Origin of the sequence: Pseudomonas mosselii, from assembly GCF_019823065.1 — a bacterium.
Classification (GTDB): domain Bacteria; phylum Pseudomonadota; class Gammaproteobacteria; order Pseudomonadales; family Pseudomonadaceae; genus Aquipseudomonas; species Aquipseudomonas mosselii.
The window spans coordinates 736572-827500 of sequence record NZ_CP081966.1; the positions used below are offsets into that span (position 1 = coordinate 736572).

Genomic DNA, 90929 nt, shown 5'->3' on the forward strand with positions numbered 1-90929 from the left:
CGCGTTGGCCGTCGCCGGGGGCGCCTGGCCGTGATCGGCCTGGGCCCTGGTGCCGCCGAGCTGATGGTGCCGGCGGTCAAGGCGGAGCTGGCGCGGGCGCAGGATGTGCTCGGCTACGAAACCTACGTGCGCATGGCCGGCCCCTTCCGCGACGATCAAGTGCTGCACTGCACCGACAACCGCGAAGAGATGCAGCGCGCCCGCCATGCCTTCGAGCTGGCGGCCCAGGGCCGTTCGGTGGTGGTGGTATCGTCCGGTGATCCGGGCGTATTCGCCATGGCCGCCGCAGTGCTCGAAGCGTTGCACGAGTCCAGCGACCCGGCCTGGCAGCGCGTCGAGTTGCAGATCCTGCCCGGCGTCTCGGCCTCGCTGGCCACCGCCGCGCAAGCGGGGGCACCGCTGGGGCACGATTTCTGCGTGATGTCGCTGTCGGACAACCTCAAGCCCTGGTCGATCATCGAAAAACGCCTCGACCTGGCCGCCCAGGCGGATCTGGTGCTGGCGTTCTACAACCCGATCTCCAAGGCCCGGCCTCATCAGTTGGGCGTGGCGCTGGAAGTGGTACGTCGCCATCGCGACGCAGGCACCCCCGTGGTGCTGGGCCGTGATATCGGCCGGCCGGGGCAGGCGCTGCGGGTGGTGACCCTGGGCGAGCTGCTGCCGGAGATGGTCGATATGCGCACCCTGGTGCTGGTCGGCTCCTCGACCACCTGCACCTTCCCCCGTGCCGATGGCGGCCAGTGGGTGTACACGCCGCGCTGGTACCCCGCCAAGCCTTGAGCGAAGCCGGGGTCAGGGCAGCAGGTAGCCCTTGATCCCGGTGAAGATGATCTGCGCCGCCAGGGCGCAGACGAACAGTCCCATCAGGCGGCTGACGATCTGCAGGCCCTGGTCGCCGAGCAGCCGCTCGATACGGTGCGAGAGGTACAGCACCAGGCCGACGGTGAAGCTGGCCAGGGCGATGCTGACGATGGCCAGCAGCTTGTCGTCCCAGTGCGGCTGGCCCACCCCCATCACCAGCAGTGCACCGATGGTGCCCGGGCCGACGGTGAGCGGAATGGTCAGCGGCACGATGGTCACGTCCTGCTGCACGTTGTCAGTCTGCACAGCCGACTTGCCCTGGGCCATGCCCAGCGCCGAGATGAACAGCACCGAGCCCGCGCCGATGCGGAAGGCGTCGGCGGTGATGCCGAATACCCCGAAGATCACCCGCCCGAACAAGTACAGCAGCACGCTGGCGACCAGCGTGGCAATGGCCACCCGCCAGGCCAGTTGCTTGCGTTCCTTGCTGGAGTGGCCGCGGGTCAGGCCGATGAAACATGAGAGCACGAAGAACGGGCTGTAGAGCACGAGCATCTTCAGGTAGACGCTGAACAACTCATGGAGCATGGGGGCGGGTCCGCGACGGGATAGGTGGCACCTGTATAGCACGGAACCTGCGGGATGGGCGCGGGCTTCTCTCAGGCCAGCGGGTCAGACACTACCTGACGCTGCCCCGCCCAGAACTGGATCAGCTCACGCAATTGCGACAGCTCCACCGGCTTGGCCATGTGCCCATCCATGCCGGCCAGGCGCGCCCGCTCCTTGTGTTCGTTGAGAATGTGCGCGGTCAGCGCCACCACCGGGGTGCGCGGACGCTGGTTGGCGGTTTCCCAGGCACGCAGCTGCTGGGTGGCTGAGAAGCCGTCGAGTACCGGCATCTCGCAGTCCATCAGCACCAGGTCGTAGTGCCTGGCCTTCATCGCCTGCAGGGCTTCCTCGCCGTTGCTGGCGGTGTCCGGCTCGAGGTTGAGCTTGCCGAGCATGCCGCGGATGACCTTGGTCGAGATGCTGTTGTCCTCGGCCACCAGGATGCGGAAGTCGCCGGGCAGGTCCAATGGCACCGGGCTGCCGGCCGGCAGCGGCGGCGCGGTCTGCTCGCGGCCGCGCAGGGCGAGCTCCTCGGCGAGGGTGGTCTTGAGCGTGTAGCCGGCCACCGGCTTGGCGAGGATGCGCTTGACCCCGGCGTTGCGGGCGATGATCTTGCTCGGCGCATTGCTGATGCCGGTAAGCATGACCACCAGGATATCGTGGTTCAGGCTCGGGTCTTCCTTGATCTTGGCCGCCAGCTGCATGCCGGTCATGCCGGGCATGTTCTGGTCCAGCAGCACCGCGTCGAAGTAGTCGCGCAGGTGCGCCTTGGTACGCAGCAACGCCAGCGCTTCCTTGCCCGACGGCACCGCGCTGACGTTCATGCCCCAGGCGCTGCACTGCTGCACCAGTACCTTGCGGCAGGTATCGTTGTCGTCGACCACCAGCACCCGCGCATCGCGCAAAGGGCTGTCGAGGTCGGTGGCCGGCTGCTCCAGGCGCAGCGGGTCCAGCGGCAGGGTCAGCCACAGGGTGTTGCCCATGCTGGTGCTGGTCTTGATGCCGAACTCGCCTTGCATCAGGCCGATCAGCTGCTTGGCGATCACCAGGCCCAAGTGGCCGCCGAGCTTGTTGCTGGAGAGGAAGTGGCGGCTGTGCAGTTCGGCCTGTAGCAGGGCATCGCGCTCGGCGGGCGGCATGGGCTCGCCGCTGTCCTGCACGGCAATGCGCAAGCGCGGGCTGTCGCCGCGTTGGTCGAGGGCCACCACCAGCAGGATCTCGCCCTGGGTGGTGTTTTTCAGGGCGTTGTCCAGCAGACTCGACAGGGCCTGGCGCAGGCGTGTCGGGTCGCCGCTGACGACCCTGGGCACCTGAGGCTGGGTGAAGCTGATCAACTCGATGTTCTGCTGCTCGGCCTTGGCCCGGAAGATGTTCAGGCAATCCTCGATCAGGGCATTGAGGTCGAACTGCACATCGTCCAGTTCGATCTGCCGCGACTCGAGCTTGGAGATGTCGAGGATTTCGTTGATCAGGGTGAGCAGTTCGTTGCCGGCGCTGTGGATGGTTTGTACGTAGTCGCGCTGTTTAACCGACAGCGGCGTGCCCAGCAGCAGCTCGGTCATGCCCAGCACACCGTTCATGGGGGTGCGGATCTCGTGGCTGATCTTGGCCAGGAACTCGGCCTTGGCGTTGATCTCGGCATCGCTGGCGGCCAGGGCGCGGCTGGCGCGGAAACGCTCCTCGCTGATCCGGCGCAGGCGTTCGCTGACCGCGAGGTTGAGCAGCAGGCCGCTGACCACCGTCAGCGCCATGAGGATGCACAGCAGCCAGGGCGTGGGGGTGCGGGTCAGGCCCAGCAGGGCCGGCAGCAGCACCAGGCCGCCGAGGTTGAATACCAGCATCGCCACGGTGAACAACCGCGCCGGACCGTAGCCCTTGTACCAGTGATAGCTGCTGACCAGCAGCATGCTCAGGCTGCCCAGTGCGAGCAGGGCGTAGGTCATCAGGTTCAGCGGCAGCGTGTCGACGAACAGCAGCACCATGCCGCTGACCGCTGCCACCACCATTTCCATGTGCAGCAGGCGGTTGAGCCGCGCCGAACTGCAGGGAGAGAAGAAATGCAGGGTGAAGTACAGCCCGGCCAGGCCCGCCAGCACCAGGGTCAGGTAGGCCGCCGGCGTTTGCGCGCTGTGCCACAGCTGACTCCACGGGCCAGTGAGATTGAGCAGGATCAGCGCGCTGAGCAGCATCAGGCCGTGGTACAGCGCCAGGACCAGCGTGGTGCTGGAGCGTGAATAGGCGAAGCGGATCAGGTTGTGCAGGATCAGCATCACCAGCCCGCCGAACAGCAGGCCGAACAGCAGCGACTGGCGCTGGTCGGCGGCGGCGTGGGCGGTGGACTCGACGCTGATGGCAGGGCGCAACTGGTGTTCGGAGACCAGTCGCAGGTAGATGTCCAGTGGCTGGCTGCTGTGCGGCAGCGGCAGCACATGGTCCCGGCCGCGCTGGGTCGGGCTCAGGCCATCGCCCTGGCGCCCATGGTGCAACTGGCGCAGCAGCTTGCCGCCTTCGAGGGCGTAGAGGTCCAGGCGCGACAAGTCGGGGGCGAAGATGCGGACCAGTTGCTCCTGGTCGTGCGGTTCCAGGCGATAGTGCAGCCAGAGTGCCTGGTCGGGGAGGGCGGCATCCAGTTCGTCGAGGGCCAGGGGGCTGAACTGGTTGCGGTAACGCTCGGAGCGTACATCGGACAATTGCAGGTTGCCCTGTTCATCGAGCAGCGCCGACCAGCCTGCGGCCTGTTCGGCGTGTGCCGGGAGCAGGCAGAGCAGGGTCAGCAGGCTGACGATCAGGGCTATGGCAATCCGAAGCCGACGCACGACGAAATCCCTTCTTAGCTAATGTGCCGGATAACAACTATGCGCGGCGCGCCAAGGCGAAGGCAAGGCCCCGGCGGGGCCTTGACGACGAGCCGAAGGCCGCGTGCGCGGAGCGCCACGGCCGTTCGGTACCTTTTTACTGCTGGTGCTCACCGCGCTCGCGGGCGATGGCCCGGTAGCCGATGTCGGTGCGGTAGAAGCTGGCGTCCCACTTGACCTGTTCGGCCAGGCGGTAGGCCTGCTGCTGGGCGGCCTCGACGGTGTCGCCCATGGCGGTGGCGCAGAGCACGCGGCCGCCAGCGGTGACCACCTGGCCGTTCTTCAACGCGGTACCGGCGTGGAACACCTTGCCTTCAAGCTTGGCGGCGGCATCCAGGCCGCTGATCGCGGCGCCCTTGGCGTAGTCGCCCGGGTAGCCGCCAGCCGCCAGCACCACGCCCAGGCTCGGACGCGGGTCCCACTGGGCCTCGACCTTGTCCAGGGCCTTGGCGAAGGCGGCTTCGACCAGCAGTACCAGGCTCGACTCCAGGCGCAGCATGACCGGCTGGGTCTCCGGGTCGCCGAAGCGGCAGTTGAACTCGATGACCTTGGGGTTGCCCGCCTTGTCGATCATCAGGCCGGCATACAGGAAGCCGGTGTAGACATTGCCTTCCTCGGCCATGCCGCGCACGGTCGGCCAGATTACCTGGTCCATCACGCGCTGGTGCACGTCGGCGGTGACCACCGGGGCAGGGGAGTAGGCGCCCATGCCACCGGTGTTCGGGCCGGTGTCCTGGTTGCCGACGCGCTTGTGGTCCTGGCTGGTGGCCATGGGCAGCACGTTGTGGCCGTCGACCATGACGATGAAGCTGGCTTCCTCGCCGTCGAGGAACTCTTCGATCACCACCCGCGAACCGGCTTCGCCGAAGGCATTGCCGGCGAGCATGTCGCGCACGGCGTCTTCGGCTTCCTGCAGGGTCATGGCGACGATCACGCCCTTGCCGGCGGCCAGGCCGTCGGCCTTGATCACGATCGGCGCGCCTTTCTCACGCAGGTAGGCCAGGGCCGGCTCGATCTCGGTGAAGTTCTGGTAGTCGGCGGTCGGGATCTTGTGACGGGCCAGGAAATCCTTGGTGAAGGCCTTGGAGCCTTCCAGCTGGGCCGCGCCCTTGGTCGGACCGAAGCAGTCCAGGTTGCGGCTGCGGAACAGGTCGACGACGCCGAGCACCAGCGGCGCTTCCGGGCCGACGATGGTCAGGTCGACGTTGTTCTCGGCGAAGTCGGCCAGTTGCTCCAGGGCGGTGACGTCGATGGCGACGTTCTCGCACTTGGCTTCGGTGGCGGTGCCGGCGTTGCCCGGGGCAACGAAGACTTTCTCGACGCGTGGGTCCTGGGCGACTTTCCAGGCCAGGGCGTGTTCACGACCGCCGCTGCCGATGATCAAAACTTTCATGTCAAAACCTCGAATTCTTTCGGACGGGAGGCAAGGCCTCACGCTGTACGAGGTCGCAATGAAGCAGGTAGATGCAAGGCGGGGCCGGTTCCGATGAGCGGAGTTGCCTTCTGGCAATGAGCATCAGCGGAACCGGCCCCAACGCAGCAGATGCCTGCTTCAGTGCGGCCGATTGCCGTAAATCAGTGGCGGAAGTGGCGCATGCCGGTGAACACCATCGCAATGCCGGCTTCGTCGGCAGCGGCGATAACTTCGGCATCACGCATCGAGCCACCCGGCTGGATCACGGCGCTGATACCCACTTTAGCCGCATTGTCGATGCCGTCGCGGAACGGGAAGAACGCGTCCGAGGCCATCACCGCGCCCTGCACCTGCAGACCGGCGTGCTCGGCCTTGATCGCGGCAATGCGCGCGGAGTTGACGCGGCTCATCTGGCCGGCGCCGACGCCGATGGTCTGGCGGTTCTTGGCGTAGACGATGGCGTTGGACTTGACGAACTTGGCCACTTTCCAGGCGAAGACCAGGTCGTGGACCTCCTGCTCGGTCGGTGCGCGCTGGGTGACGATCTTCAGGTCGTCGGCGCTGATCATGCCGATATCGCGGCTCTGCACCAGCAGGCCACCGTTGACGCGTTTGAAGTCCCAACCGGCGGCGCGCTCGGCTGGCCACTCGCCGCACTCCAGCAGGCGTACGTTCTGCTTGGCGGCCACGACTTCGCGGGCGGCCTGGGAGATTGTCGGGGCGATGATCACTTCGACGAACTGACGTTCGACGATAGCTTTGGCGGTTTCGCCGTCCAGTTCGCGGTTGAAGGCGATGATGCCGCCGAAGGCCGATTCGGTATCGGTGGCGTAGGCCAGGTCATAGGCCTTGCGGATGCCGCCCTCATCTTCAGGCACCACGGCCACGCCGCATGGGTTGGCGTGCTTGACGATGACGCAGGCCGGCTTGACGAAGCTCTTCACGCACTCCAGCGCGGCGTCGGTGTCGGCCACGTTGTTGAACGACAGCTCCTTGCCTTGCAGCTGGATCGCGGTGGAGATGCTGGCCTCGCCCTTCTTGGCCTCGACGTAGAACGCCGCGCTCTGGTGCGGGTTCTCGCCGTAGCGCATTTCCTGGGCTTTGACGAACTGACTGTTGAAGGTGCGCGGGAATTCGCTGCGGCCTTCGGTCGACAGGGTCTGCTTGGCCTGGTCGATGGTGCCCATGTAGTTGGCGATCATGCCGTCGTAGGCGGCAGTGTGCTCGAACGCCTTGAGCATCAGGTCGAAGCGCTGGGCGTAGGTCAGGCCACCGGCCTTGAGGCCCTCGACGATACCGGCGTAGTCACCAGTGTTGACCACGATGGCCACGTCTTTGTGGTTTTTCGCTGCCGAACGGACCATGGTCGGGCCGCCAATGTCGATGTTCTCGATGGCGGTCGGCAGGTCGCAGCCCGGCTTGCTGATGGTGGCTTCGAACGGGTACAGGTTGACCGCGACCAGGTCGATCGGCTTGATGCCGTGCTCGTTCATGATGGCGTCGTCGGTGCCGCGACGGCCGAGGATGCCGCCGTGGATCTTCGGATGCAGGGTCTTGACCCGGCCGTCCATCATTTCGGCGAAGCCGGTGTAATCGGCCACTTCCACCGCGCTCACGCCATTGTCCTTGAGCAGCTTGTAGGTGCCGCCGGTGGACAGGATCTCGACACCGAGCTGTTGCAGCTCACGGGCGAATTCGAGGATACCGGTCTTGTCGGAGACGCTGATCAGGGCGCGGCGGATCGGCAGGCGGGTAGTCTGGTCGGTCATTTCAGATTCCATAACGCGGTGGAGTCAGCAAAAAAGGCGCCTCTTTGCATGAGCGCCTTTTCTGGTTGGGGTTCTGGCCTTACAACAGATCGTACTGCTTGAGCTTCTTGCGCAGCGTGCCTCGGTTGAGTCCGAGCATCTCGCTGGCCTTGGTCTGGTTGCCCTTGACGTAGTTCATCACGCATTCGAGCAAGGGCGCCTCGACTTCCGAGAGCACCAGGTTGTACACGTCCGTGACGGTAGCGCCTTCCAGGTGGGCGAAGTAGTTGTGCAGCGCCTTCTCGACGCTGTCGCGCAGGGTCTGGCCCTCCTCGCTCGGCGTGTTCAGGTGCTGCTTGAGGTTGGCGTTGTCGCTCACGGGCGTTGTTCCACTCACTAATGTCTCGGTCATCATCGTCATGCGGCCACCCCTTGTTCGTCCTCTGTCCCAAGGCTCTGTCGACGTTCGGCGAAAAACGCCTGAACGTTGGCGCACTGCGCTTGTGTGTCTTCCAAAGCGTTGAACCGGCTGCGGAACTCCTTGCCGCCGGGTCGGGTCGCCAGGTACCAGCCCACGTGCTTGCGGGCGATACGCACGCCCATCACATCGCCGTAGAAGGCGTGCAGCGCAGCCAGGTGCTCCAGCAGAATGCGTTCCACTTCGTCCAGCGCCGGTGCGGGCAAATGCTCGCCCGTGCGCAGGTAATGCTCGATCTCGCGGAAAATCCACGGCCGCCCCTGGGCGGCACGGCCGATCAGCAGGCCGTCGGCACCGGTGGCGTGCAGCACCGCCCGGGCCTTTTCCGGCGAGGTGATGTCGCCGTTGGCAAATACCGGGATCGACACCGCCTGCTTGATCGCGGCGATGGTGTCGTACTCGGCGTCACCGGTGTACAGGTCGGCGCGTGTGCGGCCATGCACCGCCAGCGCCTGGATGCCGGCCTGTTCGGCGATCTTCGCCACATTCAGGCCGTTCTTGCTCGCCCGGTCCCAGCCGGTGCGGATCTTCAGCGTCACCGGGACGTCCACGGCGCCGACGACGGCGTGGAGGATCTCGGTGACCAAGGCTTCATCTCTCAATAAAGCAGAGCCTGCGGCCTTGTTGCAGACTTTTTTCGCTGGGCAACCCATGTTGATGTCGATGATCTGGGCGCCGGCCTCGACGTTGGCCCGGGCCGCCTCGGCCATCATCTGCGCGTCGCCGCCGGCGATCTGCACCGAGCGCGGCTCGGGATCACCTTCGTGGATGCGGCGCAGGCTCGACTTGCGGCTGTTCCACAGGCGCATGTCGCTGGAGACCATCTCGGAGACCACCATGCCCGCCCCGAGGCGTTTGCACAGGGTGCGAAAAGGCTGGTCCGTGACGCCGGCCATGGGAGCCAGGATCAGGTTGTTCTGCAGTGTGTAAGGGCCGATGCGTACCGCCGACATAGGTGTTCCCTGTTGTGGGGCCGAATCATTGGAGTTCGAAAAAGGGATGGCATGATACCCGCTCTCGATGACCGGATAAAGATGAATCTGGATAAAATCTGAACAGTTGCGGCGTTATGACCGATGCCGCGGGTACTGGAAATTCAGCACGTTGCGCTGAACCTGGGGCCGCTTTGCGGCCCGTTCGCAACGCTGGCAAGCCAGTAGGGCGGGCTTGCCGCCGGTCGCTTATTCCGGCGAGCGGAAGCTCAGGCTGTAGTTCACCGCCTTCGGCCCCGGGTCGAGGATGTCCAGGGCGATATGGATCGGCGTTTGGCTGGGCATCTCGCCGCGGCCGGCCAGTTCGCCCGACAGGTATTCGCTGGGCTTGAAGCGCCGGCTGGCGATCAGCTGGCCGTTGAGGTCGGCGAAGCGCAGTTCCAGCAAGGGGAAGGGCTGGGCGAAGGGGGCACGGTTGTAGATGATCGCGTCGACGATCAGCGCGCCCTTGAAGTCCGGGTGGCTGCGCACCACCAGATTGCTGCTCTTGATCCGCGAGATGTCCACGCGGGTCGGCACCTGGCAGCCGAGCGCCGGACACAGTTGCTGGAACCAGGGGCGGTACTGGTCCTGGCGGGCCATCTCGTCGAAGTGGAACCAGACGTACTGGAACGCCAGCAGGGCGGCGGCCAGCAGCGTCAGGAAGCTCCACAGCAGGCGCTTGCCCCAGTTCGGCGCGGGCTTTTCCCAGTCCAGCTGCAACGGATCGTCGACCACATTGACCAGCGGCTCCTTGCGCGTGCGCTCGGGCTTGATCGCCAGGCTCGGCTCCAGGCGCTGCCCGTGCTGTTCATCGGGCTCCTCGTCGCGGGCCGAGAGCGGCTCGCTGCGGACCTCGTCGTCCAGCGCCGACAGCCCCTTTTGCGGAACCGGCTCGTCGTTGACGGACAACCGCTCCAGTGGCTCGTCGAGGTCGTCGGCCGGTGGCTGGTGGCGCACCGGCGGTTCGTCGTCCAGGTCGAGATCGGCGTTGCCGAGCGTCGGTTCGGTGCGTTCGTCGGCCGCGGCTTCCAGGTCCAGCGGTTCCTGTTCGACCAGTACCGGCGCTTCCTCGCGCACCTGTGCGGGCGTCAGGTCGTCATCGGTGGCCGTGCCGAACAGTTCATCGCCATGTCCATCGCCGACTTGCTCATCGCGACGGGCTTGCAGCACGCTCTGCGCCGCGCCGCGCCGGTCACCCGGGCTGCGTCGTTCAAGGCGCGCCAGTTCCTGGTCGAGGTCGAGGGCGTCCAGTTCCTCGGCGGTGACGCTCCAGTTGTCGTCGCCCGGTGCCGGGGTTTCGGCCGCCGGCTCGGCTGCCGTGGCCACCGGTGCGACCGGCTCGGCCACGGCGGGCGGTGCCTCGGCGCGGCCTTCGGCGGTGGCGGCGCGGTTCTGCTCCAGCAGCTGTTTCGCCGCGTTGAACACCTGCAGGCAATGGCCGCAACGCACCACGCCGCGGGCCACGCTCAACTGGTGATGGGTGACGCGAAAGCTGGTCTGGCAATGCGGGCACTGGGTGACGAAACTGTCGGTCATGCGGCTGTCCGGGGAGCTGTGCAGGAAATGAGTCTAGGCGCGCTTAGCGGCGGCGACCACTGATACGTACCCAGCCGTCGCGCACGACGATCGGGTCCAGGTCGAAGTCGGCCGTATAGGCGGCGGCCACTTCCTCGCCTTGTTCGGCAAGGATGCCCGACAGCGCCAGCAGGCCTCCGGGCCGCACCAGGCCGGACAGTTGCGGCGCCAGCGAGACCAGCGGGCCGGCCAGGATATTGGCCACCAGCACGTCGGCCTGCATGGCCGGCATCTGCTCGGGCAGGTGCAGGGCGAACCGCGCGTCGGCGATACCGTTGCGCTGGGCATTGTCGCGCGAGGCTTCGAGCGCCTGCACGTCGATGTCGGTGCCGACCGCCTCGCGGGCGCCCAGCAGCAGCGCGGCGATGGCGAGGATGCCCGAGCCGCAGCCGAAGTCCAGCACCTGCGTGCCTTCCAGTTGCTGGCCGTCAAGCCATTCCAGGCACAGCGCGGTGGTTGGGTGGGTGCCGGTGCCGAACGCCAGGCCCGGGTCGAGCAGCAGATTGACGGCGTCCTTTTCAGGGGCTTCGTGCCAGCTCGGCACGATCCACAGGCGCTGGCCGAAGCGCATGGGCTGGAAGTTGTCCATCCAGCTGCGTTCCCAGTCCTGGTCCTCGATCACCTCGGCGTGGTGCTCGGGCAGCTCGGCGCCGGTCAGCAGGCGCAGGTGGGCGAACACCTGTTCGGGCTCGGCATCGGCCTCGAACAGCGCCAGCAGGTGCGTGTGCGACCACAGCGGGGTGGTGTTGAGGTCCGGTTCGAAGATCGGTTGGTCTTCGGCGTCCATGAAAGTCACCGAGACGGCGCCTACTTCGAGCAGGGCATCTTCGTAGGTTTCGGCTTGTTCCGGGCTGATGGCCAGGCGTACTTGCAGCCAGGGCATGGCGGGCACCTTTGGTAAATCGACAGGGGCAGCCCGAGGCTGCGCGAAAAGGCCGCCAGTTTACTTGAGTGCGGGGGCTTTGTGCAGGACGCAGTTGTGGGGCCGTAATTAACCGGTGCCATCGCCGGGCTAGCCCGCTCCCACGGGAGAGCGCGGGGCAGCCCTGCGGTTCAGAGGCTTCGCGCGCGGGTAACCCGGTCGACTAGGTACACCAGGCCGTGATAGTCGATGCCGCTGTGGCTCGACAGGCCGATTTCGCAGGTGCGGCTGGTGGAGATCCCTTCGCTGCAATACTGCACGGCGTCCTTGAGTGTGCGCAGGGAGTGGGCGTTGAGCTCCGGGGTGGTGAAGCCCTTGTCGCCGGCGAAGCCGCAGCAATGGATGCCCTCGGGGATCACCACCTGCCGGCTGCAGCGGCGCGCCAGGTCGATCAGCGCCTGGCTTTCACCCAGGTGCTGGGTGCTGCAGGTCACGTGCACCGCCACCGGCTCGTCCTGGGGGGTGAACTCCAGCCTGTCGACCAGGTGGGTGCGGATGAAGCGCACCGGGTCGTACAGGTCCAGCCGCGACTCGCCCAGGTCCTGCACCAGGCGCAGGGTGCAGGGACTGGTGTCGCAGTAGATCGGGTCGAGGCCGCCGCGGCTGGCGTGCAGCAGGGCGTTGATCAACTCCTGGCGCTTGTGCTCGGCCTGCTCGGGGTAGCCCTTGGAGGCGAACGGCTGGCCGCAGCACAGGCTGTCGGCGTTGTCCGGGAATACCACCTGGTAGCCGGCCTTTTCCAGCAGGGCGCGGGTCTTGTCCAGCAGCGAGCTCTGTTCGCGGTCGGCGTAGGCCGGGCCCATCACTCGCGACACGCAGGCGGCCAGGTAGACGACCCTTGGTCGGGCATCGTGGCTCGGCGCGGGGAAGTCGATGGCGCGCAGCGGCTGCGGCATGGCGGGCGTCCACTGCGGCAGGCGGCCCTTGCTGGCCCTGCTCAGGCTGGCGCTGAGGCGGCTCATGCGTGGAGCGCCGAGCAGCCTGCGCGCGCCATTGGCGGCGGCCAGGGTGAAGCGGGCGCCGCGCAGGGTGGTGTGGAAATGCTCGGCCAGCCAGTCGGCGGCCTTGCCGTGCTCAGCGGCCTGGCCGCGCAGCTTCTTCACCAGCTCGCCGGTATTGATGCCCACCGGGCAACGCTGGGCGCACAGGCCCGTGGCGGCGCAGGTGTCGATACCTTGGTACTGATAGGTGCGCAGCAGTTCGCGGGTGTCGACGCCGGCGCGCTTCCTCGCCTGGATGTCGCGCCACATGACGATGCGCTGGCGTGGGCTCAAGGTCAGCCCTTTCGATGGGCACACCGGCTCGCAGAACCCGCACTCGATGCATTTGTCGACGATCTCGTCGGCGGCCGGCAGCGGCTTGAGGTTCTTCAGGTGGATGTCAGGATCCTCACTCAGCACCACATCGGGGTTGAGGATGCCGTTCGGGTCGAGCAGGCGCTTGAGCTGCCACATCAGCTGGTAGGCGTCGTTGCCCCATTCCAGCTCGACGAACGGCGCCATGTTGCGCCCGGTGCCGTGCTCGGCCTTGAGTGAGCCGCCGAACTCCACCGCCACCAATTGCGCCACATCGTCCATGAACGCCTGGTAGCGCGCCACTTCTTCGGCATTGTTGAAACCCTGGGTGAAGACGAAGTGCAGGTTGCCTTCCAGGGCGTGACCGAAAATGATCGCCTCGTCGTACCGGTGCTTGTCGAACAGCTGGATCAGGCGGTTGACGCCTTCGGCCAGTTGCTTGATGGGGAAGGTAACGTCCTCGATGATCACCGTGGTGCCGGTCTGGCGCACTGCACCGACGGCGGGGAAGGTGTCTTTGCGAATCTTCCACAGCTGGTTGTACACCGCCGGGTCTTCGCTGAAGGCGACCTTCTGCTCCAGCGGGAACTCGGCGATGGCTGCCATCACCTGGTCGAGCTGCTCGTGCAGCAGGCTCTGGCTGGCGGCGCGGGACTCGATCAGCAGGGCGCAGGCGTTGTCGGAAAGGCCTCTCACCCATGCCGGCATGCCAGGCATCTCTTGCACCGAACGCAGGCTGCGGCGGTCGAGCAGCTCCACGGCGGACACCGGTTGCGGCTTGAGCAGGGTCACCGCTCGGCAGCAGCTTTCGACGCTCGGAAACACCAGCAGCGCGCTGGCCTTGTGCGGATGGTCGGGCACGGTGTCGTAGGTGACGGCGCTGATGAAACCGAGGGTGCCTTCGGAACCCACCAGAAGATGCTGCAGGATGTCGAGCGGCTGGTCGTAGTCCACCAGCGCGTTGAGCGACAGGCCCGTGGTGTTCTTCAATCGGTACTTGTGGCGGATGCGATCGGCCAGCTCGGTGTTGGCGCGGGTCTCGCGACCAAGGCGCGCGAGTTCATCCAGCAGGCCGGCGTGGCTTTGCTCGAACGCGGCAACACTGGCCGGGTCCTCGCTGTCCAGGCGGGTGCCGTCGGCCAGCACCAGGCGCAGGCCGGCAAGGGTGTGGTAGGTGTTCTGCGCGGTGCCGCAGCACATGCCGCTGGCGTTGTTGGCGACGATGCCGCCGATCTTGCAGGCGTTGATCGAGGCCGGGTCCGGGCCGATCTTGCGCCCGAAGGGTGCGAGCCAGGCGTTGGCCTGGGCACCGATTACCCCGGGCTGCAGACGGATCTGCGTGCCCTGGCCGCGAATCTCCCGGCCGTTCCAGTTGTCGCCGAGCACGATCAGCACCGAGTCGCTGATGGCCTGGCCCGACAGGCTAGTGCCGGCGGCGCGGAACGTCACGGGTACCCGGTCACGCTGGGCCAACTGGAGCAGGGCGACCACTTCGTCCTCGGATTCCACGCGCACCACCAGCTTGGGAATCAGTCGGTAGAAACTGGCGTCGGTACCGAACGCCAAGGTCGAGGTCGGGTCGTCGAAGCGGCGTTCGGCAGGGATCAGGCGCTCGGCATCACGCAGGAACGCGGCGGGCAGGCTCATGCAGTCTCCTCGCGGGGTCGCGGCGTCTTGTGCGCGGCGTGCCCCGGGTAATCAGGCGTTGGCGGGCGCGCTCAGGCGCCCAGTTCGCGGACCAGCGAGTCGCGGGTGATCTCGCCGATGGACTTGGCGCCAGTCAGCACCATGGCCACGCGCATTTCTTTCTCGAACAGCGCCAGCAGGTTCTTCACGCCCGCTTCGCCATGGGTGGCCAGGGCATAAAGGAAGGCGCGGCCGATCAGCACGGTATCGGCGCCCAGGGCGACCATGCGCACTACGTCCAGGCCGTTGCGGATTCCGGAGTCGGCGAGGATCTTGATGTCGCCCTTCACCGCGTCGGCGATCGCCGGCAGGGCGCGGGCGCTGGACAGCACGCCGTCGAGCTGGCGGCCACCGTGGTTGGAGACGACGATGCCGTCGGCGCCGAACTTGACCGCGTCGCGGGCGTCATCGGCGTCGAGTATGCCTTTGATGATCATCGGGCCGTCCCAGAATTCGCGGATCCACTCCAGGTCTTTCCAGGAGATGGACGGGTCGAAATTGTTGCCCAGCCAGCCGATGTAGTCGGCCAGGCCCGTAGGGTTGCCCCGGTATTTGGAGATGTTGCCCAGGTCATGGGGGCGGCCGAGCAGGCCGACATCCAGCGCCCACTGCGGGTGAGTCATGGCCTGCCACATGCGGCGCAGCGGCGCGTTCGGGCCGCTCATGCCGGAGTGGGCATCTCGGTAGCGGGCGCCGGGCACGGGCATGTCGACGGTGAACACCAGGGTCTTCACGCCGGCCGCCTTGGCGCGCTCCAAGGCGTTGCGCATGAAGCCACGGTCTTTCAGTACATACAGCTGGAACCACATCGGCCGGTCGATGGCCGGGGCCACCTCTTCGATCGGGCACACCGATACCGTGGACATGGTGAATGGGATGCCGTGGGCCGCCGCCGCGCGCGCCGCCTGCACTTCGCCACGGCGGGCGTACATGCCGGTGAGGCCGACCGGGGCCAGGGCCACAGGCATGCTCAGGGTTTCGTCGAACAGCCGGGTCTCCAGGCTCAGGTCCGACATGTTCTTCAGCACGCGCTGACGCAGGGCGATGCTGGCCAGGTCCGAGACGTTGTGGCGCAGGGTGTGCTCGGCGTAGGCGCCGCCGTCGGCGTAGTGGAAGAGGAAGGGGGGCAGCTTGCGTTGGGCCGCGGCGCGATAGTCGGTGGAGGCGGAAATGATCATGGATTCTCGCAGCGTGGGTTGAAGGCGGTGCCGGGCGCTGGTCGGCGCCCGGGCCCTTTCACTTTAGTGATGAACCAGCATGCCGGTCAGCCAATAGGCCTGGATCAGGGTGATCAGGCCGACGATGGTGGCGAAGAACAGGCTGTGCTTGACGGTGAAGCGGAACAGGTCGGATTCCTTGCCGACCAGGCCGGTGGCGGCGCAGGCCACGGCGATCGACTGCGGCGAGATCATCTTGCCGGTTACGCCGCCGCTGGTGTTGGCCGCCACCAGCAGGGTGTCGTTGACCCCGATCTGGTGCGCGGTGGTGGCCTGCAACGAGCTGAACAGGGCGTTGGACGAGGTGTCGGAACCGGTCAGGAACACGCCCAGCCAGCCCAGGAACGGCGAGAAGAACGGGAAGGCGGCGCCCGTGCCGGCCAGCACCAGAGCCATGGTCGAAGACATGCCCGAGTAGTTGGTGACGAAGGCGAAGGCCAGCACCATGCCGATCGACAGGATTGGCCAGCGCAGTTCCCAGAAGGTCTCCTTGAAAGTGGTCAGACCAGTTTTGAAGTTGATCTTCAATACCCACATCGAGATCAGCGCCGAGAGGAAGATCGCGGTGCCGGTGGCGGAGATCGGGTCGAGCTTGAACACCGCCGGCATGGCGGTCGGCGCGGTGACGATCGGCGCGGTCTTGATCACCAACTGGTCGAGGTGCGGGATGGCGAAGTTGAACACGAAGTTGTACATCGCGCCGCCCGGGGCGAAGGCCGCCTTGAACGGCTTCAGGGTCCAGATCGTGACCAGCACGGTCAGGATCAGGAACGGCGACCAGGCCTTGAAGATCTCGCCGAAGCTGTATGGCGAAGGCTGGCTGCCACCCGATTGCACGACGGCGGCGCCGACGCTGCCCTTGGCTTCGGCGAACGAGCGCTTGGGCTGCCAGACCTTGAGGAACAGGGTCAGGGCGATCAGGCTGGCCAGGGCAGAGGTGATGTCCGGCAGCTCCGGGCCGATGAAGTTGGAGGTGAAGTACTGGGTGACGGCGAAGCTCAGGCCGGCCACCAGGGCGGCGGGCCAGGTCTCTTTCACGCCGCGCACGCCGTCCATCATGAACACCAGCCAGAACGGCACGAACAGCGACAGCAGCGGCAGCTGGCGGCCAGTCATGGCGCCGATGTGGAAGGCGTCGATACCGGTCACTTGCCCGGCGACGATGATCGGGATGCCCAGGGCACCGAAGGCCACTGGCGCGGTGTTGGCGATCAGGCACAGGCCGGCGGCGTACAGCGGGTTGAAGCCCAGGCCCACCAGCAGCGCGGCGGTGATGGCCACCGGGGCGCCGAAGCCGGCCGCGCCTTCGAGGAAGGCACCGAAGCAGAAGCCGATCAGCAGCACTTGCAGACGCTGGTCGTCGGTGATCGACAGCACCGAGCTGCGAATCACCTCGAACTGGCCGCTCTTGACCGTGAGCTTGTAGAGGAATACCGCAGCGACGATGATCCAGGCAATCGGCCACAGGCCGTAGAGGAAGCCATAACCCGCGGCGGCCAGGGCCATGTCGACAGGCATCTGGAAGGCGAAGATCGCCACCAGGATCGACAGCGCGAGGGTGATGCTGCCGGCGACGTGGCCCTTGAGGCGGAACACGGCAAGGGCGAGGAAGAAGAATACGATGGGGATGACCGCCGCCAGCGCGGACAGGCCTAGGCTACCAAGCGGAGTATAGAGTTGTTGCCAGGTTTGCATATGGGGTGGCCCCTAATTGTTGTTGGTCAAGGCTCTGGCATTGGATAATTGGTAATACCAATTTACAATGGCTGGGCGCTAGGTTAAGAGCGCCGCGCAGGGTGTGTCAATTTGTCCTGTGGAAAACTTTGGTCGGATGCCGATGAGCGGGCATCTGAGCGGCAGGGAAAATCGCCGCCTGATGGGTGTCGGCGCCGGCCGGATAGGCGCAGAATAGGCGCCCCCGGATTCGCATCCCCGGGGTTCGTGGAGAGCAAGCAATGGTTTTTGATCAGGTCCGTCAGCGGCGCCTGTCCGACGACATCGTCGACCGGTTGGAAGGGATGATTCTCGAGGGCACGCTGACTTCGGGGCAGCGCCTTCCCGCCGAGCGCGTCCTGGCCGAGCAGTTCGGCGTGTCTCGTCCGTCACTGCGCGAGGCCATCCAGAAGCTGGTGGCAAAGGGGCTGCTGGTCAGCCGTCAGGGTGGCGGCAACTATGTGGCCGAAGCCCTGGGTTCCACCTTCAGCGACCCGCTGTTGCAGCTGTTGGAGCGCAATCCGGAGGCTCAGCGCGACTTGCTGGAGTTCCGTCATACATTGGAGGCGTCATGCGCCTACTACGCGGCCCAGCGTGCTACCGAGCCTGATCGCGAGCGTTTGAAGACGGCGTTCGATGCGCTGCAGGATTGCTACAGCCGTGTCGGCGAGGTGGACCGGGTGGAGGAGGGCGCGGCCGATGCGCGTTTCCACCTGGCCATTGCAGAAGCCAGTCACAACGCTGTGCTGCTGCATACCATCCGCGGCTTGTTCGACCTGCTCAAGCGCAACGTGGTGACCAACATCGGCGGCATGTACCAGCAGCGCACGGAGACCCGCGACATGCTGATCAGTCAGCATCGCGAGTTGTACCTGGCGATTGTCGAGGGGCGGGCGGACGATGCGCGGGAGGTGTCGAGCCGGCACATCCTGTATGTGCAGGAGGTGCTGCAGGAGGCGCAGCAGGAGGCCCAGCGGGTGGCCCGGGCGGAGCGGCGCAGCGGGCGCTGAGAGGCGGCGTACGCGGTTCTTGTGGGAGCGGCCACCACTCAAGATCGTCGGGGCTGCTTCGCAGTCCTATCGCGACACGAGGCCGCCCCTACAGTGACCGAGCAGGGCAGGAATTATTCTTCCTTGCCCTTGTTGCGCATCGTGCGTTGCAGCTCGCGGTTGGAGTCGCGTTCGCGCACGGTGTCGCGCTTGTCGAACTCCTTCTTGCCCTTGCCGAGCGCGATTTCGCACTTGATCAGGTGCTTGCTCCAGTACAGCGACATCGCCACGCAGGTGTAGCCCTTCTGCGCCACGGCCGCTTCCAGGCGCTCCAGCTCGCGCTTGTTCAGCAGCAGCTTGCGGGTGCGGATCGGGTCGGCGATGACGTGGGTGCTGGCGGTTGTCAGCGGGGTGATGTGGCTGCCGAACAGCCAGGCTTCGCCATCCTTGAGCAGCACGTAGCTGTCGGTCAGGTGCGCCTTGCCGGCCCGCAGGCTCTTTACTTCCCAGCCGGACAGGACCAGCCCGGCCTCGAACTTGTGTTCGATGAAGTAATCGTGTCGCGCCTTCTTGTTCTGCGCGATGGTCCCGGTCGGATGTTTCTTTTGCTTAGCCATAGGGGCGGCATTATAGGGAGAGTCCGCGTCCTCGGCTATGGGGTTTAGGTGCGCTTGAGCCAGTTGTGTGAATCCCGGACAATACAGGCCTCGTTCTGCCACACAGAACCGTATTCGAGGCGCTGCGACGCGCCGCCGCCCAGATTGGAAGTGACGCCTGGATGACTACCCATATTCAACGCTCCGCCCTGCTGCCGTTCCCTGCCCAGGCGCTCTACGACCTGGTCAATGATGTGGCCAGCTACCCGGAGTTCCTGCCCTGGTGCTCGGCTTCCACCGTGCTCGAGGCCAGCGACACGCACATGCGGGCCAGGCTGGAAGTGGCCAAGGGCGGTATGAGCCAGCAGTTCACCACGCGCAATGTGCTGGTGCCGGGCCAGTCGATCGAAATGAACCTGGAAGATGGGCCGTTCACCCAGCTGCACGGTTTGTGGGTGTTCAAGCCGCTGGGCGAGAAGGCCTGCAAGATCAGCCTCGACCTGTCGTTCGATTATGCCGGCGCCCTGGTGCGGGCGACACTGGGGCCATTGTTCAATCAGGCGGCCAATACCATGGTCGATGCGTTTTGCCAGCGTGCCAAGCAGATCAATGGCTGATTAGGGCTCGTGGTCTGATCCGCAGGCTTTTCGACAGCGCAATAAAAAGCCCGGACTGGATCCGGGCTTTTTAGTGTCGGCGCATTTACTGCGGCGAGGTTTCCAGCGGTGCTGGCGTCGGGACCGGGGTGGTCTCGATGTTGTCGATTTCTTTTTGCAGTGTGTCTTCCAGCGAGCCTGGCTTGGCCGGCTTTTCGGATTGGCTGGGCTGCTTGACCGGGCTGACCGTGGTGTCGCCGCTGCCGCCGAGGATTTCCTGGTCGCGGCTGACGCCCGGCATGAAGTCGCCGGAGAGGCTGACCAGTTGGTCGCTCTCGTTGAAGAAGATGCTCATACGCTCTTGCTGGCGCTGGCCGCCGCCGGGCTGCAGGCTGTACAGGTAGTCCCAGCGGTTGGTGTGGAAAGTGTCCTGCAGCAGCGGGTTGCCCATGATAAACCTTACTTGCCGGCGGGTCATTCCCGGACGCAATTGGTCTATCATGTCCTGCGTGACGACATTGCCCTGCTGGATGTCGATTTTGTAAACCCCGGGAAACGAGCAACCGGCGAGTGCGAGCAGTCCCACTAGGGTGAGGCTGGTTAGCAAGAGCTTGGTGTTTTGCATCGGTGGGCGACTTCCACTATCTTGGCTGGACAACGTAAACCCCGATCATACCCGTATTAAGAGAAGCTGCGAAGCAGCATCGGCGAGAAAGCTGACCATGGTTGAAAATAGCGAATTGCGCAAAGCGGGCCTCAAGGTTACCCTGCCTCGAGTCAAGATTCTTCAGATGCTCGACTCCGCCGAGCAGCGTCACATGAGTGCCGAGGATGTCTACAAGGCGCTGATGGAAGCTGGCGAGGATGTCGGTCTGGCGACCGTGTACCGCGTACTGACCCAATTCGAAGCGGCGGGCCTGGTGGAGCGCCACAACTTTGATGGCGGCCACGCGGTGTTCGAGCTGGCGGATGGCAAGCACCACGATCACATGGTCAACGTGGACAGCGGTGAAGTCATTGAATTCTTCGATGCCGAAATCGAGAAGCGCCAGAAAGAGATCGTTGCCGAGCATGGCTTCGAGCTGGTGGACCACAATCTGGTTCTGTATGTGCGTAAAAAGAAGTAACGATTTAGATCGTTATTGATGACAAAGGCGACCTTCGGGTCGCCTTTGTGCTTTGTGGTGCCTCAAGTCTTGCGCGATTTCTGGAGCGCGAAGGCTCAGGCCTTGCTGCTCACTACCATCTTGCGCGCATGGGCCAGCGACTCCTTGGTCAAGTCGATCCCACCCAGCATCCGCGCCACTTCCTCGACCCGCTCGCGCTTGCCCAGGCTGGCCACGGCGGTGTGCGTGGTGTCGCTGTTGCGCACCTTGTGCACGAACAGGTGGTGATGGCCCTGCGCTGCCACCTGGGGCAGGTGGGTCACGGTCAGGACCTGGCCGCGCTCGCCGAGGCGGCGAAGCAGTTGGCCGACGATCTCTGCCGTCGGGCCGCCGATCCCCACGTCCACTTCGTCGAACACCAGGGTCGGAATGCGCGAGGTCTGCGCGGTGATCACCTGGATCGCCAGGCTGATACGCGACAGCTCACCGCCCGAGGCGACCTTGGCCAGGCCCTTGAGTGGCTGGCCGGGGTTGGCGCTGACCAGCAGTTCGATCTGCTCCAGGCCATGGGGCGAAAGGTCGCCGTTGTCGAAGGGCGTAAGTTCGATGCAGAAGCGCCCGCCGGGCATGCCCAGGCGCTGGATTTCCTGCTCGACGGCGGTGGCCAGTTGCTTGGCGGCCTGCTGGCGCAGCGCGCTCAGCTCGCTGGCTTTCTCTTTATAGTGCTGGGCGTAGGCGGCCAGCTCCTCGCCCAGGCGCTCAACCGACTCGTCGCTGGCGTTAAGTCCCTCGAGCTCCTCCATCAGGCGTTGTTGCAGGTGCGGCAGCTCGGTAGGGTGTACACGGTGTTTGCGGGCGAGGGTATAGATGGTGTCCAGGCGCTCTTCCAAGGCCTGAAGGCGCATCGGGTCGGCGTCGAAGTTGTCGAGGAAGCGGTTGAGTTCGCCAACGGCCTCCTCTACCTGGATCTGCGCGCTGGCGATCAGGTTGACCGCCTCGTCCAGCGCCTTTGGGCCGTTGACGACTGCGGTGAGCCGGTTGAGGCTGACAGTCAGGGCGCTCAGCACGTTGCCCGAGTCGCTTTCGCTGCACTGCTCGATGACCTGGCGGCAGATGCCGAACAGCGCCTCGGCGTTGGTCAGGTTCTTGTGTTCCTGTTCCAGCTGTTCCAGCTCGTTCTCGCCAAGGCCGAGGTTGTCCAGTTCTTCCAGTTGGTAGCTGAGCAGTTGATGGCGCGCCCGTTGCTCGTCTCCGGAATTGCTCAGGCGCTCCAGCTCCTGGCGTGTCTGGTTCCAGCGCTTGGCGGCCAGTTGGACCTGGCGGGCCAGGTCGCTGGCGCCGGCGTATTCGTCAACCAGTCGGCGGTGGGTGTCGGTCTTGAGCAGTGACTGGTGTTCATGCTGGCTGTGAATGTCGATCAGCAGTTCGCCCAGGGCCTTGAGGTCGCCCAGTGGGCAGGGGGTGCCGTTGATGTAGCCTCGGCTGCGGCCCTCGGCGGTAATCACCCGGCGCAGGATGCACGGCCCGTCGCTTTCCAGGTCGCGCTCGGCGAGCCAGGCGTGGGCCTCGGGGATGTCGATCAGGTCGAAGGTGGCGAGGATGTCTGCCTTGTCGGTGCCCGGGCGCACCACGCCGCTGTCGGCGCGGTCGCCCAGGGCCAGGCCGAGGGCGTCGAGCATGATCGACTTGCCAGCCCCGGTCTCGCCGGTGATCACGGACATGCCGCGGGCGATTTCGAGGTCGAGGTGTTCGACGATGGCGTAGTTGTGAATGGACAGGTGCACCAGCATGGGGCGGCTCCCGGAAGGTCGTGTCTGGATATTTATACAGTGCTTTTCGCGAGTCTGCCAATAGCCGGTCGACGAATGTGGAAAAGCACCTTCCCCCTTGAACCTGGTTTTTCCGACCCCATATAGCCGGCAAGACATGGCGAGCCTGGCTCGCACGACAGAAATCGTGGAGGAGAAACCCAATGGCTGACGAACAGCTGGATGAGAAGAACCTGAATTCCGAAGAAGCAGGCGCCGCGAATGCCGATGCCCGTGTCCTGGAGCTCGAGGAGCAGCTGGCCGCCGCCAAGGACCAGTCCCTGCGCGCCGCCGCCGACCTGCAGAACATCCGCCGCCGTGCCGAGCAGGATGTCGAGAAGGCCCACAAGTTCGCCCTGGAGAAGTTCGCCGGCGACCTGCTGCCGATCATCGACAGCCTGGAGCGTGGCCTGGAACTGTCCAATGCCGACGACGAGACCATCAAGCCGATGCGCGAAGGCATCGAGCTGACCCTGAAGATGTTCCAGGACACCCTCAAGCGCTACAACCTCGAGGCCATCGATCCGCACGGCCAGCCATTCAACGCCGAGCACCACCAGGCGATGGCCATGCAGGAAAGCGCCGAGGTCGAGCCGAACAGCGTGCTGAACGTGTTCCAGAAAGGCTACCTGCTCAACGGCCGCCTGCTGCGCCCCGCCATGGTGGTGGTCAGCAAGGCGCCGAGCGCTGCGCAGCCTTCGATCAATGAAAAGGCTTGAAATCTTTCCGGGCACCCCCATCTAGGTGTCAAGCCTTCAAGTATTAGTGCAGTGGGCCAAGGCAGTCGCTGCTATCAAATTCAAGTTTCGGGAGAATCAACATGGGTAAAATCATCGGTATCGACCTGGGGACCACCAACTCCTGCGTCTCCGTGCTGGAAAACGGCACCGCCAAGGTCATCGAGAACGCTGAAGGCGCGCGTACCACGCCTTCGATCATCGCCTACGCAAACGACGGCGAAATCCTGGTCGGTCAGTCGGCCAAGCGCCAGGCGGTCACCAACCCGCACAACACCCTGTTCGCTGTGAAGCGCCTGATCGGCCGCCGTTTCGAAGAAGATGTCGTGCAGAAAGACATCAAGCTGGTGCCTTACAAGATCGTCAAGGCCAGCAACGGTGACGCCTGGGTCGAGGCCTCCGGCAAGGAAATGGCTCCGCCGCAGATCAGCGCCGAAGTCCTGAAGAAGATGAAGAAGACTGCCGAAGATTACCTCGGCGAGCCGGTCACTGAAGCGGTCATCACCGTGCCGGCCTACTTCAACGACAGCCAGCGTCAGGCCACCAAAGATGCCGGTCGCATCGCCGGTCTGGACGTAAAACGCATCATCAACGAACCGACCGCCGCTGCGCTGGCGTATGGCATGGACAAGGCCAAGGGCGACCACACCGTCATCGTTTATGACCTCGGTGGTGGTACCTTCGACGTTTCGGTCATCGAAATCGCCGAAGTCGACGGTGAGCACCAGTTCGAAGTACTGGCCACCAACGGCGACACCTTCCTGGGTGGCGAAGACTTCGACATGCGCCTGATCGACTACCTCGTCGACGAGTTCAAGAAAGAGTCCGGCATGGATCTGAAGAACGATCCCCTGGCCCTGCAGCGCCTGAAAGAAGCCGCTGAAAAGGCCAAGATCGAGCTGTCCTCGAGCCAGCAGACCGATGTCAACCTGCCGTACATCACCGCAGATGCGACCGGGCCGAAACACTTGAATGTGAAGATCTCCCGCTCCAAGCTGGAGTCGCTGGTCGAAGACCTGGTCAACCGAACCATCGAGCCATGCCGCATCGCCCTGAAGGACGCCGGCATCGACGCCAGCAAGATCGACGACGTGATCCTGGTCGGTGGCCAGACCCGTATGCCGATGGTGCAGAAAGCCGTTGCCGACTTCTTCGGTAAAGAAGCGCGCAAGGACGTCAACCCGGACGAAGCCGTTGCCATGGGTGCCGCCATCCAGGGCGCTGTTCTGGCTGGTGACGTCAAGGACGTGCTGCTGCTGGACGTCAGCCCGCTGACCCTGGGTATCGAAACCATGGGCGGCGTGATGACCGCGCTGATCGAGAAGAACACCACCATCCCGACCAAGAAGTCGCAGGTGTTCTCGACCGCCGATGACAACCAGGGCGCCGTGACCATCCACGTGCTGCAGGGTGAGCGCAAGCAAGCTTCGCAGAACAAGTCGCTGGGCAAGTTCGACCTGGCCGACATCCCGCCAGCTCCGCGCGGCGTGCCGCAGATCGAAGTGACCTTCGACATCGACGCCAACGGCATCCTGCACGTCGGCGCGAAGGACAAGGCCACCGGCAAGGCGCAGTCGATCGTGATCAAGGCCAACTCCGGCCTGTCCGACGAAGAAATCGAGAAAATGGTGCGTGACGCCGAGGCCAACGCCGAGGAAGATCGCAAGTTCGAAGAACTGGCCGCCGCCCGTAACCAGGGTGACGCGCTGGTTCACTCGACCCGCAAGATGGTCGCTGAAGCCGGTGACAAGGTCACCGCTGAAGAGAAGACCGCCATCGAGGCCGCCGTGGTCGCCCTGGAAGCCGCCGTCAAAGGCGACGACAAGGCCGCCATCGACGCCAAGGTCGAGGAGCTGTCCAAGGTCTCGGCGCCTGTTGCCCAGAAGATGTACGCCGAGCAGCAGGCCGAGCAGCCACAGGGCGGCGCCCAGCAGGCCGAGCCGGAAGCCAAGCACGACGACGTGGTTGACGCCGAGTTCGAAGAAGTGAAAGACAACAACAAGCAGTAATTCCTGCATGTTGTCGGCCGGTTCACCGTCGTTTGCTGGTGAACTGGTAGGATGTCGCCGCGCGGGAGCTTGCTCCCGCGTTGGCGTGTCTGGAACACGAGAATTATTTACGGCATCTGTCGCGGCGCATTCGCCCATGACGGCAGGTGCTGGTGGCATGGCGCACGATGCGCCGAGGTATGCCGAACGCCCCCAAGAGTGCAAATGACCTATGGCAAAGCGTGATTTTTATGAGGTCCTGGGTGTCGAGCGTGGCGCCAGTGAAGGTGATCTCAAGAAGGCCTACCGCCGTCTGGCGATGAAGTACCACCCGGATCGCAACCCGGGCGACAAGGAGTCGGAAGACCTGTTCAAGGAGGCCAACGAGGCCTACGAGGTGCTGTCCGATGCCAGCAAGCGCGCGGCATACGACCAGTATGGCCACGCCGGTGTTGACCCGAGCATGGGTGGCGGCGGTGCCGGTTTCGGTGGTGCCAACTTCTCCGACATCTTTGGCGATGTCTTCAGCGACTTCTTCGGCGGCGGCCGCGGAGGCGGTCGTGGTGGTGCCCAGCGCGGCAGCGACCTGCGCTACACCCTCGAGCTCAACCTCGAAGAGGCGGTGCGCGGCACCACGGTCAACATTCGTGTGCCCACGCTGGTCAACTGCAAGCCGTGCGACGGCTCCGGCGCCAAGAAGGGCTCGACACCGTCGACCTGCCCGACCTGCGGCGGTATCGGCCAGGTGCGCATGCAGCAGGGCTTCTTCGCCGTGCAGCAGACCTGTCCGCGTTGCCATGGCCAGGGCAAGATCATCACCGACCCTTGCGGTTCGTGCCACGGCGAAGGTCGTGTAGAGGAGTACAAGACGCTGTCGGTCAAGGTTCCGGCCGGTGTCGATACCGGTGATCGCATTCGCCTGTCCGGCGAAGGCGAGGCGGGCGCCCATGGTGGTCCTACCGGTGACCTGTATGTGGTCGTCAATGTGCGCGAGCACCCGATCTTCCAGCGCGACGGCAAGCACCTCTACTGCGAAGTGCCGATCAGCTATACCGATGCCGCCCTGGGTGGCGAGCTGGAAGTGCCGACCCTCGATGGTCGCGTGAAGCTGAAGATCCCCGAAGGCACCCAGACCGGCAAGCAGTTCCGCTTGCGCGGCAAGGGCGTGGCGCCGGTGCGCGGTGGCGCGGCAGGCGACCTGCTGTGCCGGGTGGCGGTGGAAACGCCGGTCAACCTCAGTCGTCGCCAGCGCGAGCTGCTCGAAGAGCTGCGCGATTCGCTGGAAGGCGACAGCTCCCATTCGCCCAAGGCCAGCGGCTGGTTCGAGGGTGTGAAGCGCTTCTTCGGCGATCTCTGAGAAGGAACAGGCTATGCGACGTATTGCGGTAATGGGCGCGGCGGGGCGGATGGGCAAGACCCTCGTCGAGGCTGTGCAGCAGCAGGCGCCCCAGGCCGGGCTGACAGCGGCGATCGATCGCCCGGACAGCTCGCTGGTCGGGGCCGATGCCGGTGAGCTGGCGGCCCTGGGGCGTATCGGCGTGCTGATCTGCGATGACCTGGCCAAGGTCGCCGACGAGTTCGATGTGCTGATCGATTTCACGCATCCTTCGGTGACCCTGAAGAACCTGGCGTTCTGCCGCAAGGCGGGCAAGGCCATGGTCATCGGCACCACCGGTTTCACGCCGGAAGAGAAAGGGTTGCTGGCGGAGGCGGGCAAGGAGATTCCGATCGTCTTCGCCGCGAACTTCAGCGTGGGCGTGAACCTCAGCCTCAAGCTGCTGGACATGGCGGCCCGGGTGCTGGGCGATGATGTGGATATCGAGATCATCGAAGCTCATCACCGGCACAAGGTCGACGCGCCGTCGGGGACCGCTCTGCGCATGGGTGAAGTGGTTGCCAATGCGTTGGGGCGCGACTTGCAGGAAGTGGCCGTTTATGGCCGTGAAGGCCAGACTGGCGCCCGTGATCGCAAGACCATCGGTTTCGCTACTGTACGTGCCGGTGATGTGGTCGGTGACCACACCGTGCTGTTCGCCGCCGAAGGCGAGCGCCTGGAGATCACCCACAAGGCCTCCAGCCGCATGACGTTCGCCAAGGGCGCCGTACGCGCTGCGCTGTGGCTGGAAGGGCGTGAGCCTGGCCTGTACGACATGCAGGACGTGCTTGAGCTGCGTTGATGTCGCGGGGCTGCCTGGCAGCCCCTTGTCGCATTAGTGTGGTTTAGAGACACATCTACGGTAGACCCAAAACGCACTTTTCTGTAAGCTACAGCTTTAGTGTGTCCACTAAAAGCGCGCAGCGAATTGAATTCAGCACTTAAAAGCGGGGTGACGTGTCCATACGTCACTCCGCTTTTTTGCAACCTGCGATCGCCCTTTCATGCTTGATTTACGGGAGGTCTTCTTGACAAAGCCAGCCATACTCGCCCTTGCCGACGGCAGTATTTTTCGCGGTGAAGCCATTGGTGCCGACGGTCAGACCGTTGGCGAGGTGGTATTCAACACCGCTATGACCGGCTACCAGGAAATCCTTACAGACCCTTCCTACTCGCAGCAAATCGTCACCCTGACCTACCCGCACATCGGCAATACCGGCACCACCCCGGAAGACGCCGAATCCAACCGCGTCTGGTCCGCCGGCCTGGTCATCCGCGACCTGCCGCTGTTGGCCAGCAACTGGCGCAATACCCAGTCGCTGCCTGAGTACCTCAAGGCCAACAATGTTGTCGCCATCGCCGGTATCGATACCCGTCGCCTGACCCGTATCCTGCGTGAAAAAGGCGCCCAGAACGGTTGCATCCTCGCCGGTGACAACATCACCGAAGAGCAGGCCATCGCCGCTGCCCGTGCCTTCCCGGGCCTGAAGGGCATGGACCTGGCCAAGGTCGTTTCCACCAAGGAGCGCTACGAGTGGCGTTCCAGCGTCTGGGAACTGAAGACCGACAGCCACCCGACCATCGACGCTGCCGACCTGCCGTACCACGTGGTTGCCTTCGACTACGGCGTCAAGTTGAACATCCTGCGCATGCTGGTCGCGCGTGGTTGCCGCGTGACCGTGGTGCCTGCCCAGACCCCGGCCAGCGAAGTGCTCGCGCTCAACCCCGATGGTGTGTTCCTGTCCAACGGCCCTGGTGATCCGGAGCCATGCGACTACGCCATCCAGGCGATCAAGGAAATCCTCGAGACCGAGATTCCGGTCTTCGGCATCTGCCTCGGCCACCAACTGCTGGCCTTGGCCTCCGGCGCCAAGACCGTGAAGATGGGTCATGGCCACCACGGTGCCAACCACCCGGTCCAGGATCTGGACACCGGCGTGGTCATGATCACCAGCCAGAACCACGGCTTTGCCGTCGATGAAGCAACCTTGCCGGCTAACGTACGCGCCATTCACAAGTCGCTGTTCGACGGTACCCTGCAGGGTATCGAGCGCACCGACAAGAGCGCGTTCAGCTTCCAGGGTCACCCTGAAGCGAGCCCAGGCCCGACCGACGTCGCGCCACTGTTCGATCGTTTCACCGATGCCATGGCCAAGCGCCGCTGAGCATCCTGCTTCAAGGCCCCGGGCCGGCTCGCGCCGCGCCCGGCAGTGCCTGACCCAGATTGTTCAAAGCGGCTTGCCGACTGACCCCGGATTTGAGTGACAACCATGCCAAAACGTACAGACATCAAAAGCATCCTGATTCTCGGCGCTGGCCCGATCGTGATCGGCCAGGCCTGCGAATTCGACTACTCCGGCGCCCAGGCCTGCAAGGCCCTGCGCGAGGAAGGTTTCCGCGTCATCCTGGTGAACTCCAACCCGGCCACCATCATGACCGACCCGGCCATGGCCGACGCCACCTACATCGAGCCGATCAAGTGGCAGTCGGTGGCCAAGATCATCGAGAAAGAGCGCCCTGACGCCGTCCTGCCGACCATGGGTGGCCAGACCGCGCTGAACTGCGCCCTGGACCTGGAGCGCCATGGCGTCCTGGAGAAGTTCGGCGTAGAGATGATCGGCGCCAACGCCGACACCATCGACAAGGCTGAAGACCGTTCGCGCTTCGACAAGGCGATGAAGGACATCGGCCTGGAGTGCCCGCGCTCCGGTATCGCCCACAGCATGGAAGAGGCCAACGCGGTCCTCGAGAAGCTCGGCTTCCCATGCATCATCCGCCCATCGTTCACCATGGGCGGCACGGGCGGTGGTATCGCCTACAACCGTGAAGAGTTCGAAGAAATCTGCACCCGTGGTCTGGACCTGTCGCCGACCAAGGAGCTGCTGATCGACGAATCGCTGATCGGCTGGAAGGAATACGAGATGGAGGTGGTCCGCGACAAGAAGGACAACTGCATCATCGTCTGCTCGATCGAGAACTTCGACCCGATGGGCGTGCACACCGGTGACTCGATCACCGTTGCTCCGGCACAGACCCTGACCGACAAGGAATACCAGATCATGCGCAACGCCTCGCTGGCGGTGCTGCGTGAAATCGGTGTCGAGACCGGCGGCTCCAACGTGCAGTTCGGTATCTGCCCGAACACTGGCCGCATGGTCGTGATCGAGATGAACCCGCGGGTTTCCCGTTCCTCGGCCCTGGCTTCCAAGGCCACCGGTTTCCCGATCGCCAAGATCGCCGCCAAGCTGGCCATCGGCTACACCCTCGACGAGCTGCAGAACGACATCACCGGTGGCCGCACCCCGGCGTCCTTCGAGCCGTCGATCGACTACGTCGTCACCAAGCTGCCACGCTTCGCCTTCGAAAAATTCCCGAAAGCCGACGCCCGCCTGACCACCCAGATGAAATCCGTGGGTGAAGTCATGGCCATCGGCCGCACCTTCCAGGAATCCCTGCAGAAAGCCCTGCGCGGCCTGGAAGTCGGTGCCTGCGGCCTCGACCCGAAAGTCGACCTGGCCAGCCCGGAAGCGGCCAGCATCCTCAAGCGCGAGCTCACCGTGCCGGGCGCCGAGCGTATCTGGTACGTCGCCGACGCGATGCGTTCGGGCATGACCATCGAGGAAATCTTTGCCCTGACCGGCATCGACCTGTGGTTCCTGGTACAGATGGAAGACCTGATCAAGGAAGAAGAAAAGGTCAAGACCCTGGCCCTGTCGTCGATCGACAAGGACTACATGCTGCGCCTCAAGCGCAAGGGCTTCTCGGACCAGCGCCTGGCCAAGCTGCTCGGCATCACCGACAAGAACCTGCGCCGTCACCGCCACAAGCTGGAAGTGTTCCCGGTGTACAAGCGCGTCGACACCTGCGCCGCCGAGTTCGCCACCGATACCGCCTACCTGTACTCGACCTACGAGGAAGAGTGCGAGGCCAACCCGTCGACCCGTGACAAGATCATGATCCTGGGTGGCGGCCCGAACCGTATCGGCCAGGGCATCGAGTTCGACTACTGCTGTGTGCACGCCGCGCTGGCGCTGCGTGAAGACGGTTACGAGACCATCATGGTCAACTGCAACCCGGAAACCGTCTCCACCGACTACGACACCTCCGACCGCCTGTACTTCGAGCCGCTGACCCTGGAAGACGTGCTGGAAGTCTGCCGCGTCGAGAAGCCGAAAGGCGTGATCGTCCACTACGGCGGCCAGACCCCGCTGAAACTGGCGCGTGCCCTGGAAGAAGCCGGCGTGCCGATCATCGGTACCAGCCCGGACGCCATCGACCGCGCCGAAGACCGTGAGCGCTTCCAGCAGATGGTTCAGCGCCTGAACCTGCTGCAGCCGCCAAACGCCACCGTTCGCAGCGAAGACGAAGCCATCGCTGCCGCTGGCAAGATCGGTTACCCGCTGGTGGTTCGCCCGTCCTATGTGCTGGGCGGCCGCGCCATGGAGATCGTCTACGAACTGGACGAGCTCAAGCGCTACCTGCGTGAAGCGGTGCAGGTCTCCAACGACAGCCCGGTGCTGCTCGACCACTTCCTCAACTGCGCCATCGAGATGGACGTGGACGCGGTCTGCGACGGCACCGACGTGGTGATCGGCGCGATCATGCAACACATCGAGCAGGCCGGCGTTCACTCCGGCGACTCGGCGTGCTCGCTGCCGCCTTACTCGCTGAGCAAGGAAGTACAGGACGAAGTCCGCGTCCAGGTCAAGAAAATGGCCCTGGAGCTGGGCGTGGTCGGCCTGATGAACGTGCAGCTGGCCCTGCAGGGCGACAAGATCTACGTGATCGAGGTCAACCCACGCGCCTCGCGTACCGTGCCATTCGTCTCCAAGTGCATCGGCACTTCCCTGGCGATGATCGCGGCCCGCGTCATGGCCGGCAAGACCCTGAAAGAGCTGGGCTTCACCCAGGAAATCATCCCGAACTTCTACAGCGTCAAGGAAGCCGTCTTCCCGTTCGCCAAGTTCCCGGGGGTTGACCCGATCCTCGGCCCTGAGATGAAATCGACCGGTGAAGTCATGGGCGTCGGCGACAGCTTCGGCGAAGCCTTCGCCAAGGCCCAGATGGGCGCCAGCGAAGTGCTGCCGACCGGTGGTACCGCGTTCATCAGCGTGCGTGACGACGACAAGCCGCAAGTGGCTGGCGTTGCCCGCGACCTGATCGCCCTGGGCTTCGAAGTGGTCGCCACTGCCGGCACCGCCAAGGTAATCGAAGCGGCCGGCCTGAAAGTGCGTCGCGTGAACAAGGTGACCGAGGGGCGTCCGCACGTGGTCGACATGATCAAGAACGACGAAGTGTCGCTGATCATCAACACCACCGAAGGTCGCCAGTCGATCGCTGACTCCTACTCGATTCGTCGCAATGCGTTGCAGCACAAGATCTACTGCACCACCACCATTGCGGCCGGTGAAGCCATCTGCGAGGCGCTGAAATTCGGTCCGGAAAAGACCGTTCGTCGCCTGCAGGATCTGCATGCAGGACTCAAAGCATGAGCATTACCAAATACCCGATGACCGTCCAGGGCGCTCGCGCCCTGGAGGAAGAGCATCTGTTCCTGAGCAAGACCGAGCGCCCACGCCTGAGCCAGGCGATCGGCGAGGCTCGCGAGCTGGGCGATCTCAAGGAAAACGCCGAATACCACGCCGCCCGTGAGGAGCAGGGCATGGTCGAGGCGCGTATCCGCGATATCGAAGGCCGTCTGCAGAACTCGGTGGTGATCGACGTCACCACCATCGCCCACACCGGCAAGGTGATTTTCGGCACCACCGTGGTGCTGGCGAACACCGAGACCGATGAAGAGGTGACCTACCAGATCGTCGGCGAAGACGAAGCCGACGTGAAGCAGGGCAAGCTCTCCAGCGGTGCGCCGATCGCCCGCGCCATCATCGGCAAGGAAGAAGGTGATACTGTCGTCGTCAAGACGCCAAGTGGCACGGTCGAGTACGAGATTGTCGAAGTCAAGCACATCTGACCGGCGCCTGCGGGCGCCATCCCTCGAGGGGATCCTCTGGCAGCTGGCCCAGGTGTTCTGGGTCGGCGGCCTGTGGGTGTTCCACGTGGGGCTGGTGCCGGCGCTCAAGGTCAGTGGCCTGGCGCCTTTGCTGGTGCACGACGTGGCTGCGCAGATCGACCGCTGGTTGATTGGCGTGGCCATGCTCGGGTTGTTGACCCAGTTGGCAGTGCTGGCGAGGGTGGATGGCCTGGCGGCCTGGTGGCAGCAGTTCCGCGGCCAGATGCTGCTGCTCGGCTTCGGCGCCTGCGTCAGCTACTACACGCTGCGCTACGGGATCTCCGTGGGCGAGCGTTGGCAGATGTTCTGCTTCCTGGTGCTGGGCTTCTCCGGCATCGTGCTGGTGGCCCAGCCGGTCCCGGTCAGGGCGCGGCGGTAAGCGACTCAATATCGCCGGGGCCGCTTTGCGGCCCTTTCGCGATGCAAGGCCGCTCCCGCAGGGATTGCGCTGCGCCGGAGGTCGGTGCGGCCCCCTGTGGGAGCGGCCTTGTGTCGCGAAAGGGCTGCGCAGCAGCCCTGCTACCGTTACTTGTAACGGTGGATGTTGGACAGCTGCTTGTTCGGCTGTGGGTTCTTGCGGTAGATCAGCGCTTTCTTGCCGATGGTCTGCACCAGTTCGGCGCGGCCGGCCTTGCACAGTTCGGCGATGGTCTCGGCGCGTTCCTCGCGATCTTCCGAGCGAATCTCGACCTTGATCAGCTCATGGTCGACCAAGGCGCGCTCCAGTTCGGCGATCACGCCTTCATTCAAACCGTTGCCAGCAACGATCAGGACCGGCTTCAGGTCGTGACCAATGGACTTGTATTGCTTCTTCTGCTCGTTATTGAGCGGCATAATCTGACCCTTTTCGTCTGATTCTGTAAAATTGACGGGCATTTTACCCGAGGGCCTGTGGCTCCGCCCAGTCAAACACGACGCATATCATCGAGGTGCCCCGTGGTACAACGTTCCAAAAGCAGCGCAAACTGGCTGCGTGAACATTTCAACGATCCTTTCGTCAAGCAGGCGCAGAAGGATGGCTACCGCTCGCGCGCGAGCTACAAGCTGCTGGAGATCCAGGAGAAAGACCGCCTGATCCGTCCGGGCATGAGCGTGATCGACCTCGGTGCGGCTCCCGGTGGCTGGTCGCAGGTAACCAGTCGTCTGATTGGCGGGCAGGGCCGCCTGATCGCCTCGGACATACTGGAAATGGATTCGATCCCCGACGTTACCTTCATCCAGGGCGATTTCACCCAAGACGAAGTGCTGCAACAAATCCTGCAGGCGGTCGGCGATTCGCACGTCGACCTTGTGATTTCCGATATGGCCCCCAATATGAGTGGTACGCCTGCAGTGGACATGCCGCGCGCCATGTTCCTCTGTGAACTGGCCCTGGATCTTGCGACCCGTGTGCTCAAGCCCGGCGGAGATTTCCTGATCAAGATCTTCCAGGGCGAAGGCTTCGACATGTACCTCAAGGACGTGCGCAGCAAGTTCGACAAGGTGCAGATGCGCAAGCCGTCCTCCTCGCGAGACCGTTCCCGTGAACAGTACCTGCTGGGCAAGGGTTTCAAGGGCGCATGAAAGGCGTGTTGCGGGGTTGCCGATAGTTATTTCCAATCGGTCGTCCCGACTGGATCGTCCGAACTTCGTGTAGTCTAGCTTTCACAAAGGGTTACAGACGGTGCCTGCGGATGCGTGGGTAATGTAGTAAGTTAGGGCGATGAATATCATGCGAGGCACGGCTGCGTCGTGCGCCGGCCTCAGAGGGTAGCGAATTGAACGACATGGCAAAGAATCTGATCCTGTGGTTGATCATCGCCGCCGTCCTGGTGACGGTGATGAACAACTTCTCCAGCCCTAACGAGCCGCAGACCCTCAACTATTCCGACTTCATCCAGCAGGTCAAGGATGGCAAGGTTGAGCGGGTGACCGTCGACGGCTATATCATTACCGGCAAGCGCACTGACGGCGACAACTTCAAGACCGTACGCCCGGCGATTACCGACAACGGCTTGATCGGAGACCTGGTCGACAACCACGTCACCGTCGAGGGCAAGCAACCTGAACAACAGAGCATCTGGACCCAGTTGCTGGTTGCGAGCTTCCCGATCCTGGTGATCATCGCCGTGTTCATGTTCTTCATGCGCCAGATGCAGGGCGGTGCCGGTGGCAAGGGCGGGCCAATGAGCTTCGGCAAGAGCAAGGCGCGCCTGCTGTCCGAAGACCAGGTGAAAACCACTCTGGCTGACGTCGCCGGCTGCGACGAGGCCAAGGAAGAGGTTGGCGAACTGGTCGAATTCCTGCGCGATCCGGGCAAGTTCCAGCGCCTGGGTGGTCGTATCCCTCGCGGCGTGCTGATGGTCGGCCCGCCGGGTACCGGTAAAACCCTGCTGGCCAAGGCCATTGCCGGTGAAGCCAAGGTGCCGTTCTTCACCATTTCCGGTTCCGACTTCGTCGAGATGTTCGTCGGCGTGGGCGCCAGTCGTGTTCGCGATATGTTCGAACAGGCCAAGAAGCACGCGCCGTGCATCATCTTCATCGACGAGATCGACGCTGTCGGTCGTCATCGTGGCGCCGGCATGGGTGGCGGTCACGATGAGCGCGAGCAGACCCTGAACCAGTTGCTGGTCGAGATGGACGGCTTCGAGATGAACGATGGCATCATCGTCATTGCAGCCACCAACCGTCCTGACGTGCTCGACCCGGCGCTGCTGCGTCCCGGTCGCTTCGACCGCCAGGTGGTGGTTGGCCTGCCGGACATTCGCGGTCGTGAGCAGATCCTCAAGGTGCATATGCGCAAGGTCCCGGTTGGCGAGAACGTCAATGCGGCGGTCATTGCCCGTGGTACCCCGGGCTTCTCCGGTGCCGACCTGGCCAACCTGGTCAACGAGGCGTCGCTGTTCGCCGCCCGTGCCAGCAAGCGCCTGGTCGAGATGAAGGAGTTCGAACTGGCCAAAGACAAGATCATGATGGGCGCCGAGCGCAAGACCATGGTCATGTCCGAGAAAGAGAAGCAGAACACCGCGTATCACGAGGCGGGCCACGCCATCGTCGGTCGCGTCGTTCCCGAGCACGACCCGGTCTACAAGGTCTCGATCATTCCCCGTGGCCGCGCCCTGGGCGTGACCATGTTCCTGCCGGAAGAAGACCGCTACAGCCTGTCCAAACGTGCGCTGATCAGCCAGATCTGCTCGCTGTACGGTGGCCGTATCGCCGAAGAGATGACCCTGGGCTTCGACGGTGTTACCACCGGGGCCTCCAACGACATCATGCGCGCCAGCCAGATCGCCCGGAACATGGTCACCAAGTGGGGCCTGTCCGAGAAACTCGGCCCGCTGATGTACGCCGAAGAGGAGGGCGAGGTATTCCTCGGTCGCAGCGCGGCGAGCCAGCATGCCAGCGTCTCGGGCGAAACCGCCAAGATGATCGACTCCGAAGTGCGCAGCATCATCGATCAGTGCTACGCCACGGCCAAGCAGATCCTTACCGACAACCGCGACAAGCTCGACGCCATGGCCGAGGCCTTGATGAAGTACGAAACCATCGATGCCGACCAAATCGACGACATCATGGCTGGCCGTACCCCGCGCGAGCCACGTGACTGGGATAATGATTCCGGTACCTCCGGCAACCAGGCTTCCCAGGATGATCGTCCGGAGTCGCCGATCGGCGGTCCAGCGGCTCAACACTAAGGGTATCTATGAGCTTGACGCAGTACCCGACCCGGTTGCCTTGCGGCAACCGGGTTCTTGATTTGTCCCGTACCCATGTCATGGGTATCCTCAATGTCACCCCAGACTCGTTCTCCGATGGTGGGCGCTTCAGCCAGCGCGATGCGGCCTTGCGCCATGCCGAAGAGATGGTTGCGGCCGGTGCGACCCTGATCGACGTGGGCGGGGAGTCTACCCGTCCTGGGGCTCGCGCCGTCTCGCCTATCGAGGAACTGGAGCGCGTGGCGCCAATTGTCGAGGCGATCAGCAGTCGGCTCGACGTGATCATCTCGGTCGATACCTCGACGCCCTCGGTCATGCGCGAGACGGCCCGCCTTGGTGCAGGGCTGATCAACGATGTGCGCGCCCTGGAGCGTGACGGCGCGCTCGATGCGGCGGCCGATTCCGGCCTGCCGGTGTGCTTGATGCACATGCGTGGCGAGCCGGGCAACATGCAGGACAATCCGCAGTACGAGGATGTGACAGCCGATGTAACGCGCTATCTTGAGCAGCGTATGGCCGCCTGCGCGGCGGCCGGCATCGGGGCTGAGCGCATCATCCTCGATCCAGGGTTCGGCTTTGCCAAGACCCTTGAGCACAACCTGAGCCTTTTCAAACACATGGAAGCGCTCTATCGCCTGGGGCGCCCGCTGCTGGTGGGCGTTTCGCGCAAGAGCATGATCGGTCTCGCGCTGGGCCGTCCGGTCGGTGAGCGGCTCTATGGCAGTCTGGCCCTGGCCGCCCTGGCCATGACCAAGGGCGCGAGCATCCTGCGGGTACATGACGTCGCCGAAACCGTCGATGTCGTGCGCATGATCGCCGCGGTCCAGAGCGCCGAATAAGAACATTGGAGTCACTATGAGCAGAAAATACTTTGGTACCGATGGTATCCGCGGTCGCGTCGGCCAATTCCCCATCACCCCTGATTTCATGCTGAAACTCGGCTGGGCCGCCGGCATGGCCTTCCGCAAGCAGGGCAACTGCCGGGTACTGGTGGGCAAGGACACGCGGATCTCCGGCTACATGTTCGAATCCGCGCTCGAGGCGGGCCTGTCCGCCGCCGGTGCCGATGTGATGCTGCTCGGCCCGATGCCGACGCCGGCCATCGCCTACCTGACTCGCACTTTTCACGCCGAAGCCGGCATCGTCATCAGTGCTTCGCACAACCCCCATGACGACAACGGTATCAAGTTCTTCTCCGGTGCCGGCACCAAGTTGCCGGACGAAGTCGAACTGATGATCGAGGAGTTGCTTGACCAGCCGATGAATGTCGTCGAGTCCGGCAAGCTGGGCAAGGTCTCGCGCATCAACGACGCGGCGGGGCGCTACATCGAGTTCTGCAAGAGCAGCGTGCCCAGCAGCACCAGCTTCGAAGGCTTGAAGATCGTCGTGGACTGCGCCCATGGCGCCACCTACAAGGTCGCGCCGAGCGTGTTCCGTGAGCTGGGGGCTGACGTCACCGTGCTGCACGCCGCCCCGGATGGCCTGAACATCAACGAGAACTGCGGTTCGACCCATATCGAGTCGCTGCAGGCGGCGGTCCTGGTTGGCCATGCGGATATCGGCATCGCCTTCGATGGCGACGGCGACCGCGTGCTGATGGTCGATCACACCGGCGCCATCGTCGACGGTGACGAACTGCTGTTCATCATCGGTCGCGACATGCAGGAGCGCGGCAAGCTTCAAGGCGGCGTGGTCGGCACCCTGATGAGCAACCTGGGCCTGGAGCTGGCGTTCAAGGAACTGGACATCCCGTTCGTGCGGGCCAAGGTGGGCGACCGCTACGTCATGGCCGAACTGCTCGAGCGCGAGTGGCTGCTGGGTGGCGAAAACTCCGGTCATGTCGTCTGTGGCAGCCACACCACCACCGGTGATGCGATCATCGCCGCGCTGCAGGTGCTGATGGCGCTCAAGCGCCGTGGCGAAAACCTTGCCCAGGCCCGACAGGCCGTGCGCAAGTGCCCGCAGGTGCTGATCAACGTGCGCTTCGCGGCGGGCAAGAACGACCCGCTGGAAAACCCCCTGGTCAAGGAAGCCAGTGCCAAGGCCACCGAGGCCATGGCCGGTCGTGGGCGGGTGCTGCTGCGCAAGTCCGGTACCGAACCGCTGGTGCGGGTGATGGTCGAGGGCGACGATGAAAACCAGGTACGTGGCCATGCCGAGGCCCTGGCCAAGCTGGTCGAAGAAGTTTGTGCCTGAAAGAGGCTTGCCAGCGCAGATCGGGTTGGGTAAGATCTGCGCCCACTTTGACCGACGAGGTAAAGCATGCGTCGCCCCATGGTAGCTGGTAACTGGAAGATGCACGGTACCCGCGCCAGCGTCGTAGAGCTGACCCAGGGCTTGGGCAAGTTGTCCCTGCCGAGCGGAGTGGAAGTCGCGGTGTTTCCGCCATCCCTGTTCATCAATCAAGTGATTGATGGCTTGGAGGGAAAAGGAATCAACGTAGGCGCACAGAATTCTGCGGTACAATCTGAGCAAGGCGCGCTGACCGGCGAAGTTGCACCGAGTCAGTTGGCTGAAGTCGGTTGCAAATATGTATTGATTGGGCATTCCGAACGTCGCCAGATTATTGGTGAAAGCGATGAAGTGCTGAATCAGAAGTTTGCAGCCGCTCAGAAAAGTGGTTTGACGCCAGTGCTGTGTATAGGGGAAACTCTTGCAGAGCGCGAGGCAGGTGAGACGCTTGAAGTTGTAGGGCGTCAACTAAGCAGTGTTATCGACGTGTTCGGTATCAAGGCTTTCGCCAATACAGTTATTGCCTATGAGCCTGTTTGGGCCATTGGTACTGGTTTGACGGCCTCGCCACAGCAAGCCCAGGATGTGCATGCAGCCATCCGTAAGCAGTTGGCGGCGAAGGACGCCGAAGTTGCAGAAAACGTGCGACTTCTCTACGGCGGCAGCGTGAAGGCGGCCAATGCGGCTGAACTGTTCGGCATGCCGGATATCGATGGGGGGCTCATTGGTGGAGCGTCCCTGAACGCAGACGAATTCGGTGCAATTTGTCGCGCCGCAGGAAACTGAACAAATGCTGGAAACAGTCGTAGTTGTTTTTCATCTGTTGGCAGCGTTGGCACTGGTTGTAATGGTGCTGCTGCAACAGGGTAAAGGTGCGGAAGCAGGTGCATCTTTCGGCGCAGGTGCTTCAAATACTGTGTTCGGAAGCCAAGGTTCCGCTACCTTTTTGAGTAAAGTTACTGCTATACTTGCTGCCACTTTCTTTTTGACTGCACTTGGGTTAGGATATTTCGCCAAGCAGCAGGCTCACCAGCTGACTCAAGCTGGTCTGCCAGATCCAGCAGTGCTGGAAGTCAAAGAGCCAAAGCCGGCAGTCAATGATGATGTACCGGTGCTCCAGCAGCAGAAGAGCGAAACCACCAACTCTGGTGACGTACCTCCTCCAGCCAAAGAGCAGCAGTAACGGGTTTCAAGAAGTAGTATTGCCGAGGTGGTGGAATTGGTAGACACGCAACCTTGAGGTGGTTGTGCCCATAGGGTGTAGGGGTTCGAGTCCCCTTCTCGGTACCAATTGAAGCATGAGAGCCCGCTTTAGCGGGCTTTCTTGCAGGTGGAGGTCGGATTGACCCGGCAAAGGGTTCAGTCTTATACTTTCGCCCCAGCTTTGTCGCGGGGTGGAGCAGCTTGGTAGCTCGTCGGGCTCATAACCCGAAGGTCGTTGGTTCAAATCCAGCCCCCGCAACCAGCTTCAGCAGAGCCCCTTTTCAGGGGCTTTTTGCTAGCCGAACAGTTTTCGGCGCCGTTGTCCAACGGCGCTTTCAGGGATGGGCGCTTCGCCCATTTTTTATTTGCACAGCATGCACGAGGGGGTTCAGGTGTCGAGCAAGCTAGAACAGTTGCAGGCCTTGTTGGCCCCGGTTGTCGAGGGCCTGGGCTACCAATGCTGGGGGATCGAATACGTCTCCCAAGGCAAGCATTCGGTACTGCGTATCTACATCGACAAAGAAGACGGGATCCTGGTGGACGACTGCGAAGCCGTCAGCCGTCAGGCCAGCGCCATTCTCGATGTGGAAGATCCGATCAGCTCTGAATATACCCTCGAGGTGTCCTCTCCAGGCATGGACCGCCCGCTGTTCACTCTGGAACAGTTTGCTGCGCATGCCGGCGAGCAGGTGAAGATCAAGCTGCGTACGCCCTTCGAGGGCCGTCGTAACTTCCAGGGCCTTCTCCGCGGTGTGGAGGAGCAGGATGTGGTGGTCCAGGTGGACCAGCACGAGTTCCTGTTGCCGATCGACTCGATCGACAAGGCCAATATTATTCCCAGTTTTGACTGAGACGTGCCGGACCCGGCGAAACACCCGGGGCCAATGGCTTGCGCAAGGCGAGGCGTACGATGAGCAAAGAAGTACTGCTGGTTGTTGAATCGGTATCCAACGAAAAGGGTGTACCGCCCGGCGTCATTTTCGAGGCGCTGGAAGTGGCCCTGGCCACTGCAACCAAGAAACGTTTTGAGGACGAAGTCGACCTGCGTGTGGAAATCAACCGCCACACCGGTAGCTACGAGACCTTCCGCCGCTGGACCGTGGTCGACGAGAACGACCTGGACGATCCGGCGATCGAGACCTGGCTGGAAAAGATCCAGGACACGCACCCGGACGCCAAGATCGGTGACGTGATCGAAGAGAAGATCGAGTCGATCGAGTTCGGCCGCATCGCCGCCCAGACCGCCAAGCAGGTCATCGTGCAGAAGGTCCGCGAGGCCGAGCGCGCCCAGGTGGTCGACGCTTACCGCGAGCGCGTGGGCGAGATCATCTCCGGTACCGTGAAGAAGGTCACCCGCGACAACGTCATCGTCGACCTGGGCAACAACGCCGAGGCGCTGCTGGCCCGCGAAGACATCATTCCCCGTGAGACCTTCCGTGTCGGCGTGCGCCTGCGTGCGTTGCTCAAGGAAATCCGCACCGAGAACCGTGGTCCTCAGCTGATCCTGTCGCGCACTGCGCCGCAGATGCTGATCGAGCTGTTCCGCATCGAAGTGCCGGAAATCGCCGAAGGCCTCATCGAAGTCATGGCCGCCTCCCGTGATCCGGGATCGCGCGCCAAGATCGCCGTCCGCTCCAAGGACAAGCGCATCGACCCGCAAGGCGCCTGCATCGGCATGCGTGGTTCGCGTGTCCAGGCCGTATCCGGCGAGCTGGGTGGCGAGCGTGTGGATATCGTCCTGTGGGACGAGAACCCGGCGCAGTTCGTCATCAACGCCATGTCGCCAGCAGAGGTTGCTGCGATCATCGTTGACGAGGACGCCCATGCGATGGATATCGCCGTGGCCGAGGACAACCTCGCTCAGGCCATCGGACGTGGCGGCCAGAACGTCCGTCTGGCCAGCCAGCTGACTGCATGGACCCTGAACGTGATGACCGAGAAGGACATCCAGGCCAAGCAACAGGCTGAGACAGGCGACATCCTGCGTAACTTCATTGAGGAACTGGAAGTCGACGAAGAGCTGGCACAGGTGCTGGTCGACGAAGGCTTCACCAGCCTCGAAGAAATTGCCTACGTACCGTTGGAAGAAATGCTCAACATCGATGGCTTTGACGAAGATATCGTCAATGAGCTGCGCGCTCGTGCCAAGGACCGTTTGTTGACCAAAGCCATCGCTACCGAAGAAAAACTGGCAGACGCCCATCCGGCCGACGACCTGCTCTCCCTTGAGGGCATGGACAAGGACCTGGCGGCGGAACTGGCGGTGCGCGGCGTGGTTAACCGCGAAGACCTGGCCGAGCAGTCGATTGACGACCTGCTCGACATCGACGGCATCGACGAAGAGCGTGCCGGCAAGTTGATCATGGCCGCCCGAGCCCACTGGTTCGAGTAATTAGGCGCGGCCTGAGGAGAGAAGTGCATGACGCAAGTCACGGTGAAAGAACTGGCCCAAGAGGTCGAGGCACCGGTAGAGCGCCTGCTGCAGCAGATGCGTGAGGCAGGTCTGCCGCACACCGACGCCGGTCAGGTAGTGACCGACAATGAGAAGCAGACCCTGCTGACTCATTTGAAGAGCAGCCACAAGAGCAAGGCGGAAGAGCCGCGCAAGATCACCTTGCAGCGCAAGACCACCAGCACTCTGCGTGTCGCCGGTAGCAAGAGCATCAGCGTAGAAGTACGCAAGAAGAAAGTATTCGTGCAGCGCAGCCCGGAGGAAATCCAGGCTGAGCAGAAGCGTGAGCAGGAAGAGCGCCGCGCCGCCGAAAACGCCGCGCGCGAAAAGGTTGAAGCCGAAGTGCGCCAGCGCAACGAGGAGCAGGCCCGCCGTCAGGCTGCCGAGGCCCCGGCCGCTGCACCAGTGGCCAAGGCCGAGCCTGCACCTGTTGCAGCCCCGGTAATGGCCAACGCGCCGGTGTCCGAAGACGCCGCCGCTCGTGCCGCCGAGCGCAAGAAGGACGAGAGCCGTCGTAACGAAAGCCGTACCCGCGATGACGATCGTCGCGGTGGTGGCCCGGCTGCGGCCGGTCGTGGCGAAGCGCCGCGCATGTCGGTCAAGGTCAAGGTCAAGGAGAAGGAAAAGGCTCCGACTCCACGTGCAGCGCCACGCACCACCGACGAAGAGAGCGATGGTTTCCGTCGTGGTCGCGGCGGCAAGGGCAAAGGCAAGAAGCGCAACCAGCACGGCTTCCAGAACCCGACCGGTCCAGTCATTCGTGACGTGACCATCGGCGAGACCATCACCGTCTCGGAACTGGCGCAACAGATGTCGGTCAAGGCCGCTGAAGTCGTCAAGTTCATGTTCAAGCTGGGTACTCCGGTCACCATCAACCAGGTGCTCGATCAGGAGACCGCTCAACTGGTCGCCGAAGAGCTGGGCCACAAGGTCACCCTGGTCAGCGACACGGCCCTGGAAGATTCCCTGGCCGAATCGCTGAAGTTCGAAGGCGAGACCACATCGCGTGCGCCGGTCGTGACCGTCATGGGTCACGTTGACCACGGTAAGACCTCGCTGCTCGACTATATCCGTCGTGCCAAGGTTGCCGCCGGCGAAGCCGGTGGTATTACCCAGCACATCGGTGCCTACCACGTCGAAACCGACCGTGGCATGGTCACCTTCCTCGACACCCCGGGCCACGCTGCGTTTACCCAGATGCGTGCACGTGGTGCCAAGGCGACCGACATCGTCATCCTGGTGGTGGCGGCGGACGACGGCGTGATGCCGCAGACCCGCGAAGCCGTGCAGCACGCGAAAGCGGCTGGCGTTCCGCTGGTTGTCGCCGTGAACAAGATCGACAAGCCGGGTGCCGACCTCGATCGCATCCGTAACGAGCTGTCGGTCGAAGGCGTGACCTCCGAGGACTGGGGTGGTGACACGCCGTTCGTCAAGGTTTCGGCGAAGATGGGTACCGGCGTCGACGAACTGCTCGAAGCTGTCCTGCTGCAGGCCGAGATCCTCGAACTCAAGGCCACTCCGACCGCTCCTGGTCGTGGTGTCGTGGTCGAGTCGCGTCTGGACAAGGGCCGCGGCCCGGTGGCCACCATCCTGGTTCAGGACGGTACCCTGCGTCAGGGCGACATGGTCCTGGTCGGTTCCAACTATGGCCGCGTACGTGCCATGCTCGACGAGAACGGCAAGCCTGTGAAGGAAGCTGGCCCGTCGATCCCGGTCGAGATCCTTGGCCTGGACGGCACACCGGACGCAGGCGAAGAGATGTCGGTGGTTGCTGACGAGAAGAAAGCGCGTGAAGTTGCGCTGTTCCGTCAAGGCAAGTTCCGCGAGGTCAAGCTGGCCCGTGCTCACGCCGGCAAGCTGGAAAACATCTTCGAGACCATGGGTCAGGAAGAGAAGAAGACCCTCAACATCGTCCTCAAGACCGATGTGCGTGGTTCCCTCGAAGCGCTGCAGGGTTCGCTCGGCAGCCTGGGCAATGACGAAGTTCAGGTACGCGTCATTGGTGGCGGCGTCGGTGGTATCACCGAGAGCGACGCCAACCTGGCACTGGCCTCGAACGCGGTGCTGTTCGGCTTCAACGTGCGTGCCGATGCCGGTGCGCGCAAGATCGTCGAGCAGGAAGGTCTGGATATGCGTTACTACAACGTGATCTACGACATCATCGAAGACGTCAAGAAGGCCCTGACCGGCATGCTCGGCAGCGATGTTCGCGAGAACATCCTGGGTGTGGCCGAAGTGCGTGACGTGTTCCGTTCGCCGAAGTTCGGCGCCATCGCAGGCTGTATGGTCATCGAGGGTACCGTGTACCGCAACCGTCCGATTCGCGTACTGCGCGATGACGTGGTGATCTTCGAAGGCGAGCTGGAATCGCTGCGTCGCTTCAAGGACGACGCCTCCGAAGTGCGTAACGGCATGGAGTGTGGTATTGGCGTCAAGAGCTACAACGACGTCAAGGTCGGCGACAAGATCGAAGTCTTCGAGAAAGTCCAGGTGGCTCGCACCCTGTAAGGGCCGAGCCGGGTGCAGGCCCCGTCGCAAGGCGGCTGGCGGCGCCTCTGAAGGTAGCGCCCGGTCAGGCTTAAGCCTGACCGGGCGTTTGCCGCTTTACGTTACAGGTAGCAAGAATGGCAAAAGAATACAGCCGTACCCAACGTATCGGCGATCAGATGCAGCGTGAGCTGGCAGAACTGATCCGCCGTGAAGTCAAAGACCCGCGTGTCGGTCTGGTGACCATCACCGCTGTCGACGTCAGCCGTGACCTGGGTCATGCGAAGGTTTTCATCACCGTCATGGGCGAAGAAACGCCCGACGCAGTGAAGCAGTCGCTCAAGGCGCTGAACAGCGCCGCCAGCTTCCTGCGCCTGCACTTGGGGCGCTCGATGCAACTGCGCAGCGTGCCACAGTTACACTTCCACTTCGATGAAAGCGTCAGCCGTGGTGTCCACCTGTCTGCGCTGATCGAGCGTGCGGTGGCCGAAGACCGCCTGCACAAGGATGCCGACGAGCTGGACGCCAAGGAGTAAACGGTGGCCCAGGTCAAACGTATCCGCCGCAATGTCAGCGGCATCATCCTGCTCGACAAGCCGTTGGGATTCACCTCCAACGCCGCCCTGCAGAAGGTTCGTTGGTTGCTCAACGCGGAAAAGGCCGGCCACACCGGCAGCCTCGATCCGCTGGCAACCGGCGTGCTGCCACTGTGCTTTGGTGAGGCGACCAAGTTCTCCCAGTACCTGCTCGATTCCGACAAGGGCTACGAGACGGTCATGCAGCTAGGGCAGACCACCACCACCGCGGACGCCGAAGGCGAGGTCCTGCAGACCCGCGAAGTAACCGTTGGTCGCGCCGACATCGAGGCCGTGATTCCGCGTTTCAAGGGTGAAATCCTTCAGGTGCCGCCGATGTACTCGGCCCTCAAGCGCGATGGCCAGCCGCTCTACAAGCTGGCACGTGCAGGAGAGGTAGTGGAGCGCGAGGCGCGTTCTGTTACTATTGGCCGCTTGGAGTTGCTCGAGTGCGAAGGCACCCGTGCGCGCCTGTCGGTTGGATGCAGCAAAGGCACCTATATTCGCACCCTGGTGGAGGATATCGGTGAGGCGCTGGGCTGTGGTGCCTATGTCGCCGAACTGCGCCGTACGCAGGCGGGCCCCTTCGAGCTGGCACAAACGGTGACGCTCGAGGAACTCGAGCAAGCCCATGCCGAAGGCGGCAACGAAGCGCTTGATAGCTTCCTCATGCCTTCGGACAGCGGGCTGCAGGACTGGCCACTGGTGCTGCTGTCCGAGCACAGCGCGTTCTACTGGCTGCATGGCCAGGCGGTACGTGCGCCGGACGCGCCGCAGTTTGGCATGGTTCGGGTACAGGATCACAATGGTCGCTTCATCGGTATCGGTGAAGTGAGCGAAGACGGGCGCATCGCGCCGCGTCGGCTGATTCGGTCGGAATGACCGGAACCACGGGCAGAGGCTTCGGCTGAAACCGGTGGATACGAGGGTGGCTGTTATTAGGCACGGTCACACCTCTTCTTTTTAATACGGGGACTTGTCCCTGGCCTATTGGAGACCGTTCGCGGGATCCGTTTATCAGGAGAAGCCAAATGGCCCTCAGCGTCGAAGAAAAAGCTCAGATCGTTGCCGAATACCAGCAAGCCGCCGGCGATACCGGTAGCCCGGAAGTGCAGGTTGCTCTGCTGACCGCCAACATCAACAAGCTGCAAGGCCACTTCAAGGCCAACGATAAAGACCACCACTCCCGTCGTGGTCTGATCCGTATGGTCAACCAGCGTCGTAAGCTGCTGGACTACCTGAAGGGCAAAGACACCACCCGTTACAGCGCCCTGATCGGTCGCCTGGGGCTGCGTCGCTAATAGCGGCCTGGCCAGTGGTGTTGCATGGCGTGTCGCATGCATCGGCAGGGTTGCCCGGCAACCCTGGCGTTGGACACGCCACGCGATCTGCGAGGTTGGCAGCCTGGTCCGTCGTGCGGTTCATCCGCCCGGCGCCAGGCTCCCAGCCTCGTGTTGTATCTGGACGGTCAATGGGGCCGATTCCCCGTTCTGCCCAAGAATTCGCAAGAACCAGTTCCCCCAAGAGCCACTGAAAAAGGTAGGAAACCGTGAACCCGGTAATCAAGAAATTCCAGTTCGGTCAATCGACCGTAACCCTCGAAACGGGCCGCATTGCCCGTCAGGCCACCGGCGCCGTGCTGGTCACCGTCGACAACGATGTCACCGTACTGGTGACCGTGGTCGGTGCCAAGCAGGCTGATCCGGGCAAGGGCTTCTTCCCGCTGTCCGTGCACTACCAGGAAAAGACCTACGCCGCCGGCAAGATCCCAGGTGGTTTCTTCAAGCGTGAAGGCCGTCCTTCCGAGAAGGAAACCCTGACCTCGCGCCTGATCGACCGTCCGATCCGCCCGCTGTTCCCTGAAGGCTTCATGAACGAAGTCCAGGTCGTCTGCACCGTGGTTTCCACCAGCAAGAAGACCGATCCGGACATCGCCGCGATGATCGGTACCTCGGCTGCCCTGGCCATCTCCGGCATTCCGTTCGAAGGCCCGATCGGCGCCGCCCGTGTCGCCTTCCACGAAAGCACCGGCTACCTGCTGAACCCGACCTACGAGCAACTGGCTGCCTCGAGCCTGGACATGGTCGTTGCCGGTACCGAGTCCGCCGTGCTGATGGTCGAATCCGAAGCCCAGGAGCTGACCGAAGACCAGATGCTGGGCGCCGTGCTGTTCGCCCACGACGAATTCCAGGCCGTGATCAAGGCGGTCAAAGAGCTGGCTGCCGAAGCTGCCAAGCCAACCTGGGACTGGAAACCTGCCGTTGCCAACACTGAGCTGTTCAACGCCATCCGTGCTGAATTCGGCGAAGCCGTTTCCCAGGGCTACACCATCACCGTCAAGGCCGACCGCTACGCGCGCCTGGGCGAGCTGCGTGACCAAGCCATTGCCAAGTTCTCCGGCGAAGAAGGCCAACCGTCGGCCGGCGAAGTCAAAGAGATCTTCGGCGAAATCGAATACCGCACCGTTCGCGAAAACATCGTCAACGGCAAGCCGCGTATCGACGGTCGCGACACTAAGACCGTGCGTCCGCTGAACATCGAAGTCGGCGTTCTGCCGAAGACCCACGGTTCGGCGCTGTTCACCCGCGGCGAAACCCAGGCCCTGGTCGTCGCGACCCTGGGTACTGCCCGTGACGCCCAGTTGCTGGACACCCTCGAAGGCGAGAAGAAAGACCCCTTCATGCTGCACTACAACTTCCCGCCGTTCTCGGTGGGCGAGTGTGGCCGCATGGGCGGTGCCGGTCGTCGCGAAATCGGCCACGGCCGTCTGGCCCGTCGTTCGGTCCAGGCCATGCTGCCGGCCGCCGACGTGTTCCCGTACACCATCCGCGTGGTGTCGGAAATCACCGAGTCCAACGGTTCCAGCTCCATGGCTTCGGTCTGCGGCGCCTCGCTGGCCCTGATGGACGCCGGCGTGCCGATGAAAGCACCGGTTGCCGGTATCGCCATGGGCCTGGTCAAGGAAGGTGACAAGTTCGCCGTCCTGACCGATATCCTGGGTGACGAAGACCACCTGGGCGACATGGACTTCAAGGTAGCGGGTACCGCCAAAGGCGTCACCGCGCTGCAGATGGACATCAAGATCAACGGCATCACCGAAGAGATCATGGAAATCGCCCTGGGCCAGGCCTTGGAAGCGCGCCTGAACATCCTCGGCCAGATGAACCAGATCATCGGCGAGTCGCGTACCGAGCTGTCGGCCAACGCCCCGACCATGATCGCGATGAAGATCGATACCGACAAGATCCGTGACGTCATCGGCAAGGGCGGCGCCACCATCCGCGCCATCTGCGAAGAGACCAAGGCTTCGATCGATATCGAAGACGATGGCTCGATCAAGATCTTTGGCGAGACCAAGGAAGCCGCGGACGCTGCCAAGCAGCGCATCCTGGGCATCACCGCCGAGGCCGAGATCGGCAAGATCTACGTCGGCAAGGTCGAGCGCATTGTCGACTTCGGTGCCTTCGTCAACATTCTGCCGGGCAAGGACGGCCTGGTGCACATCTCCATGCTGAGCGATGCTCGCGTCGAGAAAGTCACCGACGTGCTGAAGGAAGGCCAGGAAGTCGAAGTGCTGGTACTGGACGTGGACAACCGCGGCCGTATCAAGCTGTCGATCAAGGACGTTGCCGCTGCCAAGGCATCGGGCGTCTAAGCCTTCCCAGGCTGAAAGGAAGGACCCTTCGGGGTCCTTTTTTTATGCCTGCGGCTTTGTCTTGTGGACTTGCATCTTGCATGCAGGATTTTGCCCGGGCTTGCAAAATGCACGACCAGCTATCTAGTGGTTAATTGTTAACTTATTGATTTAAAAGATAAAAAATAAAATCAAAAAGCTGGCACACGCCCTGCAACATCACTTCTACCTGACGCCAGGAACCACGGCGCAGACCTTTCGAAAAAACAGGAGTGACCCACATGAAGAAGTTCGCCATTGCTGCCGCTACTGCCACCGCTCTGACCCTGACCATGGCTAACGCGGCGTTCGCTGCCCAGTCCACCCAGGCCCCGATGACGCTGGCGGCCGGTGAGGTGACCAAAGCCAAGGAAGCTACTTCCGACACCTGGATCACCACCAAGGTGAAGGCCGACTTGATGACCGAGAAAGGCGTGCCAGGCAGCGACATCAAGGTCGAAACCAACAAAGGCGTAGTGTCCCTGTCCTCGGACGTGGCCATTACCGATGCGCAGAAGGAGATGGCGGTTGCCATCGCCAAAAAGATCAAGGGCGTGCAGGCCGTGTCTGCTGATGGCCTGAAGTCGGAATAAGGAATGTCCCGTCGGCCAAAAGGATTTGGCCACCCCTTCAAGCAAAAGCCCCGGCATTAGCCGGGGCTTTTGCTTGCGCTCATGCAGGCGCGCTTCAGTTCACCGGATTGCGTGCGATCACATCGCTCTCGAAGCACACCTGCTCCACGATCAACGGTTCCACCAGCGGCCTGCTGTCCCGGAAATGCGCGGTCTGGGTATGGGTCTCATACGCAGCGTCGTCCTGGTAGATCTCGTACAGGTAGATCACATCTGGATTTTCCCGATCCTGGGCCACATCGAACACCAGGCAGCCCGGTTCGGTAGCCACCGAAGCGGCGGCGTTGGCCTTGATTGCAGTGAGGAAGGCTTCGGCAGTACCGGGTTTCACGCGGGTCTTGATAAACAGACAGTACACAGGAATCTCCTTTTGTTTTAAATTCTTTTCTGAATTGTATACAAAAATAGGAGTCGCGATCATGTCCCAACTACCTGTGCGACCAGGCCGCCTGAATGGCCTGCGTCATATCGCCTTGCTGGTCCCCAATCTGGAGGAATGCGAGCGCTTCTACGTGGATGTTCTAGGCATGGAGGTGCTGAACCGCGCCAATGAAGACCTGGTCTACCTGACCTGTGGCAACGACAACTTGTCACTGGGGCGCGGAGCAGGGGCGGCCAATGGGCTGCAGACACTGGACCACTATGGCTTCATCGTCGACAGCGTGGAGGAGCTGGAAGACTGGTACCAGTACTTCAAGGCCCATGGCGTGACGTTGCTGGATCGCCCGTTCAATCACGGCGATGGGGCGCGCAGCTTCCATTTGCTGGACCCGGCGGGGAACAAGGTGCAGCCGCTGTATCACCCGGCGGTGTCGGGGCAACGGCTGGCCTGATGGTATTGATCGCCAGCGCTACCCTCATCGCCGGCAAGCCGTCGATGAGGGCGATTGGGTCGAGATGCTTTACTCGGCATCCAGGTGCATCGGCGTCACCACGCGGCCATCGCTCTCGGCTTGGCCGAGGTTGGTGTCGATGAAGTACACCCGGTCATCTTCCAGCTGGCCCTTGTCCACGAGGTAGTCCTTGATGCTGCTGGCCCGCTCCTGGCCCAGATTGCGCAGCAGCACGGTACTTTCCGCCCAGGACTTGATCACCGCCTCGCGCAGCTTGGCGCTACGCTCGTCACGGCTCAGGTCCTGCCATTCAGCCGGGGGCTGCTGTTTCAAGCGGGTACGGTAGATGCCTTCGAGCATTGCCGGCTTGTCGCTGTCGTCCACCACCAGCAGCGAGGCGTTGGCCGGTACCTTGTCGCCGCGGCGCTGGAGGATCTTGTACCAGGTGGCCTGGTACTCGCGCTCCAGGCGCTGCTGGGCGATTAGCGGGCCGTCGCTGCTCTGGGCGGCGGTGCCTTCGATCTCCAGGCGCAGTTCGGGGCGTGCCTTGAGGGCTGAGGCGAGCTTGTCGAGGGAGGCCTGCACATCAGGGGTCAGGTCGCTGGAGCCCGCCGCGAAAGAGACGTTGCCCAGGTCTTGCGCGCCGCCGCCGGAGACCAGCCCGCCGAGCAGCTTGAACGGCGCCTGTGCCGCGCGCAGCACCAGGTTGCGCAGGGTCTGCCAGACGATCGGCATCACGCTGAATTGCGGGTTGTTGAGGTCGCCCGACACGGGCAGCTCGATGGAGATCCTGCCTTCGGTGTCCTTGAGCAGCGCCACCGCCAGGCGGATCGGCAGGTCCACGGCGTCCGGGCTGTCGACTTTCTCGCCCAGTTGCAATTGCTCGATCACTACCTTGTTCTCGGCCTTGAGCTGACCGTTGGTGATCAGGTAGTGCAGGTCCAGGTTCAGCCGGCCCTTGCGGATGCGCATGCCCGCGAACTTGCCTGAATAGGGGGTGAGGGTGGTCAGCTCGACACGCTTGAAGCTGGTGGCGATGTCCAGGCTGGCCAGCGGGTTGAACGGGTTGAGCGCGCCCTTGATGGTGACCGGCGCGTAGCGGTCCACCTTGCCCTTGATGTCCACTTTGGCCGGCAGCGGCTTGCGGTTGTCGATGGTGCCGATCTGGCCATTGAGCTGCTGCACGGCGGTGGCGAAGTTGGGTGTAAGGGTCAGGTCGGCGAAGTTGGCCGAACCGTCATTGATGCTGATCTGGCCGATACGAATGCCCAGTTCCTTGCCACCGCCGGACGCCGCCGACTTGCTCGGCGCCGCAGCCGGTTTGTCCGCGGGTTGCGGGATCAGCAGGTCGTCGACGTTGGTGGTACGGTCTTCGTTGATGATGAAGCGCGCATAGGGTTGCAGCAGAGTGACCTTGTCGATCGACAGGGCATCACCGTGCACGTAGGACAGGCCATCGACGTTGACCTGCTGCCATTTGACGAAGTCGCGGTTCTTGATGGTGTCCAGGGTGTGCAGCTGGTTGGCCTGGGCCTTGCCGGTGATGCTGAAGGCCAGTGGTTCGGTGCTCTTGAGGTCGACCTTGAGGTCGCTGGAGAGCATGCCGCTGCGCAGCTCCAGGCGGATGAACGGGCTGATGTAGGCCTGGGCGACCCGCAGGTCGATGTCGCGGGTGGCCACGTCGAGTTTCGCCGTGACCGGTGCCAGGTTGACCTGGCCGGCGGCCTGCAGCTTGCCCTGCTTGCCCACGCCGGTGTCGAGCTTGAGGGTGAAGGGTGACTGGTTGAGGCTGTCGAAGTTCTGCAGGTCGAGGTTGAGCGGGCCGATATCCAGGGCCACGGGCTCCTTCTGGCTACGGTCGGCCAGGTGGACCAGGTAGTTGCGCGCCTGCACATCCTTGAGCAGGACCTGCCAGGGCTTGCCCGGCTCCTTGGCGGCCTGCTCTTCAGGGGTCGGCTCGGCGGCGGCGGGCTCGGCCTTTTCCTTCGGCGTGGCCTTGGCGGGCTGGCTGGCGAACAGCTTCTGCCAGTCGAGCTGGCCGTCCTTCTCCAGGGCTGCCCAGGTCTCCAGCTTCTCGCTACGGATCTTGCCGACGGTGACCAGCTGTTTGGCCAGGTCGATGGAGGTCTCGCTGACTTCCAGGCTGGCCAGGCGGGCCAGCGGGCGACCGTCCGGGGCCTTTATGGCAAAGGGCGCGACCCGCACCGAGGTGTTGTCGAGCAGGAACTCGGTTTCCTTGGCGAGGTTGAGCTTGTAGTGGGTGTCGAGGCTGACCATGCCGTCTTCCAGCACCAGCGGCACGGCGTCACGCACATAAGGCCAGAACAGCTTCATCTTGCCGTCGGTGACCTTGAGGGTGCCTTCGGAGGCGATCGGCGTCAGGCTCAGGGTGCCGCTCCAGTCGATGCGCCCACCTGACGGGCCGTTGGCCACCAGGGTCATGTCGGCGTTGTCGTCGGGCAGGGTGCTGAGGTTCTTCAGTTCCAGGTTCATCGAGTCGTAGAGGAACTCGATCGGCTCGCTCGGGCGCAGGTCCTGGAAGTGCAGGTAGCCCTCGCTGAGCTTGATGCTGGCGATGCGCAGCGGGAACGGATCGCTGGGCGGCTCGTCCGGCTTGGGCTCGCTCGGCGGAATCTTGAACAGCTGGGTCAGGTTGAGGCTGCCGTCCTTGGCGAACAGCAGCTCGGTGCGCGGCTTGTCCAGTTCCACGGCGTCGAGGCGCAGGGCCTTGGTCCACAGGCTGTCGAGGGCGAGGTTGGCGTACAGGCGTTCGAAGCCGACCTGCTCCTTGCCGGGTTCGCCGATCTGCAGACCCCAGAGCGTCAGCTCAAGGCTGAACGGGTTGAGCTCGATGCGCTGCAGGTGTGCCGGCACCGTGGCGTATTGCGCCAACTGCTGGTTGGCAATGCGCAGGGCGACACCTGGAAGAATGAAAAAGCCGAGCAGGCCGTACAGGGCCACGAGGGCCAGCAGTGCGCCGATAGCGCGGGTCAATCCTTTGGGCATGTGTCGCATCGTCTGTATCAGGCTGGAGTGCTTGGAGTATGGCACGTTAAATCGGTTCCGATGAACGGAGCAAAATACCTCATTCGAGGCCCATGCGCCGCCGTGCTCGGTGCGCCGAACCGTCGCGCATGGCCCAGCGCAGTACCGGGGCGGTGTTGTCCAGGCCCAGGCGGATCATGCGCCGTTCGACCGCGCCCAGGTGCAGGCCGAGCATGGCGCAAGCCCACTCTGGCAGCAGGTCGATGCCGGCCTTGAGCATCAGCTTGCCCACCGGTTCTGCCATCCGGCTGGGCGCCGGGGCCTTGAGCAGGATGTCCACCACCTCCAGGCTGCGTGCGTCGCACTGCAGTTGTGGGCGCATGCGTTGCAGGTACTCGTCGACCTCGGCGCAGGAGCGTGGCACGTCACGTGCACCGAGGCGTTCGGCGATCAGTGCGATCTCGTCGTAGTAGGCGTCCTGTTCGGCACGCGGCAGGCGGGGGTTGCGATAGCGCAAGTGGGCGGCGAGGAAGCTGCTGACTTCGGCCACATGCACCCAGGTCAGCAGGTCTGGGGCGCTGGCCGCATAGGGGCGGCCGTCGGGCGCGGTGCCGGTAACCTTGAGGTGGATGGTGCGGACCTTGTCGATCAGCCACTCGGCGTCGCGGGTGGAGCCGAAGGTGGTGCCGGAGATGAACTGACTGGTGCGGCGCAGGCGTCCTAACAGGTCCTGACGGAAATTCGAATGATCCCACACCCCGGCCAATGCCAGCGGGTGCAGCAGTTGCAGCATCAACGCGCTGATCCCGCCCACCAGCATGCTGGGGAAGTCGCCATGTACCCGCCAGCTGATGCTCTGTGGGCCGAACAGGCCGGGATCGCCTTTGGGCGATTCCAGGTCGAGCTGGCCGAGGGCCAGCCCGGTGAGGCTCATTACCTGGGTTTCGATGCGACGGCGTAGGACTTCCATGGCGACCTGTGCTGGCCGCCATGGCGGCCGTCTATGAATTGAGGCGTTTATCGTTCAGCCGGTCATCAGCCGGGCCTGAGGTGGAGCGCGTCTCGAACGTGCCACCCTGGACATGATAAACCGTGGGCTCCTCGGAAAAATACGGCGACAGGTGGGCCATGAAGACCTGGTGATCTTCACTGGCCTCGAAGCCAGGCGTGTGATCCTCGAGGGATTGCCACTGCACGATCAGGTTGAATTGATAGGGTGCTTCGATCCCTTGCGCGAGCAGGTGGCTGATGTGCCCATTGGCCCGGCTGAGCAGAGGGGCCACTTCGGCGAAGGCGTGCCTGAAGCTGTCGATATGTGCCGGCTGGATGGGAAGTATGGCGATTTCGTAGATCATGGCAGTTCTCGTTGGGTGATGGGGGCGTCAAACGCTGGCTGGGGTGTTCGCAGGCACGACCGCAATGGCGATCTTTCCTTGCAGGCCATTGTTGGGGCTTTGCAGCCGGGCGTGGGCGAGCGCAACGTCGGCCAGGGGGTAGACGGCGCCCACATGTGGCCGCAGTTGGCCGCGTTCGACCAGCGCGCTCAGCTCATCGAGCTTGCCGCGCTGCTGGCGGGTAAAGACAAAGTGATAGCTCGCATTCTTGCCCCAGGCCTGCAGGAGGTTCTGCGGTTGCGCAATGTCCACGATCGACACCACGCGGCCCAACTGGGCCAGGGCGTCCGGGCTGCGAGACAGCGCATCGCCGCCGATGGTGTCGAACACCACGTCGACGCCATGGCCTGCGGTTTCCTTGAGGATGACATCGACATAGTCCTGGCGCTCGTGGTCGATGACCACATCGGCGCCCATGCGCCGCACGAATTCGGCGTTCGCTTCGCGCGCCGTGGTAAAGACCCTGGCGCCCATGGCCTTGGCCAGCTGGATCGCCACATGACCGACTCCGCCGGCACCGCCATGCACCAGGATGCTCTCGCCCACCCTGAGCGCCGCGCGGACCACCAGCGCCTCCCAGGCCGTGCCGCCGACCAGGCTCAGGCTTGCCGCCTCGAGATGGCTCAGCGACGGCGGCTTCAGGCCGACGATGCCTTCGGCGGCGACGTGGTATTCGGCATAGCTGCCGGCGCCTTCGAAGATCTGCGGGGTGTACCACACTTCGTCACCGGGGCTGAACGCCGTCACCCCAGGCCCGACGGCTTCGACGACGCCGGAGACGTCGTGCCCGGTGATGGCCGGCAGCGGCACCAGGTCGGGATAGTCGCCGCGGCGGACCTGGTAGTCCAGCGGGTTGACGGAGGTGGCATGCACCCGGACCAGCACCTGCCCGGCCTTTGGCACCGGTTTGGCGGTGTCACGATAGACGAACGCATCCGGGCCGCCGAAGGCATCCAGTATTAACGCTTTCATGGTGTTTCCTCGCTTCGATAAAAAGGGATATCGAGAAATATCGATATAATAAGTGGGATCAAACTGCCTTTCTGGTTCTGGGCGCCTGGCAGGCACCTCGGTGATTGCTCCGTGGTTTCGTTAAAACGGGATATCGGGAAATGCCGATATATTGAGATAAAAGCAAACCCTACAGTTCGCTCCCGATCAGCTCCGCGAGCGCGCTGATGGCCGTTTCGTTGCGCTTGTAGTAGGTCCACTGGCCAATGCGGCGGACCTCGACCAGGCCTGCACGCTGCAGGGTGGCCAGGTAGTCGGACACCGTTGACTGCGACAACCCCACGCCTTCCTGGATACTGCTCACACAGACACCCACGGTGTGAACGTCACCTTCGTCCTGCGGAGGAAAGTGTTTCACCGGGTCTTTCAGGCCTTTGAGGATCTCGAGGCGTGTGCGGTTCGAGAGTGCCTTGAATACGTCGAGCAGTTCCATGACGCGATAATATCGGGATTTACCGATATGTCAAATCGCCCCAGGGCGGCCGGCAGAGACCGCCCTGTGAAGCTGCTTACTGATTCAGGCGTTTGTCGATCAGCCCCTGGACCACACTCGGGTCGGCGAGGGTGGACGTGTCGCCCAGGTTGTCCAGTTCGTTGCAGGCGATCTTGCGCAGGATGCGCCGCATGATCTTGCCCGAACGAGTTTTGGGCAGTGCGGGCGCCCACTGGATCAGTTCAGGCTTGGCGAAGCTGCCGATCTCCTTGCTGACCAGGGCCAGCAGTTCGGCCTTGAGCGCGTCGTCCGGCACGACGCCGTTCATGGGGGTGACGAAGGCGTATACCCCCTGGCCCTTGAGGTCATGGGGGTAACCGACCACGGCGGCCTCGGCGACGCTGTCGTGCAGCACCAGGGCGCTCTCCACCTCGGCGGTGCCGATACGGTGGCCGGAGACATTGATCACGTCGTCGATGCGCCCGGTGATCCAGTAGTCGCCATCGGCGTCGCGGCGGGCTCCGTCACCGGTGAAGTAGTAGCCGGGCATCGGCTTGAAGTAGGTGTCGACCATGCGCTGGTGGTCGCCGTAGACGCTACGGATCTGCCCGGGCCAGCTGGCCTTGATCGCCAGCAGCCCGGCGCCGGGGCCTTCGATCAACTTGCCTTTGTCGTCCAGCAGTACCGGTTGCACGCCGAACATCGGCTGGGTGGCGCAGCCCGGCTTGAGCCTTGGCGTGCCGGGGAGGGGGGTGAGCATGATGCCGCCGGTCTCGGTCTGCCACCAGGTGTCGACGATGGGGCAGCGTTTCTGTCCGACGGCCTCGAAGTACCATTCCCAGGCTTCCGGGTTGATCGGCTCACCGACACTGCCGAGCAGGCGCAGGCTCTGGCGCGAGGTACTTTGCAAGGGCTCGGAGCCTTCGCGCATCAGCGCGCGCAGGGCGGTGGGCGCGGTGTAGAAGATGTTCACCCGGTGCTTGTCGACCACCTGCCAGAAGCGCGAGGTGTCGGGGTAGTTGGGCACGCCCTCGAACATCAGCGAGATCGCGCCATTGGCCAGCGGGCCGTAGACGATATAGCTGTGGCCGGTGACCCAGCCGACGTCGGCGGTGCACCAGAACACCTCGCCGTCACGGTAGTCGAACACGACCTTGAAGGTCATGGTCGCCTGCAGCAGGTAGCCAGCGGTGGTGTGCAGCACACCCTTGGGTTTGCCGGTACTGCCCGAGGTGTAGAGGATGAACAGCGGGTCCTCGGCGTTCATCGGTTCGGCCGGGCAGTCGTCACCGGCTTTTTCCGTCACCTCGTGGTACCAGAGGTCGCGGCTTTCGCTCCAGGCCACGTCAGCGCCGGTGCGCTTGATCACGAATACGCTGCTCACCGCCGGGCAACTGGTAAGGGCCTTGTCGACGTTCTGCTTGAGGGGGATGCGCTTGTCGCCACGCACGCCTTCGTCGGCGGTGATCACTGTACGGCAGTCGGCGTCGAGGATACGGTCGCGCAGTGCGTCGGGGGAGAAGCCGCCGAACACCACCGAATGGATGGCGCCGATGCGCGTGCAGGCGAGCATGGCGTAGGCGGCTTCGGGGATCATCGGCATGTAGATGCAAACCCGGTCGCCTTTTTTCACGCCACGGGCTTTCAGGGCGTTGGCCAGGCGGCAGACCTGGCGGTGCAGTTCGCGGTAGCTGATGGCCTTGCTGTCCGCGGGATCGTCGCCCTCCCAGAGCAGGGCGGTCTGCTCGCCGCGCTGGGCCAGGTGGCGATCGATGCAGTTAAGGCTGACATTCAGCTGGGCGCCGTCGAACCAGCGGGCGCTGCCAGTGTTCAGGTCGCATTGCTGCACACTCGACCAGGGCTTGATCCAGTCCAGGCGCCTGGCCTGTTCGGCCCAGAAGGTGTCGGGGGCATCCACCGACTGGCGGTAGAGGCGGCGGTAGTCGTCGTCGCTGAGGGCGGCGGACTGGCTCACGGCCAGGGCTTGGGGATAGTCGCGGAGATCGAACATGGCGGGTGGTCCTGCTCTTGTTAGGGGCGAGGGACTGCAACGGCTTATTCGATGGACAGTGTAGAAGGTGGGGGTGTTCCCGGGTGCAAAGCATCGCGGGGCAAGTCGCATCGGCGCACCGATGCGACTTGCCCCGCGATTGGTCTTGCTGGTCGATCAGCCGCGGTGACGGCCGCGGAAGTAGTTGATCAGGCCCTGGGTCGAACCATCCTCGGCGTTGTCCTCTTGGGCGCCGACCAGGCGCTGGTAGACACCCTTGCCCAGTTCCTTGCCCAGCTCGACGCCCCACTGGTCGAAGGCGTTGATGCCCCAGACCACGCTCTGCACGAACACTTTGTGCTCATACATCGCCACCAGCGCACCAAGACGGCGCGGGCTGATGCGCTCGACCACCAGGGTGTTGCTCGGACGGTTGCCCGGGATCACCTTGTGCGGTGCCAGCTTGGCGATATCGGCCTCGTTCAGGCCCTTGGCGCGCAGCTCGGTCTCGGCTTCCTCGCGGGTCTTGCCGAGCATCAGCGCCTGGCTCTGCGACAGGCAGTTGGCGTACAGCCACTGATGGTGGTCCGCCACCGGGTTGAAGCTCACCACCGGAACGATGAAGTCGGCCGGGATCAGCTGGGTGCCCTGGTGCAGCAACTGGTGGTAGGCGTGCTGGCCGTTGCAGCCGACGCCGCCCCAGATCACCGGGCCAGTGTCGGTCTTCACCGGGCTGCCGTCCTGCAGAACGCTCTTGCCGTTGGATTCCATGTCCAGCTGCTGCAGGTGCTTGGTGATGTTGCGCAGGTAGTGGTCGTACGGCAGGATCGCATGGGCCTGGGCACCCCAGAAATTGCCGTACCACACGCCCAGCAGGGCCAGCAGCACCGGCATGTTCTTTTCGAACGGCGCGGTCTGGAAGTGCTGGTCCATGGTGTAGGCGCCGGACAGCAGTTCCTTGAAGTTGGCGGTGCCGATGGCCAGGGCGATTGGCAGGCCAATGGCCGACCACAGCGAGTAGCGGCCGCCGACCCAGTCCCACATCGGGAAGATGTTCTCTTCGCGGATGCCGAAGGCCACGGCCGCGGCCTTGTTGCTCGACACGGCGATGAAGTGACGGTACAGCTCTGCCTCCGAACCGCCCTGGGCGAGGTACCAGGTGCGCGCGGCCTGGGCGTTCTTCAGGGTTTCCAGGGTGTTGAACGACTTCGACGAGACGATGAACAGGGTGGTCTCGGCGCGCAGGTTGGCCGACAGCTCGTGGAACTCGCTGCCGTCGATGTTCGCCAGGTAGTGGCAGCGCACGCCGCGCTGGGCGTAGGGCAGCAGCGCCTCGGAGACCAGCTCGGGGCCGAGGAACGAGCCACCGATGCCAATATTGACCACGTCGGTGATCGGTTTTTCGCTGTAGCCGCGCCACAGGCCGTCGTGGATGCGGCCGACCAGTTCGGTGATCTGGTTCAGTACCTTGTGCACTTCCGGCATCACGTTGACGCCGTTCACGCTGAGCTTGTCGCCGACCGGGCGGCGCAGGGCGGTATGCAGCACCGGGCGGCCTTCGGAGGCGTTGATGATCTCACCGCTGAACATCGACTTGATGGCCGCTTCCAGGTCGACTTCCTTGGCCAGGTTCACCAGCAGGTCACGGGTCTGCTCGGTGATCAGGTTCTTCGAGTAGTCGAGGAACAGGCCGCAGCTGCTCAAGGAGAACTGCTCGAAGCGCTTGCCGTCGGCGGCGAAGGCTTCGCGCATGCTGAAGCCCTGCATGGCGTCGCGGTGTTGCTGAAGCGCCTGCCAGGCGGGCAGCGCCGTCACATCGTGGGGGGTACGGTAATACGCCATTGCGGGTGGTTTCCTTGGTGCATGGTCAGGCTTGGACAGCGGCATTCGTTGCCGGTTGCAAGCTGGACATTATAGGCATTGGCGCCAAGGCGGGAATGGGGCGAGGCAAACGGTGTGGATTAAAAATTGTCACCGCCTGGATACCTGGCGTGCGTGGGGCGACGATTCGCCGCGCCCACGCGCGGATGTCAGGCGGTCTGCTCTTCCAGGTGCAGGTATATGTTGTCGATCAGACGGGTATTACCCAGGTACGCCGCCGCGATCACCACGAGGTCACGGTCGTCGATCATCGCCGGGCGCAGCGTCAGGGCGTGGCGCACTTCCAGGTAGTCCTTGCGCAGGCCTGCCGCTTCCAGTTGCGCCTGGCCCTCGGCGATCAGTGCCGCGAAATCGCGCTGGCCATGGCGCAGGGCCTCGGCGATGCCGTTCAGGGTGCGGTACAGCGCCGGGGCGGTGGCTCGCTGTTCTGGCGTCAGGTAGCCATTGCGCGACGACAGCGCCAGGCCGTCCTCGGCGCGCACGGTCGGCTCGCCGATGATCTGGATCGGCATGTTCAGGTCGCGCACCATGGCGCGGATCACCGCCAGTTGCTGGAAGTCTTTTTCGCCGAACACGGCCAAGTCCGGCTGGACCATGTTGAACAGCTTGCTGACCACCGTCGCCACGCCTTCGAAGTGGCCGGGGCGGCTGGCGCCGCACAGGCCTTCGGAGAGCTGCGGCACGCTCACCCGGGTCTGCACCGCCATGCCGTCGGGATACATCTCCTCGACGGTGGGGGCGAACAGCAGGTGGCAGCCGGCCTGGAGCAGTGTTTCCTGGTCGGCGGCGAGGGTGCGGGGGTACTTGTCCAGATCCTCGCCGGCGCCGAACTGCAGCGGGTTGACGAAGATGCTGGCGACCACGAAGTCGGCGCGCTGGGCGGCCTTGGTCACCAGGGCGGCGTGGCCGCTGTGCAGGTTGCCCATGGTCGGCACGAAGGCGATGCGCTTGCCTTCGCCACGGGCGCGGGCTACGGCGGCGCGCAGTTCACGGACGGTCTTGACGGTATTCATGCGCTGAACCCATGTTCGCTGCCTGGGAAACTGACTTCCTTGACCGCACGGACATAGGCGGCCAGGGCACTCTGGATGTCCGGCTGGCCGGCCATGAAGTTCTTCACGAACTTCGGCACACGGCCGCTGAGCGACAGCCCGAGCATGTCATGCAGGACCAGCACTTGGCCATCGGTGGCGCTGCCGGCGCCGATGCCGATCACCGGAATGCTTACCGCCTGGGTGATTTCCGCCGCCAGTTCGCTGGGCACGCACTCAAGCAGCAGCATGGCCGCGCCGGCCTGCTCCAGGGCGATGGCGTCGGCGCGCATTTGCCGGGCCTGGGCTTCCTGGCGACCCTGGACCTTGTAGCCCCCCAGCACATTGACCGTCTGCGGGGTCAGGCCCATGTGCGCGCACACCGGCACGCCGCGCTCGGCCAGCAGGCGAATGGTTTCGGCCAGCCAGGCGGCGCCTTCGATCTTGAGCATGTGGGCGCCGGCGCGCATCAGTTCGGCGGCGTTGGCAAAGGCCTGTTCGGGAGTGGCATGGGCCATGAACGGCAGGTCGGCGAGGATCAGCGCGCCATCATTGCCGCGTTTGACGCACGCCGTGTGGTAGGCCATGTCGCGGTTGGTGACGGGCAGGGTGCTGTCATGGCCCTGCAGGACCATCCCCAGGGAGTCGCCCACCAGCAGGACTTCCACGCCGGCCTGGCTGGCGACCTTGGCGAAGGTCGCGTCGTAGCAGGTCAGCATGGTGATTTTTTCGCCCTTGGCCTTCAGGCCGTGCAGGGTGGTCAGGGTTACTTCAGGCATGTAGGGGAATCCTCGTTCAGGCGCTGTGAACAACAACTGCGTACAACGCGTGTATTCATCTTCCGGAGCGGCACATCATCGTCTGTGATGTTCGGGCACAGGTCCGTCCGGGCCTAAATGGGTGATTGCGGCAGAGTGGCGCCGCGGGACGCCTATAGTCGTGAGCGAGGTGGGGGAAGTCAACCAGGCGTGTTACCGCATTGTTACGGCACCGGTGTTACTGGCGTTACCGCGGTCGGAAACGCCCGAATTACAGGCGTTCCAGGCCGACGAACGGACAATCTTCGAGCAGCTGCGCCAGTGCGCGACCGTCGGCGAGGCGGAATTCGGCGGGCACCAGCTCGGCGAGCGGGTACAGCACAAAGGGGCGGGCATGCATGTGATAGTGCGGCACCTGCAGGCGCGGCACGTCGATGACCTGGTCCCCGAACAACAGCACGTCGAGGTCGAGGGTGCGTGGGCCCCAGCGCTCCTGGCGCACGCGGCCCTGGTCGTTCTCGATGGCTTGCAGCGCGTCAAGCAGCTCCAGCGGCGCCAAGGCCGTGTCGATGGCCGCCACGGCATTGGTGTAGCGCGGCTGGCCGGGCAGCAGCGAGTCGCTGGTGTAGAGCGCCGAGGCCGCCGCCAGGCGGGTGTCGGCGATCAGGTCCAGCGCCTGCAGGGCGCTGCGCAGCTGCTCGGCGGGCTCATCCAGGTTGCTGCCCAAGCCGATGAACGCACGGGTGTTCATGCTCAGTCCCAGGCCTGCTCGTCGTCGCGCTTGCGTTTGCCGCCGCTGCGCTTGCGCTTGCGTGGGCCGGCAGTGCCGCCGGCACCGTCGTCGCGGCTGCCTAGCTCGCGGATCATGTCGCGGCGCTGGCTGTCGTTGGCGTCCTGGTAGTCGGTCCACCATTCGCCCAGACCGTCGGTTTCCTCGCCGGCGCTTTCACGCAGCAGCAGGAAGTCGTAGCCGGCGCGGAAGCGCGGGTTGTCCAGTAGCATGTCGGCGCGCTTGCCGCTGCGCCGTGGCAGGCGCTCCTGCATGTCCCAGATCTCGCGGATCGGCAGGGTGAAGCGTTTGGGAATGGCAATGCGCGCGCACTGCTCGGCGATCAGGTCGTGGGCCGCGCCGTTCATGGCCGGGATCGGCGGCACGCCTTGGCTCTGCAGGTACAGCGCACGTCCCGGCAGGGCCGGCCAGAGCAGGGCGGCGAAGAGAAACGCCGGGGTCACCGGCTTGCCCTGTTTGACGCGCAGGTCGGTGTTGCTCAGGGCCTGGCTGATCAGGGTGTGGGTGTAGGTCGGGCGCTCTTCCAGGGCCTGGCTGCTGGCTGGGAACAGCGGCTCGAACAGTTGCAGGTCGACCAGCATCTCGAAGGTGATCGCGCCCTGGCCGTTGAGGAACAGCTTGAGGCTTTCCTCGAACAGGCGTGCCGGCGGAATGTCACGCAGCATGGGCGCCAGCTCGCGGATTGGCTGCACGGTGTGCTTCTCGATGCCGAAGTCCAGCTTGGCGGCAAAGCGCACGGCGCGCAGCATGCGTACCGGGTCTTCCTGGTAGCGGTGCGTGGGGTCGCCGATCAGGCGCAGCAGACGATTACGGATGTCATGGACACCGTTGGCGTAGTCGAGGATGCGCTCGCTGACCGGATCGTAGTACAGGGCGTTGATGGTGAAGTCGCGGCGTTGCGCGTCTTCTTCCAGGGTGCCGTATACGTTGTCGCGCAGGATGCGGCCGCTGGCGTTATGCGACGAGCGGTGGCTATCGGACTGGTCTTCATCCGAGTGCGGGGCACGGAAGGTGGCGACCTCGATGATGTCACGGCCGAAATGCACGTGAACCAGCTTGAAGCGCCGACCGATGATGCGGGCGTTGCGGAACTCCGCGCGGACCTGCTCGGGCGTGGCGCTGGTGGCGACGTCGAAGTCCTTGGGCGTGATGCCCAGCAGCAGGTCGCGGACACAGCCACCGACCAGGTAGGCCTGGTAACCGGCTGCCTGCAGACGCTCGACGATGCTCACGGCATGGCGGCTGAACTGGCTGCGCTGCAGCGAGTGCTGGCTCTTGTTGATCACTTCAGGCGTGGTGCGCCTGTGGTGCTGGCCACGAACGGGCGGGCGGAACGACTGGAACAGCTTCTTCAGCATGGGATGCACTGTTTGAAGGAATGATCGGCCAAGGATAGGAGAATGGCCGCATGATGGGCGGGGATTCTAGCATTTACTGGGGGAATGGTGTAGGCGGTGTCGCAGGGGGTGATACGAAGGGGAGAAACGACATGGGGAGCCGAAGCTCCCCATCAAGTCGTTGCGTGCTCTTATTGTTTTTTTTACGGGCTTCTTGTTTTTGTTGAATGCCCTGTCCACAAATCTGAAAGCTTGTGGACGACCCCCAAACCAGGGGTGAAGAGCAAACGGATTGCTTTGGTCGCCGAGTTGATGCTGATCTGTCGATCCAATCAGTTCAGGTGCTGCTTTTTAGTGCAGTTTTTGTTGTTCTCTGCCTGATCGTGGGGCAAGCCCCAAACACAACGCCTCTCCAAAAGAATCAGTTAGCTGCGCCTCCGCCGTCTTGTTCTTATTGTGCGTGAGTCGTTTCGTCTTGTTCTTATTCTGAGTTGCAGTGCTTGTTATTGTTCTTGTACCAGACATATAGCAGGTGCCGTGCCAACTTTTGAAAACCCAATGAAATCGGGGGGTTCAGTGATACAGGCAGGTTTTGGGGCGGGGCAAATGTAGAAATTTCGTTACCTTACGCCTCGGAGATGTTACGCCTGACAGGGTGGGGTAACAGATTTTTGCGGGAACTGATGTGTTACCGCGCAAACGCATCGCGGGGAATGCCCGCTCCCACGGACCAGGCAAGGCTGGCGTGGGAGCGGGCATTCCCCGCGATCTGTCGGCGTTGAATCAATTGTCGCTGGTGGCGTTGCTCTTGCGCCGCGGGATGCCCAGGCGCTGGCGGCGCTCCCACAGGCATTTGCGGCTGACGCCCAGCTTGCGCGCCAGTTCGGTCTCGGTCATATGGTCCTGGTGCTCGAGAACGAAATGCTGGAAGTAGTCCTCCAGCGACAGGTCCTCGGTCGGCTCGTGGCTGGCGTTGTTGGCGCTGGCCAGGCTCGGCAGGTTGTCCAGTACGTCGTCGTCTTCCAGGTCGCTCAGCTCGATGTCGATGCCCAGCAGCTCGGCAGAAATTTCCGCGCTCTCGCTAAGGATCACCGCGCGCTCCACGGCGTTCTCCAGTTCGCGCACGTTGCCCGGCCAGCTGTAGTGACGGATGGCCTGCTCGGCCTCGTGGGAGAAATGCAGGTCGTCGCGGCCGATGCGCGCGCTCTGGCGGGCGAGGAAGGCATTGGCGATCTCGTTGACGTCGCTGCCGCGCTCGCGCAGGGCCGGCAGCTTCAGGGCAATTACGTGCAGGCGGTAGTACAGGTCTTCGCGGAACTGCCCGGCCTTGGCCAGGTTCTTCAGGTCGCGGTGGGTCGCGGCGATCAGGCGCACATCGACCTTCTGCGACTGCACCGAACCGACCCGGCGGATCTCGCCTTCCTGCAGCACGCGCAGCAGGCGGGCCTGGGCCTCAAGGGGCAGTTCGCCGATCTCGTCGAGGAACAGGGTGCCGCCGTCGGCGGCCTCGACCAGGCCCGCGCGCCCGGCGCTGGCACCGGTGAACGCGCCCTTCTCGTGGCCGAACAGCTCCGATTCGATGAGCGTTTCCGGAATCGCCGCGCAGTTTACCGAGATCATCGGTGCCTTGGCCCGGCGCGAAAGGTTGTGCAGGGCGCGGGCGACCAGCTCCTTGCCGGTGCCCGACTCGCCCTGGATCAGCACATTGGAGTCGGTCGGGGCGACCTTGCGAATCTTGACGTACATGTCCTGCATGGGCGGGCACGAGCCGATGATGCCGATCTCGCCGTTGGCGGCCGCGCTACCGGCCTTGTCGCTGACGGCCTTGGCGTTGGCGGCACGAGGTTCGGCGGCAGGCGCGGTGGCCGGGGCGTTGTGTCGGTCGCGCAGGATGCGGGCCACGGCCTGGAGCATCTCGTCGTGGTCGAAGGGCTTGGCGATGTAGTCCACCGCGCCCATCTTCATCGAGTCCACCGCCGAGCGCAGGCTGGCGTAGCTGGTCATGATCAGCACCGGTGTGCCCTGGCCGAGCTTGATCAGCTCGGTGCCCGGGGCGCCCGGCAGGCGCAGGTCGCTGACGATCAGATCGAAGGTGGCAATGCTGAAGCGTTCCTGGGCTTCCTGCACCGAGCCGGCTTCGCTGACCTGGTACTGGTTCCGTTCAAGCAGGCGACGCAGGGCCGAACGGATGATGGTTTCGTCTTCGACGATCAGAATGTGCGGCATTGATTCAATTCTCTCGACGGTCTCGAATTTCAGGGGACGTCGCTACGACATGCCGGGGCAGGGTCACGCGGATCCGGGTACCACGTTGGCGCTCGATGTCGGCCGGGCTGTCGATGGTGATTTGCCCATAATGCTCTTCCACGATGGAATAGACCAGAGCGAGCCCCAGTCCGGTTCCTTCGCCCGGGTCCTTGGTGGTGAAGAAGGGTTCGAAGAGGCGGTCCATGATGCTTTTCGGGATGCCGCTGCCTTCGTCCTCGACGATCAGGTCGACGGTGTGTTCGTTCACTTCGCTGCGCACGCGCACGGCGCTGCCGGGCGGGGAGGCGTCGCGGGCGTTGGAAAGCAGGTTGATCAGTACCTGGGCCAGGCGCTGCGGGTCGCCCTCGACCCAGTGCTGCGGGTCGCAGAGGTTGAAGAACTGTACTTCGAAATTGCGCCGGTTCAACGCCAGCAGACCAATGGCGTCCTGCGCGACTTCGGCCAGGCACACCGGCTCCTCGCTGTTCTGCTGGCTGCCGCCGGCATGGGCGAAGCTCATCAGCGACTGGACGATGCGCGACACGCGCTTGGTCTGTTCGAGAATCTGGCTGGACAACTCGATGATCTCGCCGTCGCCTTCGCGCTCCTCGCGCAGGTTTTGCGCAAGGCAGGCGATGCCGGTGATCGGGTTGCCGATCTCGTGGGCCACCCCCGCCGCCAGGCGGCCGATGCTGGCCAGTCGTTCGGAGTGCACCAGCTTGTCTTCCAGCGCCTGGGTCTCGGTGAGGTCCTCGACCAGCAGCACCAGGCCGCTGTTGCCCGGGGCCAGCGGCTCATCGATGGCCGCCTTGTGCAGGTTGAGCCAGCGCGGCTGGCCATCGAGTGCCAGCCGCTGCTTGTGCAGGTGCTCGTCGGGCACGTTGATGAAGCCTTGCAGCAGGCCGCGCCAGGGTTCGCCGATAGTCACCAAGCGTGAACCGACCACGTGCTTGGCGGCGATCCCGGTGAGCTCCTCCATGGCTTTGTTCCACATCAGGATCTCCTGGTCCTTGGCCAGCGAGCACACGCCCATGGGCAGTTCCTGCAAGGTCTGGCGGTGGTAGCGGCGCAGGGCGTCGAGCTCGGCTGCAAGGCCGGTCAGGCGTGAGTGGTAGTCCTCGAGGCGGCTCTCGATGAAGTGGATGTCCTCGGTGACGTAGTTCTCGTTGCCGGACTTGTAGGGCAGGAAGGTCTCGACCATGTCCTGGGCCACGCTCGGGCCCATCAGGCCGGAGAGGTTGGCCTCGATGCGGTCGCGCAGGCGGCGCAGGGCATAGGGGCGGCGTTCGTCGAAGGGCAGGTAGAGGTCGCGCAGGGCCTGCTCGACCTCCTTCTGCGCGGCCTTGGCGCCCAGTGGCTTGGCCAGCTGGGTGGCGAACTCCTGGGGCGAGGCAGCGTGCAGCTCGCGGCGCTGCGGGCGACGCACGTTGTCCACCGCGCAGGCCTCGGCGGCGCTGACTTCTTCGCTGCTGGCGTTGGTGAACAGCGAGATCAGGGTGAACAGCAGGACGTTGGCCGCCAGCGAGGCGATGGCCGCCATGTGCCAGCTGGTGTCGTCCAGCACGTAGATCATGTCCAGCAGCGGGATGTAGAAGCCCTGCAGGTTGCCCAGCAGTGGCAGCAGCATGGTCACCATCCACACCAGCATGCCGGCCAGCAGCCCGGCGATGAAGCCGCGGCGATTGGCGGTCGGCCAGTACAGCACCGAAAGCACGCCGGGCAGGAACTGCAAGGTGGCGACGAAGGCGACGATGCCCAGGTTGGCCAGGCTCTGGTGGGTGTTCTGGGTCAGGTAGAAGACGAAGCCGGCGGTGATGATGGCGACGATCAGGGCCCGACGGGTCCATTTCAGCCAGCGGTAGATGTTGCCTTCGGCTGGCGGCTGGTACAGCGGCAGCACCAGGTGGTTCAGGGCCATGCCCGACAGCGCCAGGGTGGTGACGATGATCAGCCCGCTGGCGGCCGACAGCCCGCCGACATAGGCCAGCAGCGCCAGCGCTTCGTTGTTGGCGGCGATGCCCAGGCCCAGGGTGAAGTACTCGGGGTTGGTGCTGGCGCCCAGGCGCAGGCCGGCCCACAGCACCAGCGGCACGGCCAGGCTCATCAGCAGCAGGAACAGCGGCAGGCCCCAGCTGGCGCTGACCAGCGAGCGTGGGCTCAGGTTCTCGGTGAAGGCCATGTGGTACATGTGCGGCATGACGATCGCCGAGGCGAAGAACACCAGTAGCAGGGTGCGCCACGGCCCCTCCTGCAGTGGCGTGTGCAGGGCGGCGAGGGCGGTCTGGTTCTGCAGCAGCCAGACTTCCAGGCCGTGGGGGCCGCCGAACACGCCGTACAGCGCGTAGAGGCCGACGCCGCCGAGGGCCAGCAACTTGATCACCGACTCGAAGGCGATGGCGAAGACCAGGCCTTCGTGCTTCTCGCGGGTGGCGATATGGCGCGAGCCAAAGAAGATGGTGAACAGCACGATCAGCACGCAGAAGGCGAACGCCACCCGCGCCTTGACCGGCTCGCCGGTGAGGATGCTGATCGAGTCGGCCACCGCCTGGATCTGCAGGGCCAGCAGCGGCAGCACGCCGATCAGCATGAAGATGGTGGTCAGCGCGCCGGCCCAGGTGCTGCGGAACCGGAATGCCAGCAGGTCGGCCAGCGACGACAACTGATAGGTGCGGGTGATCTTGAGGATCGGGTAGAGCAGCACCGGTGCCAGTAGGAACGCCCCCGACACACCCAGGTAACAGGCGAGGAAACCGTAGCCGTACTGGTAGGCCAGGCCGACCGAGCCATAGAAGGCCCAGGCACTGGCATAGACGCCCAGCGACAGGGTGTAGGTCAAGGGGTGGCGGATGACCGCGCGCGGGATCAGCCCACGTTCGCTGATCCAGGCCACGCCGAACAGCACCAGCAGGTAGGCGGCGCTGATCAGGATCATCTGGGTCAGACTAAAGCTCATCGGCATCTCGTTGGCTCTGCAGGATGAAGGTGACGACGATCAGGATCAGCCAGAGCAGGTAGGGGCGGTACCAGGCTCCGGTCGGCTCGATCCACCAGTCCATGATGGCCGGGGAGAACAGATAGATCCCCACGACCAGAAGCAGGACCAAACGATAGATGTACATGCTGGCCTCGATGGGTTGGGCGCTGCGGGCTTGGACTTATTATTGGCGCAAATGGCTGGGGCGATGCTAGCGGGAATCGGTAGGGTTCGCCAAGGGGTTGAATTTGTTGGGCTTTTGATTTTGGTATTGCGTGTTCTGGCCCTATCGCGGGGCAAGCCCGCTCCCACGATGCCAATGTGGTCTGCGTGGGAGCGGGCTTGCCCCGCGATAGGGTCGGTACTGCTTTAGCGCAATTGCGCCTCGGGCACCGTCATCTGCCGCGCAATTTGCTCCGGCCGCCATTGCTGCCGGGCCGCCGCAAGCACTTCACGTGGGCTGGCCCCCGCCAGTGCCGGATCTGCCTGCTGTCCCAATGCCCGCAGGGCGCGCAGCAGCAATGGCGTCGCCTGGTCCGCCTCCAGTGGTGGCGAGCGGTACGACTTGCCCAGCTTGTGCCCGTCCGGCTGCACGATCAATGGAATGTGCAGGTAACGCGGCTGCGAGAACCCCAGCAACTCCTGCAGGTACAGCTGGCGCGGCGTGTTGTCCAGCAGGTCGGCTCCGCGCACGATATCGGTGACACCCTGCCAGGCATCGTCCAGCACCACCGCCAGCTGGTAGGCATACAGCCCGTCGCGACGCTGGATGACGAAGTCGCCCACCTCGCGCCCCAGGTGTTGCTCGAACGTGCCCTGGACCCGGTCGCTGAATCGGTAGATCAGCTCCGGCACCCGCAGACGGATCGCCGCGCCTTCGCGGGCGTGCCCGGCGTTGCGGCAAAAACCCGGGTAGATGCCGTTGTGGCCTTCCAGCTGCTTGCGCGAGCAGGTGCAGGCATAGGCCAGGCCCATGTTGAACAGGCGGTCGACTACCGTGGCATAGGCATCGTGACGCTGGCTCTGGAACACCACCTCGTCGTCCCACTCCAGCCCGTAGCGCTCCAGTGTCTGCAGGATCGCGTCACGGGCGCCGGGCATCTCCCGGGGCGGGTCGGTGTCTTCCATGCGCAGCAGCCAGCGACCGTTGACGGCGCGGGCGTCGAGCCAGGAGGCGAGGGCGGCGACTAGCGAGCCGAAGTGCAGGAAGCCGCTGGGGGTGGGGGCGAAGCGGCCGATGTAGCGGGAGTCGTTCATGGATTGCACAGCTATATAAATGAAGACGGGGCGTACCCGTCGTAGAAAGCGGGCTAGCCTGCTTCCACAACCGATACGCCCCGTCTGCGAGGGTCCGGGATCAGCCTTTACCGACAGTCTTTTCCTTCTTCTCTGCAATTTCCTTGCAGTCGAAGCACAGGTCGGCGGTCGGACGGGCTTCGAGGCGGCGCAGGCCGATCTCGATGCCGCAGGAATCGCACCAGCCGTACTCGTCGGCCTTGATCTTGTCGAGGGTCTTGTCGATCTTCTTGATCAGCTTGCGCTCGCGATCGCGGTTGCGCAGCTCCAGGGCGAATTCTTCTTCCTGGCTGGCACGGTCCGCCGGGTCGGGGAAGTTGGCTGCTTCGTCCTTCATGTGGTCCACGGTGCGATCCACGCTGACCATCAGCTCGCCTTTCCAGGCGTTGAGGAGCTTGGTGAAGTGCTGCTTCATGAGCTCGCCCATGTACTCCTCACCCTTGGTCTCTACGTAGGGTTCGACACCGTACATGGTCTGGACTTTTTGCTTTTCTACGGTGGACATGAATAGACCGCCTCTCACTCATCTGATCCAATGCGCAGGCTGCTTCCATCTCCGGCGCCCGCCGGCCCTGCGACTGCGAGCCGCCGAACTTACCAGATAGATCCGGGGTGCGCTACCCCGCCCTATGCCTGCTTTTGACAGCGGCATCACCGGCGCGTTCGTTGGCGTGCACAGGTAGAATCACCAGTTTAGACCCAATTGAGAGAAGGCCCATGGCTCAGCCACACAGTGCGCGCAGTCGCGCCATCGAACCCTTCCACGTCATGGCCCTGCTGGCCCGTGCCAACGAGCTGCAGGCCGCGGGCCACGACGTGATTCACCTCGAGATCGGCGAGCCGGACTTCACCACCGCCGCGCCGATCGTCGCCGCCGGCCAGGCCGCCCTGGCCGCCGGGCACACCCGCTACACGGCGGCCCGTGGCCTGCCGCAACTGCGCGAGGCGATCGCCGGGTTCTATGGCCAGCGCTACGGTGTGGACCTCGATCCAGAGCGCGTGCTCATCACCCCGGGCGGTTCCGGCGCGCTGCTGCTGGCCAGCAGCCTGCTGGTCGATCCGGGCAAGCACTGGCTGCTGGCCGACCCGGGTTATCCGTGCAACCGGCATTTCCTGCGCCTGGTCGAAGGCGGTGCGCAACTGGTGCCGGTGGGGCCGGACGTCAATTACCAGTTGACCGCCGATCTTGTCGATCGCCATTGGGACAAGGACACCGTCGGCGCCCTGGTCGCCTCGCCGGCCAACCCGACCGGCACGGTGCTCGACCGCGACGAGCTGGCCAGCCTTTCCAAGGCCACCCGCGAGCGTCATGGGCATCTGGTGGTGGACGAGATCTACCACGGTCTCACCTACGGCATGGATGCGCCGAGCGTGCTGGAGGTGGACGATGAGGCATTCGTCCTCAACAGTTTTTCCAAATATTTCGGCATGACCGGCTGGCGCCTGGGCTGGCTGGTGGCACCGCCGTCGGCGGTGGGCGACCTGGAAAAGCTGGCGCAGAACCTCTACATCAGTGCCCCGAGCATGGCCCAGCACGCCGCGCTGGCTTGCTTCGAGCCGCAAACCCTGGCCATCCTCGAGGAGCGCCGCGCCGAGTTCGCCCGTCGCCGCGACTACCTGCTGCCGGCTTTGCGCGGGCTGGGCTTCGGCATTGCCGTGGAACCCCAAGGGGCCTTCTATCTGTATGCCGACATCAGCGCGTTTGGCGGCGATGCCTTCGCGTTCTGCCGGCATTTCCTGGAAACCGAGCACCTGGCGTTTACCCCGGGCCTGGACTTTGGCCGACACCAGGCCGGTCATCATGTGCGTTTCGCCTACACCCAGAGCCTGCCGCGCCTGGAAGAGGCGGTACAGCGCATCGCCCGTGGCCTGCAGAGCTGGCAGGGCTGACCGATGCAGTTTCCGCCCCTGGAACAGGCGCGCCTGCTGCGCCGTTACAAACGCTTCCTGGCCGACATCGAGCTGGCCAGTGGCGAGCAGATCACCATCCACTGCCCCAACACCGGCTCCATGCTCAATTGCATGCACGAGGGCGGGCAGGTGTGGTTCAGCCGCTCCAACGACCCCAAGCGCAAGTTGCCGGGTACCTGGGAAATCAGCGAAACGCCCCAGGGCCGGCTGGCCTGCGTCAATACCGGGCGCGCGAACGCCGTGGTGGAGGAGGCCCTGCGCGCCGGCGTGGTCGGCGAGCTGGCCGGCTTCACCACGCTCAAGCGTGAGGTGGCCTATGGCGAGGAGCGCAGCCGGATCGACTTCTACCTGGAATATGCCGACGGAGCCAAGGCCTATGTCGAGGTCAAGAGCGTGACCCTGGGTTACCCCGACACGCCGGTGGCGGCCTTCCCCGACGCCGTCACCCAGCGCGGTGCCAAGCACCTGCGCGAGCTGGCCACCCTGGCGCGCCAGGGGATCCGCGCGGTGCAGCTGTATTGCGTGAACCTGACCGGCATCGAGGCCGTGCGCCCTGCCGAGGAGATCGACGCCGCCTATGCCCAGGCCCTGCGCGCCGCCGTGGCGCAAGGGGTCGAGGTACTGGCCTACGGCACCCGCCTGGATGCGCAGCAACTGGTCATCGACCGTCCGCTGCCGGTGCTGCTCACTCCGTGAGCCAGATGCCCTGGCTGTCTTCCCGGCAGTCCAGGGCCTCCAGCCACTCGCCCGCGCAGGGGCCAGTGATGCATTCGCCGCTTTCTATGAGGAACTGGGCCCCGTGATGGGCGCACTGGATCAGGCTCGCGCTGTCGTCGAGAAAGCTGTCCGCCGCCCAGTTCAGCGGGATGCCCCGGTGCGGGCAGCGGTTGCGGTAGAGGTGGACCTTGCCCTGGCGGCGCACGCCGAACAGCGGCACGCCGGCTACGCTGAAGGCGCGGCTATGGCCCTCGGCGAGGTCGTTGGAGGCGCAGAGAAAATGCATTGCAGCGGAGTTTCCGGTTAAGCCGTGTGACAAAGGGATGGCTTGACGCTTCAATGCGAATAATTATCAAATTGCCCGCATTCGTCGCGCCAGGCTGTCTATGGTGCGCACTTGTGCCGCCCGCCACAAGGTGTGCTGCCCGCCCTCTGCAAAGGAATCCGATGATGCGCCGTCCCGCTGCTTTGATTGCCCTGTGCGCCGGTCTTGCCCTGTCCGCCCACACCATGGCCGCCGAGCTGCCGCAGCGCTGGGTCAGCGCCGGTGGTGCCCTGAGCGAGTGGATCAGCGCCCTGGGCGGAGAGCAGCGGCTGGTCGGTGTCGACACCACCAGCCAACACCCCGAGTCGCTCAAGGCGCTGCCCAGCATCGGCTACCAGCGCCAGTTGTCGGCCGAGGGCATCCTCAGCCTGCGCCCCGATGTGCTGGTGGGTACCGAGGAGATGGGGCCGCCGCCAGTATTGGCGCAGATCCGCAAGGCCGGGGTACGAGTCGAGTTGTTCTCCAGCAAGGCTGAGCTTGATGCGGTGGACGAAAACCTCAAGCACCTGGGGGCGTTGCTGGATGACGAGAAGAAGGCCCAGGCACTGGCCTCCGACTATCGTCGGCAACTGGAGGTGCTGCACAAGGAGGTCGAACAGGCCCAGGCCGGGCACAAGGCGCCCGGTGTCCTGCTGCTGATCGGCCATGCCGGCGCCAAGCCGATGATCGCGGGGCAGGGTACCGCCGGGGATTGGGTGCTGCGCCAGGCGGGAGGACGCAACCTCGCCGATCACCAGGGCTACAAGAACTTCTCGGTGGAGGCCCTCGCCGCGCTGAATCCGGACGTGGTGGTGTTCTCCGACCGAGCCCTCAGCGGCGAGCAGGCCTTGCAGGCACTGATCAAGGAAAACCCGACCCTGGCGACTTCGCGCGCGGCGCGCGACAAGCGCCTGCTGTCGCTCGACCCGACGCTGCTGGTCGGCGGCCTGGGCCCACGCCTGCCGGCCACCCTGCATGAGCTGGCCGCCAGCTTCTATCCTGCCGCCAAGGCCAGCTTCACCCCATGAGGCAGCGGGTTCGACCACGTACGTTGTTCATTACCCTGGCGTTGCTGTGCCTGCTCGCGGTCTGGCTGTCGCTGGCGCTGGGCCCGGTCAGCCTGCCGTTGCTCGATACCCTGCGCGCCGGCCTGCGCCTGGTCGGCTTGCCGGTGCCCGGCGAAGGCCTGGAGCAGGCCGAGATGATCCTCGGCCAGATCCGCCTGCCGCGCACCCTGCTGGGGCTGGCGGTCGGTGCCGTGCTGGCGTTGTCCGGGGTGGCGATGCAGGGGCTGTTCCGCAACCCGCTGGCCGACCCGGGGCTGGTCGGCGTCGCCAGTGGCGCCGCCCTGGGCGCGGCGGTGGCGATCGTCGGCGGCAGTTGGCTGGGGGGCATTCCCGACTGGTTCGCGCCTTACCTGCTGTCGCTCTGCGCCTTCGTCGGTGGGCTGGGCGTGACGGCGATGGTCTACCGCCTGGGGCGGCGTGACGGCCAGACCAATGTGGCCACCATGCTCCTGGCCGGTATCGCGATGACCGCGCTCGGCGGCTCAGCGGTGGGCCTGTTCACCTACCTGGCCGACGATGCCACGCTGCGCACCCTGACGTTCTGGAACCTGGGCAGCCTCAACGGCGCCAGCTATGAGCGGCTATGGCCCCTGCTGCTGGTGGCGGCGGCCGTGGCCCTGTGGCTGCCGCGCCGGGCGCAGGCACTCAACGCCTTGCTGCTGGGCGAGTCGGAAGCCCGTCACTTGGGCATCGAGGTCGAAGGGCTCAAGCGCGAACTGGTGTTCTGCACGGCGCTGGGCGTGGGGGCGGCGGTTGCCGCCGCCGGCCTGATCGGTTTCATTGGCCTGGTGGTGCCGCACCTGGTGCGGCTGGTGGCGGGACCGGACCACCGGGTGCTGTTACCGGCCTCGTTGCTGGCGGGCGGTACCCTGCTGCTGTTCGCCGACTTGATCGCGCGCCTGGCCCTGGCCCCGGCGGAATTGCCTATCGGCATTGTCACCGCGTTCATCGGGGCGCCATTCTTCCTGTTCCTGCTGGTGAAGGTGCGCAGCTGATGCTCGACGTCCGAGGGCTGTCTCTCAAGCGTGGTGGCAGCCAAGTGCTGCACGACATCAACCTGACGCTGCGGCCCGGGCAGGTCCTCGGCGTGCTCGGGCCTAACGGTGCCGGCAAGAGCAGCCTGCTCGGCGCCCTGTGTGGCGAACTGGCGCCCAGCGCCGGGCAGGTGCAACTCGATGGTCGCAGCCTTGATGGCTGGCCGGGCCAGGAACGGGCACGGCGACTGGCGGTGTTGCCGCAGGTGTCCAGCCTGGGCTTTGCATTCAGTGTCGATGAGGTGGTCGGCTTAGGTCGACTGCCCCATGCCAGCGGCCGTCAGCGTGACCGGGAGATCGTCGATGCGGCGCTGGCGGCGGCGGATGCGGGGTATCTGGTCGAGCGCAGCTACCTGGCGCTGTCCGGCGGCGAACGCCAGCGCGTGCACTTGGCGCGGGTGCTGGCCCAGCTGTGGCCCGGCGAGCCCGGCACCACGCTGCTGCTCGACGAGCCCACCTCCGCGCTCGATCCGCTGCACCAGCACACCACGCTGCAGGCGGTGCGCAGCTTCGCCGACCGTGGCGCGGCGGTGCTGGTGATCCTGCATGACCTGAACCTGGCGGCGCGCTACTGTGACCATATCCTGCTGCTGGAGCAGGGCCGCTGCCATGCCCTGGATACGCCGCAACAGGTGCTGACGCCGGCGGCGCTGCGGGCAGTGTTCGGTATCGATGTCCTGGTCCAGCCGCACCCGGAGCGCGGCCATCCGCTGATCATCACTCGCTAAGAGGCTTGCACCATGCGCCATCCCCTGCTGTCCATCTGTCTGGTGCTGGCGCTGGGTGGTTGCCAGGCGAGCCTGCCACCCGTGCCGGCCTGGCAGGGTACCGAGGGCCGTGCCAACGCCCAGTTGGGACGGATCATCGACTTGTCCAGCGGCCAGGCATTGAGCCCCGGGCAGTTGGTCCAGCGCCTGGCCGATGCGCCACGGGTGCTGGTGGGTGAAAAGCACGACAATCCCGACCACCACCGCCTGCAGCTCTGGTTGCTGCGTGCCCTGGAGAGCCGCCGGCCACAGGGCAGCCTGCTGCTGGAAATGCTCGAGCCGCGACAGCAGGCCCTGGTCGATGCGCAGAAGGGCAAGGTGTCGCCGGCAGCCGACCTGCCCAAGGCCCTCGACTGGCAGCCCGGCTGGAACTGGGCGCTGTACGGGCCGATGGTCCGCGAGGCCCTGGCCCAACCTTACCCGCTGCTGGCCGCTAACCTGTCGCCGGAGGAAGTCCGCCAGGCCTATCGGCAGCCAGCGACACCCCCGGGCGAGCGCTCCAATGCGCCGGCAGTGGTGCAGGCGCTGCTGGCCCAGGTGCGCGCCGGCCACTGCAACCTGCTGCCGGAAAGCCAGCTACCGGCGATGCTGGCGGTGCAGCAGCAGCGTGACCGACGCATCGCCGAGCGGCTGCTGGCCGCGCCACAGCCGGCACTGCTGCTCACCGGCAGCTACCATGCGCGCAAGGACCTGGGCGTGCCCCTGCACCTGGCCGATCTCGGCGCCAATGCCGAGGGCACGGTGCTGTTGCTGGCGGAAGTGGGGGAGGCGGTCGAGCCAGCCATGGCTGACTTCGTCTGGTATACCCCGGCGACGCCGGAGCAGGACTACTGCGCCCAGCTGCGCAAGGCGCACTGAATCGCGGGCAAAAAAAGACCCGGCAAAGTGCCGGGTCAATAACCGTGATTAGCCTGATGAGGAGATAATCTGAGCGTCCGAACCAGGGAGCATTCAGGTTACCCAACCAGTCTCGCGACCAGTTGTGATAATCATAACGATTCTCATTACGAGGTCAATGCCTTTTGCGAATTATTTTTCGTTTTTCTGTGCCGGGCACTTCGCGTCGAGCTGCTGGTTCAGCGCTTGCTTGCGTTCGGCCGGCAGGTCGTTCCAGTGCATGTCCAGCAGGGCCCCCTCGATGGCGTACAACAACACCTTCGAAGCCCGGAATCCTCGCGTTCTCACGGCTTGATAGGCACCCACCGCGCCGAGCCGGCGCAGGTCCGAAGCACTGTGGATACCGACGGCGTGCAGCCATTGCGCGGAGGTCTTGCCAAGGTTTTTCAGATGCTGCAATTCATCGTTCATCGAGCCTCCTTGCGATGGCTGAACGGGTCGTGGGGATAAATCGCGAGCAGGTCAATGAGGAGTGTAGCGGGGGTTGTGAATAACGCGGCCTTTTGCCATCGGCGCCGACGGGATGCAGTCGTTTCGATGGACGCAACCTTTATGGGGCTGAGGCGTGGGAACGGGCCAAGCCCGCTCCCACAGGTCTCTTATTTTTGGTGAGCACTGCGATATCGCATCCGCGTCCCGAACTTCACTGACATCAGGATTTCGTCGGCGCTGAGCTCAGCCGGGAAGTAGGTCCCGGAGATCTGCGCGTGGGCGAGGCTGGCGCCCTCCAGGCCGTTTTCGCGCAGGTCGAGCCCACGCAGGTCAGCGGCGCGAAAGTACGCGTCGGTGAAGTCGATGCCGCGCACATCCAGGGCGCGCAGGTCCAGGCCGCGGAAATCACCGCCTCGAAAGTCGATAGTCGTATCGCTGGGCTTCTCGCGGTTGAACGCCGCGATCTTCTCGTCGCGGATCATCGTGTACAGGACGTTGTCCAGCTGACGGGGCTGATTCATGGCGGCGCCTCCTCCGTGGGGTGTGATGATATTGTAATGACATCACTGGAGGGGCGCCTGACTTCAGGCGTGAACTGTCGACTGCTTCACGCCTTGTGGCTCAAAGGCCGGGCAGGTGCTGGCGGATCTGCTCGATCAGCTGGTCCATGCTGGCGCTTTCCTGGGTGTTCACGCGCTTGCTGTGCTTCTGCTCCTCGGCATCCAGCGGGTCGCGGCTGGCCTGCTGCGCCTGGATCACTTCCAGGGTGGCGTCCGACGGGTCGATGGCTTCGGCCTGGCGCTGGGCCAGCCAGCTGGCGATCACCGCGTCGGGGGCCTGGCAGTCGAGAATCAGGAACGGCACGCCGGTCTCGCTGGCGACGTCCGCCGCCGCCTTGCGCTGGTCATGCTTGAGGTAGGTGGCGTCGAGTACCACCGGGAAACCGGCGTGCAGGATGATCGCCGCCAGCTCATGCAGGCGCTGGTAGGTGGCGATGCTGGCTTCCTTGTCGTAGATGCCCGCCTCGAGCTGGCCCGCGTCGGCCGCCGACTGCTTGCCGAACAGACGCTTGCGCTCCACGTCCGAACGCACGCGCACCGCGCCCAAGGCCTCGACAAGACGCATCGCCACATGGCTCTTGCCCACCGCCGAGACGCCCTGGGTGACTGCCAGCAGGCGCGAAGGGATAGTGCTGTAGCTTTCGGCCAGGTTGGCGTAGTTGCGGTAGGTGCGCAGGGTGGTGGCGCGCTGCACGCCGTCGGCGTCGGGCGACAGGCTGAACAGCGCGACCTTGGCCCGCACCAGGGCGCGATAGGCCTTGTAGAAGTTCAACAGTTCCAGGCCTTGGTAGTCACCGGTCAGTTCCAGGTACTGGCTGATGAAGCGTCGCGACAGGCACTTCAGGCCGCGGTCCTCGAGGTCCATGGCCAGGAAGCCGACGTCAGCGTAGACATCGGTCAGGCGGAACGGCTCGTTGAACTCGATGCAGTCGAAGATCACCACCTTACCGTCGATCAGGGTAGCGTTGCCCAGGTGGATGTCGCCGTGGCACTCACGAATGAAACCATTGGCCTTGCGCGCCTCGAGCAGGCTATGCAGGCGCTTGAAGCTGTCCTGAGCCCAGGCCTGCAGGTTGTCCAGTTGCTGCAGGTCGACCTTGTCGGTCAGGAACGGGCGGATCTGCTCGAAGTTCTGCTCCACCGGCGCCATGACCGCGTCCGGGGTGCCCAACGGATGGTCGACCGGCACTTTCGGCGCCTGCAGGTGGAACTCGGCGATCTGCCTGGCCATCTGGTCGATGTGACCGGCGTTCAGCTCGCCGTTGGCCTGCAGGGTGCTGAGCATCTGGTCCTGGGGGAACTGGCGCATCTTCAGCGCGTACTCGATCGCCGGGCCTTCGCCGCCGACCTGTGGGGCCTCGACGCTGCCGGTGATCGGCAGCACTTCCAGGTACAGGCCTTCGGTCAGGCGCTGGTTCAGCCGCAGCTCTTCGTTACAAAAATGCCCGCGCTGGTCCAGGCCGGTGAAGTCGAGGAAGCCGAAGTTCATGGGCTTCTTGATCTTGTAGGCGTACTCGCCGGTGAGCAAAACCCAGGAGATGTGCGTCTCGATGAGCTGGAAGCCCGCAACCGGGTGCGGATAGAGGGCGGGGTTCTGCAGCGCGCTGATCAGGGCTTGGCTCACGGATCATCCTTCAGGAGTCAGGGAATTCGAATCGGACATTATGGTCAATGGTGCCGTCCCTGCAAACCGCCGAGGGGCGTCTGCCCCCCTTTTCCAAAGTGCGTATAATCCGCCGCCATGACACGTACCCGAAATTCCCGCACCCCTAAAAAACGCCCGACCGGCCGCGCCCGCGCCTGGCTGGGCTGGGCACTCAAGCTCAGCCTGGTTGGCCTGGTGGTGATCGCCGGCTTCGCGGTCTACCTCGATGCCACCGTCCAGGAGAAGTTCTCCGGCAAGCGCTGGACCATCCCGGCCAAGGTGTATGCCCGGCCGCTGGAGCTGTTCGTCGGCCAGAAGCTGAGCAAGAACGACTTCCTCACCGAACTCGATGCCCTGGGCTACCGCCGCGAAGGCGTGGCCAATGGCCCGGGCGCAGCGTCGGTCAACGGCAACAACGTCGACCTCAACACCCGTGGCTTCCAGTTCTATGAAGGTATGGAGCCAGCGCAGTTCGTGCGTGTGCGCTTTTCCGGCGACTATGTCGCGGGCTTGAGCGGCGCCAATGGCGGCAAGCTCGACGTGGTACGCCTGGAGCCGCTGATGATCGGCGGCATCTACCCGAAGAACCTTGAAGACCGCATCCTGATCAAGATCGACCAGGTGCCGCCGTACCTGGTGGAAACCCTGATCGCCACCGAAGACCGCGATTTCTACAGCCACTTCGGCGTGTCACCCAAGTCCATTGCCCGGGCGGTGTGGGTCAACACCTCCTCCGGCGCCATGCGCCAGGGCGGCAGTACCCTGACCCAGCAGTTGGTGAAGAACTTCTTCCTGACCAACGAGCGTAGCCTCAGCCGCAAGCTGACCGAGGCGATGATGTCGCTGCTTCTGGAACTGCACTATGACAAGCGCGAGATCCTCGAGGCCTACCTGAACGAAGTGTTCATCGGCCAGGACGGCCAGCGCGCGGTGCACGGCTTCGGTCTGGCCAGCCAGTTCTTCTTCAGCCAGCCGCTGCAGGAGCTCAAGCTGCACCAGATCGCCCTGCTGGTGGGCATGGTCAAGGGCCCGTCCTACTACAACCCGCGCCGCTACCCCGAGCGCGCCCTGCAACGGCGCAACCTGGTGCTCGACCTGCTCGCCGAGCAGGGCGTGGCCACGCAGGAGGTGGTCGACGCGGCGAAGAAGATGCCGCTGGGCGTGACCAAGCGCGGCAGCCTGGCCGACAGCTCGTTCCCGGCCTTCCTCGACCTGGTCAAGCGTCAGCTGCGCCAGGACTACCGCGATGAAGACCTGACCGAAGAAGGCCTGCGCATTTTCACCAGTTTCGACCCGATCCTGCAGATGAAGGCCGAGACCGCCATGAGCGAGACCTTCAAGCGCCTTGCCGGGCGCAAGGGCGCCGACGAAGTGGAATCGGCCATGGTCGTCACCAACCCCGAGACCGGTGAAGTGCAGGCATTGATCGGCAGCCGCCAGTCGGGCTTTGCCGGTTTCAACCGCGCCATCGACGCCGTGCGGCCGATCGGCTCGCTGGTCAAGCCGGCGGTCTACCTGACCGCGCTGGAGCAACCGAGCAAGTTCACCCTGACCAGCTGGGTGCAGGACGAGCCGTTCTCGGTCAAGGGCGCCGACGGCCAGGTGTGGCGTCCGCAGAACTACGATCGCCGCCCTCACGGCACCATCTACCTGTACCAGGGCCTGGCCAATTCCTACAACCTGTCGACCGCCAAGCTCGGCCTTGAAGTCGGCGTGCCCAACGTGATCAAGACCATCGGTCGGCTTGGCGTGCAGGTCGACTGGCCGGCGTTCCCATCGATGCTGCTGGGCGCCGGCGGCATGTCGCCGATGCAGGTGGCGACCATGTACCAGACCATCGCCAACGGTGGCTTCAACACGCCGATGCGCGGTATCCGCAGCGTGCTCACCGCCGAAGGCGAGCCGCTCAAGCGCTACCCGTTCCAGATCCAGCAGACCTTCGATCCGGGTTCGATCTACCTGGTGCAGAACGCCATGCAGCGGGTGATGCGCGAAGGCACCGGTCGCTCGGTCTACAGCGTGCTGCCGAGCTCGCTGACCCTGGCGGGCAAGACCGGTACCAGCAACGACTCGCGCGACAGCTGGTTCTCCGGCTTCAGCCAGGACCTGCTGGCGGTGGTCTGGCTGGGCCGCGACGACAACGGCAAGACGCCGTTCACCGGTGCCACCGGCGCGCTGCAGGTGTGGACCAGCTTCATGAAGAAGGCCGACCCGCTGCCGCTGGACATGCCGCAGCCGGACAACGTGGTGCAGGCCTGGATCGATCCATACAGCGGCCAGGGTTCCGACGGCAGCTGTCCGGGAGCGGTGCAGATGCCGTATATTCGTGGCAGTGAACCACCCGCTGGCGCCACCTGTGGTGGCGAGCAGAACCCGGCCGAAGAGGTGATGGACTGGGTCAAGGGCTGGATGAATTGAGCGCGAGCTTCTGAAGAGGGTGTGAAGTGAACAAGTGGTGGATTCCTGCCGTGGCGGCAGTGACCGTGCTGCACGGCTGTGCCAGCGTCCCGCGTGGCAACATTCCGGTGGTCGATTCGAGCACCCGGGTCTCCAACAGCGAGCGCGTCTCGGCCAACCGCACGTCGGCCTATCCGACCAGCGGTGGCAGCAGCCAGGCCCAGTCATTGCCGGAAGACTCCGGCGTCACCGTGATGATCCCGCAAGGGACCGGCGGCGCGCCGATCCAGTCGTTCCCGGCAGGCACCGGGCCGGCGCCGATCAGCACCGGCCCGATCACCCCGGGCCCGGTCAGCAGCGGCCCGATCACGACCAACCCCAACCCGATCGCCGACGAACCGTTCGATATCGCCTCGATGAGCAATCCGGCGCCGGTGACCAGTGCCCCGACCGGTATCCCGCGTGGCAACACGTCCGGCGGCGGCCTGTCCGCCGACGAACAGCTCGACGGCCCGGTGCTGGCGCTGCTGACCACCGCCCAGCAGCAGCAGGGCAGTGGCGACTTCAACGGCGCCGCGTCGAGCCTGGAGCGTGCCCAGCGCATCGCCCCGCGTGAGCCGCAGGTGCTGTTCCGCCTGGCTCAGGTGCGCCTGTCCCAGGGCGATGCGGCGCAGTCCGAGCAACTGGCACGCCGTGCGCTGACCTACGCCAACGGTCGCCCAGACCTGCAGGCCCAGCTGTGGAACACCATCGCCCAGGCCCGCGAGAAGCAAGGTGACAGCGCAGGTGCCGCCCTGGCGCGGCAGAAGGCGCGGGTCAACCTGTGATGGAGCAGCGCATCCTCGATATCGCCGACCACTTGCTGCTGATCGAGCGCGAGCTCAAGGTCCAAGGTTGGTGGAGTGATGCCACGCCTAGCGCCGAGGCGCTGGCCAGCGTGGTGCCGTTCGCCGTCGACAGCATGGCCTTCGAGCAGTGGCTGCAGTGGATCTTCCTGCCGCGGATGAAACTGATTCTCGAGCACGGTCACCCGCTGCCCAATGCCTCGGGCATCCTGGTCATGGCCGAGACGGTGTTTGTCGGTCGTCCGGAACAAAGCCGCGAGCTACGGCGCCTGTTGGCAGCATTCGACCATTTGATCAGCCCCTCCGCCTGATTTCTTCTCTTTTTCCATCAAGGGCCGCAGATTGTGGCCCTTTTTTATGAAAATCTTCTTATATCTGCTGCTGCCGGCCTTTTTAGTGGTGGCGGAGATTCATCTTGCGGAAAAATTGGCAATAATTTCTCTTGACTTGTGCGCGCCGAATCACAAGAATCCAGATTCCGCTGTAGAGGGACTGCCAGAAGCAGACCCGCTAAGCAGATCATGAGGCGCACACCCGCGCCGACTTGTAACACCCCGCAACGCGTTACCTCGCGCTGGGTGGGAAGGCCCGCAACACACCAGGGCACTCCCAATACTTGCTCAGTCAGTGCTGACGTTCGCTCATGCTCTGCTTGGCAGTAAACCTATTAAGACCCGCTCAGTGAGGGCGGTATTCTGGCGTTTTAGAGGTGAACAACGTGGAGCTTTTATCTGGCGCTGAGATGGTCGTCCGCTTCTTGCGTGACGAAGGCGTTAAGCACATCTACGGGTACCCTGGCGGTGCTCTCCTTCATGTTTACGATGCCCTGTTCAAGGAACCGGAAGTCCAGCACATCCTGGTCCGTCACGAGCAGGCTGCCACCCATATGGCGGACGGTTACGCCCGTGCCACCGGCAAGGCCGGCGTGGTCCTGGTGACTTCCGGTCCGGGCGCGACCAATGCCATTACCGGCATTGCCACCGCCTACATGGATTCCATTCCGATGGTCATCCTGTCTGGCCAGGTGCCCAGCACCATGGTCGGCACCGACGCGTTCCAGGAAACCGACATGATCGGTATCTCCCGGCCGATCGTGAAGCACAGCTTCATGATCAAGCACGCCTCGGAAATCCCCGAAGTCCTGAAAAAAGCCTTCTATCTTGCGCAGTCCGGCCGTCCCGGCCCGGTGGTGGTCGATATTCCAAAAGATATGACCAACCCGGCCGAGAAGTTCGAGTACATCTACCCGAAAAAGGTCAAGTTGCGTTCGTATAGCCCGGCTGTTCGTGGTCACTCCGGGCAGATCCGCAAGGCGGCCGAGATGCTCCTGGCGGCCAAGCGCCCGATCGTCTACTCCGGTGGTGGCGTGATCCTCGGCGGCGGCTCCGAAGCCCTCACCGAAATCGCCAAGTCGCTGAACCTGCCGGTCACCAACACCTTGATGGGCCTCGGCGGCTTCCCGGGCACCGATCGCCAGTTCCTCGGCATGCTCGGCATGCACGGCAGCTACACCGCCAACATGGCCATGCACCACGCCGACGTGATCTTCGCCGTCGGCGCGCGGTTCGACGACCGCGTGGTCAACGGCCCGGCCAAGTTCTGCCCGAACGCCAAGATCATCCACATCGACATCGACCCGGCGTCGATCTCCAAGATGATCAAGGCCGATGTGCCGATCGTCGGCCCGGTCGAGAGCGTGTTGAGCGAGATGCTCACCATCCTCAAGGAGATCGGCGAGCAACCCGACAAGGCGGCGCTGGATGCCTGGTGGAAGCAGATCGACGAATGGCGCGGCGACGGTGCACTGTTCCCCTACGACAAGGGCGACGGCAACCTCATCAAGCCGCAGCAGGTGATCGAGACCCTGTGCGAAGTGACAAAAGGCGATGCCTTCGTCACCTCCGACGTGGGCCAGCACCAGATGTTCGCGGCCCAGTACTATCGCTTCAACAAACCCAACCGCTGGATCAACTCCGGTGGCCTGGGCACCATGGGCTTCGGTTTCCCGGCGGCCATGGGCATCAAGCTCAACTTCCCTGACCAGGACGTGGCCTGCGTCACCGGTGAAGGCAGCATCCAGATGAACATCCAGGAACTGTCCACCTGCATGCAGTACGGCCTGCCGGTGAAGATCGTGAACTTGAACAACGGTGTGCTGGGCATGGTCCGCCAATGGCAGGACATGGCCTACAACGGTCGCCACTCGCACTCCTACGTCGAGTCGCTGCCGGACTTCGTCAAGCTGGCCGAGGCCTATGGCCATGTGGGCATCCGCATCACCAGCCTGAAAGACCTCAAGCCGAAACTGGAAGAGGCTTTCGCGATGAAGGACCGCCTGGTGTTCATCGACATCGCGGTCGACCGGACCGAGCACGTCTATCCGATGCAGATCAAGGACGGCTCGATGCGTGACATGTGGCTGAGCAAGACGGAGCGTACCTGATATGCGGCACATCATCTCCCTGCTGCTGGAAAACGAACCCGGTGCCTTGTCTCGCGTGGTCGGTCTGTTCTCCCAGCGCAACTACAACATTGAAAGCCTGACCGTGGCACCGACCGAAGACCCGACTCTGTCGCGTCTGACGCTGACCACCGTTGGCCATGACGAGGTGATCGAGCAGATCACCAAGAACCTGAACAAGCTGGTCGAAGTGGTCAAGCTTGTGGACCTGTCGGAAAGCGCCCACATCGAGCGCGAACTGATGCTGGTCAAGGTCAAGGCCACCGGTGCCCAGCGCGCCGAAATCAAGCGCACCACGGATATCTTCCGTGGCCAGATCGTCGACGTGACCGCCAGCGTGTACACCGTGCAGCTGAGCGGCACCAGCGACAAGCTGGACAGCTTCATCCAGGCCATCGGCACCGCATCGATTCTCGAAACCGTGCGCAGTGGCGTCACCGGCATTGCCCGTGGCGACAAAGTGCTCAGCATCTAACTTCAAAAACTAGCGATGGCTCCGCTGGGGCCGAGATATAACAGGGGTATTTTCATGAAAGTTTTCTACGACAAAGACTGCGACCTTTCCATCATCCAGGGCAAGAAAGTCGCCATCATCGGTTACGGTTCGCAAGGTCACGCCCAGGCGTGCAACCTGAAGGACTCCGGTGTGGACGTTACCGTCGGTCTGCGTAAAGGGTCGGCCACCGTTGCCAAGGCAGAAGCCCACGGCCTGAAAGTGGCTGACGTGGCTACCGCCGTCGCCGCTGCCGACCTGGTCATGATCCTCACCCCGGACGAATTCCAGGGCCAGCTGTACAAGAACGAGATCGAGCCGAACATCAAGAAGGGCGCCACCCTGGCCTTCTCCCACGGCTTCTCGATCCACTACAACCAGGTCGTTCCGCGTGCCGACCTCGACGTGATCATGATCGCGCCGAAGGCCCCGGGCCACACCGTGCGCTCCGAGTTCGTCAAGGGCGGCGGCATCCCTGACCTGATCGCTGTCTACCAGGACGCCTCGGGCAACGCCAAGAACGTCGCCCTGTCCTACGCCGCTGGCGTCGGTGGCGGCCGTACCGGCATCATCGAAACCACCTTCAAGGACGAGACCGAAACCGACCTGTTCGGTGAGCAGGCCGTTCTGTGCGGCGGTACCGTGGAACTGGTCAAGGCCGGTTTCGAGACCCTGGTCGAAGCGGGCTACGCCCCGGAAATGGCCTACTTCGAGTGCCTGCACGAGCTGAAGCTGATCGTCGACCTCATGTACGAAGGCGGTATCGCCAACATGAACTACTCGATCTCCAACAACGCCGAGTACGGTGAGTACGTCACCGGCCCAGAAGTCATCAACGAAGAATCCCGCAAGGCCATGCGCAATGCCCTCAAGCGCATCCAGGACGGCGAGTACGCGAAGATGTTCATCAGCGAAGGCGCCACCAACTATCCTTCGATGACCGCCAAGCGTCGCAACAACGCCGCCCACGGCATCGAAATCATCGGCGAGCAACTGCGTTCGATGATGCCTTGGATCTCGGCCAACAAGATCGTCGACAAGACCAAGAACTGAGTCTTGCGTCGATAAATGAAAAACGCGGCTTCGGCCGCGTTTTTTCGTTTGCGCGGTCAGCTTCTGGTATAAAGCGACCAGTGGCTCGCTGTTAGAACGGTTTTGCCGAGCCCATGTCGAACATATTCCACCCTGTTGCAAGGTACTTTTCATGAGCGAACGTCCCGAAGAGCCGAACAAGCCCTCCGACGCCGAAAGCCTGCTACCTGTCGATGAGCACGTTGAAGAAGGTCACGACGCCGAAGGGCGCAAGGTGCGTCACCGCGGTATCTATCTGCTGCCCAACCTGTTCACCACCGCGAACCTGTTCGCCGGCTTCTATTCCATCATCAGCTCGATGAGCGCGCAGAGCGCCCTGAGCGCGGGTGATCCACGGGAGGCGAGCAAGTATTTCGCCTTCGCCGCCATCGCGATCTTCGTCGCCATGGTCCTCGACGGCCTCGATGGCCGCGTGGCCCGCATGACCAATACGCAAAGTGCCTTCGGCGCCGAGTACGACTCGCTGTCGGACATGGTCGCCTTCGGCGTGGCCCCGGCGTTGCTGGCGTTCGGCTGGGCCCTGGGGGACATGGGCAAGGTCGGCTGGATGGTCGCCTTCATCTATGTGGCCGGCGCCGCGCTGCGCCTGGCGCGTTTCAACACCCAGGTCGGCACCGCCGACAAGCGCTACTTCATCGGCCTGGCCAGCCCGGCGGCGGCCGGCGTGGTGGCTGGTACCGTCTGGGCGTTCAGCGACTACGGCATCCAGGGCTCCAAGCTGTCGTTCCTGGTGGCGCTGCTGGTGGCGGCCGCGGGCATGCTGATGGTCAGCAACATCAAGTACAACAGCTTCAAGGAACTCGACCTCAAGGGGCGCGTGCCCTTCGTCGCCATCCTCGCCGTGGTGCTGGTGTTCGCCGTGGTGTTCAGCGATCCGCCGCGCATCCTGCTGCTGATCTTCCTTGCCTATGCTGCATCGGGGCCGATCCAGTTCCTGTTGCGGGCGCGCCGTCGTAAATCCTGACAAGGATTTAATCGCGGAATAACCTGCAGGCTCCATAGTCTTACGTGTACATCAGTGACCCGTACTGTGGAGCCGCCATGCTCATCAAGCTTCCCCGACCATCCGACTGCAAAGCCTCGGAGATCACCCCCGAATCCATCTACTTCTCCCGTCGCACCTTGCTAGGCGCAGGCCTGGCGGGCGTGGCCCTGGGCGCGTTGCCGCGGTTGGGCGCGGCTGCCGAGGTGTCCCGCTATGCCGATGTCGAGGGCGGTGCCGCCCCCGGCTGGTTCAGCGACAAGCTGGTCAGCACCCGCTGGCAGGCGGTCACCGTCAGTGGCGAAGCGATCACGCCGTTCAAGGACGCCACCCACTACAACAACTTCTATGAGTTCGGCCCCGACAAGGGCGATCCGGCGGCCAATGCCGGCGGTCTGAAGACCGAACCCTGGAGCCTGGTGGTCGATGGTGAGGTGGCCAAGCCCGGGCGCTATGCGCTGGAGGACTTCATCAAGCCTTACCAGCTCGAGGAGCGGATCTACCGCCTGCGCTGCGTGGAGGCCTGGTCGATGGTGATTCCCTGGTTGGGCTTCCCCTTGGCGCAGGTGCTCAAACAGGTCGAGCCTACCTCGAAGGCGCGCTACATCCGTTTCGAAACCCTGGAAGACCCCAAGAGCATGCCCGGCCAGCGTTCCGGCTTCGCCCTGATCAACTGGCCGTATGTGGAGGGCTTGCGCCTGGATGAGGCGATGAACCCGTTGGCGATTCTGGCGGTGGGCATGTATGGCCGCGAGCTGCCCAACCAGAACGGCGCGCCGCTGCGCCTGGTGGTGCCATGGAAGTACGGATTCAAGAGCATCAAGTCGATCGTGCGCATCAGCCTGGTGGCGGAGCAGCCGCAGACCACCTGGCAGGGGCTGGCGCCGGACGAATACGGCTTCTATGCCAACGTCAACCCGACGGTCGACCACCCGCGCTGGACCCAGGCGCGGGAGCGCCGCTTGCCCAGCGGGCTGTTCAGTCCCAATGTGCGCGATACGCTGATGTTCAACGGCTATGCCGATGAAGTGGCGTCGCTCTATACCGGTCTCGACCTGCGGAAGAACTACTGATGCGCTATCCCTGGTTTCGCCTGGCGATCTTCGTCGTGGGGTGCCTGTTTCCACTGTGGTGGTTCTATGAAGCTGCCATGGGGCTGCTTGGGCCGGATCCTGGGAAGATCATGATGGACCGACTTGGTTTGGGGGCGTTGGTGTTTTTGCTTATCACCCTGGGCATGACGCCGCTGCAGCGGCTGACGGGGTGGTCGGGGTGGATTGTGGTGCGGCGCCAGCTGGGGCTGTGGTGCTTTGCTTATATAGTCCTGCACATGACGGCGTACATGGTGTTCATCCTGGGGCTGGATTGGGGGCAGTTCGGCGTCGAGCTGCGCAAGCGGCCCTACATCATTGTTGGCGCCTTGGGTTTCCTTGGCCTGCTGGCGCTTGCGGTTACCTCCAACCGTTACAGCCAGCGGCGCCTGGGGGCGCGGTGGAAAAAGCTGCACAGGCTGGTCTATGTGATTCTCGGGCTGGGGCTGTTGCACTTCCTGTGGATCGTGCGCTCGGACCTGAAGGAATGGGCGGTGTATGCCGCTATCGGAGTCTTGCTGCTGGTGCTGCGCATTCCCCCGGTATGGCGGCGTGTTCCACGATTGATGGGGCGGGGGAGGGCGGCCTGAAATCTTTCTTTAATAAAAGCTTGACGCCCTCTCAGATTCCCTTACAATGCGCCCCACTTCCAGCGACATCGGAACGAAAAACTCCTTGAATATCAATGAGTTGATTGTTGAAGAGGGTGGCGGAGGTGCTTCGGTCTAACGATCGGCAGCGGTGAGAAAGGCAGTTGACAGCAGGTTGTAACGCTGTATGATTCGCCTCCCGCTACGAGAGATCGCAGCGAGTCAAGTGTTTGAAGTGAAACGAGTTCTTCGTTAAAAACCTCAAAATAAACGCTTGACAGCAAATGAGGAAAGCGTAGAATGCGCGCCTCGGTTGAGACGAAACGCTCTTGGCCAAACGCTCTTTAACAAATTGAATCAAGCAATTCGTGTGGGTGCTTGTGAGTACGGACTGATCGTCGCCAAGATTATCAGCATCACAAGTGGCCATGCGAGAAATCACATAGTCATTTGAGATTGCTGAGCCAAGTTTAGGGTTTCTTAAAAGCCCAAGCAGTATTGAACTGAAGAGTTTGATCATGGCTCAGATTGAACGCTGGCGGCAGGCCTAACACATGCAAGTCGAGCGGATGACGGGAGCTTGCTCCTTGATTCAGCGGCGGACGGGTGAGTAATGCCTAGGAATCTGCCTGGTAGTGGGGGACAACGTTTCGAAAGGAACGCTAATACCGCATACGTCCTACGGGAGAAAGCAGGGGACCTTCGGGCCTTGCGCTATCAGATGAGCCTAGGTCGGATTAGCTAGTAGGTGAGGTAATGGCTCACCTAGGCGACGATCCGTAACTGGTCTGAGAGGATGATCAGTCACACTGGAACTGAGACACGGTCCAGACTCCTACGGGAGGCAGCAGTGGGGAATATTGGACAATGGGCGAAAGCCTGATCCAGCCATGCCGCGTGTGTGAAGAAGGTCTTCGGATTGTAAAGCACTTTAAGTTGGGAGGAAGGGCAGTAAGTTAATACCTTGCTGTTTTGACGTTACCGACAGAATAAGCACCGGCTAACTCTGTGCCAGCAGCCGCGGTAATACAGAGGGTGCAAGCGTTAATCGGAATTACTGGGCGTAAAGCGCGCGTAGGTGGTTCGTTAAGTTGGATGTGAAAGCCCCGGGCTCAACCTGGGAACTGCATCCAAAACTGGCGAGCTAGAGTATGGTAGAGGGTGGTGGAATTTCCTGTGTAGCGGTGAAATGCGTAGATATAGGAAGGAACACCAGTGGCGAAGGCGACCACCTGGACTGATA

78 protein-coding genes, 2 tRNA genes and 1 rRNA gene (2 of these 81 cut by a window edge) are annotated in these 90929 nt (G+C 63.7%); 45 read left to right on the top strand and 36 right to left on the bottom strand.

The annotated features are described in order from the left end of the window. A protein-coding gene (cobJ, locus tag K5H97_RS03325) for a precorrin-3B C(17)-methyltransferase (protein WP_028691282.1) crosses the window boundary here: on the top strand, positions 1–780 show its 3' portion. It extends 921 nt beyond the left edge of the window; the window shows 780 of its 1701 coding nt (coding positions 922–1701); its start codon lies beyond the left edge, outside the window; the stop codon is at positions 778–780. Between the two features lie 12 nt (positions 781–792). On the opposite strand, the gene K5H97_RS03330 is transcribed toward cobJ, so the two are convergent. The 11 genes from K5H97_RS03330 to K5H97_RS03380 form a co-directional block, all read right to left on the bottom strand. After that, positions 793–1389, bottom strand: coding sequence for a MarC family protein (locus K5H97_RS03330; RefSeq protein ID WP_028691281.1), 597 nt, complete (start codon positions 1387–1389; stop codon positions 793–795). Positions 1390–1460: 71 nt separating this feature from the next. After that, positions 1461–4226 carry a hybrid sensor histidine kinase/response regulator gene (locus K5H97_RS03335; protein WP_028691280.1) on the bottom strand — a complete coding sequence of 922 codons (2766 nt, stop codon included), beginning with the start codon at positions 4224–4226 and terminating at the stop codon, positions 1461–1463. Between the two features lie 136 nt (positions 4227–4362). After that, on the bottom strand, positions 4363–5658 hold the full coding sequence (purD, locus tag K5H97_RS03340; RefSeq protein WP_028691279.1) for a phosphoribosylamine--glycine ligase: 1296 nt from the start codon (positions 5656–5658) through the stop codon (positions 4363–4365). A gap of 182 nt (positions 5659–5840) precedes the next feature. Beyond that, positions 5841–7448, bottom strand: coding sequence for a bifunctional phosphoribosylaminoimidazolecarboxamide formyltransferase/IMP cyclohydrolase (gene purH / locus K5H97_RS03345; RefSeq protein ID WP_028691278.1), 1608 nt, complete (start codon positions 7446–7448; stop codon positions 5841–5843). Positions 7449–7527: 79 nt separating this feature from the next. Then, a complete protein-coding gene (gene fis, locus K5H97_RS03350) occupies positions 7528–7848 on the bottom strand; it encodes a DNA-binding transcriptional regulator Fis (RefSeq protein WP_011535876.1) in 321 nt (106 codons plus the stop codon). Then, a complete protein-coding gene (gene dusB / locus K5H97_RS03355; RefSeq protein WP_028691277.1) occupies positions 7845–8858 on the bottom strand; it encodes a tRNA dihydrouridine synthase DusB in 1014 nt (337 codons plus the stop codon). The genes fis and dusB overlap by 4 nt, the downstream gene beginning before the upstream one ends. Positions 8859–9086: 228 nt before the next feature. After that, on the bottom strand, positions 9087–10415 hold the full coding sequence (locus K5H97_RS03360) for a DUF3426 domain-containing protein (RefSeq protein WP_028691276.1): 1329 nt from the start codon (positions 10413–10415) through the stop codon (positions 9087–9089). Positions 10416–10458: 43 nt separating this feature from the next. After that, positions 10459–11337 carry a 50S ribosomal protein L11 methyltransferase gene (gene prmA / locus K5H97_RS03365; protein ID WP_028691275.1) on the bottom strand — a complete coding sequence of 293 codons (879 nt, stop codon included), beginning with the start codon at positions 11335–11337 and terminating at the stop codon, positions 10459–10461. Between the two features lie 170 nt (positions 11338–11507). Then, a complete protein-coding gene (locus tag K5H97_RS03370) occupies positions 11508–14318 on the bottom strand; it encodes an FAD-binding and (Fe-S)-binding domain-containing protein (protein ID WP_028691274.1) in 2811 nt (936 codons plus the stop codon). A 71-nt stretch (positions 14319–14389) separates the two neighbouring features. After that, a complete protein-coding gene (gene lldD, locus K5H97_RS03375) occupies positions 14390–15535 on the bottom strand; it encodes an FMN-dependent L-lactate dehydrogenase LldD (RefSeq protein WP_028691273.1) in 1146 nt (381 codons plus the stop codon). Positions 15536–15598: 63 nt separating this feature from the next. Then, entirely contained in the window at positions 15599–17269 is a 1671-nt protein-coding gene (locus tag K5H97_RS03380; protein WP_028691272.1) for a lactate permease LctP family transporter, read from the bottom strand. 260 nt (positions 17270–17529) lie between these two features. On the opposite strand from K5H97_RS03380, the gene K5H97_RS03385 reads away from it, so the two are divergent. Next, positions 17530–18297, top strand: a complete 768-nt coding sequence (locus K5H97_RS03385; RefSeq protein ID WP_028691271.1) for an FCD domain-containing protein — start codon at positions 17530–17532, stop codon at positions 18295–18297. Positions 18298–18410: 113 nt separating this feature from the next. On the opposite strand, the gene smpB is transcribed toward K5H97_RS03385, so the two are convergent. Next, on the bottom strand, positions 18411–18893 hold the full coding sequence (gene smpB / locus K5H97_RS03390) for an SsrA-binding protein SmpB (protein WP_011532120.1): 483 nt from the start codon (positions 18891–18893) through the stop codon (positions 18411–18413). Positions 18894–19054: 161 nt separating this feature from the next. Between smpB and K5H97_RS03395 the strand changes: the two genes are divergently transcribed. Then, entirely contained in the window at positions 19055–19489 is a 435-nt protein-coding gene (locus K5H97_RS03395) for a type II toxin-antitoxin system RatA family toxin (RefSeq protein WP_028691270.1), read from the top strand. 85 nt (positions 19490–19574) lie between these two features. On the opposite strand, the gene bamE is transcribed toward K5H97_RS03395, so the two are convergent. Next, entirely contained in the window at positions 19575–20093 is a 519-nt protein-coding gene (bamE, locus tag K5H97_RS03400) for an outer membrane protein assembly factor BamE (protein ID WP_028691269.1), read from the bottom strand. Between the two features lie 97 nt (positions 20094–20190). Between bamE and fur the strand changes: the two genes are divergently transcribed. Next, positions 20191–20595 carry a ferric iron uptake transcriptional regulator gene (gene fur, locus K5H97_RS03405; RefSeq protein ID WP_028691268.1) on the top strand — a complete coding sequence of 135 codons (405 nt, stop codon included), beginning with the start codon at positions 20191–20193 and terminating at the stop codon, positions 20593–20595. Between the two features lie 95 nt (positions 20596–20690). Here the strand turns inward: fur and recN are convergent, their stop codons facing one another. Beyond that, positions 20691–22364, bottom strand: a complete 1674-nt coding sequence (recN, locus tag K5H97_RS03410; RefSeq protein ID WP_028691267.1) for a DNA repair protein RecN — start codon at positions 22362–22364, stop codon at positions 20691–20693. A 182-nt stretch (positions 22365–22546) separates the two neighbouring features. Here recN and grpE point away from each other — a divergent pair, with 182 nt between their 5' ends. From grpE to K5H97_RS03450, 8 genes are all read left to right on the top strand, one after another. After that, a complete protein-coding gene (gene grpE, locus K5H97_RS03415) occupies positions 22547–23101 on the top strand; it encodes a nucleotide exchange factor GrpE (protein ID WP_028691266.1) in 555 nt (184 codons plus the stop codon). 101 nt (positions 23102–23202) lie between these two features. Beyond that, a complete protein-coding gene (dnaK, locus tag K5H97_RS03420) occupies positions 23203–25128 on the top strand; it encodes a molecular chaperone DnaK (protein ID WP_028691265.1) in 1926 nt (641 codons plus the stop codon). Between the two features lie 211 nt (positions 25129–25339). Next, positions 25340–26464, top strand: a complete 1125-nt coding sequence (gene dnaJ / locus K5H97_RS03425; RefSeq protein ID WP_028691264.1) for a molecular chaperone DnaJ — start codon at positions 25340–25342, stop codon at positions 26462–26464. Between the two features lie 13 nt (positions 26465–26477). Beyond that, on the top strand, positions 26478–27284 hold the full coding sequence (dapB, locus tag K5H97_RS03430) for a 4-hydroxy-tetrahydrodipicolinate reductase (protein WP_028691263.1): 807 nt from the start codon (positions 26478–26480) through the stop codon (positions 27282–27284). Between the two features lie 226 nt (positions 27285–27510). Continuing rightward, positions 27511–28647 (top strand): glutamine-hydrolyzing carbamoyl-phosphate synthase small subunit, encoded by a 1137-nt coding sequence (carA, locus tag K5H97_RS03435; protein ID WP_023629348.1) that lies wholly within the window; start codon positions 27511–27513, stop codon positions 28645–28647. A 105-nt stretch (positions 28648–28752) separates the two neighbouring features. Further along, positions 28753–31974 carry a carbamoyl-phosphate synthase large subunit gene (carB, locus tag K5H97_RS03440; RefSeq protein WP_028691262.1) on the top strand — a complete coding sequence of 1074 codons (3222 nt, stop codon included), beginning with the start codon at positions 28753–28755 and terminating at the stop codon, positions 31972–31974. Beyond that, positions 31971–32453, top strand: a complete 483-nt coding sequence (gene greA, locus K5H97_RS03445) for a transcription elongation factor GreA (RefSeq protein WP_011532131.1) — start codon at positions 31971–31973, stop codon at positions 32451–32453. Before carB ends, greA begins: the two co-directional genes overlap by 4 nt. Continuing rightward, on the top strand, positions 32431–32871 hold the full coding sequence (locus K5H97_RS03450; RefSeq protein WP_081791588.1) for an MFS transporter: 441 nt from the start codon (positions 32431–32433) through the stop codon (positions 32869–32871). The genes greA and K5H97_RS03450 overlap by 23 nt, the downstream gene beginning before the upstream one ends. A gap of 146 nt (positions 32872–33017) precedes the next feature. On the opposite strand, the gene yhbY is transcribed toward K5H97_RS03450, so the two are convergent. Then, positions 33018–33326: a ribosome assembly RNA-binding protein YhbY gene (yhbY, locus tag K5H97_RS03455; RefSeq protein WP_003249945.1), complete on the bottom strand. Its 309-nt coding sequence runs from the start codon at positions 33324–33326 to the stop codon at positions 33018–33020. A gap of 102 nt (positions 33327–33428) precedes the next feature. Between yhbY and rlmE the strand changes: the two genes are divergently transcribed. The 16 genes from rlmE to K5H97_RS03535 all read left to right on the top strand — a co-directional run bounded on the left by rlmE (position 33429) and on the right by K5H97_RS03535 (position 49402). Further along, on the top strand, positions 33429–34055 hold the full coding sequence (gene rlmE, locus K5H97_RS03460; RefSeq protein WP_011532133.1) for a 23S rRNA (uridine(2552)-2'-O)-methyltransferase RlmE: 627 nt from the start codon (positions 33429–33431) through the stop codon (positions 34053–34055). Positions 34056–34258: 203 nt separating this feature from the next. Beyond that, positions 34259–36166: an ATP-dependent zinc metalloprotease FtsH gene (gene ftsH, locus K5H97_RS03465; protein WP_028691259.1), complete on the top strand. Its 1908-nt coding sequence runs from the start codon at positions 34259–34261 to the stop codon at positions 36164–36166. Positions 36167–36174: 8 nt separating this feature from the next. Then, complete coding sequence (folP, locus tag K5H97_RS03470) at positions 36175–37026, top strand: dihydropteroate synthase (protein WP_028691258.1); 852 nt, start codon at positions 36175–36177, stop codon at positions 37024–37026. 16 nt (positions 37027–37042) lie between these two features. Beyond that, complete coding sequence (glmM, locus tag K5H97_RS03475) at positions 37043–38383, top strand: phosphoglucosamine mutase (protein ID WP_028691257.1); 1341 nt, start codon at positions 37043–37045, stop codon at positions 38381–38383. A 66-nt stretch (positions 38384–38449) separates the two neighbouring features. Next, the gene (tpiA, locus tag K5H97_RS03480; protein ID WP_028691256.1) at positions 38450–39205 is read left to right on the top strand and encodes a triose-phosphate isomerase; all 756 of its coding nucleotides are present in this window, start codon (positions 38450–38452) and stop codon (positions 39203–39205) included. Between the two features lie 4 nt (positions 39206–39209). Continuing rightward, positions 39210–39602, top strand: a complete 393-nt coding sequence (secG, locus tag K5H97_RS03485; RefSeq protein ID WP_028691255.1) for a preprotein translocase subunit SecG — start codon at positions 39210–39212, stop codon at positions 39600–39602. A 21-nt stretch (positions 39603–39623) separates the two neighbouring features. Beyond that, positions 39624–39709: transfer RNA gene (locus K5H97_RS03490), tRNA-Leu, on the top strand. 98 nt (positions 39710–39807) lie between these two features. Beyond that, a tRNA-Met gene (locus K5H97_RS03495) sits at positions 39808–39884 on the top strand. Between the two features lie 130 nt (positions 39885–40014). Beyond that, positions 40015–40473, top strand: a complete 459-nt coding sequence (rimP, locus tag K5H97_RS03500) for a ribosome maturation factor RimP (RefSeq protein WP_036986186.1) — start codon at positions 40015–40017, stop codon at positions 40471–40473. 59 nt (positions 40474–40532) lie between these two features. Then, on the top strand, positions 40533–42014 hold the full coding sequence (nusA, locus tag K5H97_RS03505; protein WP_028691253.1) for a transcription termination factor NusA: 1482 nt from the start codon (positions 40533–40535) through the stop codon (positions 42012–42014). 27 nt (positions 42015–42041) lie between these two features. After that, on the top strand, positions 42042–44582 hold the full coding sequence (gene infB / locus K5H97_RS03510) for a translation initiation factor IF-2 (RefSeq protein ID WP_028691252.1): 2541 nt from the start codon (positions 42042–42044) through the stop codon (positions 44580–44582). 116 nt (positions 44583–44698) lie between these two features. Then, on the top strand, positions 44699–45097 hold the full coding sequence (gene rbfA, locus K5H97_RS03515; RefSeq protein WP_028691251.1) for a 30S ribosome-binding factor RbfA: 399 nt from the start codon (positions 44699–44701) through the stop codon (positions 45095–45097). A 3-nt stretch (positions 45098–45100) separates the two neighbouring features. Continuing rightward, positions 45101–46018: a tRNA pseudouridine(55) synthase TruB gene (truB, locus tag K5H97_RS03520; RefSeq protein ID WP_028691250.1), complete on the top strand. Its 918-nt coding sequence runs from the start codon at positions 45101–45103 to the stop codon at positions 46016–46018. Between the two features lie 149 nt (positions 46019–46167). Continuing rightward, positions 46168–46437: a 30S ribosomal protein S15 gene (gene rpsO, locus K5H97_RS03525; protein ID WP_003249971.1), complete on the top strand. Its 270-nt coding sequence runs from the start codon at positions 46168–46170 to the stop codon at positions 46435–46437. Positions 46438–46685: 248 nt separating this feature from the next. Next, positions 46686–48791, top strand: coding sequence for a polyribonucleotide nucleotidyltransferase (gene pnp, locus K5H97_RS03530; RefSeq protein ID WP_028691249.1), 2106 nt, complete (start codon positions 46686–46688; stop codon positions 48789–48791). A gap of 260 nt (positions 48792–49051) precedes the next feature. After that, positions 49052–49402 (top strand): BON domain-containing protein, encoded by a 351-nt coding sequence (locus tag K5H97_RS03535; protein WP_028691248.1) that lies wholly within the window; start codon positions 49052–49054, stop codon positions 49400–49402. A 94-nt stretch (positions 49403–49496) separates the two neighbouring features. Here K5H97_RS03535 and K5H97_RS03540 read toward each other — a convergent pair whose 3' ends face one another. Then, positions 49497–49799, bottom strand: a complete 303-nt coding sequence (locus K5H97_RS03540) for a putative quinol monooxygenase (protein WP_028691247.1) — start codon at positions 49797–49799, stop codon at positions 49497–49499. 61 nt (positions 49800–49860) lie between these two features. Between K5H97_RS03540 and K5H97_RS03545 the strand changes: the two genes are divergently transcribed. Then, entirely contained in the window at positions 49861–50274 is a 414-nt protein-coding gene (locus K5H97_RS03545) for a VOC family protein (protein WP_028691246.1), read from the top strand. A gap of 69 nt (positions 50275–50343) precedes the next feature. On the opposite strand, the gene K5H97_RS03550 is transcribed toward K5H97_RS03545, so the two are convergent. From K5H97_RS03550 to dksA, 16 genes are all read right to left on the bottom strand, one after another. Further along, on the bottom strand, positions 50344–53280 hold the full coding sequence (locus K5H97_RS03550) for a DUF748 domain-containing protein (RefSeq protein WP_028691245.1): 2937 nt from the start codon (positions 53278–53280) through the stop codon (positions 50344–50346). Positions 53281–53359: 79 nt separating this feature from the next. Then, complete coding sequence (locus K5H97_RS03555; protein ID WP_028691244.1) at positions 53360–54229, bottom strand: oxygenase MpaB family protein; 870 nt, start codon at positions 54227–54229, stop codon at positions 53360–53362. Positions 54230–54260: 31 nt separating this feature from the next. Then, positions 54261–54614, bottom strand: a complete 354-nt coding sequence (locus tag K5H97_RS03560; RefSeq protein WP_028691243.1) for an antibiotic biosynthesis monooxygenase family protein — start codon at positions 54612–54614, stop codon at positions 54261–54263. Between the two features lie 27 nt (positions 54615–54641). Next, positions 54642–55625 (bottom strand): zinc-dependent alcohol dehydrogenase family protein, encoded by a 984-nt coding sequence (locus K5H97_RS03565; protein WP_028691242.1) that lies wholly within the window; start codon positions 55623–55625, stop codon positions 54642–54644. A gap of 169 nt (positions 55626–55794) precedes the next feature. Continuing rightward, positions 55795–56097: an ArsR/SmtB family transcription factor gene (locus K5H97_RS03570; RefSeq protein WP_028691241.1), complete on the bottom strand. Its 303-nt coding sequence runs from the start codon at positions 56095–56097 to the stop codon at positions 55795–55797. Between the two features lie 76 nt (positions 56098–56173). Next, positions 56174–58108 carry an acetate--CoA ligase gene (gene acs / locus K5H97_RS03575; protein WP_028691240.1) on the bottom strand — a complete coding sequence of 645 codons (1935 nt, stop codon included), beginning with the start codon at positions 58106–58108 and terminating at the stop codon, positions 56174–56176. Between the two features lie 156 nt (positions 58109–58264). Next, positions 58265–59929: a glucose-6-phosphate isomerase gene (gene pgi / locus K5H97_RS03580; protein ID WP_028691239.1), complete on the bottom strand. Its 1665-nt coding sequence runs from the start codon at positions 59927–59929 to the stop codon at positions 58265–58267. Positions 59930–60117: 188 nt separating this feature from the next. After that, entirely contained in the window at positions 60118–60981 is an 864-nt protein-coding gene (panC, locus tag K5H97_RS03585) for a pantoate--beta-alanine ligase (protein WP_028691238.1), read from the bottom strand. Next, the gene (gene panB / locus K5H97_RS03590) at positions 60978–61778 is read right to left on the bottom strand and encodes a 3-methyl-2-oxobutanoate hydroxymethyltransferase (RefSeq protein WP_028691237.1); all 801 of its coding nucleotides are present in this window, start codon (positions 61776–61778) and stop codon (positions 60978–60980) included. Before panB ends, panC begins: the two co-directional genes overlap by 4 nt. 250 nt (positions 61779–62028) lie before the next feature. After that, positions 62029–62508 carry a 2-amino-4-hydroxy-6-hydroxymethyldihydropteridine diphosphokinase gene (gene folK / locus K5H97_RS03595; RefSeq protein ID WP_028691236.1) on the bottom strand — a complete coding sequence of 160 codons (480 nt, stop codon included), beginning with the start codon at positions 62506–62508 and terminating at the stop codon, positions 62029–62031. Positions 62509–62510: 2 nt separating this feature from the next. After that, entirely contained in the window at positions 62511–63905 is a 1395-nt protein-coding gene (locus tag K5H97_RS03600) for a polynucleotide adenylyltransferase PcnB (RefSeq protein ID WP_028691235.1), read from the bottom strand. A gap of 762 nt (positions 63906–64667) precedes the next feature. Continuing rightward, positions 64668–66110, bottom strand: coding sequence for a sigma-54-dependent transcriptional regulator (locus tag K5H97_RS03605; protein WP_028691234.1), 1443 nt, complete (start codon positions 66108–66110; stop codon positions 64668–64670). A gap of 4 nt (positions 66111–66114) precedes the next feature. Then, positions 66115–69090 (bottom strand): sensor histidine kinase, encoded by a 2976-nt coding sequence (locus K5H97_RS03610; protein WP_028691233.1) that lies wholly within the window; start codon positions 69088–69090, stop codon positions 66115–66117. After that, positions 69074–69250 carry a hypothetical protein gene (locus tag K5H97_RS03615; protein WP_003250005.1) on the bottom strand — a complete coding sequence of 59 codons (177 nt, stop codon included), beginning with the start codon at positions 69248–69250 and terminating at the stop codon, positions 69074–69076. Before K5H97_RS03615 ends, K5H97_RS03610 begins: the two co-directional genes overlap by 17 nt. A gap of 224 nt (positions 69251–69474) precedes the next feature. Beyond that, positions 69475–70362 carry a tRNA glutamyl-Q(34) synthetase GluQRS gene (gluQRS, locus tag K5H97_RS03620; protein WP_028691232.1) on the bottom strand — a complete coding sequence of 296 codons (888 nt, stop codon included), beginning with the start codon at positions 70360–70362 and terminating at the stop codon, positions 69475–69477. Positions 70363–70462: 100 nt separating this feature from the next. Continuing rightward, on the bottom strand, positions 70463–70906 hold the full coding sequence (dksA, locus tag K5H97_RS03625) for an RNA polymerase-binding protein DksA (RefSeq protein ID WP_028691231.1): 444 nt from the start codon (positions 70904–70906) through the stop codon (positions 70463–70465). A 212-nt stretch (positions 70907–71118) separates the two neighbouring features. Between dksA and K5H97_RS03630 the strand changes: the two genes are divergently transcribed. Both K5H97_RS03630 and sfsA read left to right on the top strand, forming a co-directional pair. After that, positions 71119–72291: a pyridoxal phosphate-dependent aminotransferase gene (locus K5H97_RS03630; RefSeq protein WP_028691230.1), complete on the top strand. Its 1173-nt coding sequence runs from the start codon at positions 71119–71121 to the stop codon at positions 72289–72291. A 3-nt stretch (positions 72292–72294) separates the two neighbouring features. Further along, a complete protein-coding gene (sfsA, locus tag K5H97_RS03635) occupies positions 72295–73008 on the top strand; it encodes a DNA/RNA nuclease SfsA (RefSeq protein ID WP_028691229.1) in 714 nt (237 codons plus the stop codon). On the opposite strand, the gene K5H97_RS03640 is transcribed toward sfsA, so the two are convergent. Further along, entirely contained in the window at positions 72998–73315 is a 318-nt protein-coding gene (locus K5H97_RS03640; protein WP_028691228.1) for a Rieske (2Fe-2S) protein, read from the bottom strand. The genes sfsA and K5H97_RS03640 overlap by 11 nt on opposite strands. A gap of 161 nt (positions 73316–73476) precedes the next feature. Here K5H97_RS03640 and K5H97_RS03645 point away from each other — a divergent pair, with 161 nt between their 5' ends. From K5H97_RS03645 to K5H97_RS03660, 4 genes are read left to right on the top strand one after another with little or no spacing between them, the layout of a single operon-like run. After that, on the top strand, positions 73477–74361 hold the full coding sequence (locus tag K5H97_RS03645) for a heme/hemin ABC transporter substrate-binding protein (RefSeq protein WP_028691227.1): 885 nt from the start codon (positions 73477–73479) through the stop codon (positions 74359–74361). Between the two features lie 50 nt (positions 74362–74411). Beyond that, entirely contained in the window at positions 74412–75395 is a 984-nt protein-coding gene (locus tag K5H97_RS03650) for a FecCD family ABC transporter permease (RefSeq protein ID WP_169740504.1), read from the top strand. Continuing rightward, the gene (locus K5H97_RS03655) at positions 75395–76162 is read left to right on the top strand and encodes a heme ABC transporter ATP-binding protein (protein WP_028691225.1); all 768 of its coding nucleotides are present in this window, start codon (positions 75395–75397) and stop codon (positions 76160–76162) included. The genes K5H97_RS03650 and K5H97_RS03655 overlap by 1 nt, the downstream gene beginning before the upstream one ends. A 12-nt stretch (positions 76163–76174) precedes the next feature. Beyond that, positions 76175–77059, top strand: a complete 885-nt coding sequence (locus K5H97_RS03660; protein ID WP_028691224.1) for a ChaN family lipoprotein — start codon at positions 76175–76177, stop codon at positions 77057–77059. A gap of 171 nt (positions 77060–77230) precedes the next feature. On the opposite strand, the gene K5H97_RS03665 is transcribed toward K5H97_RS03660, so the two are convergent. The 3 genes from K5H97_RS03665 to K5H97_RS03675 form a co-directional block, all read right to left on the bottom strand. After that, positions 77231–77509 (bottom strand): TfoX/Sxy family protein, encoded by a 279-nt coding sequence (locus tag K5H97_RS03665; RefSeq protein ID WP_028691223.1) that lies wholly within the window; start codon positions 77507–77509, stop codon positions 77231–77233. A 188-nt stretch (positions 77510–77697) separates the two neighbouring features. After that, complete coding sequence (locus tag K5H97_RS03670) at positions 77698–78051, bottom strand: pentapeptide repeat-containing protein (RefSeq protein WP_028691222.1); 354 nt, start codon at positions 78049–78051, stop codon at positions 77698–77700. 100 nt (positions 78052–78151) lie between these two features. Continuing rightward, a complete protein-coding gene (locus K5H97_RS03675; protein ID WP_028691221.1) occupies positions 78152–79714 on the bottom strand; it encodes a bifunctional aminoglycoside phosphotransferase/ATP-binding protein in 1563 nt (520 codons plus the stop codon). 117 nt (positions 79715–79831) lie between these two features. On the opposite strand from K5H97_RS03675, the gene mrcB reads away from it, so the two are divergent. The 10 genes from mrcB to K5H97_RS03725 all read left to right on the top strand — a co-directional run. Then, positions 79832–82153, top strand: coding sequence for a penicillin-binding protein 1B (gene mrcB, locus K5H97_RS03680; protein ID WP_028691220.1), 2322 nt, complete (start codon positions 79832–79834; stop codon positions 82151–82153). A 26-nt stretch (positions 82154–82179) separates the two neighbouring features. Next, positions 82180–82959, top strand: a complete 780-nt coding sequence (locus K5H97_RS03685; protein WP_028691219.1) for a tetratricopeptide repeat protein — start codon at positions 82180–82182, stop codon at positions 82957–82959. Further along, on the top strand, positions 82956–83288 hold the full coding sequence (locus K5H97_RS03690; RefSeq protein ID WP_028691218.1) for a YqcC family protein: 333 nt from the start codon (positions 82956–82958) through the stop codon (positions 83286–83288). The genes K5H97_RS03685 and K5H97_RS03690 overlap by 4 nt, the downstream gene beginning before the upstream one ends. A gap of 407 nt (positions 83289–83695) precedes the next feature. Further along, entirely contained in the window at positions 83696–85420 is a 1725-nt protein-coding gene (locus tag K5H97_RS03695; protein WP_028691217.1) for an acetolactate synthase 3 large subunit, read from the top strand. A 1-nt stretch (position 85421) separates the two neighbouring features. After that, positions 85422–85913, top strand: a complete 492-nt coding sequence (gene ilvN / locus K5H97_RS03700) for an acetolactate synthase small subunit (protein WP_003250040.1) — start codon at positions 85422–85424, stop codon at positions 85911–85913. A 54-nt stretch (positions 85914–85967) separates the two neighbouring features. Beyond that, positions 85968–86984 carry a ketol-acid reductoisomerase gene (gene ilvC, locus K5H97_RS03705; protein WP_028691216.1) on the top strand — a complete coding sequence of 339 codons (1017 nt, stop codon included), beginning with the start codon at positions 85968–85970 and terminating at the stop codon, positions 86982–86984. Between the two features lie 151 nt (positions 86985–87135). Further along, positions 87136–87987 (top strand): CDP-diacylglycerol--serine O-phosphatidyltransferase, encoded by an 852-nt coding sequence (gene pssA, locus K5H97_RS03710; RefSeq protein ID WP_028691215.1) that lies wholly within the window; start codon positions 87136–87138, stop codon positions 87985–87987. 77 nt (positions 87988–88064) lie between these two features. Next, positions 88065–89078 (top strand): protein-methionine-sulfoxide reductase catalytic subunit MsrP, encoded by a 1014-nt coding sequence (gene msrP / locus K5H97_RS03715; protein ID WP_028691214.1) that lies wholly within the window; start codon positions 88065–88067, stop codon positions 89076–89078. Further along, positions 89078–89686, top strand: coding sequence for a protein-methionine-sulfoxide reductase heme-binding subunit MsrQ (msrQ, locus tag K5H97_RS03720; RefSeq protein WP_028691213.1), 609 nt, complete (start codon positions 89078–89080; stop codon positions 89684–89686). The genes msrP and msrQ overlap by 1 nt, the downstream gene beginning before the upstream one ends. Before the next feature lie 500 nt (positions 89687–90186). After that, a 16S ribosomal RNA gene (locus K5H97_RS03725) occupies positions 90187–90929 on the top strand; it runs 794 nt beyond the window's last position.

Coding starts and splice junctions, on each gene's coding strand:
- K5H97_RS03370 (WP_028691274.1), bottom strand. CDS start 14,318: ATGAGCCTGCCCGCCGCGTTCCTGCGTGATGCCGAGCGCCTGATCCCT.
- panC (WP_028691238.1), bottom strand. CDS start 60,981: ATGAATACCGTCAAGACCGTCCGTGAACTGCGCGCCGCCGTAGCCCGC.
- carB (WP_028691262.1), top strand. CDS start 28,753: ATGCCAAAACGTACAGACATCAAAAGCATCCTGATTCTCGGCGCTGGC.
- folK (WP_028691236.1), bottom strand. CDS start 62,508: ATGAACACCCGTGCGTTCATCGGCTTGGGCAGCAACCTGGATGAGCCC.
- K5H97_RS03655 (WP_028691225.1), top strand. CDS start 75,395: ATGCTCGACGTCCGAGGGCTGTCTCTCAAGCGTGGTGGCAGCCAAGTG.
- nusA (WP_028691253.1), top strand. CDS start 40,533: ATGAGCAAAGAAGTACTGCTGGTTGTTGAATCGGTATCCAACGAAAAG.
- K5H97_RS03610 (WP_028691233.1), bottom strand. CDS start 69,090: ATGCCGATGAGCTTTAGTCTGACCCAGATGATCCTGATCAGCGCCGCC.
- dnaJ (WP_028691264.1), top strand. CDS start 25,340: ATGGCAAAGCGTGATTTTTATGAGGTCCTGGGTGTCGAGCGTGGCGCC.
- yhbY (WP_003249945.1), bottom strand. CDS start 33,326: ATGCCGCTCAATAACGAGCAGAAGAAGCAATACAAGTCCATTGGTCAC.
- K5H97_RS03560 (WP_028691243.1), bottom strand. CDS start 54,614: ATGATCTACGAAATCGCCATACTTCCCATCCAGCCGGCACATATCGAC.
- prmA (WP_028691275.1), bottom strand. CDS start 11,337: ATGCCCTGGCTGCAAGTACGCCTGGCCATCAGCCCGGAACAAGCCGAA.
- msrQ (WP_028691213.1), top strand. CDS start 89,078: ATGCGCTATCCCTGGTTTCGCCTGGCGATCTTCGTCGTGGGGTGCCTG.
- K5H97_RS03395 (WP_028691270.1), top strand. CDS start 19,055: ATGACTACCCATATTCAACGCTCCGCCCTGCTGCCGTTCCCTGCCCAG.
- recN (WP_028691267.1), bottom strand. CDS start 22,364: ATGCTGGTGCACCTGTCCATTCACAACTACGCCATCGTCGAACACCTC.
- pgi (WP_028691239.1), bottom strand. CDS start 59,929: ATGGCGTATTACCGTACCCCCCACGATGTGACGGCGCTGCCCGCCTGG.
- K5H97_RS03330 (WP_028691281.1), bottom strand. CDS start 1,389: ATGCTCCATGAGTTGTTCAGCGTCTACCTGAAGATGCTCGTGCTCTAC.
- gluQRS (WP_028691232.1), bottom strand. CDS start 70,362: ATGAACGACTCCCGCTACATCGGCCGCTTCGCCCCCACCCCCAGCGGC.
- dapB (WP_028691263.1), top strand. CDS start 26,478: ATGCGACGTATTGCGGTAATGGGCGCGGCGGGGCGGATGGGCAAGACC.
- msrP (WP_028691214.1), top strand. CDS start 88,065: ATGCTCATCAAGCTTCCCCGACCATCCGACTGCAAAGCCTCGGAGATC.
- tpiA (WP_028691256.1), top strand. CDS start 38,450: ATGCGTCGCCCCATGGTAGCTGGTAACTGGAAGATGCACGGTACCCGC.
- sfsA (WP_028691229.1), top strand. CDS start 72,295: ATGCAGTTTCCGCCCCTGGAACAGGCGCGCCTGCTGCGCCGTTACAAA.
- K5H97_RS03630 (WP_028691230.1), top strand. CDS start 71,119: ATGGCTCAGCCACACAGTGCGCGCAGTCGCGCCATCGAACCCTTCCAC.
- panB (WP_028691237.1), bottom strand. CDS start 61,778: ATGCCTGAAGTAACCCTGACCACCCTGCACGGCCTGAAGGCCAAGGGC.
- dusB (WP_028691277.1), bottom strand. CDS start 8,858: ATGTCGGCGGTACGCATCGGCCCTTACACACTGCAGAACAACCTGATC.
- ilvC (WP_028691216.1), top strand. CDS start 85,968: ATGAAAGTTTTCTACGACAAAGACTGCGACCTTTCCATCATCCAGGGC.
- fis (WP_011535876.1), bottom strand. CDS start 7,848: ATGACGATGATGACCGAGACATTAGTGAGTGGAACAACGCCCGTGAGC.
- pssA (WP_028691215.1), top strand. CDS start 87,136: ATGAGCGAACGTCCCGAAGAGCCGAACAAGCCCTCCGACGCCGAAAGC.
- rpsO (WP_003249971.1), top strand. CDS start 46,168: ATGGCCCTCAGCGTCGAAGAAAAAGCTCAGATCGTTGCCGAATACCAG.
- K5H97_RS03565 (WP_028691242.1), bottom strand. CDS start 55,625: ATGAAAGCGTTAATACTGGATGCCTTCGGCGGCCCGGATGCGTTCGTC.
- K5H97_RS03360 (WP_028691276.1), bottom strand. CDS start 10,415: ATGACCGACAGTTTCGTCACCCAGTGCCCGCATTGCCAGACCAGCTTT.
- fur (WP_028691268.1), top strand. CDS start 20,191: ATGGTTGAAAATAGCGAATTGCGCAAAGCGGGCCTCAAGGTTACCCTG.
- greA (WP_011532131.1), top strand. CDS start 31,971: ATGAGCATTACCAAATACCCGATGACCGTCCAGGGCGCTCGCGCCCTG.
- acs (WP_028691240.1), bottom strand. CDS start 58,108: ATGTTCGATCTCCGCGACTATCCCCAAGCCCTGGCCGTGAGCCAGTCC.
- dnaK (WP_028691265.1), top strand. CDS start 23,203: ATGGGTAAAATCATCGGTATCGACCTGGGGACCACCAACTCCTGCGTC.
- glmM (WP_028691257.1), top strand. CDS start 37,043: ATGAGCAGAAAATACTTTGGTACCGATGGTATCCGCGGTCGCGTCGGC.
- K5H97_RS03380 (WP_028691272.1), bottom strand. CDS start 17,269: ATGCAAACCTGGCAACAACTCTATACTCCGCTTGGTAGCCTAGGCCTG.
- K5H97_RS03665 (WP_028691223.1), bottom strand. CDS start 77,509: ATGAACGATGAATTGCAGCATCTGAAAAACCTTGGCAAGACCTCCGCG.
- bamE (WP_028691269.1), bottom strand. CDS start 20,093: ATGCAAAACACCAAGCTCTTGCTAACCAGCCTCACCCTAGTGGGACTG.
- K5H97_RS03640 (WP_028691228.1), bottom strand. CDS start 73,315: ATGCATTTTCTCTGCGCCTCCAACGACCTCGCCGAGGGCCATAGCCGC.
- mrcB (WP_028691220.1), top strand. CDS start 79,832: ATGACACGTACCCGAAATTCCCGCACCCCTAAAAAACGCCCGACCGGC.
- purD (WP_028691279.1), bottom strand. CDS start 5,658: ATGAAAGTTTTGATCATCGGCAGCGGCGGTCGTGAACACGCCCTGGCC.
- K5H97_RS03385 (WP_028691271.1), top strand. CDS start 17,530: ATGGTTTTTGATCAGGTCCGTCAGCGGCGCCTGTCCGACGACATCGTC.
- smpB (WP_011532120.1), bottom strand. CDS start 18,893: ATGGCTAAGCAAAAGAAACATCCGACCGGGACCATCGCGCAGAACAAG.
- K5H97_RS03550 (WP_028691245.1), bottom strand. CDS start 53,280: ATGCCCAAAGGATTGACCCGCGCTATCGGCGCACTGCTGGCCCTCGTG.
- K5H97_RS03600 (WP_028691235.1), bottom strand. CDS start 63,905: ATGCTGAAGAAGCTGTTCCAGTCGTTCCGCCCGCCCGTTCGTGGCCAG.
- K5H97_RS03645 (WP_028691227.1), top strand. CDS start 73,477: ATGATGCGCCGTCCCGCTGCTTTGATTGCCCTGTGCGCCGGTCTTGCC.
- K5H97_RS03605 (WP_028691234.1), bottom strand. CDS start 66,110: ATGCCGCACATTCTGATCGTCGAAGACGAAACCATCATCCGTTCGGCC.
- lldD (WP_028691273.1), bottom strand. CDS start 15,535: ATGATCATTTCCGCCTCCACCGACTATCGCGCCGCGGCCCAACGCAAG.
- dksA (WP_028691231.1), bottom strand. CDS start 70,906: ATGTCCACCGTAGAAAAGCAAAAAGTCCAGACCATGTACGGTGTCGAA.
- purH (WP_028691278.1), bottom strand. CDS start 7,448: ATGACCGACCAGACTACCCGCCTGCCGATCCGCCGCGCCCTGATCAGC.
- infB (WP_028691252.1), top strand. CDS start 42,042: ATGACGCAAGTCACGGTGAAAGAACTGGCCCAAGAGGTCGAGGCACCG.
- K5H97_RS03535 (WP_028691248.1), top strand. CDS start 49,052: ATGAAGAAGTTCGCCATTGCTGCCGCTACTGCCACCGCTCTGACCCTG.
- ilvN (WP_003250040.1), top strand. CDS start 85,422: ATGCGGCACATCATCTCCCTGCTGCTGGAAAACGAACCCGGTGCCTTG.
- rbfA (WP_028691251.1), top strand. CDS start 44,699: ATGGCAAAAGAATACAGCCGTACCCAACGTATCGGCGATCAGATGCAG.
- ftsH (WP_028691259.1), top strand. CDS start 34,259: ATGGCAAAGAATCTGATCCTGTGGTTGATCATCGCCGCCGTCCTGGTG.
- K5H97_RS03570 (WP_028691241.1), bottom strand. CDS start 56,097: ATGGAACTGCTCGACGTATTCAAGGCACTCTCGAACCGCACACGCCTC.
- K5H97_RS03660 (WP_028691224.1), top strand. CDS start 76,175: ATGCGCCATCCCCTGCTGTCCATCTGTCTGGTGCTGGCGCTGGGTGGT.
- folP (WP_028691258.1), top strand. CDS start 36,175: ATGAGCTTGACGCAGTACCCGACCCGGTTGCCTTGCGGCAACCGGGTT.
- K5H97_RS03670 (WP_028691222.1), bottom strand. CDS start 78,051: ATGAATCAGCCCCGTCAGCTGGACAACGTCCTGTACACGATGATCCGC.
- grpE (WP_028691266.1), top strand. CDS start 22,547: ATGGCTGACGAACAGCTGGATGAGAAGAACCTGAATTCCGAAGAAGCA.
- K5H97_RS03555 (WP_028691244.1), bottom strand. CDS start 54,229: ATGGAAGTCCTACGCCGTCGCATCGAAACCCAGGTAATGAGCCTCACC.
- secG (WP_028691255.1), top strand. CDS start 39,210: ATGCTGGAAACAGTCGTAGTTGTTTTTCATCTGTTGGCAGCGTTGGCA.
- K5H97_RS03545 (WP_028691246.1), top strand. CDS start 49,861: ATGTCCCAACTACCTGTGCGACCAGGCCGCCTGAATGGCCTGCGTCAT.
- K5H97_RS03615 (WP_003250005.1), bottom strand. CDS start 69,250: ATGTACATCTATCGTTTGGTCCTGCTTCTGGTCGTGGGGATCTATCTG.